General features: G+C 74.2%; 112 protein-coding genes, 1 tRNA gene and 1 riboswitch (2 of these 114 cut by a window edge). Of the genes, 68 read left to right on the plus strand and 45 right to left on the minus strand.

Going from position 1 to position 113,263, the window contains the following annotated elements; genetic code table 11:
* A protein-coding gene (locus M3673_RS17920) for a sulfite exporter TauE/SafE family protein (protein ID WP_251535358.1) crosses the window boundary here: on the minus strand, positions 1–950 show its 5' portion. 109 nt of this gene lie to the left of the window's left edge; 950 of the gene's 1,059 nt are visible here — the first part of the coding sequence; its start codon is at positions 948–950; its stop codon lies off the left edge, out of view.
* Positions 951–1,035: 85 nt separating this feature from the next.
* Positions 1,036–2,319 (minus strand): adenylyl-sulfate kinase, encoded by a 1,284-nt coding sequence (cysC, locus tag M3673_RS17925; protein ID WP_251535360.1) that lies wholly within the window; start codon positions 2,317–2,319, stop codon positions 1,036–1,038.
* An 88-nt stretch (positions 2,320–2,407) separates the two neighbouring features.
* On the opposite strand from cysC, the gene M3673_RS17930 reads away from it, so the two are divergent.
* The 9 genes from M3673_RS17930 to M3673_RS17970 all read left to right on the plus strand — a co-directional run bounded on the left by M3673_RS17930 (position 2,408) and on the right by M3673_RS17970 (position 6,921).
* Entirely contained in the window at positions 2,408–3,388 is a 981-nt protein-coding gene (locus M3673_RS17930) for an asparaginase (RefSeq protein ID WP_251535362.1), read from the plus strand.
* A gap of 112 nt (positions 3,389–3,500) precedes the next feature.
* Positions 3,501–3,899: a helix-turn-helix domain-containing protein gene (locus tag M3673_RS17935; RefSeq protein WP_193666274.1), complete on the plus strand. Its 399-nt coding sequence runs from the start codon at positions 3,501–3,503 to the stop codon at positions 3,897–3,899.
* 57 nt (positions 3,900–3,956) lie between these two features.
* Entirely contained in the window at positions 3,957–4,706 is a 750-nt protein-coding gene (locus M3673_RS17940) for a hypothetical protein (protein WP_251535364.1), read from the plus strand.
* Positions 4,707–4,829: 123 nt separating this feature from the next.
* On the plus strand, positions 4,830–5,120 hold the full coding sequence (locus M3673_RS17945) for a DUF2516 family protein (protein WP_251535366.1): 291 nt from the start codon (positions 4,830–4,832) through the stop codon (positions 5,118–5,120).
* A gap of 26 nt (positions 5,121–5,146) precedes the next feature.
* On the plus strand, positions 5,147–5,350 hold the full coding sequence (locus M3673_RS17950; RefSeq protein WP_156697800.1) for a hypothetical protein: 204 nt from the start codon (positions 5,147–5,149) through the stop codon (positions 5,348–5,350).
* Between the two features lie 88 nt (positions 5,351–5,438).
* On the plus strand, positions 5,439–5,600 hold the full coding sequence (locus M3673_RS17955; protein WP_193666272.1) for a hypothetical protein: 162 nt from the start codon (positions 5,439–5,441) through the stop codon (positions 5,598–5,600).
* 174 nt (positions 5,601–5,774) lie between these two features.
* A complete protein-coding gene (locus M3673_RS17960; protein ID WP_251535368.1) occupies positions 5,775–6,131 on the plus strand; it encodes a phosphomannose isomerase type II C-terminal cupin domain in 357 nt (118 codons plus the stop codon).
* 116 nt (positions 6,132–6,247) lie between these two features.
* Positions 6,248–6,427: an intracellular growth attenuator family protein gene (locus M3673_RS17965; protein ID WP_251535370.1), complete on the plus strand. Its 180-nt coding sequence runs from the start codon at positions 6,248–6,250 to the stop codon at positions 6,425–6,427.
* A 188-nt stretch (positions 6,428–6,615) separates the two neighbouring features.
* On the plus strand, positions 6,616–6,921 hold the full coding sequence (locus M3673_RS17970; protein WP_251535372.1) for an STAS domain-containing protein: 306 nt from the start codon (positions 6,616–6,618) through the stop codon (positions 6,919–6,921).
* 43 nt (positions 6,922–6,964) lie between these two features.
* Here M3673_RS17970 and M3673_RS19770 read toward each other — a convergent pair whose 3' ends face one another.
* From M3673_RS19770 to M3673_RS17985, 3 genes are read right to left on the minus strand one after another with little or no spacing between them, the layout of a single operon-like run.
* Positions 6,965–8,191 carry a glycosyltransferase gene (locus M3673_RS19770; RefSeq protein WP_251535374.1) on the minus strand — a complete coding sequence of 409 codons (1,227 nt, stop codon included), beginning with the start codon at positions 8,189–8,191 and terminating at the stop codon, positions 6,965–6,967.
* Positions 8,188–9,837: a glycosyltransferase family 39 protein gene (locus M3673_RS17980; RefSeq protein ID WP_251535376.1), complete on the minus strand. Its 1,650-nt coding sequence runs from the start codon at positions 9,835–9,837 to the stop codon at positions 8,188–8,190. The genes M3673_RS19770 and M3673_RS17980 overlap by 4 nt, the downstream gene beginning before the upstream one ends.
* Entirely contained in the window at positions 9,834–11,084 is a 1,251-nt protein-coding gene (locus M3673_RS17985) for a glycosyltransferase family 2 protein (RefSeq protein ID WP_056863441.1), read from the minus strand. The genes M3673_RS17980 and M3673_RS17985 overlap by 4 nt, the downstream gene beginning before the upstream one ends.
* 682 nt (positions 11,085–11,766) lie before the next feature.
* On the opposite strand from M3673_RS17985, the gene M3673_RS17990 reads away from it, so the two are divergent.
* The 7 genes from M3673_RS17990 to M3673_RS19785 all read left to right on the plus strand — a co-directional run bounded on the left by M3673_RS17990 (position 11,767) and on the right by M3673_RS19785 (position 20,688).
* A complete protein-coding gene (locus tag M3673_RS17990; protein WP_251535378.1) occupies positions 11,767–12,489 on the plus strand; it encodes a glycosyltransferase in 723 nt (240 codons plus the stop codon).
* The gene (locus M3673_RS19775; RefSeq protein WP_193666266.1) at positions 12,482–13,882 is read left to right on the plus strand and encodes a glycosyltransferase family 4 protein; all 1,401 of its coding nucleotides are present in this window, start codon (positions 12,482–12,484) and stop codon (positions 13,880–13,882) included. The genes M3673_RS17990 and M3673_RS19775 overlap by 8 nt, the downstream gene beginning before the upstream one ends.
* 72 nt (positions 13,883–13,954) lie before the next feature.
* Positions 13,955–15,520, plus strand: coding sequence for a phospholipid carrier-dependent glycosyltransferase (locus M3673_RS18000; protein WP_193666265.1), 1,566 nt, complete (start codon positions 13,955–13,957; stop codon positions 15,518–15,520).
* The gene (locus tag M3673_RS18005; RefSeq protein ID WP_251535380.1) at positions 15,517–16,959 is read left to right on the plus strand and encodes an oligosaccharide flippase family protein; all 1,443 of its coding nucleotides are present in this window, start codon (positions 15,517–15,519) and stop codon (positions 16,957–16,959) included. The genes M3673_RS18000 and M3673_RS18005 overlap by 4 nt, the downstream gene beginning before the upstream one ends.
* A 218-nt stretch (positions 16,960–17,177) precedes the next feature.
* The gene (locus tag M3673_RS18010; RefSeq protein ID WP_251535382.1) at positions 17,178–17,321 is read left to right on the plus strand and encodes a hypothetical protein; all 144 of its coding nucleotides are present in this window, start codon (positions 17,178–17,180) and stop codon (positions 17,319–17,321) included.
* A 29-nt stretch (positions 17,322–17,350) separates the two neighbouring features.
* The gene (locus M3673_RS19780; RefSeq protein ID WP_251535384.1) at positions 17,351–18,472 is read left to right on the plus strand and encodes a glycosyltransferase; all 1,122 of its coding nucleotides are present in this window, start codon (positions 17,351–17,353) and stop codon (positions 18,470–18,472) included.
* 8 nt (positions 18,473–18,480) lie between these two features.
* Positions 18,481–20,688 carry an acyltransferase family protein gene (locus M3673_RS19785; protein WP_251535387.1) on the plus strand — a complete coding sequence of 736 codons (2,208 nt, stop codon included), beginning with the start codon at positions 18,481–18,483 and terminating at the stop codon, positions 20,686–20,688.
* Here M3673_RS19785 and M3673_RS18025 read toward each other — a convergent pair.
* Entirely contained in the window at positions 20,600–21,820 is a 1,221-nt protein-coding gene (locus M3673_RS18025) for a beta-galactosidase (protein WP_251535389.1), read from the minus strand. The genes M3673_RS19785 and M3673_RS18025 overlap by 89 nt on opposite strands.
* 166 nt (positions 21,821–21,986) lie before the next feature.
* On the opposite strand from M3673_RS18025, the gene M3673_RS18030 reads away from it, so the two are divergent.
* Genes M3673_RS18030 through M3673_RS18045 form a run of 4 tightly spaced genes read left to right on the plus strand, consistent with a single transcriptional unit; the run spans position 21,987 to position 25,115 of the window.
* Complete coding sequence (locus tag M3673_RS18030; RefSeq protein ID WP_251535391.1) at positions 21,987–23,000, plus strand: glucosyl-3-phosphoglycerate synthase; 1,014 nt, start codon at positions 21,987–21,989, stop codon at positions 22,998–23,000.
* On the plus strand, positions 22,997–23,860 hold the full coding sequence (gene folP / locus M3673_RS18035) for a dihydropteroate synthase (RefSeq protein WP_228942672.1): 864 nt from the start codon (positions 22,997–22,999) through the stop codon (positions 23,858–23,860). Before M3673_RS18030 ends, folP begins: the two co-directional genes overlap by 4 nt.
* Positions 23,861–23,865: 5 nt before the next feature.
* Positions 23,866–24,444, plus strand: a complete 579-nt coding sequence (locus M3673_RS18040; protein WP_251535393.1) for a hypothetical protein — start codon at positions 23,866–23,868, stop codon at positions 24,442–24,444.
* Positions 24,432–25,115, plus strand: coding sequence for a dihydrofolate reductase family protein (locus tag M3673_RS18045; protein ID WP_193666257.1), 684 nt, complete (start codon positions 24,432–24,434; stop codon positions 25,113–25,115). The genes M3673_RS18040 and M3673_RS18045 overlap by 13 nt, the downstream gene beginning before the upstream one ends.
* A gap of 47 nt (positions 25,116–25,162) precedes the next feature.
* On the opposite strand, the gene M3673_RS18050 is transcribed toward M3673_RS18045, so the two are convergent.
* A complete protein-coding gene (locus M3673_RS18050) occupies positions 25,163–25,543 on the minus strand; it encodes a hypothetical protein (protein ID WP_251535395.1) in 381 nt (126 codons plus the stop codon).
* A 209-nt stretch (positions 25,544–25,752) separates the two neighbouring features.
* Here M3673_RS18050 and M3673_RS18055 point away from each other — a divergent pair, with 209 nt between their 5' ends.
* On the plus strand, positions 25,753–27,147 hold the full coding sequence (locus tag M3673_RS18055) for a cytochrome ubiquinol oxidase subunit I (RefSeq protein ID WP_251535397.1): 1,395 nt from the start codon (positions 25,753–25,755) through the stop codon (positions 27,145–27,147).
* The gene (locus M3673_RS18060) at positions 27,144–28,151 is read left to right on the plus strand and encodes a cytochrome d ubiquinol oxidase subunit II (protein WP_251535399.1); all 1,008 of its coding nucleotides are present in this window, start codon (positions 27,144–27,146) and stop codon (positions 28,149–28,151) included. Before M3673_RS18055 ends, M3673_RS18060 begins: the two co-directional genes overlap by 4 nt.
* 145 nt (positions 28,152–28,296) lie before the next feature.
* On the opposite strand, the gene M3673_RS18065 is transcribed toward M3673_RS18060, so the two are convergent.
* The gene (locus M3673_RS18065) at positions 28,297–29,937 is read right to left on the minus strand and encodes an MASE4 domain-containing protein (protein WP_251535401.1); all 1,641 of its coding nucleotides are present in this window, start codon (positions 29,935–29,937) and stop codon (positions 28,297–28,299) included.
* Positions 29,938–30,036: 99 nt separating this feature from the next.
* On the opposite strand from M3673_RS18065, the gene M3673_RS18070 reads away from it, so the two are divergent.
* From M3673_RS18070 to M3673_RS18080, 3 genes are all read left to right on the plus strand, one after another.
* Entirely contained in the window at positions 30,037–30,633 is a 597-nt protein-coding gene (locus M3673_RS18070; protein ID WP_251535403.1) for a rhomboid family intramembrane serine protease, read from the plus strand.
* A 27-nt stretch (positions 30,634–30,660) separates the two neighbouring features.
* Entirely contained in the window at positions 30,661–31,455 is a 795-nt protein-coding gene (locus M3673_RS18075; protein ID WP_251535405.1) for an enoyl-CoA hydratase-related protein, read from the plus strand.
* Positions 31,456–31,631: 176 nt separating this feature from the next.
* Entirely contained in the window at positions 31,632–32,981 is a 1,350-nt protein-coding gene (locus M3673_RS18080) for an MFS transporter (protein WP_251535407.1), read from the plus strand.
* A 12-nt stretch (positions 32,982–32,993) separates the two neighbouring features.
* Here M3673_RS18080 and M3673_RS18085 read toward each other — a convergent pair whose 3' ends face one another.
* The 6 genes from M3673_RS18085 to M3673_RS18110 all read right to left on the minus strand — a co-directional run bounded on the left by M3673_RS18085 (position 32,994) and on the right by M3673_RS18110 (position 39,801).
* The gene (locus M3673_RS18085) at positions 32,994–33,767 is read right to left on the minus strand and encodes a tyrosine-protein phosphatase (RefSeq protein WP_251535409.1); all 774 of its coding nucleotides are present in this window, start codon (positions 33,765–33,767) and stop codon (positions 32,994–32,996) included.
* Between the two features lie 29 nt (positions 33,768–33,796).
* Positions 33,797–34,948 (minus strand): glycosyl hydrolase family 8, encoded by a 1,152-nt coding sequence (locus M3673_RS18090; protein ID WP_251535412.1) that lies wholly within the window; start codon positions 34,946–34,948, stop codon positions 33,797–33,799.
* Positions 34,948–35,616: a class F sortase gene (locus tag M3673_RS18095; protein WP_251535414.1), complete on the minus strand. Its 669-nt coding sequence runs from the start codon at positions 35,614–35,616 to the stop codon at positions 34,948–34,950. Before M3673_RS18095 ends, M3673_RS18090 begins: the two co-directional genes overlap by 1 nt.
* Positions 35,617–35,678: 62 nt before the next feature.
* Complete coding sequence (locus M3673_RS18100) at positions 35,679–36,593, minus strand: DUF4397 domain-containing protein (protein ID WP_251535417.1); 915 nt, start codon at positions 36,591–36,593, stop codon at positions 35,679–35,681.
* Between the two features lie 250 nt (positions 36,594–36,843).
* Entirely contained in the window at positions 36,844–38,739 is a 1,896-nt protein-coding gene (typA, locus tag M3673_RS18105) for a translational GTPase TypA (RefSeq protein ID WP_056863463.1), read from the minus strand.
* Between the two features lie 57 nt (positions 38,740–38,796).
* On the minus strand, positions 38,797–39,801 hold the full coding sequence (locus tag M3673_RS18110; protein WP_251535419.1) for a hypothetical protein: 1,005 nt from the start codon (positions 39,799–39,801) through the stop codon (positions 38,797–38,799).
* Between the two features lie 188 nt (positions 39,802–39,989).
* On the opposite strand from M3673_RS18110, the gene M3673_RS18115 reads away from it, so the two are divergent.
* Positions 39,990–40,460 (plus strand): PPOX class F420-dependent oxidoreductase, encoded by a 471-nt coding sequence (locus M3673_RS18115; protein WP_056863465.1) that lies wholly within the window; start codon positions 39,990–39,992, stop codon positions 40,458–40,460.
* A gap of 31 nt (positions 40,461–40,491) precedes the next feature.
* Here M3673_RS18115 and M3673_RS18120 read toward each other — a convergent pair whose 3' ends face one another.
* The gene (locus M3673_RS18120; RefSeq protein WP_251535422.1) at positions 40,492–42,057 is read right to left on the minus strand and encodes a sulfatase; all 1,566 of its coding nucleotides are present in this window, start codon (positions 42,055–42,057) and stop codon (positions 40,492–40,494) included.
* A gap of 180 nt (positions 42,058–42,237) precedes the next feature.
* Here M3673_RS18120 and M3673_RS18125 point away from each other — a divergent pair, with 180 nt between their 5' ends.
* The gene (locus M3673_RS18125; protein WP_251535424.1) at positions 42,238–43,599 is read left to right on the plus strand and encodes a protealysin inhibitor emfourin; all 1,362 of its coding nucleotides are present in this window, start codon (positions 42,238–42,240) and stop codon (positions 43,597–43,599) included.
* A 30-nt stretch (positions 43,600–43,629) separates the two neighbouring features.
* Here M3673_RS18125 and M3673_RS18130 read toward each other — a convergent pair whose 3' ends face one another.
* Entirely contained in the window at positions 43,630–44,319 is a 690-nt protein-coding gene (locus tag M3673_RS18130) for an aspartate/glutamate racemase family protein (protein WP_193666243.1), read from the minus strand.
* 33 nt (positions 44,320–44,352) lie between these two features.
* Entirely contained in the window at positions 44,353–45,153 is an 801-nt protein-coding gene (locus M3673_RS18135) for an SDR family NAD(P)-dependent oxidoreductase (RefSeq protein ID WP_251535426.1), read from the minus strand.
* 204 nt (positions 45,154–45,357) lie between these two features.
* Here M3673_RS18135 and mshA point away from each other — a divergent pair, with 204 nt between their 5' ends.
* Complete coding sequence (gene mshA / locus M3673_RS18140) at positions 45,358–46,611, plus strand: D-inositol-3-phosphate glycosyltransferase (protein WP_251535552.1); 1,254 nt, start codon at positions 45,358–45,360, stop codon at positions 46,609–46,611.
* The gene (locus M3673_RS18145; protein ID WP_193666241.1) at positions 46,608–47,123 is read left to right on the plus strand and encodes a YbjN domain-containing protein; all 516 of its coding nucleotides are present in this window, start codon (positions 46,608–46,610) and stop codon (positions 47,121–47,123) included. Before mshA ends, M3673_RS18145 begins: the two co-directional genes overlap by 4 nt.
* A 10-nt stretch (positions 47,124–47,133) precedes the next feature.
* Here the strand turns inward: M3673_RS18145 and M3673_RS18150 are convergent, their stop codons facing one another.
* The 4 genes from M3673_RS18150 to M3673_RS18165 all read right to left on the minus strand — a co-directional run bounded on the left by M3673_RS18150 (position 47,134) and on the right by M3673_RS18165 (position 51,344).
* The gene (locus M3673_RS18150) at positions 47,134–48,492 is read right to left on the minus strand and encodes an EAL domain-containing protein (RefSeq protein ID WP_251535428.1); all 1,359 of its coding nucleotides are present in this window, start codon (positions 48,490–48,492) and stop codon (positions 47,134–47,136) included.
* Positions 48,489–49,442 carry a DMT family transporter gene (locus tag M3673_RS18155; protein WP_251535430.1) on the minus strand — a complete coding sequence of 318 codons (954 nt, stop codon included), beginning with the start codon at positions 49,440–49,442 and terminating at the stop codon, positions 48,489–48,491. Before M3673_RS18155 ends, M3673_RS18150 begins: the two co-directional genes overlap by 4 nt.
* Before the next feature lie 79 nt (positions 49,443–49,521).
* Positions 49,522–50,199, minus strand: a complete 678-nt coding sequence (locus M3673_RS18160) for a response regulator transcription factor (protein WP_056863471.1) — start codon at positions 50,197–50,199, stop codon at positions 49,522–49,524.
* Positions 50,196–51,344 carry a cell wall metabolism sensor histidine kinase WalK gene (locus M3673_RS18165; RefSeq protein WP_056903431.1) on the minus strand — a complete coding sequence of 383 codons (1,149 nt, stop codon included), beginning with the start codon at positions 51,342–51,344 and terminating at the stop codon, positions 50,196–50,198. Before M3673_RS18165 ends, M3673_RS18160 begins: the two co-directional genes overlap by 4 nt.
* A gap of 121 nt (positions 51,345–51,465) precedes the next feature.
* Between M3673_RS18165 and phoU the strand changes: the two genes are divergently transcribed.
* The gene (gene phoU, locus M3673_RS18170; protein ID WP_056863473.1) at positions 51,466–52,122 is read left to right on the plus strand and encodes a phosphate signaling complex protein PhoU; all 657 of its coding nucleotides are present in this window, start codon (positions 51,466–51,468) and stop codon (positions 52,120–52,122) included.
* Positions 52,123–52,150: 28 nt separating this feature from the next.
* Here the strand turns inward: phoU and M3673_RS18175 are convergent, their stop codons facing one another.
* From M3673_RS18175 to M3673_RS18185, 3 genes are all read right to left on the minus strand, one after another.
* Entirely contained in the window at positions 52,151–52,903 is a 753-nt protein-coding gene (locus tag M3673_RS18175; RefSeq protein ID WP_193666239.1) for a phosphoglyceromutase, read from the minus strand.
* Between the two features lie 2 nt (positions 52,904–52,905).
* Positions 52,906–53,586, minus strand: coding sequence for a hypothetical protein (locus M3673_RS18180; protein ID WP_251535432.1), 681 nt, complete (start codon positions 53,584–53,586; stop codon positions 52,906–52,908).
* Between the two features lie 64 nt (positions 53,587–53,650).
* On the minus strand, positions 53,651–54,616 hold the full coding sequence (locus tag M3673_RS18185) for a UbiA family prenyltransferase (protein WP_251535434.1): 966 nt from the start codon (positions 54,614–54,616) through the stop codon (positions 53,651–53,653).
* 268 nt (positions 54,617–54,884) lie between these two features.
* Here M3673_RS18185 and M3673_RS18190 point away from each other — a divergent pair, with 268 nt between their 5' ends.
* Together M3673_RS18190 and M3673_RS18195 are read left to right on the plus strand one after the other, a co-directional pair.
* Entirely contained in the window at positions 54,885–55,370 is a 486-nt protein-coding gene (locus tag M3673_RS18190) for a CarD family transcriptional regulator (protein ID WP_056863477.1), read from the plus strand.
* 118 nt (positions 55,371–55,488) lie between these two features.
* Positions 55,489–56,124: a 2-C-methyl-D-erythritol 4-phosphate cytidylyltransferase gene (locus tag M3673_RS18195; RefSeq protein ID WP_251535436.1), complete on the plus strand. Its 636-nt coding sequence runs from the start codon at positions 55,489–55,491 to the stop codon at positions 56,122–56,124.
* Here M3673_RS18195 and M3673_RS18200 read toward each other — a convergent pair.
* Positions 56,108–56,815 (minus strand): 2-C-methyl-D-erythritol 4-phosphate cytidylyltransferase, encoded by a 708-nt coding sequence (locus M3673_RS18200; RefSeq protein ID WP_251535438.1) that lies wholly within the window; start codon positions 56,813–56,815, stop codon positions 56,108–56,110. The two genes, M3673_RS18195 and M3673_RS18200, sit on opposite strands and share 17 nt — an antisense overlap.
* A gap of 140 nt (positions 56,816–56,955) precedes the next feature.
* Between M3673_RS18200 and nirD the strand changes: the two genes are divergently transcribed.
* Entirely contained in the window at positions 56,956–57,327 is a 372-nt protein-coding gene (gene nirD, locus M3673_RS18205) for a nitrite reductase small subunit NirD (RefSeq protein WP_193666227.1), read from the plus strand.
* A 21-nt stretch (positions 57,328–57,348) separates the two neighbouring features.
* Here nirD and ispF read toward each other — a convergent pair whose 3' ends face one another.
* Entirely contained in the window at positions 57,349–57,876 is a 528-nt protein-coding gene (gene ispF / locus M3673_RS18210; protein ID WP_308196185.1) for a 2-C-methyl-D-erythritol 2,4-cyclodiphosphate synthase, read from the minus strand.
* A gap of 31 nt (positions 57,877–57,907) precedes the next feature.
* On the opposite strand from ispF, the gene M3673_RS18215 reads away from it, so the two are divergent.
* A complete protein-coding gene (locus M3673_RS18215) occupies positions 57,908–59,470 on the plus strand; it encodes a molybdopterin-dependent oxidoreductase (protein ID WP_251535440.1) in 1,563 nt (520 codons plus the stop codon).
* 3 nt (positions 59,471–59,473) lie between these two features.
* On the opposite strand, the gene M3673_RS18220 is transcribed toward M3673_RS18215, so the two are convergent.
* Positions 59,474–60,793: a C39 family peptidase gene (locus M3673_RS18220; protein ID WP_251535442.1), complete on the minus strand. Its 1,320-nt coding sequence runs from the start codon at positions 60,791–60,793 to the stop codon at positions 59,474–59,476.
* Between the two features lie 85 nt (positions 60,794–60,878).
* On the opposite strand from M3673_RS18220, the gene cysS reads away from it, so the two are divergent.
* A complete protein-coding gene (gene cysS, locus M3673_RS18225) occupies positions 60,879–62,297 on the plus strand; it encodes a cysteine--tRNA ligase (protein ID WP_251535444.1) in 1,419 nt (472 codons plus the stop codon).
* Positions 62,287–63,240: a 23S rRNA (guanosine(2251)-2'-O)-methyltransferase RlmB gene (gene rlmB / locus M3673_RS18230; RefSeq protein WP_251535446.1), complete on the plus strand. Its 954-nt coding sequence runs from the start codon at positions 62,287–62,289 to the stop codon at positions 63,238–63,240. The genes cysS and rlmB overlap by 11 nt, the downstream gene beginning before the upstream one ends.
* 10 nt (positions 63,241–63,250) lie before the next feature.
* Here the strand turns inward: rlmB and M3673_RS18235 are convergent, their stop codons facing one another.
* Positions 63,251–64,309: an aldo/keto reductase gene (locus M3673_RS18235; protein WP_193666308.1), complete on the minus strand. Its 1,059-nt coding sequence runs from the start codon at positions 64,307–64,309 to the stop codon at positions 63,251–63,253.
* Positions 64,310–64,430: 121 nt separating this feature from the next.
* Between M3673_RS18235 and M3673_RS18240 the strand changes: the two genes are divergently transcribed.
* Positions 64,431–65,984: a metallophosphoesterase gene (locus tag M3673_RS18240; protein ID WP_251535447.1), complete on the plus strand. Its 1,554-nt coding sequence runs from the start codon at positions 64,431–64,433 to the stop codon at positions 65,982–65,984.
* Between the two features lie 32 nt (positions 65,985–66,016).
* Here the strand turns inward: M3673_RS18240 and M3673_RS18245 are convergent, their stop codons facing one another.
* Together M3673_RS18245 and M3673_RS18250 are read right to left on the minus strand one after the other, a co-directional pair.
* A complete protein-coding gene (locus M3673_RS18245; protein ID WP_251535448.1) occupies positions 66,017–67,228 on the minus strand; it encodes a DUF4032 domain-containing protein in 1,212 nt (403 codons plus the stop codon).
* A 40-nt stretch (positions 67,229–67,268) separates the two neighbouring features.
* A complete protein-coding gene (locus M3673_RS18250) occupies positions 67,269–69,146 on the minus strand; it encodes a glycoside hydrolase family 13 protein (protein WP_251535449.1) in 1,878 nt (625 codons plus the stop codon).
* A 127-nt stretch (positions 69,147–69,273) separates the two neighbouring features.
* Between M3673_RS18250 and M3673_RS18255 the strand changes: the two genes are divergently transcribed.
* A tRNA-Thr gene (locus M3673_RS18255) sits at positions 69,274–69,349 on the plus strand.
* 21 nt (positions 69,350–69,370) lie between these two features.
* Here the strand turns inward: M3673_RS18255 and M3673_RS18260 are convergent.
* From M3673_RS18260 to pdxY, 3 genes are all read right to left on the minus strand, one after another.
* A complete protein-coding gene (locus M3673_RS18260; protein ID WP_251535450.1) occupies positions 69,371–70,054 on the minus strand; it encodes a DUF305 domain-containing protein in 684 nt (227 codons plus the stop codon).
* A gap of 73 nt (positions 70,055–70,127) precedes the next feature.
* Positions 70,128–70,550, minus strand: coding sequence for a DUF6153 family protein (locus M3673_RS18265; RefSeq protein ID WP_251535451.1), 423 nt, complete (start codon positions 70,548–70,550; stop codon positions 70,128–70,130).
* Between the two features lie 22 nt (positions 70,551–70,572).
* Entirely contained in the window at positions 70,573–71,424 is an 852-nt protein-coding gene (gene pdxY / locus M3673_RS18270; protein ID WP_193666217.1) for a pyridoxal kinase PdxY, read from the minus strand.
* 46 nt (positions 71,425–71,470) lie between these two features.
* Between pdxY and M3673_RS18275 the strand changes: the two genes are divergently transcribed.
* Entirely contained in the window at positions 71,471–72,010 is a 540-nt protein-coding gene (locus M3673_RS18275; RefSeq protein WP_193666216.1) for a GNAT family N-acetyltransferase, read from the plus strand.
* A gap of 16 nt (positions 72,011–72,026) precedes the next feature.
* Here the strand turns inward: M3673_RS18275 and M3673_RS18280 are convergent, their stop codons facing one another.
* From M3673_RS18280 to M3673_RS18300, 5 genes are all read right to left on the minus strand, one after another.
* On the minus strand, positions 72,027–72,839 hold the full coding sequence (locus tag M3673_RS18280) for a dioxygenase (protein WP_227489553.1): 813 nt from the start codon (positions 72,837–72,839) through the stop codon (positions 72,027–72,029).
* 34 nt (positions 72,840–72,873) lie between these two features.
* Positions 72,874–73,566: a uracil-DNA glycosylase gene (locus tag M3673_RS18285; RefSeq protein ID WP_193666215.1), complete on the minus strand. Its 693-nt coding sequence runs from the start codon at positions 73,564–73,566 to the stop codon at positions 72,874–72,876.
* Between the two features lie 9 nt (positions 73,567–73,575).
* The gene (locus M3673_RS18290) at positions 73,576–74,676 is read right to left on the minus strand and encodes an alpha/beta fold hydrolase (RefSeq protein WP_251535452.1); all 1,101 of its coding nucleotides are present in this window, start codon (positions 74,674–74,676) and stop codon (positions 73,576–73,578) included.
* Between the two features lie 22 nt (positions 74,677–74,698).
* Positions 74,699–76,123: a trehalose-6-phosphate synthase gene (locus tag M3673_RS18295; RefSeq protein ID WP_251535454.1), complete on the minus strand. Its 1,425-nt coding sequence runs from the start codon at positions 76,121–76,123 to the stop codon at positions 74,699–74,701.
* Positions 76,124–76,204: 81 nt separating this feature from the next.
* A complete protein-coding gene (locus tag M3673_RS18300) occupies positions 76,205–77,269 on the minus strand; it encodes a Gfo/Idh/MocA family protein (RefSeq protein WP_251535455.1) in 1,065 nt (354 codons plus the stop codon).
* A 121-nt stretch (positions 77,270–77,390) separates the two neighbouring features.
* On the opposite strand from M3673_RS18300, the gene M3673_RS18305 reads away from it, so the two are divergent.
* Genes M3673_RS18305 through otsB form a run of 3 tightly spaced genes read left to right on the plus strand, consistent with a single transcriptional unit; the run spans position 77,391 to position 79,110 of the window.
* On the plus strand, positions 77,391–77,681 hold the full coding sequence (locus M3673_RS18305) for a DUF3263 domain-containing protein (protein ID WP_056863505.1): 291 nt from the start codon (positions 77,391–77,393) through the stop codon (positions 77,679–77,681).
* Between the two features lie 41 nt (positions 77,682–77,722).
* Entirely contained in the window at positions 77,723–78,238 is a 516-nt protein-coding gene (locus M3673_RS18310; RefSeq protein ID WP_251535456.1) for a LytR C-terminal domain-containing protein, read from the plus strand.
* Between the two features lie 26 nt (positions 78,239–78,264).
* Positions 78,265–79,110 carry a trehalose-phosphatase gene (gene otsB / locus M3673_RS18315; protein WP_193666212.1) on the plus strand — a complete coding sequence of 282 codons (846 nt, stop codon included), beginning with the start codon at positions 78,265–78,267 and terminating at the stop codon, positions 79,108–79,110.
* A 43-nt stretch (positions 79,111–79,153) separates the two neighbouring features.
* Here the strand turns inward: otsB and M3673_RS18320 are convergent, their stop codons facing one another.
* Both M3673_RS18320 and M3673_RS18325 read right to left on the minus strand, forming a co-directional pair.
* The gene (locus M3673_RS18320; RefSeq protein ID WP_251535457.1) at positions 79,154–79,765 is read right to left on the minus strand and encodes a hypothetical protein; all 612 of its coding nucleotides are present in this window, start codon (positions 79,763–79,765) and stop codon (positions 79,154–79,156) included.
* Positions 79,762–81,573: a PHP domain-containing protein gene (locus tag M3673_RS18325; RefSeq protein WP_251535458.1), complete on the minus strand. Its 1,812-nt coding sequence runs from the start codon at positions 81,571–81,573 to the stop codon at positions 79,762–79,764. Before M3673_RS18325 ends, M3673_RS18320 begins: the two co-directional genes overlap by 4 nt.
* 200 nt (positions 81,574–81,773) lie before the next feature.
* A riboswitch (SAM riboswitch) is annotated at positions 81,774–81,918 on the plus strand.
* 66 nt (positions 81,919–81,984) lie between these two features.
* Here M3673_RS18325 and thrC point away from each other — a divergent pair.
* The 10 genes from thrC to M3673_RS18375 all read left to right on the plus strand — a co-directional run bounded on the left by thrC (position 81,985) and on the right by M3673_RS18375 (position 92,238).
* Complete coding sequence (gene thrC / locus M3673_RS18330; RefSeq protein ID WP_056863601.1) at positions 81,985–83,220, plus strand: threonine synthase; 1,236 nt, start codon at positions 81,985–81,987, stop codon at positions 83,218–83,220.
* 60 nt (positions 83,221–83,280) lie between these two features.
* Positions 83,281–83,556, plus strand: coding sequence for a MoaD/ThiS family protein (locus M3673_RS18335; RefSeq protein WP_056863510.1), 276 nt, complete (start codon positions 83,281–83,283; stop codon positions 83,554–83,556).
* 315 nt (positions 83,557–83,871) lie between these two features.
* Positions 83,872–85,596, plus strand: coding sequence for an HNH endonuclease signature motif containing protein (locus M3673_RS18340; RefSeq protein ID WP_251535459.1), 1,725 nt, complete (start codon positions 83,872–83,874; stop codon positions 85,594–85,596).
* A gap of 169 nt (positions 85,597–85,765) precedes the next feature.
* A complete protein-coding gene (locus M3673_RS18345) occupies positions 85,766–86,635 on the plus strand; it encodes an SGNH/GDSL hydrolase family protein (RefSeq protein ID WP_251535461.1) in 870 nt (289 codons plus the stop codon).
* Between the two features lie 26 nt (positions 86,636–86,661).
* Positions 86,662–87,531 carry a hypothetical protein gene (locus M3673_RS19790; RefSeq protein WP_251535463.1) on the plus strand — a complete coding sequence of 290 codons (870 nt, stop codon included), beginning with the start codon at positions 86,662–86,664 and terminating at the stop codon, positions 87,529–87,531.
* 193 nt (positions 87,532–87,724) lie between these two features.
* Entirely contained in the window at positions 87,725–89,353 is a 1,629-nt protein-coding gene (groL, locus tag M3673_RS18355) for a chaperonin GroEL (RefSeq protein WP_056865829.1), read from the plus strand.
* Between the two features lie 84 nt (positions 89,354–89,437).
* The gene (locus tag M3673_RS18360; RefSeq protein ID WP_251535465.1) at positions 89,438–90,010 is read left to right on the plus strand and encodes an RNA polymerase sigma factor; all 573 of its coding nucleotides are present in this window, start codon (positions 89,438–89,440) and stop codon (positions 90,008–90,010) included.
* The gene (locus M3673_RS18365) at positions 90,007–90,699 is read left to right on the plus strand and encodes a hypothetical protein (RefSeq protein ID WP_251535467.1); all 693 of its coding nucleotides are present in this window, start codon (positions 90,007–90,009) and stop codon (positions 90,697–90,699) included. Before M3673_RS18360 ends, M3673_RS18365 begins: the two co-directional genes overlap by 4 nt.
* Before the next feature lie 10 nt (positions 90,700–90,709).
* On the plus strand, positions 90,710–91,270 hold the full coding sequence (locus M3673_RS18370; RefSeq protein WP_251535469.1) for an NTP transferase domain-containing protein: 561 nt from the start codon (positions 90,710–90,712) through the stop codon (positions 91,268–91,270).
* 11 nt (positions 91,271–91,281) lie between these two features.
* The gene (locus M3673_RS18375; protein ID WP_251535471.1) at positions 91,282–92,238 is read left to right on the plus strand and encodes an aminoglycoside phosphotransferase family protein; all 957 of its coding nucleotides are present in this window, start codon (positions 91,282–91,284) and stop codon (positions 92,236–92,238) included.
* A 5-nt stretch (positions 92,239–92,243) separates the two neighbouring features.
* On the opposite strand, the gene M3673_RS18380 is transcribed toward M3673_RS18375, so the two are convergent.
* Positions 92,244–92,624: a DUF2256 and DUF3253 domain-containing protein gene (locus M3673_RS18380; RefSeq protein WP_193666202.1), complete on the minus strand. Its 381-nt coding sequence runs from the start codon at positions 92,622–92,624 to the stop codon at positions 92,244–92,246.
* Positions 92,625–92,685: 61 nt separating this feature from the next.
* On the opposite strand from M3673_RS18380, the gene M3673_RS18385 reads away from it, so the two are divergent.
* The 12 genes from M3673_RS18385 to M3673_RS18440 all read left to right on the plus strand — a co-directional run bounded on the left by M3673_RS18385 (position 92,686) and on the right by M3673_RS18440 (position 105,207).
* Complete coding sequence (locus M3673_RS18385) at positions 92,686–93,567, plus strand: MoxR family ATPase (protein ID WP_056865834.1); 882 nt, start codon at positions 92,686–92,688, stop codon at positions 93,565–93,567.
* Positions 93,564–94,727 carry a VWA domain-containing protein gene (locus M3673_RS18390; RefSeq protein WP_251535473.1) on the plus strand — a complete coding sequence of 388 codons (1,164 nt, stop codon included), beginning with the start codon at positions 93,564–93,566 and terminating at the stop codon, positions 94,725–94,727. The genes M3673_RS18385 and M3673_RS18390 overlap by 4 nt, the downstream gene beginning before the upstream one ends.
* Positions 94,720–95,868, plus strand: a complete 1,149-nt coding sequence (locus M3673_RS18395) for an XdhC/CoxI family protein (RefSeq protein ID WP_193666201.1) — start codon at positions 94,720–94,722, stop codon at positions 95,866–95,868. The genes M3673_RS18390 and M3673_RS18395 overlap by 8 nt, the downstream gene beginning before the upstream one ends.
* A gap of 135 nt (positions 95,869–96,003) precedes the next feature.
* On the plus strand, positions 96,004–97,245 hold the full coding sequence (locus M3673_RS18400; protein WP_228942228.1) for a transcriptional regulator: 1,242 nt from the start codon (positions 96,004–96,006) through the stop codon (positions 97,243–97,245).
* Between the two features lie 95 nt (positions 97,246–97,340).
* Positions 97,341–97,847 (plus strand): (2Fe-2S)-binding protein, encoded by a 507-nt coding sequence (locus tag M3673_RS18405; RefSeq protein WP_056865836.1) that lies wholly within the window; start codon positions 97,341–97,343, stop codon positions 97,845–97,847.
* Entirely contained in the window at positions 97,844–100,348 is a 2,505-nt protein-coding gene (locus tag M3673_RS18410) for a xanthine dehydrogenase family protein molybdopterin-binding subunit (protein WP_251535475.1), read from the plus strand. The genes M3673_RS18405 and M3673_RS18410 overlap by 4 nt, the downstream gene beginning before the upstream one ends.
* Positions 100,345–101,199, plus strand: coding sequence for a xanthine dehydrogenase family protein subunit M (locus M3673_RS18415; RefSeq protein WP_056865838.1), 855 nt, complete (start codon positions 100,345–100,347; stop codon positions 101,197–101,199). The genes M3673_RS18410 and M3673_RS18415 overlap by 4 nt, the downstream gene beginning before the upstream one ends.
* A gap of 5 nt (positions 101,200–101,204) precedes the next feature.
* Positions 101,205–101,951 carry an SRPBCC family protein gene (locus M3673_RS18420; RefSeq protein WP_251535477.1) on the plus strand — a complete coding sequence of 249 codons (747 nt, stop codon included), beginning with the start codon at positions 101,205–101,207 and terminating at the stop codon, positions 101,949–101,951.
* A gap of 155 nt (positions 101,952–102,106) precedes the next feature.
* Positions 102,107–102,487: a lycopene cyclase domain-containing protein gene (locus tag M3673_RS18425; protein WP_056865840.1), complete on the plus strand. Its 381-nt coding sequence runs from the start codon at positions 102,107–102,109 to the stop codon at positions 102,485–102,487.
* Entirely contained in the window at positions 102,487–102,831 is a 345-nt protein-coding gene (locus M3673_RS18430; protein WP_251535479.1) for a lycopene cyclase domain-containing protein, read from the plus strand. The genes M3673_RS18425 and M3673_RS18430 overlap by 1 nt, the downstream gene beginning before the upstream one ends.
* Positions 102,828–103,634, plus strand: coding sequence for a class I SAM-dependent methyltransferase (locus M3673_RS18435; protein WP_251535482.1), 807 nt, complete (start codon positions 102,828–102,830; stop codon positions 103,632–103,634). Before M3673_RS18430 ends, M3673_RS18435 begins: the two co-directional genes overlap by 4 nt.
* 58 nt (positions 103,635–103,692) lie before the next feature.
* Entirely contained in the window at positions 103,693–105,207 is a 1,515-nt protein-coding gene (locus M3673_RS18440; RefSeq protein WP_308196188.1) for an FAD-dependent oxidoreductase, read from the plus strand.
* Between the two features lie 16 nt (positions 105,208–105,223).
* Here M3673_RS18440 and M3673_RS18445 read toward each other — a convergent pair whose 3' ends face one another.
* The 3 genes from M3673_RS18445 to idi are packed head-to-tail and all read right to left on the minus strand — an operon-like array spanning position 105,224 to position 109,211.
* Positions 105,224–107,080, minus strand: a complete 1,857-nt coding sequence (locus M3673_RS18445; RefSeq protein WP_251535484.1) for a DUF5914 domain-containing protein — start codon at positions 107,078–107,080, stop codon at positions 105,224–105,226.
* Positions 107,077–108,600 carry an NAD(P)/FAD-dependent oxidoreductase gene (locus tag M3673_RS18450; RefSeq protein ID WP_056903465.1) on the minus strand — a complete coding sequence of 508 codons (1,524 nt, stop codon included), beginning with the start codon at positions 108,598–108,600 and terminating at the stop codon, positions 107,077–107,079. Before M3673_RS18450 ends, M3673_RS18445 begins: the two co-directional genes overlap by 4 nt.
* On the minus strand, positions 108,597–109,211 hold the full coding sequence (gene idi, locus M3673_RS18455; RefSeq protein ID WP_251535487.1) for an isopentenyl-diphosphate Delta-isomerase: 615 nt from the start codon (positions 109,209–109,211) through the stop codon (positions 108,597–108,599). The genes M3673_RS18450 and idi overlap by 4 nt, the downstream gene beginning before the upstream one ends.
* Positions 109,212–109,376: 165 nt before the next feature.
* Here idi and M3673_RS18460 point away from each other — a divergent pair, with 165 nt between their 5' ends.
* From M3673_RS18460 to M3673_RS18475, 4 genes are all read left to right on the plus strand, one after another.
* Complete coding sequence (locus M3673_RS18460; RefSeq protein ID WP_251535488.1) at positions 109,377–109,646, plus strand: DUF4242 domain-containing protein; 270 nt, start codon at positions 109,377–109,379, stop codon at positions 109,644–109,646.
* 83 nt (positions 109,647–109,729) lie between these two features.
* Positions 109,730–110,965 (plus strand): iron-containing alcohol dehydrogenase, encoded by a 1,236-nt coding sequence (locus M3673_RS18465; protein WP_251535490.1) that lies wholly within the window; start codon positions 109,730–109,732, stop codon positions 110,963–110,965.
* Positions 110,962–112,365, plus strand: coding sequence for a sensor histidine kinase (locus tag M3673_RS18470; RefSeq protein WP_251535492.1), 1,404 nt, complete (start codon positions 110,962–110,964; stop codon positions 112,363–112,365). Before M3673_RS18465 ends, M3673_RS18470 begins: the two co-directional genes overlap by 4 nt.
* Positions 112,353–113,036 (plus strand): response regulator transcription factor, encoded by a 684-nt coding sequence (locus M3673_RS18475; RefSeq protein WP_251535494.1) that lies wholly within the window; start codon positions 112,353–112,355, stop codon positions 113,034–113,036. The genes M3673_RS18470 and M3673_RS18475 overlap by 13 nt, the downstream gene beginning before the upstream one ends.
* A gap of 2 nt (positions 113,037–113,038) precedes the next feature.
* On the opposite strand, the gene mftM is transcribed toward M3673_RS18475, so the two are convergent.
* Positions 113,039–113,263 carry the 3' end of a mycofactocin oligosaccharide methyltransferase MftM gene (gene mftM / locus M3673_RS18480; protein ID WP_251535496.1) on the minus strand. It continues 738 nt past the right edge of the window, so 225 of the gene's 963 nt are visible here — the last part of the coding sequence; the start codon falls outside the window, past its right edge — the gene reads right to left on this strand; its stop codon occupies positions 113,039–113,041.

Raw genomic sequence — 113,263 nt, forward strand, 5'->3', positions numbered from 1 at the left:
ACGGTCGGGGCGCCGAACATCGGCAGCCCCTGGCCCTTGCGCAGGAAGCCCCAGACGACGGGCACCAGCACGGCCATGACCAGGCCGATGACGCCGATAAGGACCGGGTGGGTCTCCTCGCGGCCCAGGGGCGCCCAGCCGGCCTTGTCGAGCAGCGCGACGCCCGACATGGTCAGCACCACCACGATGCCGCGGCGGATGAACGACTGCGGCACCTTGGGGGCGATCTTGCTGCCCAGGATGGTGCCGGGCACCGAGCCGATGATGAGCGGGATCGCGATGCCCCAGTCGAGGCCGTTGATGGCGATGTTGGAGATGGCCGCGGCGAGCACGAGCGGCACGGCCTGGACCAGGTCGGTGCCGACCAGCTTCACCGCCGACAGGCCGGGGTAGAGCATGAGCAGCGCGATCATGATGACCGAGCCCGAGCCGACGCTGGTGATGCCGACCAGGATGCCGCCCAGGGCGCCCACGAGCAGCGTGGGGATCGGACGGACCTTGGGGTCGGGGTCGCCGGTGGGGCCGCCGGCGCGCACGCGGCGCAGGTTGACGTAGAGCCGCAGCGCGTAGGTGAAGGCGGCCAGCAGCAGCGCGAAGCCGATGCTGAGCTTCAGGACGCGGTCGAGCTGCTCCTCGTCGGTGGTGAAGAAGTGCACGAGGTAGGGCCCGGCGAAGGCCATCGGCACCGAGCCGAGGATCAGCCAGCCCGCCATCTTGAAGTTCGGAGAGCCCTCCTTGGCGTGCACGGCGGCACCGCCGGTCTTGTAGACGGCCGCCGCGGTGAGGTCGGCGGTCACGATCGTGGCCGCCTCACCGCCGCCGACGCCGAGGAAGATCAGGGCCGGCGTCATCAGGGCGCCGCCGCCCATGCCGGTCAGCCCCACGACGATCCCGACGAGGAAGCCCGCCGCGAGGATCGAGAGCGCGGTCAGGGTGAGGATCTCGGTCATGCGGGGATCCTCCTGGATCCGACGAGGGCGGGGACGACGACGCGCAGGAGATCATCGATCCGGGTGGCGGGCGACGCGGGCGCGCTCACGGCGTGGGCCCCGTCGACAGGGTCGCCGGGGTCGAGGAGTCGACACGCGCCGCAGGTCGCTGAGCGCCCGACAGGAGGTCGAGGTAGCCGGCGTCGCGCAGGGCGAGGAGCACGTCGTGGAGGGCGTCGTCGATGGAGCGGCCCGTGGTGTCGACGCGGACGTCGGCGTCCGTGGGCTCCTCGTAGGGCGAGGAGATGCCGGTGAACTCGGGGATCTCGCCGCGGCGGGCCTTGGCGTAGAGCCCCTTGCGGTCACGCCGCTCGCACTCCTCGAGCGGGGTGGCGACGTGGACCAGGAAGAAGGCGCCGCCGGCGGCGTCGACCATCTCGCGCACCTGCTGGCGGGTCTCGTCGAAGGGGGCGATGGGGCTGCACACGGCCAGCCCGCCGTGGCGGGAGACCTCGGCGGCGACCCAGCCGATGCGGCGGATGTTGGTCTCGCGGTCGGCCTTGGAGAAGGTCAGGCCGGCCGAGAGGTTGCGGCGCACGACGTCGCCGTCGAGGGAGGTCAGGCTGCGCCGGCCCTGCTCGAGCACGCGGTCCATCAGCGCCTGGGCCAATGTCGACTTGCCGCTGCCCGAGAGGCCGGTGAAGAAGAGCACCAGGCCCTGGTCCTCGGGGGACGGGCGGTCGCGGTCGACGATGGCCGCGACGTCGTCAGGGAGATCGGCGTCGTCGCCGGCGTCGGGCAGGGCCAGCACCGGGTCGCCGGCGGCGAAGGTCTCCACGACCTGCACGCCGAGGGCGTGGTCGGCCTCGGCGTCCTCGTGGGAGGCCAGCGGCACGGCCACGACGACGGCGTCGGGCAGCGAGGCGGCGGCGGCCAGCGTGGCCCGGACCAGGGCGACCGGCGACAGGTCCGCCGTGCCGGTGCCGACGAGGGCGAGCAGCGCGACGGGGCCGACCTCGCGCAGCCGCGCGAGCTGGTCGAGGCCCAGCGGGCCGGCGACGGGCACGAAGGTGCGGCCGGCGTACTGGTCGCGGACCGCGGCGGGGGAGAGGTGGCGGTCGCGGAAGGGACCGTACTGCGCGTGGGTCAGGGCCTCGACCGGTCCGGTCGGCCAGGGCGCGCGCGCCAGCGGCAGGCCCTCGGGGTCGACCAGCTCGACGGCACCGGCGGCCCGGGCCGCCTCGTCGACGTCGGGCGGGAGGGTCAGCGTCACGACGCTGCCGTCCTGGTTGAAGCCCGTCAGCGGCGCGAGGGCCCCGGTGGTGAGCAGCTCGAGGTCGTCGAGCTCTCGTGGGGTCGGGCAGTGCTGGGGCACGGAGGAGGCAGGCACGGCCGCCATCCTAAGCGGAGTAATCGAGGGGACTTGAGCGGTCGACTCGGCGTCGGTCGGAGCGAGGCACGCGGCTAACCTCGCGGGCATGTCCTCAGCCCAGCCAGCAGCCGAGATGCCCGTCGTCGTCGCCGAGATCCAGCGCTCCGGATTCGTCGAGGGCCACCACTACGGATCGGTCGTGGCGCTGAGCGCCGACGGAGCCGTGGAGTGGTCGGTCGGCGCGGTCGAGACGCCGATCCTGCCGCGCTCGTGCAACAAGCCGGTGCAGGCCCTCGGCATGGTCGAGGCCGGCCTCGACCTGCCGCCCGACCTGCTCGCGCTGGCCTGCGCGTCGCACTCCGGGGAGCCCTTCCACATCGACGGCGTCCGGCGCATCCTCGCCACTGCAGGGCTCGACGAGAGCCTGCTGCTGACGCCGGCCGACTACCCGCTCGACGACCAGGCCCGTGAGGACGTCATCCGCGCCGGCGGCGCCAAGGCGCCGGTGCTCATGAACTGCTCGGGCAAGCACGCCGCCATGCTCGTCACCTGCGCGGTCAACGGCTGGGACCTCGCGACCTACCGCGACGCCGACCACCCGCTCCAGGTCGCACTCCGGACCACCTTCGAGCGGCTCACCGGCGAGGCCGTGGACACCGTGGCCGTCGACGGGTGCGGCGCGCCGCTGCTGTCGACCTCGCTGGTCGGTCTCGCACGGGCCTTCCGCGCCCTCGCGGTGGCCGAGGACGGCCCCGAGCGCCGGATCGCCGAGGCGATCCGGGCCTTCCCGCAGAACGTGTCGGGCACCCGGCGCGACGAGCTCACCCTGCTCACCGCCCTGCCGGGTGCGATCGGCAAGGCGGGCGCGGAGTCCTGCTACGCCGTCGCCCTGCCCGACGGGCGGGCCTTCGCGCTGAAGACCGACGACGGCGCCCCGCGGGTGCGCCCGGTGCTGATGGCCGAGGCGCTGCGGCGCAGCGGGGTCGACGCCGAGCTGTGGGTGGACGGGGAGGCCGTGCGGCGCACGGGTGAGCTGGTGCTGCTGGGCGGGGGAGTGCCGGTCGGGCGGATCGCGGCCTGCTTCTGAGCTCATCCGGAAGGGTGTGCTAGCGGTGCTAGCGGGAATAGGCCCGGCCGTGTGAGGCGGTGCACAGTGCTAGCGCTTGCAAGCGCTAGCAATTGCTAGCACCATGGAACGCATGGCACAGGGAAAGGTCGGCAAGACCGTCGTCTCGCTCGGCGACTACCTCAAGGAGCAGCGCACCACAGCGCAGCTCTCCTTGCGGCAGCTCGCCCAGCAGGCCGGCGTCTCCAACCCCTACCTCAGCCAGATCGAGCGCGGGCTGCGCAAGCCCTCCGCCGAGGTGCTCCAGCAGATCGCCAAGGCGCTGCGCATCTCGGCGGAGCAGCTCTACATCCACGCGGGCATCGTCAGCCCCGACGACGGCGTCGGCGGCAGCGTGGAGATCGCCGTGCTCAACGACACGGCGCTCACCGAGCGGCAGAAGCAGTCCCTGCTCGACGTCTACCAGAGCTTCCTCGCGCTGAACGCCACCGGGCAGAGCACCTCCCCGGCCGCCGCCGGCGACGAGGCCTGAGCGACCACCACCCAGGTCCGGCACGGAGCCGGACCGACCCCACAGGAGGAAACAGACATGGCGAAGGCCAAGTTCGACATCAAGACCGAGGCGACCAAGGGCCTCTACGCGGGTGCCGGCGTGGCCGACCTCGCCGTCGAGGCGGTCCGCGACTACGTCGCCGACGTGCAGAAGAAGGTCTCCGACGTGCAGAAGGACGTGCACGCCAAGGTCAACGGCCTCAAGCCCGCCGCCCTGCGCGACAAGGCCACCACCGCGGTCAGCAACCGCGTCGAGACCATCACCGACGAGGCCAAGGCCCGCCGCGAGGCCATCGAGGCCCGCGTCGCCGAGCTCCAGGCGCTCCCCACGCGCGTGCAGTCGGCCGTCAACGAGAACGTCGACACCGCCACCTCGGCCTACGCCGACCTGGCCAAGCGCGGCGAGGTCCTCGTCGGGCGCATCCGCAAGCAGGAGTCGACCCAGGCCACGGTGAAGCAGGCCAAGTCGACCAAGGCCCGCGCGAAGACCACCGCGACCCAGGCCAAGAAGTCGGGCGAGGCCACCACGAAGCAGGCCGAGACCTCGGCCAAGAACACGGCCGAGACCGCGAAGAAGGCTGCGGCCTCGACCCGCAGCACCGCCAAGACCGCGGCCAAGAAGACCACCTCCACGGCCAAGACCGCCGCGAAGAAGACCACCACCACGGCCAAGAAGACCTCGGCGCCCGCCCAGAGCAGCGCGAAGGCCACCACCACCACGGCCAAGAAGACCGCCTCCGCCGCCACCGAGGCCGTCACCGAGGCCGCCAAGAAGGTCGGCGACTGAAGAGACCCCGACGACGACCAGCTGATGCTGTTCTGACTCACGCACGACGACGAGACCCCCGGGCCCGCTGGCCCGGGGGTCTCGTCGTTCGGTGGGCAGGGCGTCGTTGGCTAGGCTCGGGGCGTGCCCAACGTGACCGAGCTCGAGCTCAACTTCTACCTCGTCGTGGCCTTCGTGATCCTCGTGGTGAAGATCTTCACCTTCGTCAACGCGCTGATGTTCTCCGGCGAGGCCTACGAGGCGGCCGGCAAGCTGACCAAGCCGGCCTGGTGCCTGATCCTCGGCATCGGCGTGGCGGTCAACGTGCTCCTGCTGGGCTCGCCCATCTCGTTCCTCAACCTGATCTTCCTCCTCGCGGCGCTGGTCTACCTCGCCGACGTGCGGCCTGCGCTGCTCTCGTTGACCAGGCGGTGAGACGCTCCGGCCTCTACGCTGTGCCGGTGCGGCGTCTTCTGGCGGTCGGTTTCTTCCTCGCCCTGACCGTCCTGGCGCTTCTGCTGCTCGCGGGTCACGGCCCGTGGGCGGGGGAGTCGTTCTGGGCGTTCGACGAGTCCCACGGACTGAACACCGGGGACGTCCCGGTCCTGGCGATCTGGGGCATGGGCGTGGTGGGGTGCGTCCTGCTCTGGACCCACGACAGCTGAACCGACGCTCGCCCTAGTCACAAATGACTAGGGCGGTCGCGCCGATCGCATCGTGCGCGTGGTCTGTGGACGCCGCGATGATCGTGGTGTGAACCTCGTCCTCGCCCTCCTCGTCGGATGGATGCTGCTGTCGGTGCCGCTCGGCCTCGCCGTGGCCGCCGTGCTCCGAGGTCCGAGAGGACGCGTGCGGGTCGGCTCACTCGCGCCCGTGCCCGTAGTCGGAGACAGTGCCCTCATGGACGTCGCCTGATCGGACGCTGCGACCGTCCGGGCTCCTCAGTCCGGCCCCGAACGACGGGCCGATGAAGTTTCGATGTCGGCGTCGTTCCGAGCGCGCTGCTGCCCTTACCCTTTACTGTGAGCGGTCACCACGGCCGCCGCCGTCGGCGCTTGCTCCGACGGCAAGCACGGGGGGACGAGAGACATGGCATCTGAGTTCGAGCAGCGGCCCTGGGGCGCCTGGTACGTCCTGGACGAGGACGAGGGCTTCAAGGTCAAGCGGATCGACGTCAAGCCGCATTCGCGGCTGAGCTACCAGACGCACGAGCACCGCGCGGAGCACTGGTTCGTCGTGACCGGCAAGGCGACCTGCGTCATCGACGGGGAGACCGTCATCGCCGGGCCGGGTCAGACCGTCGACGTGGAGATCGGGCAGGCCCACCGGATCATGAACGAGGAGGACACCCTCCTGCAGATCGTGGAGATCCAGATGGGCCGCTACACCGGCGAGGACGACATCGTGCGCCTCGAGGACGACTACGGGCGGCACGACGAGAGCTGAGGGATGATCGCGCTCGGAGTGCCGGGCGAACGCCGGAGGGTCTAGTCACAACGGACTAGACCCTCCGGCGCGTTCGTGTGCAGCGGGCCGCCTGTCCCGCCCTCGATGATGAGGGGGTGAACGCCGTCCTGATCCTGCTCGTGACGTGGATCCCGCTCTCCCTCCCGCTGGGCATCGCTGTCGCTGCGGTCCTGCGGGGTGCGTTCTCCTCAGCTCGCCGTGGGCGTGCGCGCCGTCGGCTCACCCTCGTGCCCGGCGCAGGGGACGTCGAGGCCCCGCTGGCCGACGTCGCGTGACGGGCTCCGCAGCGTCACCCCCAGTGCGATAGCCCGGAAGGGCCAGCCTGTTCGGGTGGAGGTCGTCTGCGGCCCTGGCGGGTAAAGTCAGGGGAGTCCCGAGGCACCTCGTGGTCCTGCCGTCCAAGGCGGGCCCGCCCCGGGTCGCTCGACCACCCTGGCGCCGCGGCGCCGGTCAGGCGCTCCCCGTGATCCTCACCCACCTGCTGACGCAGCCCGGCCTCTGCTCGCTGCGATACGCCGGTGACCTCGACGCGTTCACCGCTGCGTCCATCCGACGAGCCGTCGGCGACGCCCTGGCGTCGGGTTGTCGTCAGGTCGTGCTCGATCTCACCGACGTGGCCTTCGTCGACGGCTCAGCCCTCGGGGTGCTCGCGCGCACCTGGGCCGATGTCACCAGGTCGGGAGCCGGCATCGTGATCGAGAGCGCGAGCGCCACGTTCGAGCGGACGTCGCGGCGCGCCGGCACCACCGCGGTCTTCGCGTCGGCCTGAGGGCCGGCCCGTCGTACGCCGACCGGCCCTCGGCCAGGGGACGTCAGCCGACGAGCTCGTCCACCGGGGCGGCGACCGGCCGCCGGCCGGACCGCCGGCGCAGCACGACGAGGACGCCTGAGGCCCGCTGGGGGTAGACCACCCGGCTCATGAAGGCGTACCGCCCCGCGAAGGCCAGGACGATCAGGCCCGCCTGCGAAGCGAGCTCGCCTGCGCCGAGAACGCCGACGGCGAGCACGAGGAGGGGGAGGCGCACCAGCTGCTCCACGTTGTTGAACAGCACGGCCTGCCACGCCCTGCGTCGCCGCGACGAGGACCCGCGTCGGTCGCCGAAGACGAACCGCTCCTGCAGGAGGAAGTTGCTGACGATGGCGACCTCGGTGGCGAGCACGCTCGCCGGCAGGTAGTGGACACCAACGGCCAGCAGCAGCGCCATGCACGCCAGGTTGACCGCGAGACCCGTGAGTCCGACCAGACCGAAGCGCACCATGCGACCGGCCCTGAGGTTGAGCAGCTGGCGCACGAAGAGGAGCCCCTGGCGCAGGTCGGCCTTCGACTCACCCGCGTGGCGCTCGCCGAACTCGAAGGGCACCTCGGTGACCCGCAGAGGGTGGCGAGCGAGGATCTCCAGCAGGATCTTGAAGCCCATGGGCTCGAGCCGGTCCACGTCCAGCGCGCTGCGCCGCACCGCGAAGAACCCCGTCATCGGGTCGGTGCAGTCGCGCAGTCGCCGGGGGAACAGCGCCTTGGCGGACCACGTCGACGCCCGGCTGACCGCGTGGCGCAGCCCGCCGGCGAGCCCGTCGGCACCGCCGTCCTCGCAGTAGCGGGACGCGACAGCGACGTCGTGGCCCCGGAGGGCCGCCACGAGCAGAGGCACCGTGGCGGGTGGATGCTGCAGGTCGCCGTCCATGACGACCACGGTCTCGGCGCTGCTGGCCCGGATGCCCGCGATCACCGCGCCCCCGAGCCCGCCCTGGCGCTGGCCCACGGCGCGGTGCACCAGCCTGACCGGCAGGTCGACCTCGCGGGAGACGGCGCGGACGACGTCGGGCGTGGCGTCGTCGGAGTCGTCGACGAAGACCACCTCGTGCCGGCCGTCGCGACCGAGCACCTCCTGCAGGGCCAGCACGAGCGGCACGACGTTGTCCTGCTCGTTGTAGGTCGGCACGACCACCGAGGTCGTCGGACGGACCGCCGGACCCTGGCCACGTCGAGGCGCGACCGATGCCGCGATCCTGGGGTCGTCCTTGAGGTCGATCGTGCTCACTGGGCCCTCCGCCACACGTCGTAGAGCTTGGTCTGGGCCGGGCCGTCGACGACCCTGCGGATCTGCACCAGGGTCGAGCGCTCGCCCCACTCCGCCACGGGCTCGCTGTGACGGATGGCCCGCGAGAGCTGGGGCTTGGACTCCAGCGTGAGTCGGGAGTCGAGGATGGTGCGGTCGAGCACGAGGTAGTCGACCGAGCGCCACCCGTCGGGCAGGTTGGCCCTCCGGGCGATGGGGTCACCGTCGAGCTTGTAGGCCCAGATGGGGCCGGACCAGCCGTCGGAGGACCACCCGAGGTTGACCAGGGTGCTCCAGTAGGAGTCGCTCGCGGCGATCCTGGTGTCGCGCTCGAGGTTGGCGTCCATCCACGCGACGGCCGAGTCGTAGGGCTCGGTGCCCTCGTCGGTCAGAGCGAGCTCGATGCGGTCGGCGTGGGTCGGGCCGGTCCAGGCCACGACCGCGAGGAGTGCTGCCACCAGGCCGGCGCGCCCGGCCAGCCGCAGGCGCGGGCCGCGCGAGGCCACCGCCGTGGTCGCGCGGTCGGCGATCCCGGCGATCGCGACGGCGGCGAAGGGCAGCACGCCGATGACGTACATGACGGGCATGTAGCCGCCGGGCCGCAGCGCCACGACCGCCATCGTGGTCACGAGGACGCCGACGCAGCGCAGCCGCGGCACGGCCAGGCACACCAGGCCGGCGACGACGCCGCCGATCGGGAGGAGCTCGTCGTAGAACAGCCAGCTGTCGAGGACGGTGTAGGCGTCGCTCCCCACCTGCCAGAAGTTGCCGGAGCCGCCGCGGTCGACGAGCTGGAACAGCACGGCGTCCTGGACCGACACGTGGTCGGGGCCGGCGAACAGCTCGAGCTTCAGGAGCGCGTAGAGCGGGTACAGGCCGACGACGAGACCGCTCGCCATCAGCGCGCCGACCACGCCGAAGGCACGCGTGGGTCGGTAGGCGTAGGCCCACAGGCCGACCAGGAGCGCCGGTGCGGCGAGCACGGCCGTCTCCTTGGTGAGCACGGCGACGCCGAAGCAGACGCCGGCGCCGACGTACTGCCACAGGTTGCGACGCGGGCTGGTGACCAGGGCCATCGCCCCCACGACCCAGGGGAGCGTCAGGTTGTCGAGCATGACCTGGCGTCCCTCGAAGACCACGAGCGGCGAGAGTCCCCACAGCAGCATCGCGCCCAGGGAGAAGCCGCGCCGGAGGCCGAGGTTGCGGCTCAGGCGGTAGACCAGCAGCGCGGTCACGACGGTGTAGAGCACCATGACGTAGCGCGCCACGGTGATGCTGGGCTCCATGCCGACGAGGGCCGGCAGGCCGAGGAACGATGCCAGCTGCAGCCAGCCGGCCGGCGGGTGGTCGTACCAGTAGGTGTAGTGGGCCAGGTCGCCCTGGTAGACGGCCCAGGCCTGAGCGACGTAGGTGCCCTCGTCGTCGAAGTAGGCCGGCCACCCGTTGAGGTTGGCCACGTGGACCAGGGCGACCAGGGCCACGGCGAGACCGACCCAGACGGCTGGGCCCGGCCGGCGACCGAGCCCGCCGCGACGGCGGGGCGAGCCCGGCGTCTCCGGTGCGTCGGACGGGCGGGCCACGGGGCCGGTGGGCACCGGGGCGAGGTGGCGGCCTTCGAGGAGGCTCATGCCGCCACCTCCTCGAGGTGCGCACCCACGTGGCTGGTCTTCTCCCAGGAGAAGTTGCCGCTCCAGTACTTGCCGACAGCGCGCAGGGAGGCCGCGGCCAGCAGGAGCTGGTAGAACGGCGTCGAGACCACGAGCCACACGTAGTCCAGAGCGCGGATGCGCACCTGGAGGTCGCGGCCGAACTCGTGGAGCACGATGATCTCGAAGGCGATCGTCATCAGGGCCGGCGCGAGCGGGGCGAAGGCGATCAGCACGGCGAGGATCGGCAGGCCCCCGATGATGGCCGAAGCCACCGCGAGGGGCAGCACCAGCCCGGCGAAGGCCACCGTGTACTGCTGGCTCAGCAGCCAGAGCGCCCGGACCCGCTGCCGGCGCGTGGGGAGCTTGCGCCACTCGCCCTTGGCCATGACCTGCATGAAGCCGAGCGCCCACCGCGTGCGCTGCTTGACGAACGCGGCGACGGTGTCGGGGGTCTCCTCCTGCGTGACCAGGGCGGGCTCGTAGACGCAGACGGTCTTCTTGCCCAGCACGGAGAGCCGGACGCCGATCTCGCAGTCCTCGGCGAGGCAGTCGCCGTCCCAGCCCCCGACCTCCTCGAGCAGCGCGCGACGGATGAAGACGGTGTTGCCGCCCAGAGGCACGAAGCCGTTGTCGGCGTGACCGTGCAGGCGCGAGCGGAACCAGATCCGGTACTCCAGGCAGTTGCGCAGGCTGAACCACCGGCTGCGCAGGTTCATGAGGTGCACGGCCCCCTGCACGACGTCGGCGCCTTCGCGTCGGAAGGTGTGGTCGACGTGACGCAGCAGGCCGGGAGCGGTGAGCGACTCCGCGTCGATGATGCCGACGACGTCACCGGAGCACTCCTGCAGGGTGCTGTTGAGCTGGCGCGGCTTGTTCTTGTGCTCGTCGTGGTTGATCGCGATGTGCACGCGCGGGTCACGGGCCGCGATGCGCCGAGCCGCCTCGATGGTCGCCTCGTCGTCGTGGCCGAGACTGATGAAGACCTCGAAGTCAGGGTGGTCCTGGGCCAGCAGGCGACGGACGGTCTCCGCCATCACGCGCTCGCTCTCGTCGCGGCACGGCATGATCAGGCTGAAGGACAGCCCCGGCCGGTCGGTGCGCGGAGCGTTGATGGACTCGTAGGCCTCGGGCGAGCCCCAGGCGTGCATCATCCACCACAAGGTGGCCGCGGAGATCGTCGTGAGCGCGACGGCCACGACCACGACCAGGACGACGAGCGCCGTCACGGGCGTCGCTCGCGGCGCGTGGTGGACGTGCCGTGCGTGGGCACAGCAGTAGTGAGTGACATCGTCTTTCCCCCCGGTTGCGACGATCAGTGGACCGGGGGGCGGCGACGGTGCCGCACCAGAACCCCAGGTCGGGATGGACTGTACAAATGTCCGATCGACTATGGCAATCGTCGGTTAAATCACGTAGTGGACTTTTGGTTAACGCCAGGTTTCCCGCGCCCGCCTGTCACGCCCCGTTCACCGGCGCGTCGAGCGGGTCGCAGTGGCGGTGCGCGGGGGTGAGCGAGGCCCCGACGCACTCGGTGCGCCGGTCCCCGGCCGGCCTCCATCGCAGGTCAGAGGCCTGAGACGGGTGACGAACGCCCCGGCCGACGCCACCCGTGAGCGGGGCCGGAGCGCCCGAGGATGGCGCGATGTCGTGCGTTCGACGGTGCATCTCACGTGTCGGACTAGAAAATTCTCGACCGATCGGAGGATGCGCGAAGGGCTCGGTCCGGACTGGCTTTGCTTTGCGAGTCGTGTTCTCCTGTGGACGGATCCGAGGCGGCCGGGCAGCGACCGGGCATCACCGCGCGGATCCTTCAGATCGATCTGGGGGGATCACATGAGCATCACCGCTGGGCGAGTGCGCCCTGACGAGGGGCGATCCGGACGCGGTCCGGGACTGCGCTCCTCCTCCGTGGCCGACCTCGAGGTCGTCATCCCGGTGCTCAACGAGGAGCTGCGCCTGGGCGCCACCCTCGACGAGATCGCCGTGGCTCTGGCCGACGCGCCCTTCTCCGTGTCCGTGGTCGTCGTCGACAACGGATGCACCGACGGGACCGCCGACGTGCTGGAGCGCTTCCGCGACCGGCTCGACCTCCGTCTGGTCAGCTGCTCGGAGCGGGGCAAGGGCGCGGCTGTCAGGCGCGGTGTGCTGGAGACCAGGGCCGCCGTCGTCGCCTACTGCGACGCCGACCTGTCGACGCCGCCGAGTGCATTGCTGGACGGGATGGAGATGGTGCGCGGTGGTCACGACGCCGTCATCGGGAGCCGGCGGGCCATCGGCGCGAGCATCGAGGTGCCCCAGAGCCTGTTGCGCCAGGTCGGTAGCCGGGCCTTCAACCGCGTGGCCACGACCATCGTCGGCCCGATGCCCGACACCCAGTGCGGATTCAAGATGCTCGACGGCGCGTTGGCCCGGCGGGTCTTCGGCACCATGCGCCTGCAGGGCTACGCCTTCGACGTCGAGCTGATCGCCCGCATCCAGCGGACCGATGCCGTGGTGGCCGAGCTGCCGGTGAGCTGGTCGAACGACGCCGGTAGCCGGTTCAACGTCGTCAGCGACGGCTGGCGCTCCTTCCGCGACCTGATGACCGTGCGCCGGGTGCTCAACGAGACCGAGGCGGTGGCCCGTGCGTGACGACACGAGCGGATACGTCGTCGTGGCCAACTGGCGCGACCTCGACCACCCGCAGGCGGGTGGGGCGGAGCTGGTGTGCGACGAGGTCGCTGCGGACCTCGCCCGGAGGGGACACCGCGTGGTGCTGCTGACTTCCTCAGTGGCAGGCCGGCCACGCGAGGAGCAGGTGCACGGCTACACCGTGCGTCGGCGGGGTGGTCGCTTCACCGTCTACGCCTGGGCGCTGCTGTGGCTCCTCCTGCACCGTCGCAGCGTGCGGGCCGTGATCGACTCCCAGAACGGCATCCCGTTCTTCAGCCCGCTCGCGGTGCGGCGCTCGACCCCGTGCCTCCTCCTGCTGCACCACGTGCACCAGGACCAGTTCGCCCTCTACTTCCCGCGGCCGGTGGCCGCGGTCGGCCGCTTCCTCGAGTCCACGGTCTCGCGCGCCGTCTACGGCACCAGGACGGTGATCGCCGTGTCCCCGTCCACCCGCCAGGGCGCGCGGGAGATCCTCCAGCTGCGCGGCGAGGTGAAGATCGTCCCGCCAGGCTGGCGGGTGAGTCTCGACCTCGCGACCTCCTCGCCGGTCAAGACGGACCATCCCTCCGTCGTGAGCGTCGGTCGCCTCGTGCCGCACAAGCGCACGGGCATGACCATCGAGGCGGTGGCCGCGCTTCGGGCGACGGTCCCCGACATCACCCTCGACGTGGTGGGAGGGGGCACCGAGCTGGAGGGTCTGAAGCGCCTGGCCGCAGACCTCGGCGTCGACGACATCGTCACCTTCCGGCCCCACTGCAGCAACGAGGAGCGCGACCAGGTGGTCGCAGCGTCGTGGCTGTGCGTCAACGCCTCCGAGGGGGAGGGATGGGGCATCTCCGTCATCGAGGCCAACGCACTCGGCACCCCGGTGGTGGCCTACGCCCGCCCGGGACTGCGTGACTCCATCCAGCACGGCACCAACGGTTGGCTGATCGACGACGCCCAGCCGCTGGCGGAAGCGGCAGCGCCGCTGCTCGCCGAGCTCGCCGCCCCCGCACACCGGGCGGCCCTGGCCGCGGCCTGCCACGGCTGGGCTCTGAACTTCACCTGGAGCGCGATGACCGGGCGCATCTGGTCGGCCGTCGAGCAGGAGACCCGTCGCCTGTCGCTGCCCCACCCCGAGCGTCGTACGGGGTCAGACGTCTCGACGGTCGTGCGGGTGCCCGCTGAGCTGGTGCCGGTCGACTGGCAGCCCCGTCTGCGACACGGCGACGTGGTCAGCACCGGGCCGGGATGGGTCGAGGTCTTCCTCGCCAACGCCGACACCAGCGCGAGCGCCGCCGTGATGCGGCGCGTCGGCATCGTCGACGACGGACGCATCGAGTACCGCGTCGCTCGCCGGCGGGACCACCTGGCTCCCCTGGCCGGCTGATCCGTGACCCAGACCGAGGACCGGGCCACGTCCGCGCGCCCTGAGCAGCCGGTCCACCGGGCCGACTCGCCGGTGAGGACGCACGCCTGGTCGCAGCGCGCTGCCGCGACGCTGAGGAGGAGGCCGACCGGACGACTCGTCGACCTGCTGCTCCCCGCGGGGCTGCTGGTGCTCGCGCTCGCGCTGCGGTGGTTCCGTGTGGAGAGTGCCTACGACGTCTTCATCGACGAGGTCACCTACCGCGAGCTCGCGCACAACGTGGCCACCGGTGCAGGGGTCGTGCTGTACGGCGAGCCCTTCACCCTGCACCCGCCGGTCTCCTTCCTCGTCCTCGGTGGTGCGCTGCGACTCCTCGGCCCCGACCTCGCCCCCATCGACTCGATCCTGGCGCTGCGGCACGTGAGCGCGGCCGCCGGAGCCCTGGTCGTCGTCGCGGTCTGGGCCCTGGCCCGCCGTGTAGGTCTGGGCCGGGTCCCGGCCCTCGTCGCGGGTGGCCTGGTCGCCGTCGACCCCTTCCAGATCTCCTTCGACAGCAGGGTGCTGATCGAGCCCTTCGCCCAGCTGTTCCTCCTCGGGTGCCTGCTGCTCCTGGTCACCGCTGCTCGCACCACCGAGCGGACCCGCGAGCGGTGGGCCACCGCCGGCGCGGCCGTCCTCGGCGGGCTGACGCTCTCGACCAAGGAGACCTTCGGCATGGTGCTGGTCGGAGCCCTCGCCGTGCTGGCCCTGTGGTTCGGTGCGGCGGTGCGCCGGCGGACCACGGTGACCGTGCTGGTCGGCAGCATCGCCGGCTACGCGGCGTGCAGCCTGGCGGTGGCCTCGTCGTACGGCTTCTCCACCTGGTGGGACTCGCGGACCGAGGGGCTCGCGCGGCTCGTCGGCACCGAGCAGCCGACCGGCTTCAACTCCCCGACGACCCAGGTGACGCTCACCTCCCGCATCGCCGCCAACGCCCAGGACTTCGCGGTGACCTACGGCCTCCTCCTGCTCGGCGGCATCGCCACGCTCGTGCTGCTGCGGCGGCTCGTCGCCGCCAGCGAGCGTGCCGCCCTGAGGCCGGACCCGATGGCCGTGGTGCTGCCGGCCTGGAGCCTGGCTGCCTGCGGCTACCTCGTCTACGCCACGTTCATCGGCTCGATCGAGGAGCAGATGTACTACATCACCCTGGCGCCCTGCGTCCTGACCCTCGTCCTGTGGGCCCGGTCGTGGGCCGCCGGCATCGGCCACCGACTCGCCCCCGTCGTGGTCGCCGTCCTCGTGGTCGTGCCGGTGCTCTTCGACGTGTCGGTGTGGCACCGCACCCACACGACCGACGTCGATGCCTACGCGGCCTTCGTGCACTGGGAGGCCGACGCCATCACCGCCGGCAGCCGCATGGCGGTCACCGAGGGCACCGCGCAGTTCCTGGTCGAGAACGCCGAGCTGGGCGAGTGGTCGACCGTGCGCGAGTTCCGTCGCGAGGACGTCGACTACGTCCTCGTGCAGACCAAGCTCGTACGTGAGGGGTACGGCCTCGCCAGGCCGGCTGTCCTGGCGCGTCTGGAGAAGCAGGCGGACGTCGTCTTCGAGGCGCCGGCGGGCGACGGAGACCGGCTCGTGCTGTTCGACGTGCGCCCCCTGACGGGCGGGTCGTCATGACCGGCTCGACGGTCGAGGACACCGCCGGACCCTCCTCGCCCTCCGCGTCGAGCGGCTGGGCCCGCGGGGCTCTCTGGCTCTCCCTGGCCGTCGTGGCCATCAGCGGCGGCAACTACCTCTTCAGCCTCTCCATGGCGAGGCTGCTGCCGCAGGCCGCGTTCGTCGAGTTCGTCGGCGTGCAGTCGGTGCTCCTGGTGATCGGGACCGGGGTGATGGCGGCGGTGCCGTGGGTCGTGGCCCGCGAGGTGGCCCACGCCTCGACCCTGGGCGAGGGTGCGGGGCACGCCCGACGACAGGCACTCCACTTCGGCGTGGTCGCAGCCTCCGTCCAGGGTGTCGTGCTGGCGGCGCTGACGTTCGTGATCTGCCTGGGCATCGGAGGTCCCGGCCTCGCCCTCGTCGCAGCCGGCGCAGCACTGGCGACCTCGCTGCTCGCAGCCCCGGTCGGGTTCCTCCAGGGTCAGCAACGCATGTCGACCATCGCTCTGCTGCGCATCGGCGAGGCCGTGGGCCGGATCGTGATCGGTCTGGTCGCGGTGGTCGCGCTCGGCGGATCGGCGATCGGCGCGGTAGCCGGGATGCCGATAGCCAGCGCACTGCTGCTGCTGGCGGCTGTCGTCCTGTGCCGTGCCGGCCTGCCGCTGCGGCGACCCCGTCGGGGCGTCACCCGCGAGCTGTTGTCCACGGCCCTGGTGCTCGGCGTCGTGCAGGTGCTGCTGACGATGCTGTCGAGCGCCGACACCGTGGTGGCGGCAGCGGCTGGTTGGTCGGACCTGGACGGGTACGCCTACCAGGCCGCTGCGCTGCTCGGGCGCGCGCCGCTCTTCCTCAGCATCGCGCTCGGCCAAGCCATCTATCCCGCCCTCGTCGCCGCTCGGTCCGACGAGGCTCATGCCGAGCAGCTGCGGCTGGGGGTAGCCCTCTTCGCCCGACTGGGAGTCCTCGCCCTCCTCGCCTTCCTCACCGTGCCGACCGACCTGGTCGCGGTGGTGGGCGGGGAAGCCGCTGGCGAGGTGTCCGCGCTGGTGCGCATCACCGGGGTCACGGGAGTCGCTGCCGGTGTGGTCAACCTCCTCGTGGTGGGCCTCCTCGCCCGCGCGCGCTCCCGCAGTGCGCTCCTGGTCCTGCTCGCGGCCGCCGTGCTGCAGACCGTCGCCCTCGTGCTGGCGTCCACGCGCGGTGCCTACGCCGTGGCGCTCACCGCGGCCGTCGTCATGGTGGGACTGCTGTGCCACCTCGCGGTGCGCACCCGGTCATGGCGCCCCTGGGCAGGTGTCGGGCGGTCGGACCTCGCCGGCGCCCTGCTCGCCACGGCGTTCCTCGCAGGCGCCGACGCCTCCGGCTCCACCTGGGTCTGGCTCCTGGCCGTGCCGCTGGCCACCGCGGCGCTCCTCGGCGCCTCCCTGCACACCATCCTCGTATCGAGAGGCGACTCATGACGGACCAGCGCGTCAGCCATCACCGCCCTGGAATGCAGTTACCTGAGAAGATCCGAGTAGTCGCATCTGCGACTATTCCACGCTGCCACGGCATCACCATGGGCGTCCAGCACCCCCCGGACTGGGGTCACGAATGCCCTGAGCGTTCTGCTCCTGCGACCACTTCTCACCTCGCGACTGTGCTGCGCAGGGCAGCCGCGAAGCACGGAGCCGAGTTCGTGGATCCCACCCCGGAGCTCGATGTCTGGGGCGACTACCTCGCCGACCACATGCACTGGAGCGCCTCGGGCCATGAACGTCTCGCCGGCGTCGTGACCGCACGGATCGACGTGAGCCCGTCGACGGTCGGGCGGCAGCAGTGACGGCCGACAGCCCTTCCCGCAGGCTCCGCGTGCTCCACCTCGGGTTCGAGGACCATCGACGCCCCGGGAGCGGGGGCGGCTCGGCGCGCAACCGGGCCGTCAACGCACGGCTCGCGCGGCACCACGACATCACGATGGTGACCGCCCGCTACCCGGGCGCGGAGGACCGTGTCGAGGACGGCGTACGTCACCTCCACCTCGGCATCGGTCGCGGCTACATGGTCTCGCTGCTCAGCTACTTCGCCTGCCTGCCGTGGTTCCTCCTGCGCCACTCCCGGCACTACGACCTCGTCGTGGAGGAGTTCGCGGCGCCGCTCGGGTCGGTCTCGGCGCCGCGGTGGACCCGACGCCCGACGCTCGCGGTGGTGCAGTGGCTGGACGCAGCGGGCAAGTCGCGGCAGTACCACCTGCCGTTCCTCGCCTTCGAGTCCCTGGGGCTGCGCTCGCACCGGCGGGCGGTGGCCGTCTCGCACGACCTCGCCGACCAGATCGGGTCGCGCGCACCCGCGCTGCGCGTGGACGTCGTGCCGAACGGGGTCGAGCCGGAGGCCTTCGAGGTGCGCGAGCCCGACAGCGGCGACGTGGTCTACCTCGGCCGCCTCGAGATCGCGCAGAAGGGGCTCGACCTGCTCTGCGAAGCCTGGGCCGGCGTCGCCCACCGGGTCGGCGGACGCCTGGTCATCGCCGGCGACGGTCCCGACCGGGCCAGGCTGGAGCGGCTCTGCGAGCGTCTCGGCATCGCTGACAGCGTGGTGATGCTCGGCCGGGTGGAGGGGGAGGAGAAGCTCCGGCTGCTCGCCGGGGCGCGGGTCGTCGCGATGCCCTCGCGCTACGAGACCTTCGGCATGGTGGCGGTGGAGGCGCTGGCCTGCGGCAGCCCCGTGGTGGCCTACGCCATCCCCTGCCTGCGCGAGGTCGTGCCCGAGGGGAGCGGTGTCCTCGTGACGGACCTGCTCGACGCGGGGGCCTACGCCGAGGCGCTCGCGGCCGCGTGGCACGACCCCGGTCTCAAGGCCCGGGCCGCCGGGAGCGGGCGCGACTTCGCCCGTCGCTTCGAGTGGGACGCCATCGCGCGCGAGCAGGAGGCGGTCTACCTCGACGTGGCCCGAGCGGGCGCGGCGTCCAGGCCCGACCCGGCGGAGCGCAGGTGAGCGCGGGCGTGCCAGCCCCGGAAGGGAGCCAGCACCGGCGCGACATCCAGGGCCTCCGCGCCCTCGCGGTCGTGGCGGTCGTCGGTGACCACCTCCTCGGCTGGCCCACCGGCGGCTTCGTCGGGGTCGACGTCTTCTTCGTGCTCTCCGGCTTCCTCATCACCGACCTGCTGCTGCGGGAGCGGGCTTCGACCGGCCGCATCTCCCTGAGGGGCTTCTACGAGCGACGTGCTCGCAGGCTGCTGCCGGCGGCCTGGCTCGTGCTCGCCGTCACCCTCCTCGGGTCGTGGCTGATCTACTCCGGCCCCCGGCTCGCGGCCACCGTCACCGACGCCGGCTGGGCCGTGGCCTTCGCCGCCAACTGGCGCTTCGGGCTCGAGGGCACCGACTACTTCCGGGCCGACGCCCCACCGTCGCCGCTGCAGCACTACTGGTCCTTGGCCGTCGAGGAGCAGTACTACGTCGTCTGGCCGGTGCTCCTGGTCGCCCTCGCGGCCCTGACCTCGCGCGCGGGCGGCCGGGGCGCCCAGCGTGTGGTCGTGGGGGCGACGGCCGCCCTGGTCGCGCTCGCGTCGTTCGTGTGGGCGGTGCACGAGTCGGCCGTCGCCCCCACGGTGGCCTACTTCTCCACCTTCTCCCGTGCCTGGGAACTGGCCGTCGGGGCGGGTCTCGCGGCCGGCGTCCCGGTGCTGCGCCGGATAGGCCGTGTCCCGGCTCGGGTGCTGTCGTGGGTCGGGCTGACGGGCATCGTGGCCTCGCTGCTGCTGGTCGGCTCCGACCTGGCGTTCCCCGGCCCCTGGGCGGCCGCCCCTGTCGCGGCCACCGCCCTGGTGGTGCTCGCCGGGGTGCCCGAGCACGCCGACGGTCCGTGGCTGCTGCGCAACCGCGTCGCCACCTGGCTGGGCGACCGCTCCTACTCCCTCTACCTGTGGCACTTCCCGGTCATCGTCCTCGGGTTCGCGGTCGTCGCGGAGACCACGGTGACCCGCGCCGGGGCGGCGCTCGCCATGCTGGTCGCCGCCTACTACTCCTACGAGCTGGTGGAGACCCCGCTGCGTCGCTCGCGACAGCGGTCCTCCGGGCAAGCGGCCACCTCGGGCGTGCTCACACCCCGCTACCGGCTGCTGGTCGCCAGTCTCGGCGCCGTCACGGTGACCGCCCTGCTCGCCGGCCTCGCCCTGCGGCCCACGGCCGCCCAGCCCGAGGTCGACCTGACCGCAGCGGCTCCCGCGGCCACGACGGTCGCTCCGCTGACCGCGGCGGAGACGGGCTGGCAGGAGAAGGTGCTGGCGGCGCTGGAGACAACCGACTGGCCGGTGCTCGATCCGAGCATGGAGCAGGCGATCGGGAGCGCCCAGGCGCCGGACGACGTGGTCGCCTGCGGGGTGAGCACGGAGTCCGTCGACCTCGAGGCGTGCACGTGGGGGTCGCCGGCCGCGCGGAGGACCGCGGTGGTCGTGGGCGACTCCGTCTCGCTGACCTACGTCGCCCCTCTGCGTGAGGTGCTCGGGGCCCGCGGGTCGTGGGACCTGGTCAGCCTGGGCACGTTCGGCTGTCCCTTCGTGCCGCTGCCGGTCGGCAGCAGTAGCGAGGCCGTCGACGACTGCGCGACGCGACGCGACGCAGCCCTCGCCACCATCGCCGACCTTGATCCCGACGTGGTGGTCGTGGCCAACTCCTCGGAGACACCCGACGTGCTGGGCACCGGCGACTCGGTGAGCGACACCGGGTGGGCGCGGGGCGTGAAGCAGCTGCTCGCCCCCGCGGCCGCCGCGGGAGCCGCCGTGGTGGTCCTCGCCCCGCCGTCCGGCGGGACCGACATCGAGGAGTGCTACACCCGGCTGTCCTCGCCCGTCGACTGCGTCGGTCAGGTGAGCGACTCGTGGGTCAGCCGGGCCCGCTCCGAGCAGGCGATGGCCGCCGACCTGGGCGGCACGTGGATCAGCTCGGCGCCGTGGTTCTGCTTCCGGGACCAGTGCCCGAGCTTCGTGGACGGTGTGCCCGTGCGGTCGGACGCCGTCCACATGACGACGGCCTTCGCCGAGCGGGTGGAGCCCCTGCTGGCCTCCGCCTTGCGCTCCACCGCCGCGCTGACCGGCGGCGCTAGCGGCGCAGGCGGTCCGCTGGTCAGGGGGCCAGAAGGCGCCGGTAGTCGTCCAGGGTCGCCCACCGACCGTCCTGGAGCTGGGCTGCGTTCATCCACACCAGGCCGGTGAGGCCCAGCTCGTGCACCCGGTCGACCGAGCGCTGCATCTCCTCGGGGGAGTTGGTGCCGGTGTTCTCGCCGGCGACCGGCAGGCCCAGGGGCTCCGCGAGTCGCACCAGGTGCCGCACCGGGCTCTCGTAGACCGGGTCGGTGCCCTGGTCGGCAGCGTCGACCCAGGTGGTGTAGGCCTCGTTGTGCCCGCGCACGGTGGCCGCGCGAGGCAGCAGACCGGCCCAGTCGAGGCCCTCGTTGAGGGCGCCGGTCAGCTCGCCACGGGTGGCACCGCGCAGGCCGCCCGCCACGGCCTTGTCGACGTCGCCGGGGCGCACTCCCCACCCCGGGAGCAGCAGCTGGAGGGTAGGCCTCCACCCGAAGGCCCTGCGGTAGTGCCGCAGCTGCCACATCCCGTAGTCGTTGATCTTCTCGAGGTACCACGTCAGGAAGGCGGCCGTCTCCTCCGTCGTGCCCTGCCCGGGTCGGTAGCCGGGCACGGGTGACTGGGCCTGGGCCGTGGGACTGAAGGCCCACAGGCTGTTGCGGTGGTCGCCGACGGTGGCAGGGGGGTAGTGGAGCTCGTTGTACCAGAGCCCCCCGACGCGGATCGCGGCGATGGGCCCGTCGTCGAGCACCGCCGACAGCCGGTGGAGGTAGCGGTTCTGGGCCCGTCGCACCCTCGGGTTGAAGACGGCGTCGGGCACCCGAGCACCGACCTGGCCCTGCCAGACGTCGCCGTACTGGTTGACGAAGCGGGTGTCGCCGCCGACGTCGAACACCCAGGACGGCGGGTACTGCAGGCCGGCGTCGAGGATGACGTCGAGGCCTGCCGCGCGGATCTGCTCGGCGCGACCGGCGACCTGGGCGGCGTAGGCCGGGTCGATACGGCCCCGCTGCGGCTCCAGCCGGTCCCAGCCGACCTCGAGCGAGACCGCGGTCACGCCGGTCCCGGTCAGCGTGGTCAGGTCGAGTGCGTTGGCGCCCAGGATCCCGTAGTAGGCGTGCGCGGGGTCGGCGGCACCTTCGTGGGCGGCGGCCGGCGGCAGTGTGCCGGTGGACCCCACGGCCACGAGGCAGAGCGCCAGGACGGACGCCAGGCGGGCGCGTGTCGTCCGGTCGCTCGGGCGACGGCGGGGGCGGGGGGGCATGACACCAGCCTCACAGAGCCGGGCGACCCGTGAGGCGTCATGAGACGCAGCGCACCGGTCGGACGACGAGATGGTCATTCATGACCATGTGGCGCGAGCCGACCGGCGGGTCGCCCGGTCGTCGTCCGGTGGGTGGGTGCGCCGGGTCGCTGGCTACTCTCGCCACGTGACGCACTCGGCTGCCTCCGCCCCCGCGGACGGCTCGGCACCGGCGACCTACGTGTGGGCCGACTGGTCGCTCGACGACCTGCTGGCCGCCAAGGCCGCGAGCGGGCTGCGGGTCAGCCTCGTCGTGCCGGCCCGCAACGAGGCCGCCACCGTCGGCGACGTCGTCACCCGGGTGCGCGAGGCGCTCGTGGAGACCGTCGCGCTGCTGGACGAGATCGTCGTCATCGACTCCGACTCCACCGACGCGACCTACGAGGTCGCCACCGACGCCGGCGCCGTGGTGCACCGCTCCGCGGAGGTGCGCCCCGAGCTGGGCAGCCACCCCGGCAAGGGCGAGGCGATGTGGAAGTCGCTCTTCGTGACCACCGGCGACGTGCTGGTCTTCATGGACGCCGACCTCGTCGACTGGGACACCCACTTCGTGCCCGGTCTGCTCGGTCCGCTGCTGACCCGGCCCGAGGTCGGGCTGGTGAAGGGCTTCTACGAGCGGCCCGGCACCGGCGAGGGCCCCGAGGGGCTCGGCGCGCTCGACGGCGGGCGGGTCACCGAGCTCGTCGCCCGCCCGGTCATCGCCCTCGAGCACCCCGCGCTCGCCGGGCTCGTGCAGCCCCTGGCGGGGGAGTGGGCGATCCGCCGTGAGCTCTTCGCGTCGCTGTCGGTGCCGACCGGCTACGCCGTGGAGCTGGCCGCCCTCATCGACACCTGCCGGCTGCGGGGCGCCGGCGCGATCGCCCAGGTCGACCTCGGGCGGCGCGCGCACCGCCACCAGGCGCTGCTCGACCTGGGGGCCATGGCCGTGCAGATCCTCGCGGCCGTCGAGCGGCGGCGTGGTGGTGTCGAGACGCTCGCCGGCGCTGGCTCCTCGACCACCGGAGGAGGCGCTGGGGACTCGGGCCGGAGGGGGGAGGGGGCGGTGCGGCTGCGGCAGTACCGTCCCGACGGCGGGCGCATCAGCCCCGTCGAGCGCGACGTACCGATCATCGAACGACCACCCGCGAAGGACCTCCTGTGACGCTCAAGCTCGGCCGTCGTGAGTTCGACGACGACGCCATGCTGATGATGGCCATCGTCAACCGCACCCCCGACTCCTTCTTCGACAAGGGCGCCACCTGGGCCGAGGACAAGGCGCTCGCGCGCGTCGCGCAGGTCGTGGCCGACGGCGCCGAGATCGTCGACATCGGCGGCATCAAGGCCGCCCCCGGCGTCGAGATCGACGCCGCCGAGGAGAAGGCGCGCGTCGTCGACTTCGTCGCGCAGGTGCGCGCGGAGCACCCCGACCTCGTCATCTCCGTCGACACCTGGCGCGCCGAGGTCGGCCGGGCGGTCTGCGAGGCCGGCGCCGACGTGCTCAACGACGCCTGGGGCGGGGCCGACCCCGAGCTCGTCGACGCCGCCGCCGAGGCCGGCGCCGCGGTGATCTGCACCCACACCGGCGGCGCGACGCCGCGCACCCGCCCCTTCCGGGTGGAGTACGACGACGTCGTCGCCTCCGCGATCGCCGACACCATGGCCTACGCCGACCGCGCCGTCGCCGCCGGCGTCGACCCCCGCAGCGTGGTCATCGACCCCGCCCACGACTTCGGCAAGAACACCTTCCACTCCCTCGAGGTCACCCGGCGCATCGGCGAGATGGTCGACACCGGTCGCCCGGTGCTGGTGTCGCTGTCGAACAAGGACTTCGTGGGGGAGTCGCTCGACCTCCCGGTCGGCGAGCGGCTCGTCGGCACCCTGGCCGCCACCGCGCTGTGCGCCGCCGCCGGCGCGCGGATCTACCGCGTGCACCAGGTCGTGGAGACCCGCCAGACCGTCGACATGGTCAACACCGTGCTCGGGCGTCGCCGCCCGGCCCGAGCGATCAGGGGGCTGCAGTGAGTGCCGTGCGTGGTGCGAGGACCGTCGTGCTGGTGCCGGGGGTGCTCGCGCTGCTCCCCGAGTACGCCGGGATCGCCGACCCGGTCGCGGAGCTCCGCGCGGCGTGCGTCGCGGCGCTCGGGTCGCTCACCGGCGCGGGGTCGGTCGTGCTCGTGGCCGACGCGCAGGGCGAGCGGGTCGCCCGCTCGCTGCTCGAGGCGGCGGGAGTCGCTGCCGACGTCGTCCCCGCGAGCACCGCGGCCGACCCCGCGGGCGACCCTGCGGCCGACCCCGAGGGTGCGGCGTACGTGGTGGTGGCCAACGGGTCGGCCCGGCGCGGGGAGAAGGCGCCGGGGCACCTCGACGAGCGGGCCCCGGGCTTCGACGAGGCGTTGGGGAGGGCCCTCCGTCAGGTCGACGCGGGGCACCTGACACGCTTGGACCGCGAGCTCGCGGATCAGCTGCTGGTCGGCCACCCCGACGGGTTCGTGACGCTGGGCCGGCTCCTCGGGGGCGGACAGGGGGCCTGGCGGGCAGAGGTGGACTTCGCCGCCGACCCGTTCGGCGTGCAGTACTGGGTGATGAGGTGGACATGCGAGTCCTGATCGGTCCCGACACCGTCGGACCTGACGTGAGCGACGACGACCTGCGCGAGCTCTACTCGGCGCCGTCGACGCCGTGGCTGCGCGCCAACATGGTGAGCACGGTGGACGGCAGCGCCACCGGCGACACCGGGGTGAGCGGCTCGATCAACAACGCCGCCGACAAGCGGGTCTTCGACACGCTGCGCTCGCTGGCCGACGTGATCATCGTCGGCGCCGGCACGGCCAAGGCCGAGGGCTACCGCCCCACCGACACCCCGATCGTGCTGGTCAGCCGCAAGGCGCAGGTGCCGCCCTCGTTGGTGGGCGCGCCGGCCGGCTCGGTCTACCTCGCCACCTGCTCGCGCTCCGACGGCATCGAGAAGGCCCGCGCGACCCTCGGCGAGGAGCATGTGCTGACCCTCGGCTCCCACCGGGTCGACCTGCCCCTGCTCAAGGCCACCCTGGCCGAGCGCGGCTGGGGCAACCAGCTCTGCGAGGGCGGGCCCCACCTGCTGCGCGACATGGTCTTCCAGGGCTGTGTCGACGAGCTCACCGGCACCACCGTGCCGCGCCTGGTCGCCGGCAGCAACGGCCGGATCACCGAGGGCGCGCCGATCGACAAGCCGCTCGACCTGACCCTGCTGCTCGAGGACCACGGCACGCTGCTCGGACGCTGGCGCGTGGGCCAGTAGCCTCGCTGCGCCACCCGCGCGGGTGCCCGGGGGCCGCGGGCCCGGCGTCAGTCGCCGGGGGCCGCGGGCCCGACGTACCGGACGGGGGCCTCGCTGGTGGCGGCCCAGTGACCGCCGTAGGCGTCGGTGAAGACGAGGGTGAGCGGCAGGGAGAGCTCGGCGTGCTCGCCGACCTGGATCAGCACGCTGAACTCGCGGCTGCTGCGGCCGGGCATCTCCTTGGCGAGCATGCCGCAGACGAGGCCGTCCTCGCTCTCGTGGGTGACGGCGAGGTCGACGATGGGGGTGACGTCGTCGTTGCTCACCCGCAGCGTGCAGCGCACGGCGCCGACCCGGGTCAGCAGCGTGGTGTCGACGTCGGTCAGGCGGACGGCGGGCACGCCGGGGTCGCGACGGGGGGCCTCGTCGGATCGCTCGGGGGCGTTCACGGCTGTCCTCTTCCTGTCGCGGGCCGGTTGGTGCCAGACGGCCGACCGACCGTAGATGCTGCCCCAGCCTGCGCGCCAATCGTTTCACCTTGCGGGGTGGGGGCCGTGAAGAACGTGTGACGGCCGTGTGTCGAGGACCACCCCCACGACTTCGTGAATGAATTCACAAACCCTCGGAGGGGGTCTCCCTCCGATGTAGCGTCGAGTGCGTGGAGCCCCTCCTCGCCCTCACGTCCCTGGTCACCGACGACCCCGCCGGGCTGCTCCCGGCGCGGCAGCAGATGGCGCTGTCGCTGGGCTGGCACATCGTGCTGGCCTGCTTCGGCGTCGCCTTCCCCACCATCATCTTCGCGATGCACTGGCGCGGCATCTACCGCGACGACCCCGACGCGCTGGTGCTGGCCAAGCGCTGGTCGAAGGTCTCCGCGGTGCTCTTCGCGATCGGCGCGGTCTCCGGCACGGTGCTGTCCTTCGAGTTCGGGCTGCTGTGGCCGGGCCTGATGAGCCGCTTCGGCGACGTGCTCGGACTGCCCTTCGCCTTCGAGGGCCTCGCCTTCTTCCTCGAGGCCATCTTCCTGGGCATCTACCTCTACGGATGGGGACGCATCCCGCCCAAGCAGCACCTGCTGATGCTCGTGCCGATGGGCATCACCGGCGTCGTCGGCACCTTCTGCGTGCTCGCGGTCAACGGGTGGATGAACAACCCCACCGGCTTCCGCATCGAGGGCGGCGAGGTCGTCGACGTCCAGCCCTGGGTGGCCTTCCTCAACGACGGCGTGTGGATGCAGTTCCTCCACATGTGGGTGGCGGCCTTCATGGTCGCGGGCTTCGCGATCAGCGCGGTCTACGCCGCCGGGATGCTCCGCGGTCGCCGCGACCGCCACCACCGCCTCGGCTTCACCGTGCCCTTCGTCTTCGCCACCGTGGCCGCGCTGCTCCAGCCGGTCATCGGCCACCTGCTCGGCTCCCGGCTCGCCTCGACGCAGCCGGCCAAGTTGGCCGCCTTCGAGCTGGCCCTGGAGACCGAGAGCCCCTCGCCGCTGCGCCTGGGCGGCCTGCTGGTCGACGGGGAGGTCCGCTACGCCCTCGACATCCCCTACCTCGGCTCGCTCATCGCGCGGAACTCCTTCACCGAGCCGGTGCAGGGCCTCGACACCATCCCCGTCGACGAGCAGCCGCCGGTCAACATCACCCACCTGGCCTTCCAGTCGATGGTCGGCATCGGCACCCTGCTGGCCCTCGCGGTCGTGGTCTTCTGGCTGGCCCGCTGGCGCGGGCACGACCTGCTCGGCAACCGCTGGTTCCTGCGCGGCGCCGTGCTCGCCGGACCCCTGGCCGTCGTCGCCCTCGAGGCGGGCTGGATCGCCACCGAGGTCGGCCGGCAGCCCTGGGTCGTCTACGGCGTCATGCGCACCACCGAGGCCGCCGGTGACAACCCCGGCCTGTGGTGGCTGCTCGGCATCTCCACCGTCGTCTACACCGCGATGACCGTCGGCGCCGTGGTCGTGCTCCGCTCGATGGCCCGGCGCTGGCGCGAGGGCGAGGAGGACCTGCCCAGCCCTTACGGCCCGGAGCGCGAGTCGCTCGAGGGGGCCGACGCGTGAGCCTCGAGCTGGCCGTCGCCGCGGCGCTGTTCACCGGCGTGATCGCCTACGCCCTCCTCGGCGGGGCCGACTTCGGGTCGGGCTTCTACGACCTCACCGCGGGCGGCAGCCGACGCGGCGCGGAGCTGCGCACCCAGGTCGACCACAGTCTCGGGCCGGTGTGGGAGGCCAACCACGTGTGGCTGATCTACGTGCTCGTCGTGTGGTGGACCGGCTTCCCGGCCTCCTTCGCCTCCACCATGAGCACGCTGATCTTCCCCATGCTCTTCGCGCTGCTGGGCATCGTGCTGCGCGGGGCCGCGTTCGCGTTCCGCAAGTACTCCGGCTCGCTGCGCCAGGCCCAGCTCTTCGGCGCGGTCTTCGCCGCCTCCTCGCTGATCACGCCCTTCTTCCTCGGCGCGGCCGCCGGCGCGATCGCCTCGGGGCGGGTGCCGGCCGAGGGACGCGGCGACGTGTGGGGGTCGTGGCTGACCGCCACGTCGTTCTTCGGCGGGGCCATCGCCGTCGGCACCTGCGCCTTCCTCGCCGGGGTCTTCCTGGTCGCCGACGCCGCGCGGGCCGGCCGCACGCACCTGGTGGCGCAGCTGCGCACCCGGACCCTCGGTGTCGGCGCGGTCACCGGGCTCGTCGTCTTCGCCGCCCTGGTGCCGCTCCACGAGGACGCCCCGACCCTGTGGGTCGGCCTCAGCGGCCGCGCCCTGCCGCTGGTGCTGCTCTCCGCCGCGGCCGGCGCCGCCACCCTGTGGCTGCTCTGGGTCGGACGCCACTCCGTGGCCCGGCTGACCGCCCTCGTCGCCGTGGCCGCCGTGGTGTCGGGCTGGGGGATCGGGCAGTACCCCTGGCTGCTCGTCGACGAGGTCACCCTCACCGACGCCGCCGGCGCCCCCGCCACGCTGGCCGCCCTCCTCGTCGCCGTGGGCATCGCCGGCGCCGTCGTCCTGCCCGCCCTGGCGTACCTCTTCTCGCTGACGCAGTCGGAGAAGTGGGCCGACGCGGGGCACTGAGGGCGTCGGGTGGGGTCGGCGGGCGTCCGCGGGTTTCGCCAGCCGGCCGGTGAAACCCGCACCTGTCGGCCCACGCGTCGGCCGACAGGTGCGGGTCGGGGCCGACAGGTGTGACGCGTGGGACAGCTGGGGACCCAGCGGTACGTCAGGCGACGGGGTCGGCCGCGACCGGCTCGACCAGGCTGAGCTCGGCCGGGGCGGGGAGCACGACGCGGAAGGCGTTGGCGGCGGCGTCGTAGGAGACCCGTCCGCCGTGGGCCTCGACCAGCTCCCGCACCACCGACAGGCCCAGGCCCGACCCACGGCGGCCGGTGCCCTCGGCGCGGGTGTAGGACTCGAAGAGCCGCGGCACGAAGTCGGCCGGCACCCCGGCCCCCGCGTCGGAGACGGCCAGCTCGACCAGGGCGGGCCCCGGGGCGGCGGGCGGCCCGGGGAGCGGGCGGGCGGCCAGGACGACCGGCTCGGCGCCGTAGGCCTGGGCGTTGCCGACCAGGTTGACCAGCACCTGCTGCAGGCGCAGCGGGTCGGCCTGCACCCGGAGCCCGGGCTCGCACTCCAGGCGCAGGTCGAGGTCGGGGAAGACCTCGGCACAGGCCTGCAGCTCCGCGGCGAGCAGGAGCGGCGCCGGCTCCAGAGCGACCACCCTGCGGTCGGTGGTGGCCACCGCGAGCATGTCCTCGGTCATGAGCGTCAGCCGGCGGGTGAGCATGCGGCTGCGGTCGATCATGGTGGCCTGCCGCTCCTCGCCGAGGTCGCGTCCGGCCTCGGAGAGCAGCTCGAGGTAGCCCTGCAGCCCGGTCAGCGGGGTGCGCATGTCGTGGGTGACCACGGCGACCATGTGCTCGCGCAGGTTCTGAGCGTCGAGGAGCTGGCGGTTGGTGGTCTCCAGGCGCACCGAGTCGCGCAGCACCTGGCGGTGCAGCGCGGTGACCTCGCGCAGCATGGCGAGCAGCACGACGGTCGCGGCGGTGAGGGCCAGGGCGCGTGCGCCGTACCACCCCACGGTGAAGCGCGACTCGGAGAAGAGGGTGAGGGTGGCGTCGCCGGTGGTGGCGACCACGGCGACGATCGCCCACGCCTCGATGCCCTGGGCGTCGCGGCGCCCCAGGACGCCGACGAGGGCCGCGCCGAGCGAGAGCAGGCAGAGCGCCACGATCCACGGGCCGAAGCGCTCGGTGAGCACGGTGTAGTCGCCGTCGACGATGATCGTGGGGATCCGGTCGGCGCCCGCGGTCACCAGCGCGGTGGTCCCGACGGCCGCGGCCAGGACGGCGCCGTGGGTCAGCAGCAGCCGGCGGCCGCGGTGCTCGAGGCTGCCCAGGCGCGCCTCCAGCCCGGCCGGCCACGGCGCCAGGGCCAGCCCGACCAGCACCGGCAGCCCCGTGTGCCAGGCCGCCCACAGCCACGGCGCGCTGCTGGGGGAGGCGCCGAGGAGCCCGGTGGGGGTGAAGAGCCCGCCGAAGACCAGGGCGTGGGGCACGACGATCGCGGCCGACCAGACGTAGGCGGCGCTGAGCGCCAGCACGCGGGGCCCGCCGCCGGCGCGGTACTGCTCGACCAGCAGCACCGCCGTCAGCAGGTCGCAGGCCAGCACCAGGGTGAGGAAGGCCGGCAGGAAGGCGGGGTGGGGACCCAGCAGCAGGTCGGCGTTGAGGAACAGCAGCCCGACCACGGCCGGCACCACCGCCGCGACCACCAGGGGCGCACGACGGGAGGAGGAGGGCAGCGCGGCGGGCGGCGAGGTCGGAGCCTCGACGGTGCCCCCCGCGGCCGTCAGGACGGTCACGCCCGCAGTCTGACGCATGGCGCCCCCGCCCGCGGTGCTTCGCCGCGATCCGGGCCAGCTCCCCACCCGGCCGTGCGGGGCCTGGCTACCGTGGTCGGCGTGAGCCTGACGACCGCGCCCACCCGCCCCCGGCGCAGCTGGCCCGCCGCCCTCGGGATCTCCCTCGGCTTCGTCGCGCTGCTGTGGGTGCTCGAGCTCGTCGACGCCCTCCCTGGGGTGCAGTGGGACGACGACGGGATCCGCCCGCGCACCGGCGACGGCCTCGTCGGGGTGCTGCTCGCCCCGTTGCTGCACGGCGGCTTCGACCACCTCGCCTCCAACTCCCTGCTGGCCGCGCCCCTGCTCTTCCTCGTGCTGCTCGGGGGCATCGGGCGCGGGCTGGCCGCCACAGCGGTCATCTGGCTGCTCGGTGGGCTCGGCACCTGGCTGGTCTCCCCGGCCGGCACGGTGCACATCGGGGCCTCCGGTCTCGTCTTCGGCTGGCTGGTCTACCTGGTGCTGCGCGGCTTCGTGGCCCGTCGGGTCGGCCAGATGGTGCTCGGCGTCGTGCTGCTGGTCGTCTACGGCGGGCTGCTGTGGGGCGTGCTGCCCGGGCAGCCGGGCATCTCGTGGCAGGGCCACCTCTTCGGAGCGCTGGCCGGCGCGGTCGCGGCGTACGTCGTGGCCCGGCCGGGCGCGGACACCTCGCGGGGCTGAGGCCGCCGGACCGTAGGGTCGGGCGGCGTGAGCGAGACGAGCACCGGCGAGGGCCCGGGCGAGGACCTGATCGTGACCCGCGGCGACGGGGTGGTGGAGGTCGTGTTCAACCGGCCCCACCGCCGCAACGCCTTCACCCGGGCGATGTACGCCGCGCTGAAGGACCTCTGCGCCGACCTGCGCGAGGACAGCAGCGTGCGGGTGCTGGTGCTGCGCGGCGCCGGCGGGCGGGCCTTCGCGGCGGGCAACGAGATCAGCGACTTCGTGGACGCCGACGCGGTCGCCTACGAGGACTGGATCCGTGACCTGCTCGAGCAGCTCTTCGCGCTGCCGCAGGTCACCGTGGCGGCCGTCGACGGGGTCTGTGTCGGCGGGGGACTGGCTGTCGCGACCCACTGCGACCTGCGCCTGGCCACGGCCGGCTCGCGCTTCGGCTACCCCATCGCCCGCACGCTGGGCAACGCGCTGGCCGCCTCGATCGTCTACCGCTGCGCCACCGTCTTCGGCGAGCCGGTGACCCGCGAGATGCTGCTCGCCTCGCGGCTCGTCGACGCCGAGCGCGCCCACGCCGTCGGTGCGCTGATGGCCGTCTCGCCCGACTCCGAGGCCCTCGACGCCGAGCTCGCCGCCCTGCTCGACGGGCTGCGCGCCGCCTCCTCGGTCACCCTGCGCGCGACCAAGGGCCAGCTGCTCGACCGCGCCCGCCGGCTCGAGGCCTCGCCCGCCGGTGACCACGAGCTGTTGCGCGAGGTCTACACCGGGCCCGACTTCGCCGAGGGGGTCCGGGCGTTCCTGGGCAAGGAGAAGCCGGCCTTCGGGTGAGGCTGCGGGTTTCGCCAGCCGGCTGGCGAAACCCGCACCGGTCGCCCCACGCACGGGCCGACAGGTGCGGGTCCGGGCCGACAGGTCCACCCCGCGGGCCCGGTGGAGGGGCGCGCCGGCCGCGCAGGGCGTCCGGGCGCGGAATGTGCCCGGGTCGGTCGTTGTTGGCGACAACCATGCCCCTCGACGACTCGCGCCGTGTCTCCGTGCTCCTCGGGCTCCTCTTCGGCCTGGCCGGCATGGGGTCGGCCTCGGCGGCCATCGCGCTGCCCGCGATCGGCGCGGAGTTCGGCACGAGCGTGGGCGGCGCGACCTGGGTGATCAGTCTCTACGCGCTGATGCTCGCGGTGACCACTGCGGTCTACGGCCGCGTCTCCGACCTCGTCGGGGTCAAGCTGCCGCTCGTCATCGGCATCGGCCTGATGACCAGTGGCGCGCTGGTCGCGGCCTTCGCGCCCTCCTTCGGCGTGCTGCTGGCCGCTCGGCTCTTCCAGGGCGCGGGCGCGGCGGCGGTGCCGACCCTGGGCGTGGCCATCCTCAGCGCGCGGTACGACGGGGCCGTGCGCGGTCTGGCCCTGGGTCGCCTCGCCGGCGTGGCGGCGGCGGTCAGCTGTCTCGGGCCGCTCCTCGGGGGCCTCGTGGAGCACGCCTTCGGGTGGCGCGCGGTGATGGCGATCCCGATCCTGGGCGTCGCCGTGATCCCCTTCCTGTGGCGCGCCCTGGTGGGGGAGGGCACGGGCGCGAGCCTGGACGTCCTCGGAGCCGTGCTGGTCGCGGTGACCGCGGCCGGGCTGGTGCTGCTCGTGCAGTCGCCGTCGACCGGCGTGGTGGTGGCCCTGGTGGGCCTGCTGCTGCTCGTGCTCGGCGCTCCGCTGGCGACGCTGCGGGTGCGGCGGCGGCCCCACGGGTTCCTGCCGCTGGCCGTGGTGCGCAATCCCGCCGTCGTGCGCAGCGCGGTGGCCGCGGCCGCGGTGCCGGCGGCGTGGTTCGGCCAGCTCATCGCGGTGCCGGCCGTGCTGGTGGCCGAGGGCTGGGAGCCCTGGCAGGTCGGACTGCTCCTCGTGCCGAGCGCCGTGCTGGCGCTCGCCGTGCCGCGGGTGGCCGGCCCGCTCATCAGCGGCATCGGCCCGACCGCCTGCCTGGCCATCTCCGGGGCCGTCGCCTCGGTGGCCCTGCTCGTCGCGGGCGTCGGGGCGATCCTCGACGTGCCGGCCGTGCTGGGCGGGGCCGTGGTGCTGGTGACCTTCGCCTTCGGCCTCGGTCAGCCCTCGCTCAGCGCCGCGGTCGGCGACGCCGTCGACGCCGACGTGCGCGGCGTCGCGCTCGGTGTGGCCACCCTGGTCTTCATGACCGGCGGCTCGGTCGGCTCCGCCGTGGTCGGCGGCCTCGGCGACGTGATCGGCATCGGCCCCAGCCTCGCCGTGCTCGCGCTGCTGCCGCTGGCCGGTCTGCTGGTGCTCGCCCCGGCGCTGCGCGGCTCCCGGTCGTCGCGGCGCGTGGAGCCGGCGTACGCCGAGGTGGAGTGAGGGCGGGGCCGCTCAGGCCGGCTCGACGAGAGCCTCGCTGAGCGCGCTCAGCTCGGAGCCGTCGAGTCCGTGGCCGAGCAGGTAGGCCCGCGCGCCGCCGTGGCGCTCCTCCAGCGTGGACAGGAAGGCCCACATGGTCTCGGGTGTCGACCCGAGCGCCTCCTGCGGCACCGCGGCGATCCGGTCGCCGTACGCCGGCAGCCGGGTCAGCTGCTCGCGCAGCCCCGCGATGGCCTGCGCCGTGCGGGCGTAGTCGGCCACCAGGTCGTCGGCGGTCACGCCGACCGCGCGCAGCAGGACGGCCACGGTCACCCCCGTGCGGTCCTTGCCCGCGGAGCAGTGCGCGAGCAGGGGGCGGTTGGCCGGGTCGGCGAGCAGCCGGGCCACGGTGACGATGCGGTCGCCGGAGGCGTCGAGGTAGCGGGCGTAGTGGGCGGCGACCCAGTCGCTGCGGTGGGAGGCGGTGAAGTCCCAGGCCACGTCGGCGGCGTGGATCTCGACGTGCTCGGCGCGTCGCTCGCGCTCGCGCAGCGCGGCGCTGGTCTCCTCGGCCACCTCGCGCGGCCCGCGCAGGTCCACGCGGCAGCGCACGCCGAGGCCGTCGTCGCCGACGAGGACCTCGGCCTGGGCGGCGTCGAGGAAGGCCACCGTGCCGCTGCGGTAGAGCACGCCGTGGCGCGTGCGCCCGCCGTCGTCGGTGCGCAGGCCGCCCACGTCACGCAGGTTGTGCAGGTCGGGGAGGTCGGCGGGCGGACCGGCGGGGGCGGCCAGGGGGTCGTGGGTCACGGAGCAAGCCTGCCTCGGTGCCGGGTGGTTCACGCGGCCGGCACCGCAGGGCAGGCGCCCAGCGTGGTCGTGGTGAGCATCAGGGGACCGAGCGCGGCCCACGCGTCGCCGTAGTACGTCGGCGCCGCCTCGGCGGCCGTGTCCGCGGCCGCCAGCGCCGCGCGCGCGGCGGCGGGGTCGCCCGACGCGGCGTCGGCCCCGGCGCGGGCCACCAGCATCACCGGGCTGGTGAATCGCGACAGCGGCTCGCCCGACAGCGCCAGCACGTCGACGTCCAGCTCGGGGCCCAGCCGGTCGGCGGCCCGTGCGGCGATGGCGCGGTCGTCCGGGTCGCACGACTCGGCGTGACGGGCCAGCACGCGCGCTGCGTCGTAGCCGAACTGCGGCCCTCCTCCGCTCGGGGAGCCGGTCGCCCGGACCGACCCGTCGGAGGACACCTCGGCCCAGTCCGGCGGCAGGCGACCACCGAACGTCAGGCCCTCCAGGGCCGCTCGCGACCCGGCGGTCAGCTCCTCCCAGCGGGGGTCGTCGGAGGCCGCGTCGAGCAGACCGGTGGCGACGGGCGAGACGTAGCTGGGGTTGAAGACGTACGGCGAGCGCTGGGTGGCCCACGGTCCGGCGACCAGGACGAGGCCCGCCGGGGTGCGGACGGTCTCGTGGTCGAGCAGCGCCGTGCCCAGCCTCAGCCCCGCCTCGGTGTAGTCGGCCTCCTCGAAGGTCCGGCCCGCGGTGACGAGGGCCCGTGCGGCGTCGAGGTCGGCGTCGGCGGCCGGGGACGCGTCGACCACCGCTCCGTCGGCCCACCGCCAGCTGAGCAGGCCCTCGGCGGTCATCAGCTCCTCGCGCGTCCAGTCCCACACCCGGTCGAACGTGACGCGGTCGCCGGTGGCGACCGCGAGCAGCATGGCGTAGGCCTGGCCCTCGCTGACGGTGTCGCCGCCCTGGTCGGTGCGCGCGACCCGGCCGTCCGGCTCGACGTAGGTCTCCAGGAAGGCCCGGGCGTCGACGTCGGCGCGTGGTCCCTCCGGCCCCCTCTCGTTGCCGGTGGGGCGCAGGGCGAGGACGAGCGTCGTGGTGACCAGCGCGACCACGAGCGCTGCGGCGCAGCAGGCACCGAGCAGGCGCAGGGCCCGTCGTCGAGCGGAGCGCGGGGGCTCCGGCGCCGTGGCCCCGCCGTCCATCAGGCGCGCTCGGTGGCGAAGACGATGAGGTTGTCCTGGTAGCCGCCCGCGTCGGCGACGTAGGCGCCGTCGCAGGTGATCAGCCGCAGCTGCGCGTCGGGGGTCTGGCCGTAGACGGCGCGGGTGGGGAAGGCGTCCTTGGGGGCGGTGGCGAGCCGGTCGACGGTGAAGCTGGTGGTGGTGCCGTCGTCGCCCAGCACCTCGACCAGGTCGCCGGGACGCAGCGCCTCGAGCCCGGTGAACACCGCGGGCCCGGTGGGGGAGTCGACGTGCCCCGCGATCACGGCGGGGCCGGTCTCGCCGGGCCGCGGGCCGGCGGCGTACCAGCCCGCCACCTGCCAGCGCGGCGGGCGCTCCAGGGTGCCGTCGGCGAGCACGGCGAGGTCGTCGAGGCGCGAGACGATCCCCAGGCGCGGCACCCGCACCTCCACCGGTCGCGCCGCCGTGGCCCCCTGCACCGGGATCGTCGAGGCACCCGACGACGGCGCGGAGGAGCCCGACGGGGCGGTCGGGGCGGTCGGGTCGGCGGCAGCGGAGGGCGCGGCAGCGGCCGGCGAGGACGCCGCCTGCGGTCCCTCCCCGGCTCGTACGGCGACCAGCGCCGCGACGCCCGCGACGACGAGCAGCGTCACCGCGGCGGCGCGGCGTGCGACGGGGCGGGAGCTCACAGGTCGGCCTCGGGGTCGGCGGTGCGGGGGGCGGGCGCCGGTCGGGGGACCGGCGGGGTCGGTCAGGCGGTGGCGCGTCCGCGGCGCAGCAGCACGAGGCCGCCCAGCGCGGCGAGGGCGGCCAGGACGCCCGCGGCGGGCGCGGTCAGGTCGGTCCGGGCGCCTGCGGTGGGGGCGAGGCCACCGGCGCCGGTGTCGACGCCGCCGGAGGGCATGGTGGCCGCGCTGCCGCTGTCCTGGAGGGCCTTGATCTCGACGCCGCCGTCGGCCCCGTCGACGACCAGGAGGGTGTAGACGCCGCCGGCCTTGACCGCGACCTTGCCGGTGGTGGGCATGTCGGAGCCGGAGGCGACGTCGACCTGCCAGGTCTGCGCCGCGACGTTGGCGTAGGGCGTGGAGCCGCCGGTGGCGACGTCCTCGGCGATGACCGGGCCGCCGACGACGGCCGCGGAGACGGGACCGTTGTCGCCGACGCCGGAGACCAGCCTGACCTTGGCCTGCCCGGCGGGCGGCGGGGTGAGGTCGTCGTCGATGACCTCGGTGCGCAGCGACTCGCCGCGGCCGGTGGCGACGACGGTGGCCGCCGAGCCCGGGTCGACCTCGACGAGCCGGGCCACCATGGGCTTGGCCGAGAGCGGCTGGCCGGCCTCGCGGAAGGCGATGCGGTAGCGGCCGGCCGGGAGGCGCTGGAAGTCGGAGACCTCGCCGTAGGGGACGTCGGTGAGGTTGAGCCGGCTGCCGTCGTCGAGGGGCAGCACCCGCACGTCGGCGTCGCCGGTGCCGGGGCTGAGGTGGCCCAGGCGCAGCCAGCCGGTGGTGGCGGGGGCCTTGGCGGCCGGGCCGTTGCCCGCCGTCGAGGGGGCGGCGGTGGCGCTCGGCGCCAGCGTGGTGGCCGCGACGGCTCCGAGGGCCAGCGCGGCCAGGACGGTCCGGGCCGGGGTGGTTCGGGCGGTGCGGGGACGGCGGTGCGGGCTCACGGGTGCTCCTCGAGCGTTGGCTGACGGTCGTGCGGCGTCGAGACGTCGAGGAGTCGGTGCAGCTGGTCCCCCCGGCCCGGCCTGGCGGCGACCGCGCGCGCCCGGGAAGGGTCGGCGCGGTGGTCACCAGGCACCACGGTACGTGACATACCCCGTACTCGCGCTCTTCATGCCTGCCGGACGGCCGAGGGCCCGCCCCGTCGTGAGACGGAGGCGGGCCCTCGGGGGTGGAGCGGGGTGGCGCGGGTGCCTACTTGCTGGCCTTGCGGGCGCGGCTGGCGATCTTCGCGCGCTCGCCGGCGTCGAGGATCACCTTGCGGATGCGGACCATCTCGGGGGTCACCTCGACGCACTCGTCGTCGCGGCAGAACTCCAGGCTCTGCTCCAGCGACAGCTTCTTGGCCGGGATCAGCTTCTCGAAGTTGTCGGAGGTGGCGGAGCGGATGTTGGTCTGCTGCTTCTCCTTGGTGATGTTGACGTCCATGTCGTCGGCGCGGGAGTTCTCGCCGACGATCATGCCCTCGTAGACCTCGGTGGTCGGCTCGAGGAACATCACGCCGCGCTCCTGCAGCGAGGTCATGGCGTAGGCCGTCGCGGCGCCCTTGCGGTCGGCGACGAGCGAGCCGTTGTTGCGCGAGCGGATCTCGCCGGCCCACGGCTCGTAGCCCTCGGAGATGTGGTGGGCGATGCCGGTGCCGCGGGTGTCGGTGAGGAACTCGGTGCGGAAGCCGATCAGGCCGCGGGCCGGCACGAGGAACTCCATGCGGACCCAGCCGGTGCCGTGGTTGGTCATCTGCTCCATGCGGCCCTTGCGGGAGGCGAGCAGCTCGGTGATCGTGCCGAGGTACTCCTCCGGGGCGTCGATGGTCAGGCGCTCGACGGGCTCGTGGACCTTGCCGTCGACCTCCTTGGTGACCACCTGCGGCTTGCCGACGGTGAGCTCGAAGCCCTCGCGGCGCATCTGCTCGACCAGGATGGCCAGCGCCAGCTCGCCGCGGCCCTGCACCTCCCACGCGTCGGGGCGCTCGGTGGGCAGGACGCGCAGCGACACGTTGCCGATGAGCTCGGAGTCGAGGCGGTCCTTGACCAGGCGGGCGGTGACCTTGGCGCCCTTGACCCGCCCGACCAGCGGCGAGGTGTTGGTGCCGATGGTCATCGAGATGGCGGGCTCGTCGACGTGGATGAGCGGCAGCGCGACCGGGTTCTCGGGGTCGGCGAGGGTCTCGCCGATGGTGATGTCGGGGATGCCGGCGATGGCGACGATGTCGCCCGGCCCGGCGGACTCGCCCGGCTTGCGCTCGAGGCCCTCGGTGACCAGCAGCTCGGTGATGCGGACGTTCTTGGTCTCGCCGTCGCGCTTCATCCAGGCGACGGTCTGGCCCTTCTTCAGGGTGCCCTCGTGCACGCGCACGAGAGCCAGGCGGCCCAGGAACGGCGAGGAGTCGAGGTTGGTGACGTGGGCCTGGAGCGGCGCGCCCTCGGTGTAGGTCGGGGCGGGGATCGTCTCGAGGATCGTCTTGAAGAGCGGCTCGAGGTCGGGGGAGTCGGGCAGCTCGCCGTTGGCGGGCTGGTCGAGACCGGCGACGCCGGCGCGGCCCGAGGCGTAGACGACCGGGAAGTCGAGCGCGTCCTGGCTGTGGCTGTCGTCGAGCAGGTCCATGAAGAGCTCGTAGGTCTCGTCGACGACCTCGGCGATGCGGGCGTCGCCGCGGTCGGTCTTGTTGACGACCAGGATCACCGGCATGTCGGCGTTGAGCGCCTTGCGCAGCACGAAGCGGGTCTGCGGCAGCGGGCCCTCCGAGGCGTCGACCAGCAGCACGATGCCGTCGACCATGGACAGGCCGCGCTCGACCTCGCCGCCGAAGTCGGCGTGGCCCGGGGTGTCGATGATGTTGATCGTCATCGGCTTGCCGTCGGCCGCGGGGCCGGCGTAGTGGACCGCGGTGTTCTTCGCGAGGATCGTGATGCCCTTCTCGCGCTCCAGGTCACCGGAGTCCATGACGCGCTCGGCGACGCTCTCGGCCTGGTGGGCGGTGAAGGCGCCGGCCTGGCGCAGCATGGCGTCGACGAGGGTCGTCTTGCCGTGGTCGACGTGCGCGACGATGGCGACGTTGCGCAGGTCGTTGCGGGTGGTGTTTCCAGACATTCGGTGCGTCGTCACTTCCGGTGGGAGTCGAGGGGCCCCGATGGAGCCTCCTCGATTCTAGGGCCGCGAGGGGTCCCCGCCCCCATCGGCGGCGGGGGCTGTGAGGTGCGCGACGACGTCGGCGGGCTCCAGCCGGGCGTACGCCGCCGTCGCGGCGGCCATCGCCCCGTCGGCCGCGAAGCGGCCCTCGTGGCGCCCCGCGGCGTCGCTCCACGACCAGCCCCAGACCCCGCCGCCGCGGGCCACCTCGACCCGGGTGTCGCGCGTCGGCGCAGGCGGCGGGGCCGGCTCCAGGCCACGCTGCTCGCGCCAGGTCGCGCCCAGCAGGGCCGCGAGCGTCGCGGCCAGGGCACGTCGCGCGGTCGGTCCCCCGGCCCCGGCCCCGGCGTCCGGCCGGGTGGCGACCGCGGCGACCGGGCGCTCGAGGCCGTCGGCGTCGAGGCGGGAGACCGCACCGCCCTGGCGGTCGCAGCGCACGACGTACGACGACCCGGCGGCGTCCTCGACCCGCGCGTGGCCCGGGCCGTGGGCGAGCACCGTCGCACCGACGGCGGCCAGGGCCTCCACGACGTCGGCGTCGAGCAGCCGGGCGGCACCGTCGACCGTGCCGAGCTCCCGCTCCTCGGCCTCCCAGCGACGCCGCCACCCGTCGCCGGCACCGCCGGCGAGGGCGGCGCGGTCCGGCAGTCGGCCCAGGGCGAGCTCCTCCAGCAGCAGCGACCCGTCGACGCCGGGCCACGGCTCGAGGCGGACCCGCGGGGGGTCGAGCTCGGCCACGGTGCGCTCGGGGTCGCGGAGCACCCGCGTGCCCGTGGTCGCGCTGTGCATCCCCAGCCAGTCGCCGCCGTGGCGCAGCAGCAGGACCACGTCGGCGCCGCCCGCGGCGACCGGCGGCACGACCGCGGGCACGACCTGGGGGAGCAGCGCCGCCAGCGTCGTCGCCGCCGGCACCTCCACGGTGTGCTCGGCAGCGGGCTCGGCAGCGGACTCGGCAGCGGACTCGGCGGCGGGCTCGCCCGCTGCGGCGCCGGCCACCGGGTCGCCGACCACCGTCACCCGCACCGGGGCGCCCTCGCGACCCGCTGCGCCGCGACGTCCCCCGGTCCTGGGCCCGGTCCTGCCGCCGGTCCCGCCTGCCCTCCTCCTCGCTGCCACCGCCCCATCGTCGCCCACGACACCCCACGACACCCAGCACCCCACGGCGTCCGTGACGCTCCCGGTCGCGTGATCGCCCCGCCTAGGCTGGCGCCATGCCGAACATCGCCACCACCGACCGGGTCGACCGCGAGCAGCTGCTCGACTTCGTGCGCACCCGCCACCACCTGACGCTGATGACGACCAAGTCCGACGGCCGGCCGCAGATCTCGCCGGTCACCGGGGGCGTCGACGCCGAGGGCCGCATCGTCATCTCGACCTACCCCTCGCGCGCCAAGGCCACCAACCTGCGCCGCAACCCCGCCGCGACGGTGCTGGTGCACTCCGACGACTGGGACGGGCCGTGGGTGCAGGTCGACGGCACCGCCGAGGTGCTCGACATGCCCAGCCAGGAGGCCGAGGACGGCCTGGTCGAGTACTTCCGCTGCATCGCCGGCGAGCACTCCGACTGGGAGGAGTACCGGGAGGCGATGCGCCGTCAGGGCAAGTCGCTGCTGCGCATCACCGTGACGGGCTGGGGCCCGGTCGCCACGGGCGGCTTCCCGCCCGACCGCGTGCCCTCCTGACCTGCTCCGCGGAGCCGGCGCGGGCCCGCGCTCAGGACGCCGGCGCGGGCTCGGGCCCGAAGTCCTGCCGCTCGCACTCCGCGACGCCGCGGCACCAGCGCAGCGCGCGGTAGCGCCGCTCCAGCTCCTCACGCACCGCGGCGTACGCCGGGTCGCGCACCTGGCCGTCGGGCCCGACGAGGTTGCTCTCCTGGAAGGGGTCGAGCTCGCGGTCGTAGAGCTCCTCCGCGCCGTCCCACCACCGCACCCACGTGAAGCGGGGCGTGCGGACCCCGCGGAAGGACCAGCCGAAGGCCCGCAGCTCGCGGCGCCCGGAGGTGCCGGCCTGGATGAGGCTGGTGGCGCCCAGTGAGCCGCCCCGCAGCGCGGGCAGCAGCGACTCGCCGTCGGTGTGCCCGGCGGAGCGCACGTCGCCGAGCACCCCGGCCAGGTCGAGGAAGGTGGGGGCCAGGTCGACGATGGTGGCCGTCTCCGTGCTCGTCGTGCCGCCCGGCACGCCCGGACCGCGCAGCACGAAGGGGACCTGGAGGTCCTCCTCGTAGGGGTAGTTCTTGCCGTAGATGCGGTGCTGGCCGGTGAGGAAGCCGTTGTCGGAGACGTAGACGACCACGGTGTCGTCGAGCTCCCCGGCGCGGTCGAGGGCCTCGATGACGGCCGCGTTGGCCTCGTCGACGGCCTGCAGGCTGCGCAGCCGGTCGCGGTACCACTCGGTGCGCACCGGCACGCCGTCGCGGCCGCGGCGCACGGCGGGAGGCTTGTCGGAGGTGTCGGGCTCGTCGAAGGACGGGTCGTCGGCGCTGGGCAGCCCGACGTCGGAGAAGAGGCCGCGGTGGCGCTCGGCCGGCACGGGCGGGCCCCACGTGCCGTCGCTCTCGGTGGCGTCGTGGGGGCCCACGTGGGAGGCCCAGACGAAGAACGGCCGGTCGCCGGCCGACCAGCGCTCGACCAGGTCGACGGCCTGGTCGCGCACCACGTCGGCGACGTAGCCGTCGTAGGTGCGCGGGCGCCCGTCGTCGTAGAAGCGCGTGCCGTAGTAGCGGTAGGTGTCGGCGATCGTCGGGCTCCAGTAGTCCCAGCCGCGCATCCGGCGCGAGCCCGTGGTGTAGGAGTTCAGCGTCTTGCCGACGAACCCGGTGCGGTAGCCGGCGTCGTGCAGCCAGGCCGCGAGGTTCTGCTCGGTGTTGTGGCGGGCGAAGGCCTGGTAGCCGCCGTAGGCCCCGCGGTTGTGGCGCACGCCGTTGTTCTGGGCGTACTCCCCGGTGAGGATCTCCGCGCGCGCCGGGCAGCACAGCGGGTGGGGGCTGATCGCGTCGGTGAACTCCGTGCCCGCCTCGGCGAGCAGGCTCCGCGTCAGCGGCATGTGCTCCAGCTCGGTGTCGGTCTGGTCGTCGGAGCTGAGCAGGACGATGTTGGGGCGGGTGCCCCGGGCGTCGGCGACGTCGGTGACCGCGGTGCCCGTGGCCGGGTCGCCGTCGGCGCGCTCCGGGGCCTCACGGCACGACACCAGCCCGCCCACCACGAGCAGCCCGGCGAGCGCCCCGGCGAGCGCGCGGACGAGCGCCTGGCGGCGGCTCGGGGCACCGGGTGGTGTGCTCACGTCGGACTCCGTGGGGAAGGGCGGGGACCGGACGAGGGGACCGGCTGGCCGGCAAGTAAACCCGGACCCGCCCCCGTCGCGGGAATCCTGCTGGCCCCGCACCGGGCGACGTGGGCCGGGCGACGTGGGCCGGGCGACGTGGGCCTTGTCACTGTCGGCGGCGTGGGCTTCGCTGGGACGATGACTCTCGGGACCTCCTCCGCCCCCCGGCCGCGCGCCGGTCGTCGCTGCGGCTTCGTGCCGCCCTACCTGCTGCGCCGGCTCGGCCGGGAGCAGACGTTGTCGCTCGACGCCGGCTTCCGCGCGGCGCGCCCGGGCCCGGCGTCGGCGCCGCCGCCGCTCGCCGCGCGCGCCACCCCGGCCTGGACCGTGCACGACGCCGGGGCCACGACCACGCTTCCGGGCCGTCCGGTGCGGCGCGCGGGCGAGGGCGCGACCGGCGACCCCGCGGTCGACGAGGCCGCCACGGGCATCGCGGCCTCGCTGGCGCTCTTCGCCGACGTCTACGACCGCGACTCCTACGACGACGCCGGCGCGCCGGTGAGCCTGACGGTCCACTACGGCCGCGACTACGCCAACGCGTTCTGGGACGGCACGCAGCTGGTCTTCGGCGACGGCGACGGCGAGGTCTTCGGTCGCTTCACCGCCGCGGTCGACGTGCTCGCCCACGAGCTGGCCCACGCGGTCACCGAGCGCAGCGCGGGGCTGGTCTACCAGGGGCAGTCGGGTGCCCTCAACGAGTCGGTCTCCGACGTCTTCGCCGCCTGCCTCGCGCAGCGCCTGCTCGGTCAGTCGCCTCAGGAGGCCGACTGGCTGATCGGGGCCGACATCTTCCTGCCCGGGGTGGCCGCGCGCGGCCTGCGCGACATGCGCGCGCCGGGCACGGCCTACGACGACCCGCGCCTGGGCACCGACCCCCAGCCCGGCCACCTCGACGACTACGTCGAGACCAGCGAGGACAACGGCGGGGTCCACCTCAACTCCGGCATCCCCAACCGCGCCTTCCAGCTCGCCGCGGTCGCGGTCGGCGGCTCGAGCGCCGAGGGTGCCGGCGCGATCTGGTACGCCGCGCTCACCGGCGGCCGGGTCGGTCCGCGCACCGACTTCGCCGGCTTCGCGGCCGCGACGGTCGCTGCGGCCGGGGTGCACGCCGACGCCGTCGGCGCGGCGTGGGAGGAGGTCGGGGTGACGCCGCGGGCCGGTGGCGGCCGCGCGGGGGAGGACGGTGCGGTCGGTCGCGGCGCCGACCCGGGCCGTCGGCTGACGGTGCGGCGCACGGGCGGCTTCGCCGGCCTGCGCGCCGAGGCCGACCTCGACCTCGACGCCGACGACGACCCGCGCGCGGCCGAGGCGCGCTCGCTGCTCGAGCGCGTCGACCTCGCGGCGGCCGCCGCGCGCGCGGTGGAGCCGGGCGGCGCCGACCGCTTCGTCTACGACGTCGACGTGGCCGGCACGCACGTGCGGGTGCCCGAGCAGGCCCTCGGCGCCGACCTCGCGCGGCTGGTGGAGGTCGTGCTGCGGCCCCCGCAGGACCCCGCCTGAGCCGCGACCAGCCGGATCAGCCCGGCCGGATCAGCCCAGGGCGCGGTCGAGGGCGGCCTCGACGTGCAGCGTGGTGCTGGGGAAGACCGGGAGCTCGGAGTCGGCCTGGCGCACGAGCAGCTCCAGCTCGGTGCAGCCGAGCACGACGCCGCCGGCGCCGGCGTCCCAGAGCTGGGAGATCAGGTCGACCACGAAGCGGCGAGAGGAGTCCTCGACGCGCCCGTGGACGAGCTCCTCGTAGATGATCCGGTTCAGCTCGGCGTGGTGCTCGGTGGCGGGCACGTGCACGGTCAGCCCGTCGTCGGCGAGGCGGTCGGTGAAGAAGCTGCGCTCCATGGTGAAGGTCGTGCCGAGGAAGCCCACCTCGGAGACCTTGCGCGCCAGGCAGGCCTCGGCCACGACGTCGGCGAGGTGCAGCAGCGGCACGTCGACCGCGGCGGCGACCTCGTCGGCGACGCGGTGGAAGGTCGTCGTGCACAGCAGCAGCACGTCGGCCCCGGCCCGCTCCAGGCCCTGGGCGGCGGCCACCAGCACCGCGGCGACCTCGTCCCAGCGCTCCTGGGCCTGCAGCGTCGTGAGCTCGGCGAAGTCGAGGGAGGAGAGCACGACCTTGGCCGAGGAGAGCCCGCCCAGGCGCTGGGCCACGCCCAGGTTGAGCGCCTTGTAGTAGGCCGCGCTGCTCTCCCAGCTCATGCCGCCGACGAGTCCGATGGTCTGCATGCGGGTCAGTGTGACAGTCGGTGCATCAGCGCGTCAGCCGATGCGGTGGACCTTGTGCTGCGCGGCCTGGGCGCGGGGGCGGATGACCAGCTGGTCGATGTTGACGTGCGCCGGTCGGGTCACCATCCACACGATGGCGTCGGCGACGTCGTCGGCGACCAGGGGGTCGGGGACCCCGGCGTACACCGCGTCGGCCTTCTCCTGGTCGCCGTCGAAGCGGACCAGGGAGAACTCGTCGGTGCGGACCATGCCGGGGGCGATCTCGCACACCCGCACCGGCTGGTCGAAGAGCTCCAGGCGCAGGGTCTCGGTCACGACCTGGGTGCCGTGCTTGGCGGCGGTGTAGCCGGCACCGCCCTCGTAGGCCACCCGCCCGGCGGTGGAGCCGACGTTGAGGACCACCCCCGCGCCGCTGGCCAGCAGGGCCGGCAGCAGGGCGCGGGTGACCTGCATGAGGCCGATGACGTTGACCTCGTACATCCGGCGCCACTCCTCGGCGTCGGCCTGGGCCACGGGGGCGGAGCCGAAGGCCCCGCCGGCGTTGTTGACCAGCACGTCGAGACGCCCGCCGACGAGCTCGGCCAGCCCGGCGACCGACGCCTCGTCGGTGACGTCGCAGACCGCGGCCACCCCGTCGATCTCAGCGGCGAGCTCCTCGACCCGCTCGGCGCGCCGGGCCGCGCAGACCACGCGGTAGCCCGCGGCGGCGAGCTGGCGCGCGGTGGCCGCGCCGATCCCGCTGCTGGCGCCGGTGACCACGGCGAGCGGACGGTCGGCGGAGCCCGACCCGGGGTCGGTGGTCGGCGAGGTCGAGGGGGTGGAGGGGGCGCTCATGGCTCCATCCTGCCGCGCGGTGCCAGGTGTCCACGACCCGGTCGCCGGGTCGGGAATCCCCGGGCGGGCCGCAGGGTTCTTGTCCGGTGGACCACTCTGGTCCGTGGGCCTCCGCGCGCCGCGGGAGCCCGCAGGTCGGCGCAGGGGCGCCGGCGACGACGCGAGGAAGGGTGGCGCAGCGTGGGAGAGCTCCGCCGGCTGGCCATGATCAGCCTGCACACCTCGCCGCTCGACCAGCCGGGCACCGGCGACGCGGGCGGCATGAACGTCTACGTCATCGAGCTGGCCCGCCGCCTGGCCGCGCGCGGCGTCGAGGTCGACATCTTCACCCGCGCCACGCGGTCCACGCTGCCGCCCGTCGTCGAGGCCGGCGACGGCCTCGTCGTGCGCCACATCCACGCCGGTCCCTTCGAGGGGCTGACCAAGGAGGAGCTGCCGGCGCAGCTGTGCGTCTTCGCCCGCGAGGTGCTGCGGGCCGAGGCCGCCCAGCCCTCGGGGCACTACGACGCCGTGCACTCCCACTACTGGCTCTCCGGCCAGGTCGGCGCCCTGGCCCGCGACCGCTGGGGCGTGCCGCTGGTGCACTCGATGCACACCATGGCCAAGGTGAAGAACGACGCGCTCGCCCTCGGCGACCACCCCGAGCCCGCCGCCCGCGTCATCGGCGAGGAGCAGGTGGTCGAGGCCGCCGACATGCTGGTGGCCAACACCGACCTGGAGGCCAAGCAGCTGATCAACCTCTACGACGCCGACCCCGGCCGCGTGGAGGTCGTCCACCCCGGCGTCGACCTCGACCTCTTCCGGCCCCTCGACCGCGCCCGCACCCGCGACGACCTCGGCCTGGCCCGCGACGCCCACGTGCTGCTGTTCGCCGGGCGCATCCAGCCGCTCAAGGCTCCCGACGTGCTGCTGCGCGCCGTGGCGGTGATGCTCGAGCGCGACCCGGCGCTGCGCCACCGGCTGGTGGTGCCGGTCGTCGGCGGGCCCTCGGGCAGCGGTCTGGACCGCCCCGAGGCCCTGGCGACCCTGGCCCGCGACCTCGGCCTGGTCGGGTCGCCCGGCCGCCGCGACGTGGTGCGCTTCGTGCCGCCGGTCGCCCAGGCCGACCTGGCCCGGTGGTACGCCGCCGCCTCGGTGGTCGCGGTGCCGTCGTACAACGAGTCCTTCGGGCTGGTGGCCGCCGAGGCCCAGGCGGCCGGCACCCCGGTCGTCGCCGCGGCGGTCGGCGGGCTGACCACGGTGGTCGACGACGGTCGCAGCGGCCTGCTGGTCGACGGGCACGACCCACGGGCCTGGGCCGACGCGCTGGCCCGGGTGGTCGGCGACGAGGCCCTCCACGCGCGGCTCGAGGCCGGTGCCGTGGCCCAGGCACGCCGCTTCTCGTGGGAGGCCACCGCCGCCCAGGTGCTCGCGGTCTACGAGCGCGCGCGCACCCGCATGCGAGAGTCGGTGTCATGACCACACGCGACGCGGCCGCCGCGACCGTCCGGGCCTGGCTGAGCAGCAACGACCTCGAGGTGGAGGAGTCGGCCGAGGGCGTCTTCTCCTTCTCGCTGCCCGGCGAGAAGAAGCTCCAGACCCCCGTGCGCCTCGACATCGGCGCCCACGCCCTGGGGGTGCACGCCTTCGTGTGCCGCAACCCCGACGAGAACCACGAGCGCGTCTGGCGCTGGCTGCTGGAGAAGAACCTGCGGATGTACGCCGTGTCCTTCGCCGTGGACCGGCTCGGCGACATCTACCTCGACGGCCGTCTCCCGCTGCGCTCGGTCGACGAGACCGAGCTCGACCGGCTGCTCGGCTCGGTCCTGACCTACGCCGACGAGTCCTTCAACGCCATCCTCGAGCTCGGCTTCGCCTCCTCCATCCGCAAGGAGTGGGAGTGGCGCAAGCTGCGTGGGGAGTCCACCGCCAACCTCGAGGCCTTCCGCGGCTGGCTCGAGAGCGACCACGAGCCGGTCTCGGAGAACTGAGACCGGCCGGCTAGGCCCCGAGCAGCCCCTGAGCGCCCCCGCCGGCCCGCCAGCGGTCCAACCACGCGGCGACCTCGCCGGGCGGCAGCGGCGCAGCCACCAGGAAGCCCTGGAGCCGGTCGCAGCCGAGATCGCGCAGGCGGGGCACCACGCCGGGGTCCTCCACCCCCTCGGCCACCACGGCGAGGTCGAGGGCATGGGCGGCGCCCACGGTGGCGGCCACGAGGCGTGCCGCGGCCGGGTCGGTCGCGACGGCACGGGTCAGGGCCGGGTCGAGCTTGAGCTCGCGCACGCCCGCGTAGCCGGCCAGCGGGGCCAGCGAGGCCGCCCCGGCGCCGAACTCGTGGATGCTCACCCCGACCCCGAGGGCGTCGAGGGCGGCGAACAGCGCCTGCACCGCCGGGCGCGGGTGGGGCGCCGGCTCGGCGATCTCGAGCAGCAGGCACTCCGGCGGGGCCGGCGACGCGGCCAGGAGCGACGCGACGTCGTCGACGAAGCCGTCGACGAGCAGGTCGCGCGCGGCGACGTTGACCGACACCGTGGGCGCGTCGGTGGCCAGGTCGGTGAGCGGGTCGGCGGGCCGGGCGGCGGCCGCCAGCACCGCGTGGTCGGTGAGGGCCCGGGCCACGGCGTGCAGCGTCAGCGCCGTGAGGGCGCCCTCGGCCCGCGCCACCGGCAGGACGTCGCGGGGCAGGAGCCGCCCGCGACGGGGGTGGCTCCAGCGCAGCAGCGCCTCGTAGCCGCTCACGGTGCCGTCCCACCCGACCTGCGGCTGGTGGTGCAGGCCCAGGGCCTCGGAGCCGTCGCGGCGCTCGAGGGCCGCGCGCAGGTCGGCGCCGAGCGTGGGGTCCGCGGCGGCCTCCTCGCGCGCAGGCGCGCCCGGGCGGGCCTTGTCGGCGTACATCGCCCGGTCGGCCACGCGCATCAGCTCGACGAGGTCGTGCCCGTCGCGGCCCTCGAGAGCGACGCCGACGGAGGCGCCGACCCGCAGTCCCACCCCGTCGACCCGCACGGGCGGGGCGAGGGACCGGCGCACCGCACCGGCCAGCGAGGAGCCGTCGTCGCCGGGCGGAAGGGCGGCGGAGAGCACGAGGAACTCGTCGCCCCCGAGGCGCGCGACCAGGGCCCCGGGCCGCGCCGCGCGCTCGAGCCGGGCCGCGACCTCGACCAGCACGGCGTCGCCGGCGGCGTGCCCGAGCGTGTCGTTGACGTGCTTGAAGTGGTCGAGGTCGACGATCAGGACGGCCCGGCGGGTCGGGTCGCCGTGCCGCCCCCCGGTCAGGAGACGCCGGGCGCGCCGCTCCAGCCGCGCGCGGTCGGCCAGCCCGGTCAGCGCGTCGGTGCCCGCGCGGCCGACCCGACGGGTCACGGCCCCGCGACCGTGCGCCGCGCCCGGGGCTGCGGCCGGCGCCGGGCCACCGCGACGCCGACGAGGGCCAGCGCGCCGCCGGCGTAGGCGATGGTCGGCGGGGTCTCGTCGAGCAGCAGCAGGCCGAGCACGATGGTGATCGGCGGCACGAGGTAGGTGGTGACGCCGAGGTTGCCCGCGCTCATCCGCGACAGCGCGTAGGCGTAGGTGGTGAAGGCGATGGCCGTGGGGAAGGCGCCCAGGTAGACCACCCAGGCCACCGACGAGGCCGGCGCGGCCGCGGTCTCGGCGACCAGCCGGCCCGCGAAGGGCAGGCACGCGACCGCCCCGATCGTGCAGGCCAGCCACGTCACGTGCACCGCGGGCAGTCGCGCCACCAGGGGCTTCTGCAGCACGAGGCTCACGGCGTAGACGACCGCGGCGAGCAGGCAGAGGAGGACCCCGAGCAGGTCGCGCTCGCCGCTCTCCGAGGTCGACAGCCCGATGAGGGCGACGCCGCCGAAGGCCAGGGCCAGTCCGAGCCCGAGGTAGGGCGTGAACCGCTCGTCCAGGAAGAGCGCGGCCAGGAGCGCGATGAGCACCGGCGACACCTGGATGAGCATGGCCGCCGTGCCGGCGTCGACCCGCTGCTCGCCCTCGTTGAGCGCCACGTTGTAGACGCCGAACCACAGCACCCCGATCACGACCAGCGACACCCACTGCCGTGGCGTCGCCCGCGGCAGGCCCCGGGCCAGCGCGAAGGGCGCCAGGACGAGCGAGCCCACCACCAGCCGCCCCAGCGACAGGGCGCCGGGGGAGAAGTCGGCCCCGAGGTGACGGATCGCCACGAAGGCCGAGGCCCACAGCACCAGGGTCACCCCGACCGCGGCGACCGGCAGCCACGCGGCGGGGGCCGGGACGGCGTCGGAGGTCGGAGAGATGGGCGCCGGGGCCGAGGGACGGGTGGTCACGTGACCACCCTAGGGACGTGCGCCCGGCCCGGTCGCGCGGGTTTCGGACCGCACGGTCGGGGCCGTGCGCACCGCGGCGTCAGAGGTCGAGCTTGTAGCCCAGGCCCCGCACGGTGACGAGGTACCTCGGCTCGCCCGGGTCGGGCTCGAGCTTGGCCCGCAGCCGCTTCACGTGCACGTCGAGGGTCTTGGTGTCGCCGACGTAGTCCGAGCCCCAGACCCGGTCGATGAGCTGGCCGCGGGTCAGCACCCGCCCGGGGTTGCGCAGGAACATCTCCAGCAGCTCGAACTCCTTCAGCGGCAGCCGCTGCTCCTCGCCGTCGACGGTCACGACGTGGCGCTCCACGTCCATCCGCACCGGTCCGGCCTCGAGGGTGGCCGGGGCCAGGTCGGGCTCGGTGCCGCGGCGCAGCACGGCCCGGATGCGGGCGACCAGCTCGCGGGGGGAGTAGGGCTTGGTGACGTAGTCGTCGGCCCCGAGCTCCAGCCCGACCACCTTGTCGACCTCGTCGTCCTTGGCGCTCACCATGATCACCGGCACGTGGGAGGTCTGCCGGATCTGCCGGCACACCTCGGTGCCCGGGAGCCCCGGGAGCATCAGGTCGAGCAGCACGATGTCGGCGCCGTTGCGCTCGAACTCCGTGAGCGCGGCGTTGCCGTCGGCGGCGATGGCCACCTCGAAGCCCTCCTTGCGCAGCATGTACGCGAGGGCGTCGCTGTAGCTCTCCTCGTCCTCGACCACCAGTACCCGTGTCACGGGCTCTCCTCCTGCATCTGTCGTTCGTGCGCGTGGTGCTGGGGCAGCGTGAGGGTGAAGGTCGAGCCCTGACCCTCCGCCGACCAGACCCGGACCTCGCCGCCGTGGGTGGCGGCGACGTGCTTGACGATGGACAGCCCCAGTCCGGTGCCGCCCGTCGAGCGGTGTCGTGCGGGATCGACGCGGTAGAACCGCTCGAAGATCCGGTCGAGCTCCCCGGCGGGGATGCCGATGCCCTGGTCGACCACCGAGATCTCGACCGTGCCGTCGTCGGCCTTGGTGGTGACCAGCACGGTCGAGTCGGGCTCGCTGTAGGACACCGCGTTGGCCACGAGGTTGGACACCGCGGCCATCACCTGGCCCTCGTTGCCGAAGACCTCGAGGCCCTCGGTGCCGTGGACGATCACCGAGATCCGCTTGTCCTCGGCGTCGATCTTGCTGGTGTCGACCGCGACCTGCACGACCTCGTCGAGGTCGACGGCCACCGGCGCGTCGAGCGGGGCGTCGGCCTGTAGCCGGGAGAGCTCGATGATCTGCTGCACCAGCTTGGAGAGCCGGTCGCTCTCGGTGAGCATGCGGTCGGCGAAGCGCTCGACGGCCTCGGGGTCGTCGGAGGCCTCGTGGACGGCCTCGGCCAGCAGGCGCAGCGCGCCGACAGGGGTCTTGAGCTCGTGGCTGACGTTGGCCACGAAGTCGCGCCGCACGGCCTCGACGCGTCGCTCGCGGGTGCGGTCCTCGACCAGGGCCAGGACCAGCCGCGAGCCCAGCGGCGCGACGCGTGCGGTCACGTTGCGCACCGGCACGCCCTCGCGGGTCATCAGGATCTCGGTCTCGCGGATCTGTCCGTCGCGGCGCACCTGGCGCACCATCTCGGCCAGCTCGTCGGCGAGCAGCCGGGTGCCCCGCACCAACCCCAGGGCGTAGGCCGGGGCCGACGCCTTGAGCACGGTGTCGTCGTCGTCGACCACCACCGCGCTGCTGCGCAGCACCGACAGCACGGTGGCCACCCCGGGCGGCACCACGGGCGTCTCGACCGGGCGCGCGGCGTACTGCTGACGGTCGCTGACGTGCCACGCGAGCACGGCGCCGCCGGCGACGACGGCCCCGATGATCGCGGCCAGGAAGGCCTGCGTCGTCGGGTCCACGTGCGGAATGGTACGCAGGCCCCGGACCCGCCCTCACCGCGGAGCGGCCGGCTTCGCGATGTTCACCGCACGTTCACCCCTCCTCGCACGCCGGACACCTAGGCTCTCTACGTTTGCCTCCATGCGCGACGCCTTCCACGACCAGCTCGAGTCCGTCCTCGGTGACCTCGCCGGCATCTGCCGCGACGTCGAGACCGCCGTCAGGCTCGCCACCGAGGCGCTGCTGAGCGGCGACGCCGCCGTCGCCGAGCAGGTGATCAGCGCCGACGTCGAGATCGACCGGGCCCGCGAGCGGGTCGAGGACCAGGCCTTCGCGCTGCTCTCGCTGCAGGCGCCGGTCGCCGGCGACCTGCGCGTGGTCATCGCCGCGCTGCGCATGGTCAGCGAGCTCGAGCGCATGGGCGACCTGTCGGTGCACGTCGCCAAGATCGCCCGGCTGCGCGTGCCGAACGTCGCCGTGCCCCAGGCCATCCACCCCACCATCGCCCGCATGGCCGAGGTCGCCGAGGACATGGTCAAGCGCGTCGGCCAGATCATCCTCAGCCAGGACGTCACCGCCGCCATCGAGCTGGGCCGCGACGACGAGGTCATGGACCAGCTGCGCCGCAGCAGCTTCGCGCAGCTGCTCTCCGACGACTGGACCGAGGGCGTCGAGGCCGCGGTCGACGTGGCCCTGCTGGGTCGCTACTACGAGCGCATCGCCGACCACGCCGTGTCGATCGCCAACCGGATCGTCTTCGTCGTCACCGGCGAGCACCCGCGGGCCCTGCAGGCCTGAGGGCGCCGGCCCCGCCGGTCGGGGTCGCTCAGCGGCCCTGGTTGGCGACCGCGGCGGCGGCGGCCGCCGCGGCGTCGGGGTCGAGGTACTCCCCGCCCGGCACGGTGGGGCGCAGGTCGTCGTCGAGGCGGTAGACGAGCGGCATGCCGGTGGGGATGTTGAGCCCGGCGATGTCGTCGTCGGAGATGCCGTCGAGGTGCTTGACGATCGCGCGCAGGCTGTTGCCGTGGGCGGCGACGAGCACGACCTTGCCGGAGCGCAGGTCGGGCACCACGTCGGACTCCCAGTAGGGCAGCATCCGGGCGATGACGTCCTGGAGGCACTCGGTGGCCGGCATCGCGTCGCCGAGGTCGGCGTAGCGGGGGTCGCCGACCTGCGACCACGGGTCGTCGGCGGCGATCGGCGGCGGCGGCACGTCGAAGGAGCGGCGCCAGAGCATGAACTGCTCCTCGCCGTACTCCTCGAGGGTCTGCTTCTTGTCCTTGCCCTGGAGGGCGCCGTAGTGGCGCTCGTTGAGCCGCCAGGACCGCTTCACCGGGATCCAGTGGCGGTCGGCGGCGTCGAGTGCGAGGGCCGAGGTGTTGATGGCGCGGCGCAGCAGGGAGGTGTGGACCACGTCGGGCAGCAGGCCCGATTCCTTGATCAGCTCCCCGCCGCGGGCGGCCTCGGCGCGTCCCTTCTCGGTGAGGGCGACGTCGACCCAGCCGGTGAAGAGGTTCTTGGCGTTCCACTCGCTCTCGCCGTGGCGGAGCAGCACGAGGGTGTGGGTCGTGTCGGTCATCGTCACTCCGTCGGGGTCGACTCGGTCTCGACGGGCTCGTCGGGGGCGGTGCCCTCGTTGCCGCCGGGGCCCTCGACCTCGCCCTGGGGCTCGGTCTCGGGGCCGTACTCGACCACGGCCTCGGGGAACTCGCAGTCGTAGGACTCCTCGACGCTCCCGGCGGCCTCCCCGCTGCGGGTCTCGCCGGTGTCGGCGACGTCGAAGCCCTCGTACTCGTCGCAGGCCGCGACGACCGGCACGCCCAGGTCGACGGTCTCGCCACTGTCGAGCGTGAAGGTCATGGGCAGCACGTCGCCGGCGATGAAGTCGCCGGTGACGCCGATGGCGGGGTCGACGTCGACGAGGTTGACGAAGCCCAGCGGCGCGATCTCGACGGGGTCGAACGAGGCCACCTCGATGGGCAGCTCGCTGGCGTCGTCGGGGCTGGTGCGCGCGTCGACAGCGGTGAGCGTGATCGGCTCCAGCGGGTCGTCGTTGTTCAGGCCCACGACGAGGGTGCCGGCTCCCGGGGCGGCCGAGACGACCGTGGCCCCGAGCACCTTGAAGCTGCCGTCGACGAAGTTGGTGCCTGCGGCCGGCGTGTAGGGCCGGTCGGTGCCGAGGTTGAAGCCGCACGAGGTCAGCGTGGGCGCGACGAGCGCGAGCGCGCCCACGGCGAGCGTGAGCCTGCGGGGGAGGTGCATGAGGTGGCCTTCTCAGGTCGTCGTGGCGCGTGTGTGGCGCCAGCCTAGCGGGCGCCGACGGGGCTCAGGCGCGCAGCCCGACGGCGGTGCCGGCCACGACCATCCCGACGACCACGAGGGCGAGGTAGAGGCCCACGAGGAGCAGCAGCCGGGCGGCGCCGAGCCGGAGCCCCAGGCGCAGCGGCAGGTAGGTCCAGCCGTCCTCGTTGTCGGCCACGAGGCCCCACACGGCGCGCAGCACGTGGACCCCGACGCCCAGCAGCGCCGCGAGGACCACCATGACCACGGTGGGTGCGGAGCCGGCGTCCTCGCCGTTCCACCCGCCGTAGGAGAGGAAGACGGGGTAGAGGGCGAAGGCCGCCGCCCAGGGCACGAACGACAGCACGCCGCTGCGCAGGACGACGTTGCCGACCAGCCCCAGCGCGACCGAGACCAGGTACGCCGACCCCGCGGTGACGCCGTGCGAGACCGACAGCGGCACCAGCAGCAGCACCCCGCAGGCCAGCGCGAACCACGCGGTGCCCGGCTCGAGGCGCCCGTCGGCGAGCGGCTTGCCCTTGGCGGCGTGGGCGGCGTCGCGGCCCCGGTCGACCAGGTCGTTGTGCCAGCCGAGGACGGCCTGCCCCACCAGGACGGTGGCGAGCACCAGGCCCAGCTCGCGCGTCGGTCGGTCGGCCAGGGCCGAGGCCAGGACCATCAGCGCCGCCGTGAGCACCGCCTGGCGCGGGTGGGCCGCGCGCAGCAGGAGCAGCGGCGTGAGGTCGCGCAGCCGGGTCAGGGCACCCCGGCGCGCCGTGGCGTCGGACGGAGGGGCGGGGGTCGGTGAGGCGGGGGTCGGTGAGGTGGTCGCGGGAGCCGCGGCGGTGAGGGTGCCGCCGGCTCGCGCGCCGGGCCCCGGGACGTCGCGGGACGCTGCGCTCGTGGGTGCGGGCGTCGGAGCGGGCGCGGGCGGGGAGGCGGGAGCCGGGGTGCTGGTCTCGTGCTGCTCACCGCTGCTGCGACGTCGTCGCCACGGGGTCGGTCTGGCCATGGGGGGAGTATCGGCCACGGCCGGTCGGATCCGCGCAGAACCAGCCCGCGGGTCGCGGTCGGCGCCCGGGCCCGAGGAGGCTCTCGGCGGGCGCGCCGGCGGCACGGACGAGGGTCCCGAAGGGTGTGCCGGCGGGGGTCCCGGAGTCGTCCGCATCACACGTCTCGATATCTGTCAAGCCCCGAAGGGGCCTCTGACCTGCGCAAACGTGTCAGACGACGTTCTCAGGTCGTGTTAAGATAGAGGCCTAGGAAGGGGTACCTGACATATGACATTCACCGTCGGCGAAACGGTTGTTTACCCGAACCACGGGGCCGCAGTCATCGAGGACATCGAGATGCGGACGATCAAGGGGGAGGACCGTCAGTACCTCGTCCTTCGGATCGTGGCCCAGCAAGACCTGGTCGTGCGCGTGCCGGCCTGCAACCTCGACCTGGTCGGCGTCCGCGACGTCGTCGACAAGGAGGGCCTGGAGCGCGTCTTCGACGTGCTGCGGGCGGCCCACGTGGAGGAGCCGACCAACTGGTCGCGCCGCTACAAGGCCAACCTGGAGAAGCTGCACAGCGGCGACGTGATGAAGGTGGCCGAGGTCGTGCGCGACCTGTGGCGCCGCGAGCGCGACCGCGGGCTGTCGGCCGGCGAGAAGCGGATGCTGGCCAAGGCGCGCCAGATCCTCGTCTCCGAGCTGGCCCTGGCCGAGCACACCAACGAGGACAAGGCCGAGACCCTCCTCGACGAGGTGCTCGCGTCCTGAGCCCCGACCCGACGCGTCGGGTCACCCGCACCACCGACGAGGCCCCCGGGACCACCCGGGGGCCTCGTCGCGTCGCGAGCCGTCACGCCGGGTCCGGGACGCCGTACGGTGGGCGGTCATGAGCACCGCGCCGCACGACGCCGTCCCGGTCGTCCTCCCCGACCCCGACCCCGACGTCGAGCCCGAGCCCGCCCTCGGGGCGGTCGTCGAGCAGGGGCGCGGGTCGCTGCCCTACGCGCTCATCCACGGCGAGGCGCTGGTGGCCTGCGCCTCCTGGGCGCTCGGTGACGCCGGCATCACCGCCGTCGACCTCGGCACCGGCTGGGAGGGGGTCGCCGACGCCGGCGAGCCCTTCGTGCTCCACGACGCGCTGTGCCCGATGACCCCCGCGTCGTTCCTGGCCGCCTGCGTGCGGGCCGCCGTCGAGCGCGACGCCGTCGTGGTCGGCGTGCGGCCGGTCACCGACACCGTCAAGGCCGCCGACGACGGGGTCCTCGGCGAGACCCTCGACCGCGACGCCCTGCTCGCGGTGGCCTCGCCCGTGGTGCTCCCGGCCTCGGTGGTCGCCGCGTGGGCGGCCGAGCCGTGGGAGTCGTCCCCGGACGCGCCCGGTGGGTCGGACGGTCTGGCCCGCTGGGTGGCCGACCTGGCCGCCCGCTACCCCGTCGTCACGGTCGAGGCGCCGCCCGAGGCGCGACGGGTGACCACCCTCGACGAGGTGCGCCTGCTCGAGGCCCTCACGGGAAAGGGCTGAGCAGCCGGGAGACCAGGGCGACGTCCTCGGGCCAGGTCACCTTGAGATTGCCCGCGTCGCTGGCCACCACCACGACCGGGAGGTCGCAGTGGCGTGCGAAGCAGGCGGCCGTGTCGGTGCCCTCGAAGCCGTCGTGCTCGGCGGCGGCGTAGGCGGCCAGCAGCTCGGGGGCGCGGAAGCCCTGGGGGGTCTGCACGCCGACGACACCGCGGTCGAGCGCGCGCAGGTCGCGGGTGAGCAGGCCCTGCACCGGCACGGCCGGCACGGCGCCGCCGTGCTCGCGTGCGGTCTCCAGGGTGCGGGCGAGCAGGTCGGCGCTCGCAAGCGGTCGGGCGCCGTCGTGCACGGCGACCACGTCGACGCTCCCGGCGTCGACCTCGGCGGCGAGGGCGAGCAGGGCCACGGCCTCGGAGGCGTGGCGCGTCGCGCCGCCGGTGACGAGCCTGACCTCCGGAGCGGACCCGCCGGACCCGGCGTACGACGTCAGGTGGGGTGCGACGGCCTCCGACAGCGCCGCCTCCTCGCCCGGGCGGGCGACCAGGACGACGACGGCGACGTCGGGCACCTCGAGCGCGTGGCGCAGCGACCACACGACCACCGGCACGCCGCGCAGCGGCAGCAGCACCTTGTTGGTGCCGGCGCCGACCCGGGAGCCGGAGCCCGCGGCGAGGACGACGACGGCGGAGGGCACGCGGGGAGCCTAACCGGCCGGTCCGGAAGGGTTTTCACGCCCGTAACACGGCGAAACCGGGACCGAACACGCCAGACCTAGCGTCGACCGGGTGAAGGAGGCACCTCCATGGCGATGACTCGGCCCGCCGGAGGGCGCGGATGACCCCGCGTCCGGCACGCGCAGCCAGCCACGACGAGTGGCAGCCGGTCTGCCGAGTCGTGGACCTGGAGGTCGACCGTGGCGCCACCGCGCTGGTCCACGGCCAGGCCGTCGCGCTCTTCCGGCGCGCCGACGACACCGTCTACGCCCTCGGCAACCACGACCCCTTCGCCAAGGCCTCGGTGCTCGCCCGCGGGATCGTGGGTCAGCGCTCCGGGGTGCCCTTCGTGGCCTCCCCGGCGCACAAGCACGCCTTCGACCTGCGCACCGGCCGCTGCCTCGACGACCTCGGGGTCTCGGTGCCGGTCTACTGCGTCAAGGTGCTCGACGGCGTCGTGCACGTCGGGCACCGCAAGGTCGACGCCGCCTGATCCGGCCGCCGTGGCCCGGGGTCACTCCTGCTGGTGGGCGGTCCGTGGTGTCGTCTCCTGGCCCAGCCCCTGCAGCAGCGCGGTGGCGACGGCCGCGACGCCCTCGCCGCGCCCGGTGAGGCCGAGGCCGTCGGTGGTGGTGGCCGAGACCGACACCGGGGCGCCCACGGCGGCGCCGAGCGCGGCCTGGGCCTCGGCACGGCGCGGGCCGACCTTGGGCCGGTTGCCGATGACCTGCACGGCGACATGGGTGATGGTGAAGCCCGCCTCGCGGACCCGTCGCGCGGTCTCGGCGAGCAGCGTGGCCCCCGAGGCGCCGGCCCAGGCGGGCTCCGCGGTGCCGAAGTGGGAGCCGAGGTCGCCGATACCGGCCGCTGAGAGCAGCGCGTCGCAGCAGGCGTGGGCGGCGACGTCGGCGTCGGAGTGGCCCTCCAGCCCGTGGGTCTCCTCGGGCCAGGCCAGCCCGGCCAGGTGCATCGCACGGCCCTCGACGAGCCGGTGGACGTCGGTGCCGATGCCGACGCGGGGTCCTGACGGGGGTTCGTGCACGCGATGATGATGCCTGAGCCACAATCAAGAGGTGGAACGCCCCCGTGACCTCTGGCCCCCGGCCGGCCTCGTCGCCGGCTGGGCCGGCCTGCTGACCAGCTACGCGGCGGCGATGCTCATGACCATCCGCGAGTCGCCGGTCGTGGCGATCGCGGAGCTGGTCATCCGCCTCACGCCCGGCCCGGTGGCCGAGCGGGCCATCCGCTTCCTCGGCACCTTCGACAAGCCCTTCCTGGTGCTCGTCATCCTGCTGCTGGTCTCGTGGCTCTTCTGGGGCACGGGTCGCCTGGCGCGCACCCGCTGGTGGGCGCCGGTGCTCATCTACTCGCTGCTCGCGGCGCTCGCCGCGACCGCGGTGCTGCTCCAGCGCAGCGCCGGCTCGATCGACCTGGTGCCCGTCGCGGTCGGCTACGTCACCTGGGTGGTGTGCCTCTCGCTGCTCACCGAGCCGCTGCGCCGCGCCGAGCGGCTCACGGCCGCGGCCGCCGAGGTCGACGGCACCGACCCGGTCGCGCAGGGCGCCGACCGCGCGACGCGGCGTACGTTCCTGCTGCGGGCGGGGTTGATCGCCGGCGTCGGTGTCGTGCTCGGCGTGGCCGGGCGCGTCCTCGGCTCCGGGCGGCGCCACGTGGAGGAGACCCGGCGGCTGCTCAAGCTCGACGGCGTCACGGAGCCGACGCTGCCGACCGGGGCGCGGCTGCCGGTGGAGGGCATCTCGTCGTGGATGACCCCGAACGACGACTTCTACCTCATCCACACCGCCATCGTGGTGCCGACCATCGAGCCGGTCGACTGGTCGCTGCGCATCCACGGGATGGTCGACCGCGAGGTCGTCGTGACCTACCAGGACCTGCTCGACAGCGAGACCACCGAGGCCTGGATCACCCTGAACTGCGTGTCCAACCCCGTCGGCGGCACGCTCATCGGCAACGCCTGGTGGAGCGGGGTGCGCGTCGCCGACCTGCTCGAGCGCGCCGGGGTCCAGGACGGTGCCGACTGCGTGCTCCAGACCTCGGAGGACGGCTGGAACTGCTCGACCCCGCTGGCGGCCCTCACCGACGGGCGCGACGCGATGCTCGCGGTGGCCATGAACGGCAAGCCGCTGCCCATCGACCACGGCTTCCCCGTGCGCACGATCGTGCCCGGGCTCTACGGCTACGTCTCCGGCACGAAGTGGGTCGTCGACTACGAGGTCACCCGCTTCGAGGACGTCGACGCCTACTGGACCCAGCGAGGCTGGGGCGAGATGGGCCCGGTCAAGATGTCCTCGCGCGTCGACGTGCCCGCGTCCGGGGCCGAGGTCGCCGCCGGCGAGGTCCGCTTCGGCGGTGTCGCCTGGTCGCAGCACACCGGCATCTCGGCGGTGGAGTTCAGCGTCGACGGCGGACCGTGGCTGCCCGCCGAGCTGGGCCGGGTGCCGAGCGAGGACACCTGGGTGCAGTGGACCGGCACGGCCGAGGTCGAGCCGGGCGACCACCTCGTGCGGGTGCGGGCCACCGACGCCGACGGCCTCGTGCAGACCGCCGTCGAGCGCGACGTGCTGCCCGACGGGGCCACCGGCCTCGACGCCCGCGACTTCACCGCCTCCGCCTAGGGCTCACCAGTTGGAGTGCTCTCCCGGCGCGGGCAGCGGGTGCTCGGCGTCGGTGACGAGGTAGGCCAGCCCGCCGGAGGTGGGCAGCCAGGCGTCCTCGAACTGTCCGCGGTCGTAGGTGCGGCGCACGCCGGTGCGGTCGCGGGCGGCGGGGTCGTTGACCACCACGTCGCCCGAGGCGGTGAAGCCCACGATGACCAGCAGGTGGCCGTTGGAGGCCGAGATCGGCGCGCCCGAGAGCTCGCCGGAGCCGAAGGAGATCGAGGCGATCACCGGGATGCCCGCCTTGATCATCAGCTCGGCCTCGCGCAGCGAGCGCAGCCGGGTCACGAAGGCGCCGCCGCCCTCGGGCGAGGTCGTGTGCAGCGCGGCGAAGGCGGTGTTGAAGGGCCAGTTGCCGGTACCGTCGTAGGCGTGGTCGTAGGTGCTGCGGGCGGCGGCGTCGACCCACGGGTCGACGTGGCCCTCGCCGACCCAGGAGTACGAGCCGGGGGAGGGCAGGGCGTCGTAGTAGGCCAGGACCATCGAGGTCGAGGTGGGGGAGCACCACGCCTCGCCGCCGCCGCCCCACTGCGGGTAGTGGCCCTGGTGGATCATCTGAGAGTAGCGGGGCACGTCGAGCACCACGCCGCGGGCCACGCCGGGCCTGGAGGTGGTGACGTCGCCGGTGGGCAGCCGCGAGGACATCGCCCCGACCGAGCCGAAGGACGGCGCCTTGGTCGACGCGCCCGCGCGCCGCATCAGCGAGACCCGCACCTGCCAGGCCGCCATGCCGGCCGTGCCGCCCACCTTCCAGGTGTCGACGTCGACGGAGGTGTCGTCGTCGTCCTGGCCCGAGACGGTCGTGCGCTGGACGAAGCGGTCGTCGGCGGCCCAGCGGCCGAGGGTGTCCCAGCCGGTCACCCTCCCGGCGGGGCCGCGGCCGCGGACCTCGACCTCGACCCAGCTGTCGCCGGGGGTGCGCGCCTCCCACGAGGCCACGAGCTGGGTCAGGCCGAAGCCCGGCTCGACCCAGCGGCCGGTCCAGCGGCCCACGTCGTAGGTGCGCCCGTCGTAGCCCCGGGTCGCCACGGGCTCACCGAGGAAGACGCGGTCGCGGGCGACGCGGGTGCCGGCCAGCTGTCCCGCGCGGAAGGCCTTCGCGCCCTCGAAGCGGGTCTGGTCGACCTGCCGGGTGCCGGCGCGCCGCTCGGCCGGCGCCGGGTCCGCCGACGCGGAGCCGGTCGCGGCGGTCGCGGGCGCGGGGGCCAGCGGTGCGACGAGGGCGGCGCCGAGCAGGGCGCCGAGCAGGCGGGAGGCGGCGGGACGGCGGGGAGGACGCATGCCGCCACGATAAGTCACTCCCGTCACAGCAGTCACAGGATCCGGGGATGCGCCGGGCGGGGCCCCGCGCTCCTAGACTGGGCCCGTGACGCTCAGGCTCTACGACACCGCGACGCGCGAGGTGCGCGACTTCGTCCCCCTCGTCGAGGGTCGGGCGGGTCTCTACCTCTGCGGTCTCACCGTGCAGTCGGAGCCGCACGTCGGCCACGTGCGCTCGGGGGTGGACTTCGACGTGCTCCAGCGCTGGCTGCGCCACAGCGGCTACGACGTCACCTTCATCCGCAACGTCACCGACATCGACGACAAGATCCTCACCAAGGCCGCCGACCAGGGCCGGCCCTGGTTCAACCTGGCCTACGCGATGCACCGCGAGCTCGACCGCGCCTACGCCGCGCTCAACGTCGCCCCGCCGACCTACGAGCCCGCCGCCACCGGCCACGTGCCGGAGATGGTCGAGCTGATCGCCGCGCTGGTGGAGCGCGGCCACGCCTACGCCGCCGCCGACGGCTCGGGCGACGTGTACTTCGACGTGCGGTCGTGGCCGTCCTACGGCGAGCTGACGCGCCAGGGCATCGACGACATGGAGGCCGCCGAGGACGCCGACCCCCGCGGCAAGCGCGACCCCCGCGACTTCGCGCTGTGGAAGGGCCGCAAGGCCACCGAGCCCGAGACCGCGTCGTGGCCCAGCCCGTGGGGCCGCGGCCGGCCGGGCTGGCACATCGAGTGCTCCGCGATGGCCGGCAAGTACCTCGGCCCCGCCTTCGACATCCACGGCGGCGGCGTCGACCTCCGCTTCCCCCACCACGAGAACGAGCAGGCCCAGTCCCGCGCGGCCGGTCACGCGTTCGCGTCGTACTGGCTGCACAACGCGTGGATCACCACCGCCGGCGAGAAGATGAGCAAGTCGCTGGGCAACACCCTCTCGATCCCCTCGGTGCTCCAGCGCGTGCGCGGGGTGGAGCTGCGGTTCTACCTCGTGGCCGCCCACTACCGCAGCCACGTGGAGTTCAGCTTCGAGGCGCTCGACGAGGCCGCCCAGGGCTTCCGACGCATCGAGGGCCTCCTCGACCGCGTCGCCGCCGCCGGCGGGCCGGTCGAGTGCGGGGACACCCTGCCCGCGGCCTTCGTCGCGGCGATGGACGACGACCTCGGCACCCCGGCGGCGGTGGCCGTGCTCTACGACGCCGTGCGCGAGGGCAACCGCCTGCTCGCCGCGGGCGACCACGCCGGCGCCCGGGAGCTCGCGTGCGGGGTGCGCGCCATGCTCGCCGTGCTCGGCCTCGACCCCGCCGACCCCGCCTGGGGCCCGGCCGCGGGCGCCGACGACCAGCTCACCCATGCCGTCGACGTCCTCGTCGCCGGCCTCCTCGAGCAGCGCGACGCGGCCCGGGCCGCCAAGGACTGGCCCACGGCCGACGCGCTGCGCGACCGGCTCAAGGACGCCGGCATCGCGATCGAGGACACCCCCGACGGACCGAAGTGGAGCCTGACCGATGCCCGGTAATTCCCAGCGCAAGGGCGCGATCAAGAAGACCGGCAAGGGCAACCCCACCGCCGGCTCCGGCGGGCGGGTCCGCCGCGGCCTGGAGGGGCGCGGCCCCACGCCCAAGGCCACCGACCGGCCCTACCACCAGGCCCACAAGGCCAAGAAGCGCGCCGAGAAGTCGGCCGAGCGCACGCCGCAGAAGCGGCGACGCACCGGCTCGACCGACATCGAGTGGATCGCCGGGCGCAACTCGGTGGTCGAGGCGCTGCGCGAGGGCGTGCCGGTCACCGGCGTCTACGTCGCCGAGGGCGCCGAGCGCGACGGGCGGCTGCGTGAGGCCTTCGCCCTGGCCGCGGACAAGGGCATCAGCCTGCTCGAGGTCGGCCGCCAGGAGCTCGACCGCCTCACCGCCGGTGCGGTCCACCAGGGCCTGGCCGCGAAGATCCCGGCCTACGAGTACGCCCACGCCGACGACCTGCTCGACCGCGCCGAGGAGGCCGGTGAGAAGCCGCTCATCGTGGTGCTCGACCAGGTCACCGACCCCCGCAACCTCGGGGCCGTCGTGCGCAGCGCGGCCGGCTTCGGCGCGCACGGCGTCGTCATCCCCGAGCGTCGGGCCGCCGGCATGACCGCGTCGGCCTGGAAGACCAGCGCGGGCGCCGCAGCGCGCATCCCGGTGGCCCAGACCGTCAACCTCGTGCGCCAGCTCAAGGCCTACCAGGACGCCGGCTGCATGGTCATCGGCCTGGCCGCCGACGGCGACGTCACGCTGCCCGAACTCGACCTCGCCGACGGCCCGCTGGTCGTCGTGGTCGGCTCGGAGGGCAACGGCCTCTCCCGCCTGGTGTCGGAGACCTGCGACCAGCTGGTGTCGATCCCCATGGCCAACCAGGTGGAGTCGCTCAACGCCGGCGTCGCCGCCTCCGTCACCCTCTACGCCATCGCGCAGGCGCGCGCCTGACCCAGGCGGGTCAGGCGGTGCGCCGCCGACGCAGGAACGGGTCCTCCAGCGAGGGCGGCACGTAGCCCCGGTCGGCGGTGGCGAGGTCGGTGCCGGGCGGCACGATCTCGTCGATGCGGTCGAGCACGTCGGGGGTCAGCCGCACCTCGACGGCACCCAGCTGGGTCTCCAGCTGCTCCATGGTGCGCGGGCCGATGATCGGCGCGGTCACCGCCGGGTGCTGCAGCACGAAGGCCAGCGCGAGGTGGACCAGCGTCAGGTCGAGCTCCTCGGCGAGCAGCGCGAGCTGCTCGACGGCCTCGAGCTTGCGCTGGTTGGCGGGGTCGGTGAGGTCGTACTGGCCCGCGCGCAGGCGCGAGCGGTGGTTGTCGGGGGCGTCCTGGCCCTGGCGGAAGCGGCCGGTGAGCCAGCCGCCGTTCAGCGGGCTCCACGGGAGCACGCCCATGCCGTACCTCTGCGCCACCGGGAGCAGGTCGCGCTCGATGCCGCGGGCCAGCAGCGAGTACGGCGGCTGCTCGGTCACGAAGCGGCCCAGACCACGGCGCTCGGAGGTCCAGTGGGCCTCGACCACCTCGTGGGCGGGGAAGGTGGAGCAGCCGAAGGCGCGGATCTTGCCGGCGCGCTGGAGGTCGGTGAGGGCCGCGAGGGTCTCCTCGACGTCGGTCTCCCGCTCGGGGCGGTGCACCTGGTAGAGGTCGATCCAGTCGGTGCGCAGGCGGCGCAGGCTGTGCTCGACCTCCTGCACGATCCAGCGGCGCGAGTTGCCGCGCTGGAGCGGGTCGCCGCCGGGGCGGCCCATGTCGACGTCCATGGGGCCGTGGAACTTGGTGGCCAGCACGACGCCGTCGCGGCGCCCGCCGGAGAGCGCCTTGCCGACGATCTCCTCCGACTCCCCGCGGGAGTAGACGTCGGCGGTGTCGACGATGGTGATGCCCGCGTCGAGCGCGCGGTGGATGATGCGCGTCGACTCGGCGTGGTCGGGCTCGCCCCAGGCGCCGAACATCATCGCCCCCAGGCACAGCGGGCTCACCTGCATGCCGGTGCGACCCAGGCTGCGATACTGGGACATCGAGGGCGTGGGCTGCTGCGTGCTGTCGGGGGCGGTGTCTGCTGCGGTGTCGGCGGCCATGCACCCACGCTAGGCCGCCCGGCCAACCAGCACAGCCCCCCGACCCCCAGGAGCCGACCCCGTGCACGAGGAGCAGACCGGCCCGGCGCGGCGACGGCCGTGGAGCACGGCCGCGGTCGTCGCGGGCTACCTCGGCGCCTGGCTGGTGCTGGCCGCCCTCGCCGCCGTGCTGCTCTTCCTCGGCAGCGACCGCGAGGTCAACCTGGCCAGCCACGACGCCGTCGTGCGCCCCGACCTCACCGGCGAGGTCGTCGTGCGGACCGGTCCGGTGCTGCCCGACGTGCGGGTCGCCTCCGACAGCCGCATCGGCATCGACGTCAGGCTCGGCAAGACCGACGCCACGACGACCGGCGCGCTGCTCGACCGCTACGCCGTCATCGCCGCCCAGCCCGAGGGTCTGGAGGCCAAGCTGCGCGAGGCGGTCGAGGACATGGCCGTCGACGCCGCCCTGCGGGGCGCGGTGCTCGGGCTGGTGCCGCTCCTGGTGTGGGTGCTGGTGGGCGGTGCCCGCCGCCGCGAGCTGCTGGGCGTGGCGCGCACCCCGCGGGGACTGCTCGCCGTGGCGCTGGTGGGGCTGATGGCCGCGGGGCTGTGGCAGCCGTGGGCGCCGCGCGAGGACCGGCTCACCGACGAGCAGCGCTGGGTCGCGCTCGACGACTTCCTCGGCCCGGGGGTGCCCGTGCCCGAGGAGCTGGCCGACGTCGAGGTGCTCGGCGACGTCACCACCGACCAGACCAGCCGCCTGGTCGCCAGCGCCGTCGACACCTACGACAAGAGCCGGGTCTTCTACGCCGACGCCGCGCAGGCCGCCGCCGACCTCGACCTGCACGAGCCGGCGGAGGGCGAGACCGTGGCGGTCGTCGTCTCCGACCGCCACGACAACGTCGGCATGGACGCCGTGGCCCGCGGCATCGGCGACGCCGCCGGCGCCAGCGCGGTGCTCGACCTCGGCGACGACACCTCCACCGGCCAGCCGTGGGAGGCCTTCTCCCTCGACTCCCTCAACGCCGCCTTCGACGGCGATCCCTACGACGACCGCCGCTGGGCCGTCACCGGCAACCACGACAACGGCGACTTCGTGGGCCGCTACCTCGCCGACCGGGGCTGGACCCTGCTCGACGGCGAGGTCGTCGACGGCCCCGGCGGGGGCGACCTGCTGGGCGTCTCCGACCCCCGCGCGAGCGGCCTGGGCAGCTGGCGCGACGAGACCGGGCTGTCCTTCGACGAGGTCGGCGCCCGCCTGGCCGACGCCGCCTGCGGGGCCGAGGACCGCGTCGAGACCGTCGTGGTCCACGACGCCAACATGGCCCGCGAGGTGCTCGAGCGCGGCTGCGCCGACCTCGTCCTGGGCGGGCACCTGCACGTGCAGGGCGGGCCCGACTGGGTCGAGGCCACCGACGGCGACCAGGTCGGCTACACCGTCACCAACGGCACCACCGGCGGCGCGGCCTACGCCCTGGCGATCGGCAGCAAGATCCGTCGTGCCGCCGACGTCACGCTGGTCACCTACGCCGAGGACGGCCGGCCCGCCGGGGTGCAGTCGGTGCAGCTGCAGACCAACGGCGCCTTCACCGTGCGCGACTACGTCGAGCTGGAGCTGGCCGAGGCCGGGTGAGGGCCGGGTGAGGGCCGGGTGAGGGCCGGGGCTCACTCGGGCTCGACGGCGACGACCTCGTCGGGGCGGCGCGTGAGCTGGGTGGCGATGTAGTCGCGGGCGGTGTCGAAGATGTCGACCTCGCGCCCGGCCTGCTCGGAGAGGTACCACCGGTGCTCGAGGATCTCGTGGAAGACCTCCGCCGGCTCCAGCTTGCCCCGCGCCTCCGGCGGCACGAGGGCCGTCACCGGCTCGTAGATGCGCGTCAGCCAGCGGTTGGCCACCAGCGAGCGGTCCTCGCGGCCGAGGTCGTGGTGGGCGGTGAAGGAGGCGAGGTCGTTGAGGAGGCGTCGCGCCTGGCCGTCCTCGACGTTGAGCCCGGTGAGGGCCTGCAGCTCACGACGGTGGTGGCCGAGGTCGACGACCTTGGGCTGGATGCGCACCTGGTCGCCGTCGAAGTCGGTGACGATGTCGAGCTCGTCGACGTCGAAGCCGAGGTCGTTGAGGCGCTCGATGCGCTGCTCGATGCGCCACATCTCCTCGGCGGAGAACTGCTCGACACCGGTCAGCTCGTCCCACAGCTCGGTGTAGCGGCGCCCCAGCAGCTCGACGACGGCGTGGGCGTCGATCTCGTGGCGCACCGACTGGCTGGCCTGGAGGTCGAGCAGCTCGGCGAAGACGTTCTCGGTGGCGACGGTGAGGTCGTGCTGGCGCAGCCGGTCGGACAGCGTGGCGTTGAGCTCCCCGGTCTCGGCGTCGACGAGGTAGGCCGCGAAGCCGCCCGCGTTGCGGCGGAAGAGCACGTTGGACAGCGAGACGTCGCCCCAGAAGAAGTCGGCGAGGTGCAGGCGCACCAGCAGCACCACGAGCGCGTCGACCAGCGAGGGCAGGTCGTCGGCGTCGAGGCCGTGGCTGAACAGGCTGCGGTAGGGCAGCGAGAACTGCAGGTGCTCGGTGAGCAGCGCCGCGGGCAGCTCCTCGCCGTGGGGGTCGACCCGGCCGGCCACCACGCCCTGGGGCACCACGGCGGGCAGGCCGAGCCGGCCGAGGTCGCGCAGCATGCGGTACTCCCGGAAGGCGATCGCCTCCACGGTCTCCTTCACCGCGTAGGTGCGCCCGCGCAGCCGCACGATGCGCACGACGTGGCGCGAGAGCCCGCGCGGCAGGGGCACGACGAACCGGTCGTCCCACTCCTCGAGCGGGGTCGACCAGGGCAGGGTCACGATCGCGGGATCGGGCCTGCTCGCGACGATGCGCAGCGCCATGGCCACAACCTAGACCCTCGCTCGGCCCTCCCTGGGCGGCTCAGAGCCGCCAGACCCGCACGCCGACCCCGTCGGCCGGCACGCGCAGGGTGCCGCGGCGGACCTTGAGCCGCCCGCCCGGGCCGCCCGGCTCGGTGCCGAGCAGCGCCTCGACGTCACCGAGGGCCTCCTGCCCGGTGGCGAGCAGGGCGCCCTCGGGCAGGTCGACGCTCCCGCCCGCGGCCCGTCGCGCGCACACCAGCAGCGAGCCCGCGGGGTGCTCGCGCACGAAGACGAGGGTGTCGTCGTCGACGTGGGCCCACCGCAGGCCCCCGCGGGTCAGCGCGGGCTCCGCGGCGCGCAGCCGCGCGAGGGCGGCGTACGTCGCGAGCGTGTCGTGGTCCCAGTCGTCGCGGCGGTGCCACGGCATCGGGCGGCGTGCGTCCTCGCCGTTCACGCCCTCGAGGCCGATCTCGTCGCCGGCGAACACCATGGGCACGCCGGGCAGCGTGAACTGGAGCCCGGCCGCGACCCGGTGGACGGGCGCGGAGCCGGTCAGCGTGCGGATGCGCGCGGAGTCGTGGCTGCCGAGGATGCTCCACGACTGGGCGGTGGCCTGCCAGCCGTAGCGCGCCTGCCACTCGCGCAGGGTGCGGTGGACCTGCTGGCCGGGGCGGCGCGGCACGGGCACCGGGCGGCCGAAGGGGCGCGCTGGGGAGTCGGGGTCGCGCAGCCACGACCACACCGGCCACGAGAAGCCGGAGTAGTTCATGGTGCCGTGCCACCCGTCGCCGTCGAGGTCGCCCGAGGCGTCGTGGTTGTGCTCGCCGATGACCCAGGCGTCGCCGCGCTCGGCCTCCGCCGTGCGCCGCACGGCCCGGGCGGTGGCGTGGTTGACGTCGACTGCGCCGAGGCGCCCGGTCATGTTGGCGACGTCGATGCGCCACCCGTCGACCGAGAAGGGCGGCCGCAGCCAGCGCGCCACGACGCTCTCGGGGCCCTCGACCATGGCCGCGCGCAGGTCGGGGTCGGCGAGGTTGAGCTTGGGCAGCGTGCCGTGGCCCATCCAGCACTCGTAGCTGCCGTCGTGGGCGAAGTAGTACCACCCGCGGGTGGGCGAGTCGGGGGCCGACGCGGCCCGGGTGAACCACTCGTGGGTGTCGCCGGTGTGGTTGGTGGTGAGGTCGCCGAGCAGGCGCAGCCCGCGGGCGTGGACGGCCTCGGCCAGCCGCGCGTAGGCCGCGTCGCCGCCCAGCAGCGGGTCGACGCCGTCGAAGGTGGAGGCGTTGTAGCGGTGGTTGCTCTCACCGGGGAAGACCGGCGTCGTGTAGAGCACGGTCGCGCCGACCTCGGCGAGGTGGTCGAGGTGCTCCGTGACGCCGTCGAGGTCGCCGCCGAAGAGCTGGAGCGGCGTGCGCGGGTCGGAGCCCTCGAAGACGACCTCGTCGTCCCAGTGCGCCGGCACCGCCCAGGCCGGGGTCTCGCGCTCGTCGGCGGCCGTCGAGCGGGCGAAGCGGTCGGGGAAGACCTGGTAGACCACCGCCTCCCTGCCCCAGTCGGGCGCCCCGGCGTGGGTGGTGACGCGGAAGTCGAAGCTGTCGGGGCCGTCGTGGTCGACGACGCCGGCGGCGGTGAGCCAGCGCTGCGGGGAGCCGTCGGCCTCGGGACCCACCAGCAGGAAGCGGTAGTGGGTGACCGGGTTGTGCAGCGGCAGCTCGCCCTCCCACCACACCGAGCCGTCGGCGCGGGCGTCGCGCGCGACCACGGTGCAGGCGTGGAAGGTGGGCTCCGCGTCGTACGTCGTGCGGATCCACACCCGCTCGACCGGGTCGTCGGCGGCGACCCGGCAGCGCACGCGCACCGACCAGCCCAGCGTCGGGGACTCGTCGTCGAGGTAGGCGGGGGACCCGTCGTGGTGGGGCTCGCGCAGCAGGCTCATGGCGCGGATTCTCCCTCACCGCGCGCGGCCGGGCGCACGGCTCCGGCGACTGCGCCCACGGGTGCCGCCCGGCTCGACCCGTCGTCGGGCGCGGCGTCTAGGATGACGCCGCGCCCGACGAGCGCACGCCGGTGTAGCTCAGTAGGTAGAGCGCTTCTCTTGTAAAGAAGATGTCGCGGGTTCGACTCCTGTCACCGGCTCCACGACCTGCCCCACCACCGCTCTCACGCGCCGAGCAGCGCCCGCATCTGCTCGATCTCCGCGCCCTGGGAGTCGACGATCGACTCCGCGAGGGCGACCGCGTCGGCGTCCTCGCCCTCGGCGGCCTCGGTCTCGGCCATCTCCACCGCACCCTCGTGGTGGGCGACCATCATCTCCAGCCACTCCTCCTGGAAGGACGCGTCGGGCGCCTCCTCCAGCGCGTCCATGTCGGCGTCGCTCATCATGCCGGGCATGTCGGAGTCCATGTCCATGCCGCCGGACCCGTCCATGCCCGTGCCGTCCTCGGCGTGGGCGTTGGCGTGGTCGTTGACGGTGGGGGGCACGGGCTGGTCCCAGGCGCTGAGCCAGTCGACCATCTGCTCGATCTCGGGAGCCTGGGCCGAGCGGATCTGCTCGACGAGGGCGGCCACCTCGGGGTCGAGGTCGCGGCCCGTGGTCATGTCGACCATGGCCAGGGCCTGGGCGTGGTGCTGGACCATGTCGGTGGCGAAGACGACGTCGGCCTCGTTGAAGTCGGCGCCCTCGGGCACCGAGACCGCGGAGGACCCGGTGTCGGGGCCGGAGCCGTCGTCGTCGCCGCAGGCCGCCAGGCCGGTGGCGAGGGCCGCGGCCGCGAGGCCGGCGGCGAGGGCCCGTCGCGTGCGGGCAGGGGTGGTGCGGGCAGGGGTGGTGCGGGTGGTGGTCATGGCTGTCTCGTCTCTCGTCGGTGGTGCAGGTGTGCGGGCGCGCAGGTGCCGGTCGTCGTCGACGACCGGATCCTCAGCAGCGGCACACGCAGAGCGCGGAGAGCAGCGGTGGGTCGGGGTCGCGGCCTCGGGCCGGCGGGGCGACACCGAGGAGGGTCAGCCGCGGCAGCAGCCAGGGGGTGCGGCGCAGTCCAGGCCCGAGGAGCAGCAGGGCGCCGAGGCCGCCGAGCAGCACCGCGAGGCACAGCCCGGCCATGCCGTCGTCCACCGGGGGCGCCGACAGCACCGCCGTGTCCGGGCCGGTGCCCGGGGCCGCCGCCCCGGCCACGTCGGTCTCGTGGCCCGTCCGGTGGTCGGTCCCGTGGTCGGTGGCACCGGCGGGGGCGACGTGGGCGGAGTGGCCCGCGGAATGGTCGCCGAGCCCGTGCATGCCGAACAGCCCGGCCAGCACCAGGAAGAGTGCGGCCAGGGCCCAGCGGGACCTCGACCTCGTCACGTCCTCCAGCGTAGCGAGGCGCTCAGCGCAGCCGTCGAGGGGCGAACGTCCTCGGCGGGGAGGCGATGGACCCCTGGGCCGCCACCAGCTGGATCTCGCGGGTGCCGGCCGCGAGGGTCTCCTCGAGCACCGCGAACACGGTGCCGGTGGTGAGGGCGAGCGCCTCGGCGGGCGAGCCGGTGGTGCGCAGGTGGGCGAGGTAGAGCGCGGCGGTGACGTCGCCGCAGCCGTTGGGGGCGAGGGGCAGCAGGGGGGTGGTGACTGCCCAGGCGCCGGCGTCGGAGACGGCGACGACGTCGAGGTGGCCCTCGGGCACCGCGTCGTGCAGCACCGAGGTGACCAGCACGTCGCGCGGGCCGCGCTCGCGCACGACGTCGACCGCGGCCAGCACCTCCTCCAGCGTCGTGGTGGTGGTGCCGGCGAGGAAGTCGAGCTCGAAGTGGTTGGGGGTGACGACGTCGGCGGCCGGCACCACGGTGTCGCGCATGAACTCGGGGATCCCCGGTCGCACGAACATGCCGCGCCCCACGTCGCCCATCACGGGATCGCAGCAGTAGACCGCGGCGGGGTTGAGCTCCTTGACCCGCGCCACGGCGTCGAGCACGACCGCCCCGACGGCGGGGTCGCCCTGGTAGCCCGAGAGCACCGCGTCGGCCTGCCCGAGCACCCCGCGGTCGTCGATGCCGGCGATCACGTCGCGCACGTCGTCGGGGGCGAGGAGCGGGCCGCGCCACGCGCCGTAGCCGGTGTGGTTGGAGAAGTGCACGGTGTTGACCGACCACACCTCGTGGCCGAGGCGCTGCAGCGGGAAGACCGCGGCGGAGTTGCCGACGTGGCCGTAGGCGACCGAGGACTGGATCGAGAGGATCTGCACGGGACCATCATCGCGGGCCGGGTGGGTGGCGTGCGAGCCTGGGGGCGTGCCCCCGGCTCCCGACCTGCGCACGCGCTCCACCGCGCGACTCGCGCTCACCGCGATGGGACCCGACGACGCCGAGCAGCTCTTCGCGGTCCTCTCCGACCCGCGCGGGTGGTGGTTCGACCCCGCGGCACGCCACGTCGACCTCGCCCGCACCCGGGCGTACGCCGAGCGCGCCGCCGCGCGGTGGCCCGCCGACGGGCTGTCCTACTGGACCGCCCGCGACCTGCGCACCGGCGACGTGGTGGGCCTCGGCGGCGCCCAGCGCCACCGCAGCGGCGCGTGGAACCTCAGCTACCGCGTGGCCACCGGGCAGTGGGGCCGGGGCCTGGCGACGGAGCTGGCCGCGGCCGGCGTGGAGGCCGCACGCCTGGCCGACCCCACCAGCCCCGTGGTGGCCTACGTGCTGGCCGCCAACACGGCCTCGGCGCGCGTCGCCGCAGCCGTCGGCCTGGTCGACCGCGGGCCCCGTGTCGACGCCAACGACGGCGTGGAGCGCCACGCGTGGAGCGACCGCCCCCTCGAGCCCGAGCCGGGCTGAGGCGGCGGACCCGGGTTCAGGCCACCTGGAGCGAGCGCTTGGAGAGCCCGATCCAGAAGCCGTCGATGCGCTGCTCGCCGGGGTCGTCGGCGCGGGTGGCCGCACCGAGGGTCACGAAGAGCGGCGAGAGGTGCTCGACCGTGGGGTGGGCCCAGGGCAGGCCCGGTGCGCGGTCGGCGTAGGCCGCGAGCTCGTCGACGTCGCCGCGGGCCAGCGCCTCCGCGGCCCACGCGTCGAAGTCCTGCGACCAGGCAGGGGCCTCGGCGTCGATGCGGAAGTCGCGCAGGAAGGGCAGGCCGTGGGTGAGGAAGCCCGAGCCGATCACCAGGACACCCTCGTCGCGCAGCGGGCGCAGCCGCTCGCCGATCGCCAGCAGGCGGGCCGGGTCGTGGGTGGGCAGCGACATCTGCAGCACGGGCACGTCGGCGTCGGGGTACATGACCTTCAGCGGCACCCACGCACCGTGGTCGAGGCCGCGGGAGGTGTGCTGGTGCACCGGCTCGCCCGCGGGCATCATCGCCGCGACCCGGGCGGCCAGCGCGCTGGCGTCGGGGGTGCGGTAGGTCATCCGGGAGTACTTCGGGTCGAAGCCGCCGAAGTCGTAGACCAGCGGGGCGCCGCTGGCGCTCAGGCTGATCGGGGCCGACTCCCAGTGGGCGCTGACGATGAGCACGGCGGTGGGGCGCGGCAGGTCCCCGGCCCAGGCGGCCAGCTGCGAGGACCACAGCGGGTCGTCGAGCAGCGGCGGCGCACCGTGGCCGATGTAGAGGGCGGGCATGCGTCCGGTGGCGGGCGCGGGTGGGGCGGAGGGTGCTGCTGCGTCGGGCATGGTCACGTCCAGGTCAATGGTTGATGATTCAACATTATTCCATCGGAAGCGTCCACGCCACCGGGGAGCCGCCCTGCTCGACGAGCATCCGGTCGACCGTCGAGAAGGGGCGGGAGCCGAAGAAGCCCCGGCTCGCCGAGAGCGGCGAGGGGTGCACCGACTCCACCGCCGGCACGTCACCCAGGGCGGGGCGCAGCGACTGGGCGTCGCGGCCCCACAGGATCGCGGCCAGCGGCCCGCCGCGGGCCGCCAGCGCCGCGATCGCCGCGTCGGTGACCTGCTCCCAGCCCTTGCGGCGGTGCGAGGCCGACTCCCCGGGCCGCACCGTCAGCACGCGGTTGAGCAGCATGACCCCGGCGTCGGCCCAGGCCGTCAGGTCGCCGTGCGGCGGCGGCTCGACGCCGACGTCGCTGCGCAGCTCGGCGTAGACGTTGGCCAGGCTGCGCGGGACCGGCCGCACGTGGGGGTCGACGGCGAAGCTGAGCCCGATCGGGTGCCCCGGCGTGGGGTAGGGGTCCTGGCCCACCACGAGCACCCGCACGTCGGCCAGCGGCCGCTGGAAGGCGCGGAAGACGTGCTCGCCGGCGGGCAGGTAGCCGCGGCCCGCCGCCACCTCCTCGCGCAGGAAGGCCCCCATCGCCGCCACCTGCGCGTCCACCGGGGCCAGCGCCTCGGCCCAGTCGGGGGCCATGAGGCCCTTCTCCACGAGTCCGGCGAGTGCGCTCATGCCGCGACGCTACCCAGCGCCGGAGGGGGTCGCCCCGGCGGCGTCGGAGGACCACTGGGCGATCCACTCGTCGAGCGCGACCCACGTCGTCCCCCGGGCCGCGCGACCGGTGAGCATGCCGAGGTGGCCGCCGGGCACGATCTCGAAGCGGACCTCGGGCGAGCCCGACAGCAGCGGCACGACGGCCTTGACCGCGGGCACCGGGGCGATGCCGTCGGTGGCGCCGGCGAAGACGAGCACGGGCACGTCGATGTCGGCGAGGTCGAGGGTGCGTCCCTCGACCTCGAAGGTGCCGCCGACCAGGGCGTTGCCCTTGACGAAGCGGTGGTAGAGCTGGCCGAAGGTGCGCCCGGGGTAGGCGATCATGCCGTCGGTGAAGCGGTCGACCGCCTCGATCTGGGCCAGCCACTCCCCGTCGTCGAGGTTGCGGGCCACCGCGAGCGGCTTGGTGACGACCTTCTGGAACGACGAGAGCTGGAAGGCCCAGCGCACCAGCGGCTTCGGGGCGCCCCCGAGGGCCTGGTAGCCCCGCGTGACGAGGCCTCGGCCGTCGCTGAGGTTGAGCAGCGGGCGCAGCGGCGCCACCAGCGGCACCAGCCTGACGTCGACCGGGGAGCCGACCACGGTGAGCGAGGCGATCGGCAGGTCGGGGGAGCCCGCGGCCGCGAGCATCGAGAAGATGCCGCCCAGGCTCCAGCCCACCACGTGCACCGGGCGCCCGCCCGCGTGGGCCGCGGCCTCGCGCACGGCGGTGGGCACGACCTCCTCCACCCAGTGCTCCATGCCCAGGGCCCGGTCGCGGAAGGAGACCTGGCCGTACTCCACCAGGTAGGTCGGGCGGCCGGCGCGCACGAAGTGCTCGACCAGCGAGCAGCCGCGGCGCAGGTCGTAGCAGGTCGCGGGCGCCGCCAGCGGCGTCACCAGCAGCACCGGGTCGCCCGTCTGCTTGACCGCGGCGGCGGGCCGGTAGTGGTAGACCTCGCGCAGCGTGCCCTCGTCGATGAGGGTGCGCGGCATCGGTCGCAGGTCGGCCAGGCCGCCGTAGAGGACCTTGTGGGCGACGTTGCCGGCCGCGGAGACGACCTGATCGGGCTTGGGGATCAGATCCATGCTGCGAAAGTTACCCCGGGGGTCACGAGCGGCGGGCCGGCTTGACCGCCTTGCCGTGGGTGCCGACGTCGGAGAGCTCCGACATGAAGGAGGCCGCCCACGCCGCCACGTCGTGCTGGGTGACGGTCTTGCGCATCGCCTTCATCCGCCGGGTGGTCTCGCGGGGCTCGGCGTTGAAGGCCTCCAGCAGCGCCGACTTCATGCCGTTGATGTCGTAGGGGTTGACCAGCCACGCCTGGCGCAGCTCGTCGGCGGCGCCGGCGAACTCCGAGAGCACCAGGGCGCCGTCGTTGTCGTAGCGGCAGGCGACGTACTCCTTGGCCACGAGGTTCATGCCGTCGCGGTAGGGCGTGACGACCATGACGTCGGCGGCGGTGTAGAGCGCGGCCATCTCCTCGCGGGGGTAGGAGGAGTGCAGGTAGGAGATCGCCGGGCGGCCGATGCGGCCCAGGTCGCCGTTGATGCGGCCGACCAGCCGGTCGATCTCGTCGCGCAGGATCCGGTACTCCTCCACCTGCTCGCGCGAGGGCACGGCTACCTGCACGAACACGGCGTCCTCGACGTCGAGCTGGCCGTCCTCGATCAGCTCGGCGTAGGCGCGCAGCCGGGCGAAGATGCCCTTGGTGTAGTCGAGCCGGTCGATGCCGAGGAAGACCTTGCGCGGGTCGCCGAGCGCCTCGCGGATCTCCGCGGCGCGCGCGACGACCGGCTCGGAGCGCGCCATCTCCTCGAAGCCGGCCGCGTCGATGGAGATCGGGAAGGGCGAGGCCCGCACAGTGCGGCCGTCGGGCAGGTAGACGAGATCGCGGTGGGTCTTGTGGCCCACGCGCTGGCGCACGAGGCGCACGAAGTTCTGCGCCGCCCCCGGCAGCTGGAAGCCGACCAGGTCGGCGCCGAGCAGGCCCTCGAGCAGCTGGCGGCGCCACGGCAGCTGCTGGAAGAGCTCCGCGGGCGGGAAGGGGATGTGGAGGTAGAAGCCGATGCGCAGGTCGGGGCGCAGCGTGCGCAGCATCTGCGGCACCAGCTGCAGCTGGTAGTCGTGGACCCAGACCGTGGCGTCCTCGGCGGCCAGCGACGCGGCCTTCTCGGCGAAGCGCTGGTTGACGTGGACGTAGGAGTCCCACCACTCGCGGTGGAACTCCGGCTTGGCCACGAGGTCGTGGTAGAGCGGCCAGAGGGTGCCGTTGGAGAAGCCCTCGTAGAAGCCCTCGATGTCGGCCTGGGTCATCGACATCGGCACCAGCTCGAGGCCGTCGTGCTCGAAGGGCTCCAGGCCCTCCTCGGTGCCGCCGGGCCAGCCGATCCACACGCCGTCGTTGGCGCGCATCACGGGCTCGATGGCGGTCACGAGGCCGCCGGGGGAGGTGCGCCAGCCCGAGGACCCGTCGGGCTGGGTGACCCGGTCGACCGGCAGGCGGTTGGCGACGATGACGAGGTCGTAGGACACGGGGCGACCCTAGTCAGTCCTCGGGGGCGGCGCGTCCCCCCGGTGGGGTGGATCGGGGGCGGATCGGAGGGGGTGGCGGGGTCAGCGCTCGTGGGGGAAGCGCACACCGACCTGCGCGCGCAGGTCGTCCATCTGCCGCAGCAGGGCCAGGGTCTGGGCGTGCGGCACCAGCGGGCTCTCGCGCAGCCCCGCCGCGACGCAGCGCGCCACCTCAAGCAGCTCGTTGCCGTAGCCGCGCCCGACGACCGGCTCGGCGCCCTCGAGGAGCAGCACCTCGCCCAGCCCGCCGCCGTCGTTGCTGCTGCCCTCGGCGTACGGCGTGAAGGTGGCGGCGGCCGGGTGGTGGAAGTCGGGCAGGTCGACGCGGCCGAGGCTGGTGGCGACGGCGGCGGCGCGCGAGGACCACGACGTCATCGACGCGGTCATCGTGGCCAGGGCGCCGCCGGGGTAGCGCCCGGCGACGGCGATGTCGAGGTCGATGCCGCCGTCGGAGAGCGTGGCGGTCGCGGTGAGGGCCTCGGCCTCCCCGAGCAGCAGGTGGGCCACGGTGAGGGGGTAGATGCCCATGTCGAGCAGGGCGCTGGCCCCCAGCGCGGGGTCGAGCATCCGGTCGCCGGGGTCGGCGTCGACGCGGAAGCCGAGCTCGGCGTGGAGGTGGCGCGGCGTGCCGAGCTCGCCGGAGGCCAGCCGGGCCGCGACCTCCCGCACGACGGGGTGGGTCGCGGTCCACATCGCCTCCATGAGGAAGCGGTCGTGCTCGCCGGCCAGGCGCACCATCTCCTCGGCCTGGGCGGCGTCGAGGGTCAGCGGCTTCTCGCACAGCACGTGCTTGCCGGCCTCGAAGGCCAGGCGGGCGTGCTCGAGGTGGAGGGCGTGGGGGGAGGCGACGTAGACGACGTCGACCTCGGGGTCGGCCACGAGGGCCTCGTAGGAGCCGTGGGCGGTCGGCCGGGGGCCGATCGCGGCGTACCAGTCGGCGAACTCCTCGGCCGCCTCCTGGCGGCGCGAGCCCACGGCCACCAGCCGGGCGCCCGGGGTGAGCGCGAGGTCCTGGGCCACGCTCCGCGCGATCTTGCCGGTGGCCAGGAAGCCCCACCGCAGCTCGGGGACCGGGGCGGCGTCGGGCGTCGGGGTGGGGGCGCTCATGGGCTCCACCCTAGGAGCGCGACGCGCGGCGGGTCCGGCGGCGGTTCGAATGACACCGTTGTGGTTCGGCGACTACAGTGAGCCCCGGCCACCCCCACCACGACCTCCCGGAGCGCAACGCATGGAGCCGCAGCGAGACACCCAGCGCGACCCCGGCCCCGCCGCGCTCAGCGAGCGCGACCGCGACATCCTCGAGTTCGAGCGGCAGTGGTGGAAGTTCGCCGGCGCCAAGGAGTCGGCGGTGCGCGAGAAGTTCGACATGAGCTCCACGCGCTACTACCAGGTCCTCAACGCCCTCATCGACCGCCCCGAGGCGCTCGAGGCCGACCCGCTGCTCGTGCGGCGGCTGCGGCGGCTGCGGGCCGCCCGTCAGCGCCAGCGCTCGGCGCGCCGCCTCGGCTTCGAGGTCTGACCCCTTCCCCAAGCACGACCAGACCCTGACAGGGAGCTCCCATGCGGGTGCGTGACCAGCGAGGCGTCGTCTACCCCTCGCCCGTGGTGATCCTCTCCATCATCGCCGTCGCGATGGCGGCCGTGGCGTTCTTCGCGACCCAGGGCAGCGAGCCCACCGAGCGCGAGATCACCCCGATCGCGCGCGAGGAGGCCAGCCCCTCGCCGAGCGCCACGCCCGAGGCCGACGAGGCGACCGAGCCGGCGGAGCCGGAGAAGACGAAGAAGCCGAAGTCCGCCGTGGAGCGCAGCGCGGTCTACGTCGAGGTCTACAACAACTCGAGCATCTCCGGCCTGGCCGCCGAGGCGGGCGCCAGCGCCTCCGACGTCGGCTGGCAGGTCGTCGGCACCGACAACTGGTACGGCACCGTGCCGGCCACCACCGTCTACTACCCCGCCGGCCTCAAGCGCGAGGGTGAGCTGCTCGCCCTCGACCTCGGCGTGGACCGCACCATGCCGGCGGTCGGCGTCATGAAGCCCGACCGCCTCACCCTGATCCTCACCGCGCCCCTGTCCTGAGCGCGGGGGCGTGGTTGGCTGGGTCCATGGAGTTCACCTCGACCCGGGGCGAGCAGCGCTACGCCGCCCTGGTCCGCGCCGCCGCCGAGACCGTCGTGGGCCTGGACTTCGACGGCACGCTGTCGCCCATCGTCGATGACCCCGAGCAGGCCCACATCCACCCCGACGCCAGCGCGGTGCTGGTCGACCTGGCCACGCAGGTCTGCGCGGTCGCCGTCGTGACCGGGCGACCCGCGCGCCAGGCCCTCGACCTCGGCGGGCTCGAGGAGGTCGGCAACGCCGTCGGCGAGGCCGGCAAGGAGCTCTACGTCTTCGGCCAGTACGGCAACGAGCGCTGGAGCTCCACGCGGCGCCGCGTGGTCGGCCCGCGCCCGCCGCACGGCCTGGCCACCTTCCTGCGCGACCTGCCCCGCACGCTGCGCAGCGCCGGCGCGGGGGAGGCCTGGCTGGAGGACAAGGGCCTCGCGGTGGCCGTGCACACCCGCCGCCTGCCCGACCCCGACGCGGCCTTCGAGGCGCTGCTCGGCCCCGTGGGCGACCTCGCCCGCAGCCACGACCTCAGTGTCGAGCCCGGCCGCCACGTGATCGAGGTGCGCTCGGCGGGCATGCACAAGGGGCTGGTGGTCGAGCGACTGGTCGAGGAGCTGGGCGCCGGCGGCTTCCTCTTCGCCGGCGACGACCTCGGTGACGTCGAGGCCTTCGAGGCCGTCGGCGCGCTCGACGACGCGGGGCTGCCGACGCTGCGGGTGTGCTCGGCCAGCGACGAGGAGAGCACGCTCGTCGCGATGTCCGACGTCGTGGTCGCCGGGCCCGAGGGCGTCCTCGCGCTGCTGGCCCAGCTCACCGCCGACGCGCGCGACTCGCGGGCCTGACACCGCCGTCCGCCCCGGGCCGTGCCCTCCTGGACCGGGCGGCTCAGTGCGCCGAGCAGCAGGGGATCTGCACGCGCTGCTCGAAGGCGACCAGGCCGCCACGACCCGGCTGCACGAGGAGCACGCACCGGCCCTCGCGCCACACCGGCCGGGCGAAGCCGGTGAGGTCGAGCGCCGCGTCGCGGCGTACGTCGCTCCCGGCCAGGCCCTCCACGGCGTCGACGCCGCTGTCGGCCTCGACGGCGGCCGGCGTGGTGACCCGCTCGACGGCGGCGCGGCCGGGGTAGTCGACCAGCCGCCCCGCCCGCCGGGCGCGGTGCTCGCCCAGTGCCGCCCGGGCGCCGCCGAGCAGATCGGGCGGCCCGGCGCTGGCGCCGTCGAGCACCAGCGCGACCCCGGGCAGGGCCTCGGCCAGACGGCAGAGCACGTCGGCCCGGGCGGGGGGTCCCGCGCCCTCGCCGGGGTCGGCCCAGGAGAGGGCGACCGCGGTGTGCGCGTCGGGCACGCGCACCACGTGGGTGCTGGCCCAGCGGTCCGTCCCGGTGCCGGCGACCTGCGCGAGCACCTCGCCCACCGCGTGGACGAGGTGCTCGGCGGCGCCGTGGTCGCGGGTGCCGCCGTCGACGCCCAGCGTGGTGCGCAGGGGCGGGGTCACCTCGCCGGGACGACCCAGATCGGGTTCGTGTAGAACCACAGGTCCACCCACGGGTCGGCGTCGCCCATGACGTCGAGCGCGGGACCGGCCGGGTCGACGCCGGCGCCGAGGTAGCCCGGCTGCTGGCGGTTGCCGTCGGTGCCGCGCAGGCGCACGTAGAAGGCCTCCTCGGCCGAGCCGAGGTCGTGGCGGATCTGGAACGTGCCGGTGCGCGCCGAGGTGTCCCACTGCTCGACGACCTTGGTGTCGGGGGCGGTGAAGGTGTCGCGGTCGCTGGCCGAGGCCGGGTCCACGACGCCGCGCACGAGGTCGACGCGGTTGAGCCGGGGGGTGAACATCGCCCAGTTCGGGACGTCCTGGGCGGTGATGGTCACGACCAGGCTGAGGCGGGCGCCGCGCGGGGCGACCAGCGTGCCGCCGAGGGTCTCGGTGAGCCGCCCGGGGCGCCGTCCGTTGCCCCGCGTCGCGACCACCTTGACGTCGACCGACTTCACCAGGCCGCCGTGGTCGACCCACACCCGCCCGTCGCGCATGCCCTTCATCACCGCGCGGTAGGACCGCGAGGTCGTGCCGACGTGGGTGCGGCTGTAGAAGCCGGGCCAGAAGTCGCCCGCGGTGGTGTTGACCCGGCCGGCGTAGACCGGGTCGCCGTAGCGGCCGTCGGCGTTGAACTGCTCGGAGGTGGAGCCGTCGGGGCGCCGCGAGGTGTCGGTCCAGTTGACGTGGGAGTCGGAGTTGGCGCTGATCGACCAGGGCTTGCCCTCGGCCAGCAGGGAGTCCCACAGCCCGCCGACGGTGGAGGTCATCCAGTCGAAGCCGCCCCACGTGCGGTAGCTCTCGGGCGGGTAGGCGGCGAAGGAGTTCGGGCCGGGCGCGTTGCCGTAGTAGCCGCGCGAGGAGCCGGCGCCGTAGCCCTCGGGCAGACCGGCGGCCTGGTGGCCGGGCGCACCCTCGAAGCCGATGGCCACGCTCGGGTCGGCGTCGCGCCAGGCGCGGATCTCGTGGGGGCTGTCGATGCCGTTGCGGGCGGGGTGGTTGGCCAGGAAGAGCGCGTCGGTGACCCGCTTGCGGCTGACCTGCCGGCCCAGCCACTGGATGCCGGCCACGGCCAGCGCCTCGTTCTCCGGGCTGCTGGCGGACGCGCCCTTGACCGAGCCGTCGTAGTCGTTCTCGAACTGCTTGAGCACCGCGACCTCGTGCGGACCCGGAGCGACGAAGACCGTGCCGTGCTCGGCGGCGGGGATGTTCCACTCCAGGCCCTGGAAGACCAGGGTGCCGGGCAGCTCGGCGCGGGCGTCGAGGATGTCGGGGTTGACCAGGTCGACGCCGATGCGGGCGTGGGTGGCGCCGCCGTGGTCGGTGATGACCAGCCAGTCCAGGCCGTAGGCCGCCGCGTGCTGGGCCTGGTCGAGCACGGTGTACTGCCCGTCGGAGCTGTGCTGGGTGTGGATGTGGTGGTCGCCGGCCAGCCACTGCGTGACCGCGCCGCCGGAGGGGCCGGGGCCACGCCGGGCGGCCTCCTCCGCGGTGGCCGCGGTGACGCCGCTCATGCCGGCCATGCCGGCCGCCGCCGCGCCGGTGAGGCCGGCCGCGCGCAGCAGGTTGCGCCGTGACAGCTCGCCGGGGGAGAGGTCGGTGTCGGCGGTGTCGCTCGCCAGCGCCGCCGACGTCAGCGCGGTGGCCTCGTCGGTGGTGTGGCGGTGGTGGGTGTGCCCGTGGGAGTGCCCGTGGGAGTGCCCGTGGGCGTGCCCGTGGGAGTGGTCGTGCGGGTGGTGGGGGTCGTGGGTGTGGCCGTCGTGCGTGCTCACTGTCGCTCTCCTCGAGACGTGGGGGAGCCGGCCGCCGCGGGCCAGCCCTGCGACGCTCCACCGCGACGGTGAACGCCGGCCCCGCTGTGCGCGGCCCGCCGGTGAACGACGTGCGCCCGGCGTACGTCTCACCCCGGTGGGCGGGTCCACATCGCGGGACCGATGTGCGCATGCTGAGACGGCGTCGTACTGTTTTCAACAGCTCATCCAGAGGGACTGAGGGAACGGCCCAGTGAAGTCCCGGCAACCGCCACGAGCCTCCGCCACCCGGCACATCGGGGACACGGACGTGGAGACGGTGCCAATTCCGCCCGGCGCGAGAGTCGCAGCCGGGGAAGATGAGAAGGAGGACGCGTGAGCACCGTCGCTGAAGTAGAGACCGCCCAGCCCACCCCGGCCGACCAGCCCGGGATCCGTGAGGGTGCGTTCGGCAACGCCCGGGCCCTCGCCTGCCGCGAGTGCGGCAACGAGGTCGAGCTCGGCCCCCACTACGCCTGTCCGGAGTGCTTCGGTCCGCTCGAGGTGTCCTACGACTTCCCGGTCGTGACGCGCGAGGAGATCGAGGCCGGCCCCCGCAACATCTGGCGCTACAAGGCGCTGCTGCCGGTGCCCGACGACATCGAGCAGAGCCCCAACATGGAGCCGGGCTTCACCCGCCTGCTCCAGGCCCGCAACCTCGGCCGCGAGCTCGGCCTGGAGAAGCTGTGGGTCAAGGACGACAGCACCAACCCCACCAACTCCTTCAAGGACCGCGTCGTGGCCTGCGCGCTGAGCGCCGCCACCGAGTTCCACTCGAAGGTCTTCGCCTGCCCCTCGACGGGCAACCTGGCCAACGCGGTCGCCGCGGCGGGCGCCCGCGCCGGGATCAAGACCGTGGTCTTCATCCCGAGCAACCTCGAGAAGCCCAAGCAGGTCAACTCCGCGGTCTACACCGACTCCCTCGTCGCGGTGAACGGCAACTACGACGACGTCAACAAGCTGGCCTCCGAGATCGCGGGCGAGGAGGACGGCTGGGCGTTCGTCAACGTCAACGTCCGTCCCTTCTACGCCGAGGGCTCCAAGACCCTGGGCTACGAGATCGCTGAGCAGCTCGGCTGGCGCCTGCCCGACCAGGTCGTCATCCCCGTGGCCTCGGGCTCGCAGCTGACGAAGGTGCACAAGGCCTTCGGCGAGCTCGTGCGCCTCGGTCTGGTCGAGGACAAGCCGGTCAAGATCTTCGGCGCCCAGGCCACCGGCTGCTCGCCGGTCTCGACCGCCTACAAGGCCGAGGTCGACGCGATCCGCCCGGTGAAGCCCGACACCATCGCCAAGAGCCTGGCCATCGGCAACCCCGCCGACGGCATCTACGTGCTCGACATCTGCCGCAGCACCGGCGGCGCGGTCGAGGACATCACCGACGACGAGGTCCGCGAGGGCATCCTGCTGCTGGCCCGCCACGAGGGCATCTTCACCGAGACCGCCGGCGGCACGACCGTCGGTGTGCTGAAGAAGCTCGTCGAGACCGGTCAGCTCGACCCCACCCTCGAGACCGTCGTCATCAACACCGGCATGGGCCTGAAGACCCTCGACGCCGTCTCCGACCAGGTCGGCCCGGCCGCCACGATCGACGCGTCCTACGCGGCGTTCACCGCCACCGGCATCGCCTGACCGGCCGGTCCGCCGCACCCCTCCCAGCCCTCGCCGCACCAGCACCAGGAGATCGACCCCATGAGCGTGTCCGTCCGCGTCCCCACCATCCTGCGCACCTACACCGGTGGTGAGTCCGAGGTGACCGCCTCCGGCGCCACCCTGGCCGACGTGCTCGACGACCTCGAGACGCAGTACGCCGGCATCCGCGCCCGGGTGCTCGACGACAACGGCAAGCTGCGCCGCTTCGTCAACGTCTACGTCGGCAGCGAGGACGTCCGCTTCCTCGACGACCTCGCCACCCCCACCCCCGACGGCACCCAGGTCTCGGTCATCCCCGCCGTCGCCGGCGGCTGACCCACCCGCTCCCTGCTCGGAGCGGCGGTCGAGGCGGCACCAGCGCCCCGGTGGTTGAGGTGGGAGCGCCAGCACCCCGGTGGTCGAGCAGGGAGCGCCAGCACCACGGTGGTCGAAGAGGGAGCGTCAGCGCCCCGGTGGTCGAGCAAGAAGCGCCAGCGCCGCGGTGGTCGAAGACGGAGCGCCAGCGCCCCGGTGGTTGAGGAGGGAGCGCCAGCGACCGTCTCGAAACCACCCTCGCGCGACAGCGCAACCCTCTCCACAGATCCACCGGCAGACCTAGTCATCGAATACGTGTTCGAATAGACTAGGCGCATGCTCCTCGACCTCGACACCACCGGCACCGTGGTCGACATCGAGTCCCTCGAGGCCGATGACGTCCTGGAGTACGCCGCCGACACAGCGAGGTCGGTACGCGCCGCCGAGCGTCGCACCCTGCGGGTCATGGCCCGCTGGGGAGCACTGAACCCCGACCAGGCCTACGCCTGGTCAGTGCCCGGCATGATCCGTCACGGGCTGGACGAGTTCGCGGCTGAGCCGTTGGCCCTGGCGTTGGAGATGTCGCCAGTGAATGCGGGCTGCAACCTGGCCGAGGTCATGGAGCTGGTCCACCGGCTGCCCCGCACCTGGGCGATGGTGGAGGACCTCACCCTCCCCGGCTGGCGCGCGCGCCGGATCGCCTCCCAGACCCAGGTGTTGAACGACACCGGGGCTGCGTACGTCGACCGCAAGATCGCCGCCCTCGGTGCGAAGGTCCAAGGCCTCGGGGCGCGACGCATCGAGCTGTTCGTCGCAGAAGCCGCGGCCAGGCACGACCCCCACGCCCAGGCCGCGCTGGAGGAGAAGGCCCGCGGTGGGTGGAACGTCCGGGTGACCCACGACGTCGACCGCGGGTCCGCCTCCGGCACCTCCTGGCTCGAAGTGCTCGGTGACACCCAGGACCTCACCCGCTTCCACGACCTGATCTGCGCCACCGCCGCCGAGCTCGGCCGCCACCAGACCTCGACCGGAGCAGCGGTCGAGTCGCTGGAGGTCCGCAAGGCCCGCGCGATCGGCGTCATCACCGACCGCGCCCAAGGACTGACGGCACTGGACTCGGTGGAGCCCACGACTGCGAAGGAGCGGGTGGTCTACGTCCACCTGCGCCCCGAGGACCTCGCACGCGCCGACACCCTCGCCGCCCTCGACACGGCCTGCTTGAACGGAGAAGAACCCGCGCTGGAGGAGCCCCCGCCGCCCACCGAGGCCCCGGCCGGAGAACCCCCACCGGACCCCCGGGACCTCCCCACCCCCGTAGACCACGAGACCGTCCCCGCGGGACAGGTCGCGAACCCGGTGGCTGAGGAGCGAGCGCAGCGAGCGTCTCGAAGCCCCGCCGCGGGCAACGACCCCGAGACCACCGCCGGACAGACCCCGGCCCCGGTGGCTGAGGAGCGAGCGCAGCGAGCGTCTCGAAGCCACCCCACCACCGACGAGCACCCAGTGCACGAGCAGCCCGCGGACGACCCGTACCGCACCACCGGACCCGACCTGCGCCCCACAGCGGTCCACCGCCACCACGAGACCAGCCACCTGTCCCAGATCGACCGCACCGGCCCACCACCCGGCACCGCAGTCGTCGAAGGCCTCGGGGTGGTCTCCACCACCACCCTGCGCCGCTGGCTGGCCGGCACCAAGGTGTTCGTGAGACCCGTCATCGACCTCGACCCCACCACCGCAGGAGCCGTCGACCGCCACGACCCACCACCCTGGATGCGCGAACACGTCGTCATCCGCGACCCCCGGTGCGTGTTCCCCGGCTGCACCGTGCCCTCACGCCGCTGCGACCTCGACCACATCACCCACTACCGACCCCTCGACCACGGCGGGAAGCCCGGCCAGACGCACCCGTCCAACCTCGCGCCGCTGTGCCGCCACCACCACCGACTCAAGACCACCGGCTCCGTAGGCAGCCCACCCTGGAGCTACACCCGGCATCCCGACGGCACCTGCGCCTGGACCAGCCCCCACGGCTGGACCACGCTGGTCCGCACCGGCTGAGCCCTGTCGGCCCCCGGCGCCGAGGTGCGGCTCCCGGGGAAGCGGCCCGATACGGGGGTGTCTGCGACCGTGGTGCGGTCGGGGTCCGTGTCGAGGGGTCCGGCTGGGCGACACGTCGCCTCCACGCCCACGACACCGCCCGTTCAGGAGCACCTGGTTGAACGTCCCCATGCCCGACGCCCCCTCCACGACCCACGCCCGCTCGACGCGCAACCGGCTCGTCGCGGTCGGTATCGCCGCCGCGGCGGTCGGCGCGGCCACCGGGGGGCTCGGGATCGGCGCGCGCGAGCTGCTCCACCGCCAGGCCGACCACGCGCGCCGGCTGATCGGGAAGCCTCTGGGCGAGGTGGCGCCCGACGCCGACCGCACGTGGAAGAAGTCCTACGGCGACTCCGTGCAGCTGCTGCTGCTCGGCGACTCGATCGCGGCAGGTCTGGGCGCCGACCGGCCCAAGGAGACCCTCGGCGGCCGGCTGGCCAAGGGGCTGGCCAAGGCGACCCACCGGTCGGTGCGGCTGCGCACGGGCGCGGTGGTCGGGTCGGAGAGCTCGATGCTGACCGCGCAGCTGGCCGGGCTGCCCGCGTCGTACCGCGCCGACGTGGCCGTCATCGTCGTCGGCGGCAACGACGTGACCCACCGCGTGCCCGTGGCCGACAGCGTGAAGCACCTCGAGGAGGCGATCGCGCTGCTGCGCGAGCGCGGCACGGCGGTGGTGGTCGGCACGTGCCCCGACCTCGGGCTGCTGCGCCCGGTGCCGCAGCCGCTGCGAGCGCTGGGCTCGCGCGCCTCGCGGCAGCTGGCCGCCGCCCAGATGACGGCGGCGGTGGCCGCCGGGGCCCATGCGGTGTCGCTGGCGCACTGCGTGGGCCCGTTCTTCATCACCAACCCCGACGAGATGTTCAGCCTCGACCGCTTCCACCCCAGCGCCCTGGGCTACAAGCGCACCGCCAAGGCGATGCTGCCCTCGGTGCTGGCCGCCCTGGGCGTCGCGGAGCAGGTGCCGTTCGGTCACCGCGCCCCGGCCCTGCCGCCGGGCTGAGCCCGCGGGTGCGGCAGGCTCGTGGTGTGACGACCGTGCTGCTGGCCACCTTCGACCTCCTGCCCGACGGCGAGCGCGGGGGCGACCTGCTCCCGCCCGCCCTGGCCCGGCGCGGCATCGAGGCCCGGTGGGTCTCCTGGTCCGACGACACCGTCGACTGGGCAGGGGCCGACCTGGTCGCCGTGCGGTCGACCTGGGACTACCACCGCCGGCTCCCGGAGTTCCTGGCCTGGGCCGAGCGCGTGGGCCGGCGGGTGCCGCTGCTCAACGGGGCCGACGTCTTCGCCTGGAACGCCGACAAGGCCTACCTGCTCGACCTCGCGGTCGACCTGCCCGTCGTGCCGTCCCGGCTCGTCGACGACACCGGCCTCGCCGTCGCGCTGGCCGCGGCCCTGGCCGAGCACGGCGAGGTCGTGCTCAAGCCGCGCACGGGCGCCGGCGGCGTGGGCCTGGTGGTGGCCGCCCGCACCGACGACCCCCGCCTGGCCGACCTGGGCGACGGTCCCTGGCTGCTGCAGCCGGTGGTGGCGTCGGTGCGCACGACGGGGGAGCGCTCGCTGTTCGTGCTCGACGGCGCCGTGGTCTCGCAGGTGGACAAGGTGGCTCCCTCCGACGACCTCCGCGTCCACCCGCAGTACGGCGGGAGCTCGCGTCCGGTGCCCCTCGACCCCGCGGCGGTCGACCTCGCGGAGCGCGCGACCGCCTGGCTGGGCGAGCGCTTCGGCCGCCCGCTGCCCTACGCCCGCGTCGACCTGCTCGAGGTCGACGGCGCCCTGGCGGTGAGCGAGGTCGAGCTGATCGAGCCCGGGCTCTACCTCGACCTCGTGCCGGGCAACGCCGAGGCGTTCGCCGACGTCGTCGTCGGCGCCCTCGGCGCCGCGTCGACCGCCCCCTGATTTCTTGCACTCGCCCAGGGCGAGTGCTAAACATGATGCTGGCACTCTCCTCTGGAGACTGCCAAGACATCAGGACCGGCGGGTTGAGGTCTGCAGCGTCGGCGGGAAGGGTCCGCCGGATCGGCCAGATCGTCCGTCGCGGGCAACGAGCCGGTCCGTCCACGCACGTCCCATGCGAAGGATCGCAGGAGTTATGTCGAAGCTGATTGCTTTCAACGAGGAGGCCCGACGCGGCCTCGAGCGTGGCATGAACACGCTCGCGGACGCCGTCAAGGTGACCCTCGGCCCCAAGGGGCGCAACGTCGTCCTCGAGAAGAAGTGGGGCGCCCCCACGATCACCAACGACGGTGTCTCCATCGCCAAGGAGATCGAGCTCGAGGACCCCTACGAGAAGATCGGTGCCGAGCTCGTCAAGGAGGTCGCCAAGAAGACCGACGACGTCGCCGGCGACGGCACCACCACCGCCACCGTCCTCGCCCAGGCGATGGTCCGCGAGGGCCTGCGCAACGTGGCCGCGGGTGCCAACCCGATGGGTCTCAAGCGCGGCATCGAGGCCGCGGTGGCCGCCGTCTCGGAGCAGCTGCTCTCGATGGCCACCGAGATCGAGACCAAGGAGCAGATCGCCGCCACCGCGTCGATCTCCGCCGCTGACACCACCGTCGGCGAGATCATCGCCGAGGCGATGGACAAGGTCGGCAAGGAAGGCGTCATCACGGTCGAGGAGTCGAACACCTTCGGGCTCGACCTCGAGCTGACCGAGGGCATGCGCTTCGACAAGGGCTACATCTCGGCGTACTTCGCGACCGACATGGAGCGCATGGAGGCCGTGCTCGAGGACCCCTACGTCCTCATCGCCAACCAGAAGGTCTCCAGCGTCAAGGACCTGCTCCCGATCCTCGAGAAGGTCATGCAGTCGGGCAAGCCCCTGCTGATCATCGCCGAGGACACCGACGGCGAGGCCCTGTCGACCCTGGTCGTCAACAAGATCCGCGGCACCTTCAAGTCCGTCGCCGTCAAGGCCCCGGGCTTCGGCGACCGCCGCAAGGCCATGCTGCAGGACATCGCGATCCTCACCGGCGGCCAGGTCATCTCCGAGGAGGTCGGTCTGAAGCTGGAGTCGACCGGCATCGAGCTGCTCGGCCAGGCCCGCAAGGTCGTCATCACCAAGGACGAGACCACGATCGTCGAGGGCGCCGGCGACGCCGCCCAGATCGAGGGCCGGGTCAACCAGATCCGCGCCGAGATCGAGAAGTCCGACTCCGACTACGACCGCGAGAAGCTCCAGGAGCGCCTCGCCAAGCTGGCCGGCGGCGTGGCCGTCATCAAGGTCGGCGCGGCCACCGAGGTCGAGCTCAAGGAGCGCAAGCACCGCATCGAGGACGCCGTGCGCAACGCCAAGGCGGCTGTCGAGGAGGGCATCGTCGCCGGCGGCGGCGTGGCTCTGGTGCAGGCGTCGGCCACCGCGTTCGACAAGCTCGAGCTCGAGGGCGACGAGGCCACCGGCGCCAACATCGTGCGCTACGCCACCGAGGCCCCGCTCAAGCAGATCGCGGTCAACGCCGGCCTCGAGGGCGGCGTCGTGGCGGAGAAGGTGCGCAACCTGACCCCGGGCCACGGCCTCAACGCCGCGACCGGCGAGTACGTCGACATGCTGGCCTCCGGCATCATCGACCCCGCCAAGGTGACCCGCAGCGCGCTGCAGAACGCCGCCTCCATCGCGGCGCTCTTCCTCACCACCGAGGCCGTCGTGGCCGACAAGCCCGAGAAGGCCGCCCCCATGGGTGGCGACCCCTCCGGTGGCATGGGCGGCATGGACTTCTGAGTCCCGCCCCGCACGACCCGCAGCACCCGCACCACCAGCAGGGCCCCCGCTCCGGCGGGGGCCCTGCTGTGCTTGGCTGGAGTGGTGGACCCCGCCGAGCAGGACGCCCGCGACCGCGCGCGCTTCGAGGAGCTCGCCCCCACCCTCGTCGAGCCGCTGCGTCGCTTCCTCGCCCGCCGCACCGACGCCGACACCGCCGAGGACGTGCTGGCCGACACCCTGCTGGTCTGCTGGCGCCGCGCCGACCAGCTGCCCGACGCGCCGCTGCCCTGGGCCTACGGCGTCGCGCGCAACTGCCTGGCCAACGCCGAGCGGGGCCGCCGTCGTCAGCAGCGCGTCGCCGCGCGCATCGCCGTGGTCGACCCGCCGCGGGCCAGCACCGCGGGGCCGGGACACGACGCCGTGACCGACCCCGACCTCGCCGCCGACCTCGACGCCGCCCTCGCCGCGCTGCGGGAGGAGGAGGCCGAGCTGCTGCGGCTGTGGGCCTGGGAGCAGCTCACGCCCGCCGAGCTCGCCGTCGTGCTCGACATCAGCGCCAACGCCGCGAGCATCCGTCTCCACCGTGCCCGCGGCCGGCTGCGCGAGGAGCTCGCCGCCCGAAAGGACGAGCGCGCCGCCGGACATGAGGGGACGAGAGGGAGGAGCAGCCGATGACCGACGACCCGCAGCACGACGACGCGCAGCACGATCCCGAGCTGCGCGCGCTCCTGCGCGGCGCCGACCCGGCCGCCTCCCTGCCGCCGGCCGACCCCGCGCGGGTGGCCCGACTCCTGGAGGACGTCATGAGCAAGCCCCGTCACGGTGAGGACGCCTCGACCACCACCGGCGAGAACCGCGCCAGCGGCACCCGCGGCCGCAGCCCGCTGACCTGGCTGGTCGCCGCGGCCGCGGTGGCCCTCATCGGCGTGCTCGGGGTGGGGGCCCTGCTCGGGGCCGACGACGAGGACGACGTGCCCACCGCCGGCGACGCCCCCGCCGTCTCCGGCGACGCGGAGCCCAGCGTCACCCGCCTCGAGGTCGCCGACGCCCCGGCCGGTCGCTGCATGGTGCCGACCCCCGAGGTCCTGGCGGGCGCCTCGCTGGCCTTCGAGGGCACCGTGACCGAGCTGGTCGACGGCACGGCGGTGCTCGAGCCCTCGGAGTTCTTCGCCGGCCGCTCCACCGACACCGTCGAGGTGACCGCGCCGAGCGAGGACCTCCAGGCCCTCATCTCCGCGGTCGACTTCCAGGTCGGCGAGCGCTACCTCGTGGCCGCCGACGGCGCCCAGGTGATGGTGTGCGGCTTCAGCGACCTGGCCACCCCGGCCCAGGAGCAGCTCTACGCCGAGGCCTTCAACCGGTGAGCGCACGACGGTGACCGTCGCCGGCCTGCTGCTGGCCGCCGGCGCCGGTCGGCGGATGGGCACGCCGAAGGCGCTCGTCGACGACTGGCTGGTGCGCGGCGTCGCCACGCTGCGCGACGGCGGCTGCGACACCGTGACCGTGGTGCTCGGCGCCGCCGTGGAGGAGGCCGTGGCGCGACTCGAGGGCACCGACGCCGACCACGTGGTGGCGCAGGACTGGCACCGCGGCATGTCGGCGTCGCTGGCCGCCGGTCTCGCCGCCCTCGGGCGCGACGGGCGTGACGGGGGCGGGCCGCCCGAGGTCGCCGTCGTCAGCCTGGTCGACCTGCCCGACGTGGGTCCCGCGGTGCTGCGGCGGCTGCTGGCCGAGCCCCGCGGCGCCGCCACCCTCGCCCGGGCCTCCTACGCCGACGGACCCGGCCACCCGGTGCTGCTCGGTCGCGACCACTGGGCGGGGGTGCGCGCCGCGGCCACCGGCGACCGCGGGGCCCGCGACTACCTGCGCAGCCACCCCGTCGAGCTCGTCGACTGCTCCGACCTCGCCACCGGCCGCGACGTCGACAGCCGCTGAGCGTGGCCCCGGTGGACCCCGTGCCCCCCGACCCGACCGCCCCGGTGCGGCTGCAGCCCCTCACGCGCGCGCGGGTGGCCGACCTCGGCGAGCCGGCCCGCGCCTGGGCCGCCGGCCTGCCCGCCGTGCTCGCCGAGCTCTGCGCGCGCTGGGGGCTGACACCGGGGCGCAGGCTGCCCGGCGGCAGCGCGTCGTACGTCGTGGGCGCGAGGACCGCCCGCGGCGAGGAGCGCGTGCTCAAGCTGCGCCTGCCCGACCCCGCGCTGGCCGACGAGGCCGGTGCCCTGCGACGGGCCGACGGCCGCGGCCACGTGCTGCTGCACGACCACGACGAGCGCCACGACGCGCTGCTGCTCGAGGCGCTGGGCGGGTCGCTGGAGCAGTCGCCCCTCGCGCCGTACGACGCCCTCGCGGTGCTGGCGGCCACCCTGCGCGAGGCCTGGACCGTGCCGCTGCCCGAGGGCCCGACGCCACCCCCGGGGGAGCGCGCCCTCGCCCGGGCCGCGCTGCTGCGCCGCCGCGACGCCGACCTCGGCCGGCCCTGCGACCCCCGCGTGCTGGCCGCCGCCCTCGACGCCGCCGAGCGGCGCGCCGGGGCCGACGACCCCGCCCGCCACGTGGTGCTGCACGGCGACCCCCACCCGGCCAACGCGCTGCACGTGCGCACCCCGCGACCCGGCGCCCCTGCGGGGTGGGTGCTCGTCGACCCCGACGGGGTGCGCGGCGACCCCGCCCACGACCTCGGGGTCGCGCTGCGCGACTGGACCTCGCGGCTGGTCGGTCCCGACCCGCGCGGTGTGCTGCGCGACTACGCCGCCAGGCTCGCCGACGCCACCGGTGAGGACGCCGACGCGGTCTGGGACTGGGGCTACCTCGAGCGGGTCTCCACGGGGCTCTACGTGCTGTCCTTCGGCGCCGACACGCTGGGTCGGCGCTTCCTCGACTCCGCCCGCGCGCTGCTCGACTGACCGGGTCAGCGGGCCCGGCGGATCCGGATCGCGCCCTTGGCGGTGGAGGGGTCGACGACGCGGCCGCCCTGGGTGATCTCGACCTCGCCGGCCGCCACGAGCCGCCGGGCCGCGCGGCGCGCCGGCTCCATCAGCTCGCGCCAGCCCTCGTCCTCGGCCGGCCCGACGGCCCGGGCGGCGTCGGAGGGGCAGATCGTCGACGTGCGGGCGCGGGCGGCGAGCAGGTCGAGGATGGCGGCCTCGAGCCGGCGGTCGGTGTCGGTGACGCCGTGACGGCGGCACGAGGTGGAGCAGTACTTCACCGAGTCCCAGTCGCGCTCCCACTTCTTGCGCCACTCGATGGTGCGCCCGCACGACGCGCAGGTCTTGGGCTCGGGCACGCTCACGCCCCGAGTCTGCCTCCTCCGGCCAACCCGGGACCAACACCGCCCCGTCTACGGTGGGCCGATGCAGCCGACCCCTCCCGCGAGCCCGTCCGACGTCGCGACGCTGCTGGGCTCGACGGGCTACCTCTGCGACGACGACCTCGCCACCGTCGCCTTCCTCGCCCTGCGCATGGAGCGCCCGCTGCTGCTCGAGGGCGAGCCCGGCACGGGCAAGACCGCGCTGGCCGAGGCGCTCGCGCAGACCCTCGACCTGCCCCTCGTGCGGCTGCAGTGCTACGAGGGCATCGACGCCACCCAGGCGCTCTACGACTGGGACTTCCCCCGCCAGATCCTCCACCTGCGCGCCCTCGAGGCCGCCGGCGGCGCCGACGCCGAGGAGGCCGAGAAGAGCCTGTACGACGAGCGCTTCCTGCTCGCCCGCCCCGTGCTCGCGGCCCTCCAGCAGAGCCCGGCCGTGCTGCTGGTCGACGAGGTCGACCGCGCCGACGACGAGTTCGAGGCCTTCCTGCTCGAGGTGCTCTCGACCTACCAGGTCTCGATCCCCGAGCTCGGCACCGTCGCGGCGGCGACCCCGCCGATCGTGGTGCTCACCTCCAACCGCACCCGCGAGCTCCACGACGCCCTCAAGCGGCGCTGCCTCTACCACTGGATCGACCACCCGGGCCTGGAGCGCGAGGTGGAGATCGTGCGCTCCCGCGCGCCCGAGGTGTCGGAGACCCTGGCCCGGCAGGTGGTGACCCTGGTGCAGCAGCTGCGCGAGGGCGGCTCGCTGCAGAAGCCGCCGGGCGTCGCGGAGACGCTCGACTGGGCGCGCGCGCTGGAGCACCTCGGTGCCGAGCACCTCGACCTGGAGACCGCCGCCCGCACGCTGGGCGCCCTGGTGAAGTACCGCGAGGACGCCGAGCGCGTGCGTCACGCGCTCGACCGGGTGCTCACGGCGTGAGCGTGCCGGCCGACACCCGGGAGGCCCCCGCCGAGGCCGGTCACGGGGCCGACGAGATCCTGCTGGCCTTCACCCGGGCGCTGCGCGCCGCGGGGGTCGGGGTCACCTCCGACCGCGCCCAGACCTTCCTCGCCGCCGCGTCGGTGGTCGGGCTCGACGACGTCGACGCCACCCGGTGGGCCGGCCGGGCCACGCTGTGCGCCGGACCTGACGACCTGGTGCGCTTCGACCAGGTCTTCGAGGCGTGGTTCAACGCCCGCGACGGTCTGCCCCGCACGGTGCCCACCCCGCCGACCGCCCCGACCGCGTCGCAGCTGCCGGAGTCCGACGCCGCGGGCGGGGCGGGCTCCGAGGCCGACGCCGACCTGGTGCGCGCGATGGCCAGCGACACCGAGGTGCTCCGCCAGCGCGACGTGGCCGGCATGACCCACCACGAGAAGGCCCGGCTCGCGGCGATGTTCGCCACCCTGCGGGTGCGCCCGCCGCGGCGGCGTACGCCACGGCACCAGGGGTGGCACCGCGGCGACGTCGACGCGGCCCGCACGCTGCGCGCCAGCCTGCGCCGCATGGGGGAGCCCTCGGAGATCGCGTGGCGCCGCCGCGCCACCCGCCCGCGGCGCGTGGTGCTGCTCGTCGACGTGTCGGGGTCGATGAGCGGCTACGCCGACGCGCTGCTGCGCCTGGCCCACCGCATCACCCTGGCCACCGCCGACGCGGCCGGGCGCGCGGGGTCGGTGGAGACCTTCACCGTCGGCACCCGGCTGACCCACCTGACCCGGGCCATGCGGCTGCGCGACCCCGAGCGGGCGCTGGTCGCCGCCGGCGAGACGGTGCCCGACTGGTCGGGCGGCACCCGGCTGGGGGAGTCGCTGCGGCTCTTCCTCGACCGCTGGGGCCAGCGCGGCATGGCCCGCGGGGCCGTCGTGGTCGTCTTCAGCGACGGCTGGGAGCGCGGCGACCCCGCGCTGCTGGCCGAGCAGGTGGAGCGGCTGCACCGCGTCGCCCACCGTGTGGTGTGGGTCAACCCCCACCGCGGCAAGGCCGGCTACGCGCCGGTGCAACAGGGCGTGCTGGCCGTGCTGCCGCACGTCGACGACTTCGTCGCCGGCCACTCGCTGGCGACCTACACGGAGCTGTGCGAGGTGATCGGTCGTGCGTGAGGTGCTGCCCGAGCTGATGGAGTGGTGGGAGGCCGGCGAGACCGTCGGCGTGGCCACCGTCGTCGCGACCTTCCAGTCGGCGCCGCGCCCGCCCGGCGCCTCGATGCTGGTGGGCCCCGACGCCTCGGCGGTGGGCTCGGTCTCCGGCGGCTGCGTCGAGGGCGCGGTCTACGAGCTGGCCCAGGAGGTGGTCGGCTCGGGTGCCCCGCAGCTCGAGCGCTACGGCGTCTCCGACGACGACGCCTTCGCCGTCGGGCTGACCTGCGGCGGCATCCTCGACGTCTACGTCGAGAAGGTCAGCCGCGAGACCTTCCCCGAGCTGGCCGAGATCGCCGACGACATCGCGCAGGGGCGGCCGGTGGCCGTCGCCACCGTCATCGAGCACCCCGACCCCGCGTGGCGCGGGCGGCGCGTCGTGGTGCGCCCCGAGACCGAGGGACTGGCCGCGGGCAGCATCGGCTCGCCGCGCGCCGACGACGCGGTGCGCGACGACGCCCTCGGCCTGCTCGCCACCGGCACCAGCGCCGTCCTCGGCTACGGCCCCGACGGGGAGCGCCGCGGCGAGGGCATGCGGGTCTTCGTGTGGGCCTTCGCACCCAAGCCGCGGATGCTCGTCTTCGGCGCCATCGACTTCGCCGCGGCCGTGGCCCGGGTCGGGGCGTTCCTCGGCTACCACGTCACCGTCTGCGACGCCCGGCCCGTCTTCGCCACGGCCAGCCGCTTCCCCGAGGCCGACGAGGTCGTCGTGGACTGGCCCCACCGCTACCTCACCGCCGAGCACGAGGCGGGTCGCGTCGACGGGCGCACCGTGCTCGCCGTGCTGACCCACGACCCCAAGTTCGACGTGCCGCTGCTCGAGGTGGCCCTGCGCCTGCCCGAGGTCGCCTACGTCGGGGCCATGGGCTCGCGCCGCACCCACGACGACCGCCTCGCGCGGCTGCGCGAGGTGGGGCTCACCGAGGCCGAGATCGCCCGGCTCTCCAGCCCGATCGGGCTCGACCTGGGCGCCCGCACCCCCGAGGAGACCGCGATCAGCATCGCCGCCGAGATCATCGCCGGGCGCTGGGGCGGCAGCGGTGAGCGGCTCGCGAGCACCGACGGCCGGATCCACCACCACGACCGTCCCGTGCTGGGGGTCTGAGACCCGGGCCGGGGCGGTGCCCGGGCCGTCACGACGAGGTGAACAGGTGTGACCGCGATCACCCGTCCGGTGCTACCGTGGGCCCGGACCAGGCGGGATGCCGGCTCGTGCCGGGCGGAGATGTCAGGGGTGGGCATGACGGGCAGCGACCTCCAGGCGCGCAGGTACGACGCGGTCCGCGCCTGGACCTCCTTCGTCGAGCGCGGTGACGAGGCCGAGGCCCTCGTGCGCCCGGAGATCCTCACCAGCTGGACCCGCTCGTCGCGTGCGGTCTCGAAGGACCTCACCGAGGCACCCCTGGCCGACGAGGGCGAGACCGAGGCCTACTGGCGCGAGTCGCCGCTGGCCGTCGCCGTCGAGCGGGTGGAGTCCGAGCTGCGCCGCACCGCCGAGGACGGCGACCTGGTCGTCGCGGTCACCGACCCCGAGACCCGGATCCTGTGGACCTACGGCGGGCGGGTGATGCGCCGCAAGGCCGAGAGCGTCAACTTCGTCGCCGGCGCCCGCTGGGACGACCGCTCGGCCGGCACCAACGCCCTCGACCTGGCCAACCGCCTCGACGCCCCCAGCATGGTCTTCAGCGCCGAGCACTACGCCTCGATCGTGCACAACTGGGTCTGCTGGGCCGCCCCGCTGCACGACCCGGTGACCGGGCGCCAGCTCGGCGTGCTCGACCTCTCCACCACCTGGGACCGCACCCACCCGATCGGCATGGCCACCGCCCGCGTGATGGCGCGCCTCATCGAGGGCGCGATGCCCCACACCCACCACGACCCCGCCGCGGCCCTGCTGGAGGAGACCGGCGACCCCGGGCTGGTGATGACCCTGCTCGGCACGGCCGAGTCGCGCCTCGACGGCCAGCGCCTGCTGCTCAACCGCCGCCAGACCGAGGTGCTGGCGCTGCTGGCGCTGCACCCCGGTGGGCTGTCGCTGGAGCAGCTGCACGCGATGGTCTACGGAGACCAGGCCGTCACCTTCTCCACGCTCAAGGCGGAGGTCTCCCACCTGCGCGCCGCCCTGGGCGGGCAGCTCTCCTCGCGGCCCTACCGGCTGCTGATGCCGGTGGCCACTGACGTCGAGCAGGTGCTCGCCCTCCTGCGCCGCGGCCAGGTCCGCGCCGCCGTCGACGCCTACGGCGGCGACCTGCTGCCCGGCACCAACTCCCCGGCCCTCAGCGAGCTGGGAGAGTACGTCGCGGTCGCCCTGCGCGAGGCCCTCCTGGCCGACCCCCAGCCCGACGCGGTGCTGCGCTACGGCGAGCTCGCGCCCTACGACACCGAGGTCGTCGAGCGCTGCGTGGCGGCGCTGTCGGCGCAGCCCGGCCCCCACCCCGCGCTGCCGCTGCTCAAGGGCCGCCTCGCCGCCGCCGACGGCTGATCCCTCCCGGATGAGACGGCCCGCCGGAGGCCAACCCAGCACCAACCAGACCGACCTAGCGTGATGCGCACCACAGTCACCCTCAGGGAGAGTCCATGACCCGGATCAACCTCACCGTCGACGGCGCCACGGTCGCCGACGACGTCGAGCCGCGCATGCTGCTCGTGCAGTACCTCCGCGAGAAGCTCGGCAAGACCGGCACCGTCATCGGCTGCGACACCAGCAACTGCGGCGCCTGCACCGTGCACCTCGACGGCACCAGCGTGAAGTCCTGCAACGTCCTGGCCGTGCAGGCCGACGGCTCGGAGGTCACCACGATCGAGGGCCTGGCCCAGGACGGCCGGCTGCACCCCGTGCAGGAGGCCTTCCGCGAGTGCCACGGCCTCCAGTGCGGCTTCTGCACCCCGGGCATGATCATGCAGAGCGTCGACCTGCTCAAGGACAACCCCGACCCGAGCGAGGAGGAGATCCGCCTCGGGCTCGAGGGCAACCTCTGCCGGTGCACGGGCTACCACAACATCGTGAAGTCGGTGCAGCACGCGGCCTCGCAGGGCGCCGCGGGCGGCTCCGCCGTCACCCAGGCCGCCGGAGGTGCCCAGTGACCGCCACCCAGGAGCGTCCCGCCGAGGCCGCCAAGGAGATCGGGCGGGACCGCCGCCGCAAGGAGGACCAGCGCCTCATCACCGGGCGCACCCGGTGGACCGACAACATCGTGCTGCCCGGCATGGTCCACGTGGCCATGGTCCGCAGCCCCTTCGCCCACGCCAAGATCACCGGCATCGACAAGTCCGCGGCCGAGGCCTCGCCCAACGTGGTCAGCGTGATCACGGGCGCCGACGTCGCCGACGTGCAGGGCGCGCTGCCCAACGCCTGGCCGATCACCCCCGACCAGGTCGCGCCGGCCCACCCGCCGATCGCCGTCGACCGGGTCGTGTTCGCCGGCGAGATCGTGGCCGTCGTGGTGGCCCGCAGCGCCGCCGAGGCCCGCGACGCCGCCGAGCTGGTCGACGTCGACTACGACGAGCTGCCCGCCGCCCTCGAGCTGAAGGCCGCCGCCGAGGCGACCCCGGAGAACGGCGGCGCGCTCGCGCACCCCGACCTGGGCACCAACAAGTCGGCGTTCTGGAAGTTCGACTCCGCCGAGGCCGGCACCGGTGGCAACGTCGACGAGGCCATCGCCAAGGCGCGCACCGACGGCGTCGTGCTCGAGCGGGAGTACCGCCAGCAGCGCCTCATCCCGGCCTTCATGGAGCCGCGCTCCACGGTCGTCGACCCCACGGGCGAGCAGATCACCATGTGGTCGGCCACCCAGATCCCGCACATCCTCAAGTTCCTGCTCGCCGCCGTCACCGGCGTCTCGGAGTCGAAGATCCGCGTGATCGCCCCCGACGTGGGCGGCGGCTTCGGCGGCAAGCTGCAGACGACGCCGGAGGAGTTCATCACCTTCCTGCTGGCCCGTCGCCTCGGCAAGCCGGTCAAGTACACCGAGACCCGCTCGGAGTCGCTGATGGCCGCCCACCACGGGCGCGACCAGTGGCAGAAGCTCACCATCTCGGCCGAGAAGGACGGCACCGTCACCGGGCTCAAGGTCGAGCTGCTGGCCGACCTGGGCTCGCACGTCTCGCTGATCGGCGGCGGCGTGCCCGTGCTCGGCGCCTTCATGTTCAACGCGATCTACAAGTTCCCGGCCTACCAGTTCAACTGCCAGACCGTGCTGACCAACAAGACCTGGACCGACGCCTACCGCGGCGCCGGGCGCCCGGAGGCCACCTTCGGCATCGAGCGGATCATGGACGACCTCGCCGCCGAGCTGGGCGTGGACCCCTTCGAGCTGCGTGAGAAGAACTGGATCAAGCACGAGGAGTTCCCGTTCACGACCGTGGCCGGCCTGGAGTACGACTCCGGCAACTACGAGGCCGCCACGGCCAACGCCAAGGCGATGTTCGGCTACGACGAGCTGCGCGCGGAGCAGAAGCGGCGCCGTGAGGCCGGCGACCGGGTCCAGCTCGGCATCGGCGTGTCGACCTTCACCGAGATGTGCGGCCTGGCGCCCTCGCGGGTGCTCGGCTCCCTCGACTACGGCGCCGGCGGCTGGGAGCACGCCAGCGTGCGGATGCTGCCCACCGGCAAGGTCGAGGTGCTCACCGGGGCCTCCGCCCACGGCCAGGGCCACGAAACGGCCTTCAGCCAGATCGTGGCCGACCGCCTCGGGGTGGCCTTCGAGGACGTCGAGATCCTGCACGGCGACACCCAGGTGGCCCACAAGGGCCTCGACACCTACGGCTCGCGCTCGCTGGTCGTCGGCGGCGAGGCCATCGTCAAGGCCGCCGACAAGGTCATCGACAAGGCCAAGGTCATCGCGGCCCACCTGCTGGAGGCCTCCGAGGACGACCTGGAGTTCTCCGGCGGACGCTTCAGCGTCAAGGGCACCGACCAGGGCCTGGCCATGGCCGAGGTGGCGCTGGCGACCTTCGCGGCGCACAACCTGCCCGACGGCGTGGAGCCCTCGCTCGACTCCGACGCGACCTTCGACCCGGTGAACTTCAACTACCCCCACGGCACGCACCTGTGCGCGATGGAGGTCGACACCGAGACCGGCCAGGTGACGATGCGCAAGTACGCCGCCTGCGACGACATCGGCAACATCATCAACCCGCTCATCGTCGAGGGCCAGCTGCACGGCGGCCTGGTGCAGGGCATCGCCCAGGCGCTGTGGGAGGAGGCGGTCTACGACGACGCCGGCACGCTGGTGACCGGCTCGTTCGTCGACTACCTGCTGCCGACGGCGGCCGACACGATCAGCTTCGACCTCGACCACACCACCTCCCCGGCGACGACCAACACGCTGGGCACCAAGGGCGTGGGCGAGGCCGGCACGATCGCCTCCACCCCGGCCGTGGTCAACGCCGTGGTCGACGCGCTGCGCCCGCTGGGCGTCGACGACGTGCGCATGCCGTGCACGCCGGAGCGCGTGTGGAAGGCCATCAACGACGCCCGAGGTGGGCAGAAGGCCGAGACGGTCGGTGCGGCCGCGCCGCACTTCGACCCCTCGACCGGCATGGAAGGCACCGTCGACCGCACGACCGGAGGAGCGGACGCATGATCCCCGCACAGTTCGACTACCTGGCGCCCACCACCGTCGAGGAGGCCGTCGCGGCCCTCGTCGAGCACGGTGACGACGCCAAGATCCTGGCCGGAGGCCAGAGCCTGCTCCCCGTGCTGCGGATGCGGCTCAACGCCCCCGAGATGGTGATCGACCTCAACCGCATCGACTCCCTGCGCGGGATCACCGACGACGGCGACGCGATCCGCATCGGCGCGATGACCCAGCACTCGGTCGTGGAGCACGACCCGCTGGTGGAGGAGCACGCGCTGCTCATCCACCGCGCGGTCGAGCACCTGGCCGACCTCCAGATCCGCCACCGCGGCACCTTCGGCGGGGCCCTGGCCCACGCCGACCCCGCCGGCGACCTGGGCGCCCCGGCGCTCGCGCTGGGGGCGCAGTTCGTCATCCAGGGCCCGAACGGCTCGCGCACCGTCGAGGCCGACGACTTCTTCGTCGACCTCTTCGAGACCGCCATCGGCGAGGACGAGATCCTCACCGCGGTGCGGGTGCCCAAGCACACCGGCTGGGGCGCGCACTACGAGAAGTTCGTCCGCGTGGCCCACCAGTGGCCGATCGTGGCCATCGCGGCCACGGTCAAGGCCGAGGGCGGGGTGATCACCGAGGCCCGCGTCGGCATGACCAACATGGGCTCGACCCCGCTGCGCGCCCGTGCGGTGGAGGACGCCCTGCGCGGGCAGCCGGCCACCGACGAGGCCGTGCGGGCGGCCGCCGCCCACGCCACGGAGGGCGCCAACCCGCCCTCCGACCTCAACGGCGACGCGGCGTACCGCAGCCACCTGGCCACGGTGCTGACCCGCCGCGCGGTGCTCGCGGCAGCGGGGGCCTGAGGCCCGTGGACCTCACCCACCGCTTCACCGTGCCCACCGGCGTCGAGGAGACCTGGGCGCACTTCCAGGACATCCAGGGGCTGGCCGAGTGCTTCCCCGGCGCCACCGTCACCTCGGTCGAGGACAGCACCTTCACCGGCTCCTGCAAGGTCAAGCTCGGCCCGATCGCCTTGGTCTACAACGGCTCGGGCACCTTCGTGGAGAAGGACGACACCGACCACCGGTTCGTCGTCGACGCGAAGGGCAAGGACAAGCGCGGCAACGGCACGGCCGGCGCCAAGGTCAAGCTCTCGATGCAGGCCTCGTCGCAGACCCCGGGGTCGACCGACGTGGAGGTGCTCACCGACCTGGCGATCACCGGCAAGCCGGCGCAGTTCGGCCGCGGCGTCATGCAGGACGTCTCCGACAAGCTGCTCGGGCAGTTCGTGGGCTGCCTGGAGCAGCGGCTGAGCGGACCGTCGGGCGAGGAGGTCGCGGCGCAGTCGGCCGCGGCCGCCCCGCCCGTGGACCCGGCGGCGGCCTCGGCCCCGGCGGGGGAGACCAGCGCCCCGTCGGCCATGGGCGCGCCCGCGGCTCCCGCGGCCCCTGCGCCGGTCTCGGCGGTCCCGCGCCACGCGGCGCCCCCGCCGCAGGACGACGCGCTCGACCTGGGCGCCGCGGTCATCCCGATCCTGGCCAGGACCTACTGGCGCCAGGCCGCGGCCGGCCTCGGGGTGCTCCTGGTCCTGCGCTGGCTCCTCGGGCGGCGCTGACCCGCCACGACCCACCCGTCGTGACCCACCCGTCACGACCGACCCGACGCCCTCCCCGCACCCGCGGGGAGGGCGTCGTCGTGCGTGCGGGGCGTTCCCGGCGGTCCTCTAGAGTCGCAGCAGCGGCCGCCGGCCGCCCTGACCCGGGGGAGCGCGTGGACCAGTACCAGTACCTGCTCGTCCTGGCCGGCTGCCTGCTGATCACCCTCCCGCTCGAGCTCGTGCTCGGCGCGCGGGTCTGGCGCCGGCCCCGACGACTCCTGCTCACCCTGCTGCCCGTGGTGGTCGTCTACTCCGTCTGGGACGTCCTGGCCATCGAGAGCGGCATGTGGGACTACAGCGAGCGCTTCACCACCGGCATCCTGCTGCCCTTCGCGATGCCGCTGGAGGAGCTGGCCTTCTTCGTGGTCATCCCGATCTGCGGCCTGCTGACCCTGGAGGCCGTCGGCAACGTGCTGGCGGGCCTGCGGGCCCTGCGCGCGGGGGCCGGGCTACGCGAGGCGGCGCTGGTCGTGCACCGCGGAGGTGCGCGCTGATGCTGCTCTACACCGTGCCCGCCGTGCTGTCGGTGCTCGTGGTGGTCCTGGTCGAGCTGCTGTGGCTGCGCACCGGCGTCTTCCGCACCGCCCGCTACTGGCTGGCCATGCTCATCGTGCTGGGCTTCCAGGTGCCCGTCGACGGCTGGCTGACCAAGCTCTCCGACCCGATCGTGCTCTACGAGGAGGCCGAGATGACCGGCGTCCGCTTCCCGTGGGACATCCCGGTCGAGGACTTCGCCTTCGGCTTCGGCATGGTCACCCTGACCATGCTCGTCTGGCTCCGCCTCGGCGAGAGCGAGGACCGCCGCGCCCGCACCCCGTCCCTCCAGGAGACCCCGTGACCCCCTCGACCGCCGCCAGCTCCCGCACCACCGGGGTCGACCTCGACGCGGTGCCCGACGCCTTCGACGGCGTCGCCTCGACCTACGACCTCATGGTCGCGCTCAACCCGGGCTACCACGCCCACCTGCGCGCGTCGGCCGACGTGCTGGTCGCCGCGCTGCCCCGCGACCTCGACCGGCCGGTGCGCCTCGCCGACCTCGGCTGCGGCTCGGGGGCCTCGACCGCGGCCCTGGAGGCCGCGCTGCGCGACGCCGGCCTCGACTACGAGCTGCTCGGCGTCGACGGCTCCGCGGGCATGCTCGCCCAGGCCCGTCGCAAGCCCTGGCGCGGTGCCGTGCGCTTCCTCCAGGGCAACGCCGAGACGCTGACGCCCGCCTCGCTGGCGCCCGGTGCGCCGAGCGGTGCCCCGGTCGAGGGCTACGACGGGGTGTTCGCGGCCTACCTCTTCCGCAACGTCGACGCCCGCGACCGGCTGCTCGCCCAGGTGCGCGACCTGCTCGTGCCGGGCGGTTCGCTCGTGGTGCACGAGTACAGCGTCGAGGAGAGCCGCTCGGGACGGGTCAAGTGGGACGTCGTGTGCTGGGGCGTGGTCGTGCCGCTGGGCCTGCTGACCGCCCCCCGCAGCAGCATCTACCGCTACCTGTGGCGCAGCGTGGTGGACTTCGACGGCGCCGAGCGCTTCCGCAGCCGCATGGTCGCCGCCGGGCTCGAGCAGGTGCGCAGCCGCACCTTCGGGGGCTGGCAGAAGGACGTGCTGCACACCTTCCACGGACGCCGGCCCCGCGCCGCAGGGACGGCCTGACGTGCCCGCCGCGAGCGGTGCGACCGGCGCCTGGCGCCCCGGCGTCGACCCTCGGGCCGTGTGGCACCCGCCGGTCGACGGCCCGCACGACGCCGACGACGCGGGTCGCCACCACGTGGTGGTGGTCGGCGGCGGCATCGCCGGCCTGGCCGCCGCGACCGGGCTGGCCGAGCGCGGCGTACGCGTGACGCTGCTGGAGTCGACGCCGCAGCTCGGCGGACGCGTGGCGTCCTGGTCGGTGGAGGCCGGCGGCGGCACCACCACGATGAGCCGCGGCTTCCACGCCTTCTTCCGGCAGTACTACAACCTGCGGGCGCTGCTGCGCCGCGCCGACCCCGCGCTCGAGCGGCTGCGCGCGGTCGAGGACTACCCGCTGGTGCTGGCCGGCGGGCCCACCGACTCCTTCAGCGACATCCCGCGGACCCCGCCGCTGAACATGATGGCCTTCGTCGCGCGCTCGCCGAGCTTCCGCCTGCGCGACCTCGCCGCCGTCGACGTGCACGCCGCGATGGGCCTGCTCGACGTCGCCTTCCCGCGCACGTTCGTCGAGCACGACGGCATCAGCGCCGCCGAGGTGCTCGACCGGCTGCGCTTCCCCCACGACGCGCGGCACCTCGCCCTGGAGGTCTTCGCCCGCTCGTTCTTCGCCGACCCCCGCGACTTCTCCGGCGGCGAGCTCGTGGCGATGTTCCACGCCTACTTCCTCGGCTCGTCGGAGGGCCTGCTCTTCGACGTGCCGACCGACGACTACGACACCTCGCTGTGGGCGCCCCTGGGACGCCACCTGGCCGGGCTCGGGGTCGACGTGCGCACCTCCTGCGCCGCCGCCGCCCTGCGCGAGGGAGCCGACGGGCGGGTCGTCGTGGTCACCGGCGACGGTGGGGAGCTCGCGGCCGACGCAGTGGTCCTGGCCACCGACCGGGCCCCCCTGCAGCGGCTCGTGGGCGACGCCGGATGGCTCGGCGACGCGACCTGGCGCGGCGCGCTGGCCGCCCAGACCTCGGCCCCGTCCTTCGCCGTGTGGCGGCTGTGGCTCGACCGCCGCGTCGCCGCGGGGAGCCCACCCTTCCTGGCCACCAGCGGCTTCGGTCCCCTCGACAACGTCTCGGTGCTCGAGCTCTTCGAGGAGGGCGCGGCGCGCTGGTCGCGACGGCACGCGGGGTCCGTGGTCGAGCTGCACGCCTACGCCGTGCCCGCCGGCACCGACGACGCCGACCTGCGCGCGCGGCTGCGCACCGAGCTCGCGCGCCTGCACCCCGAGCTCGACGGCGCCGGCGTCGTGCACGAGGAGTGGCTCGTGCGCGAGGACTGCCCGATGGCCGGCACCGACCCGTGGGCCGAGCGCCCGGGCGTCGTGACCCCCGACCCCCGCGTCGTGCTCGCCGGCGACGGTGTGCGCTGCGCCCTGCCGGTGGCGCTCATGGAGCGCGCCGCCACCACCGGGTGGCAGGCCGCCGACACGCTGCTGGCCGGGTGGGAGGTCTCGGGGCACGGCGTCTGGAGCGTGCCCGTGACCGGGCGCCACCGGGTCGTGCCGGCGCTGCGCCGCGGCCTGGCCCGGGTGGCCCGCTGACGCGGGACCGGGCCGGCTACACGCCGTAGGACTCCCCGCGCGAGCGCAGCAGGTAGGACCGCTCGGCGTAGACCATGTCGTCGACCCACAGCCGGCGCGCGGTGGAGCGCATCGCCGGTCGCAGCAGCGGGGCCAGGTGGCGGGCCACCGCGAAGCCGGTGCGCTCGGAGGTCGCGACGGTGGCCTCGACCATCATCGTGCGCGGCCGGCCGGCGGCGTCGGGCCCCAGCGGGGTCGCGTGGGTCTCGACCACGCTCCCGGCGCCCTCGCCGTCGGTGATGGTCATGACGATCGTGCGGGCGTCGGGGCAGGCGAACTCCGCACGCACCGGCACGCCCCACGTGCGCGAGACGCGGAAGGTCACGTCGACGGTCAGCACCTCGTCGGTGCTGGCCGCCTCGTCGACGGTGAGGTGGCTGAAGGCGTAGGGGTGGAACCACGAGCCGTGCCACGGGTCGAGCCGGTTGGCGATGATGTCGCGCGGCTCGCAGGTGCCGGCGACCTCCACCACCGCGGCCACCGAGCTCGCGGCGTCGGGCCGCCGGGTGATCCTCGGCGCGTCGGCGGTGACCTCGCCCTGGGTGGGGACGCGCACCCACAGCAGCACCCCGTCGTCGTGCGCGGCGTACGCCGGCCAGCCCGGGGCGCCCGCGGGGTCGAGGGCCAGGCCGTGCCACTTGCAGACGACGGCGTCGGACATGACCTCGCAGTCGGTGAGCAGGGCCCCGAGGTGGGGGCACGAGCCCGGCCCGGCCGCGACGCCGGTGGAGGTGCGCCACACGACGACCTCGCGCCCGCCGACCGAGCGCACCAGCGAGCGCCGACCGAGGTCGCGGCTGGCGCCCACGACGTACCAGCCGCCCGGGTCGGCGGCGAGCGCCACGTCGAGGGCGCGCCGGATCCGGGCGGGGCGGGCCTCGCGCCAGGTCGGGGTCAGCTCGGTGCGCTTGGGCATCGGACGCAGGGCGAGCGGCACCCGGGGCGGGGCCTCGGGGTCGCGCTGGGCCAGCGAGCGGGCCGCCACGCCGGCCTTGCGCCACGTGGGCACCCGGGCGCGGGAGGAGAAGACGTCGTAGTCGGCGGCCTCGATGCGGTCGAGGATGCCGGCGTAGAGGACACGGGCGGTGCGCACGCAGCGCTGCGAGGGGCCCGGCAGGTGGGCGAGCCCGGCGTCGGCCTCGCGATAGAGCTCGCGGTTGCGGGCGATCTCGAAGCGCATCAGCTCGCGCCACTCCGGCGTGACCGCGCGGGCCGCGGGGTCGGCGGAGAAGCGCTCGAGGTCCTCCTGGGGCAGGTAGACCCGGCCCCGGTCGAGGTCCTCGTCGACGTCGCGCAGGAAGTTGGTGAGCTGGAAGGCCAGGCCCAGCGCGCGGGCCGGCTCGCGCGCGGCCGGGCTGGTGGGCTGGAGCACCGGCAGCATCATCTCGCCGATGACGGCCGCGGAGCCCTCCATGTAGTCGAGCAGGTCGTCCCAGCGGGCGTAGCGGGTGGTGTCGAGGTCCTGGGCCATGGCCCCGAAGAACCGGTCGAAGCACTCGGGGTCGATGCGCGCGTCGAGCACGGTGCGCGCGACCGCCGCGAGCACGGGGTCGTCGCTGGTGCCCGCGGCGACGGCGTCCTGGAAACGGTCGCGGAAGGCCTCGAGCGCCGCGGTCGTGGTCGCGACGCGGCCCTCGGTGGTGGCGCCGGCGGCGTCGACGATGTCGTCGGCCAGGCGGCACAGCGCGTAGACCGCGTGCACGTGGCGACGCTGGGGGGCCGGCAGGATCGCTGCGCCCCAGAAGTACGTCGTGCCGTGACGGCGGGTGAGCTCGGCGCAGCGGCGGTAGCCCTCGGCGAGGAGGTCGTCGTCGTGGTGGAGCAGAGCCGTCATCGGCCCACCGTACCGGCGGCGGGCCGCTGGGGTCGCCGGCTGCGTCCGGCCGCGGGCAGGAAGGTGGTGACCCGCTCGGCGGCGAGACGCCCCGAGACGAGCACCATCGGCACGCCCACGCCGGGAGTGGTGCCGGAGCCGGCGAAGAACAGCCCCGGCACCCGCTTCTCCACGTTCGGCGGGCGGAAGGGGCCGGTCTGCGGGAAGGTGTGGGCCAGCGCGAACGGCGTGCCGCGCTCCATGCCCATGCGCTGCCAGTCGACGGGGTCGACGAGCTCCTCGGCCACGACGTCGGTGGGGTAGCCCTCGCGGTCGAGGAAGCGCAGCAGCGACTCGCGGATCTTCGGGCGCTGCGTGCGCCAGTCGACGACGCCGTCGAGGTTGGGCACCGGCTCCAGCACGTAGAGCGTGTGGGCGCCCTCGGGGGCCAGCGACGGGTCGCTGAGCGAGGGCACCGTGACCAGGCGCGAGGGGTCGGGCATCATCTCGCCGCGCTTGATCAGCGCGTCGAAGGAGGAGTCCCAGGCGTCGGCGAAGTGGATGTTGTGGTGGTGCACGCCCTCGGGCAGCGACCCGCGCGCGCCGACGTGCCACACGACGGCGGAGGGGGAGTAGACCCCCTTGCGCACGGCGCGGTGGGGCTTGAGGTCGGGCAGCAGCTGGGAGTAGGCCACCGGGAGGTCGAGGGTGCAGACGACCGCGTCGGCGCGCAGCTGCTCGCCGCCGTCGAGCTCGACGCCGGCCACCCCGCCGTCGCCGCGGCGCAGCACGCGGGTCACCGTCGTGCCGTAGCGCAGCTCGGCGCCGCCGTCGGAGGCGGCCTGGGCCAGGGCGACCGGCACCTGGCTCATGCCGCCCTCGGGGAACCACACGCCCTCGATGCAGTCCATGTAGGTGATGACGGCGTAGAGGGCCAGCGCGTCGGAGGGCGGCAGCCCGGCGTACATCGCCTGGAAGGTGAACAGCCGCTGGAGGCGGTCGTCGTCGAAGCGGCGGCGGATGGCGGGGCCGAGGCGGCCGAAGCCGCCGAGGCGCACGAGCCGGGCGGCGGCGCCGGGGGAGGAGAGCAGGTCGAGCGGGGAGTCGAAGTTGCGGTCGATGAAGTGGGGCATCTCGACGTCGTAGAGGTCGCGCAGCCAGTCGACGAAGCCGTCGAAGGCGGCGGCGTCGTGGGCGCCGGCGACGCGGGCGATCTCCTCGCGCATGGCGTCGTGGCCGAACTTCACCAGGATCTCGGAGCCGTCGGCGTAGCGGGCGCGGTAGCCCGGGTCGAGGCGACGCATCGGCAGCAGCGTGTCGAGGTCGCCGCCGGCCGCGGAGACGACGTCGTCGAGCAGGTTGCGCATGGTGAGCACCGTCGGGCCGGTGTCGAAGGTGAAGCCCTCGCGGTGGATGCGGCCGGCTCGGCCACCGGGGATCGGCTCCCGCTCGACGACCGTCACCTCGTGCCCGCTGCCGGAGAGGTGGCACGCGGTGGCGAGGCCGGCGAGGCCTCCTCCGATGACGACGACGCTGCTCATGCTCGGCTCCTGGTGTGGGCGGTGGTGGTGTGTGCGGTCAGGTCGGGGCCCAGGGCGCGCGCCTGGAGGACGAGCCACGGGCTGAAGACGGCGGGGGTGCGGGTGACGGCGCCGTGGACGTCGGCCCAGGGCACCCAGGCGTGCTCGGCGACCTCCCCGGGGTGCGGGTCGAGCACCGGGTCGCGCTCCACCCGGGCGACGTGCACGGGGCAGACCTCGTGCTCGACGACGCCGGAGGCGTCGACAGCGCGGTAGCGGAAGTCGGGCAGCACCACGTCGACGTCCCCGAGCGCGAGGCCGAGCTCCTCGCGGGTGCGGCGGCGCACGGCGTCGGCGACGGGCTCGCCCGGTCGCGGGTGGCCGCAGCAGGAGTTGGTCCACACGCCGGGCCAGGCCTGCTTGCCCAGGGCGCGCCGGGTCAGCAGGGTGCGGCCGTCGGGGTCGAGCAGGTGCACCGAGAAGGCGAGGTGCAGCGGGGTGTCGGTGGTGTGCACCTCCAGCCGCGGCGCCGAGCCGGTCGGGCGACCCTCGTCGTCGAGCAGCACGACGTCGTCGGCCGGGTCGTCGGCCAGGTCGTCGGCCAGGCGGTCGGGACGGGCGGGCGCGGTCATGGCTGACCTCTCGGGAGGCGGGGCGTGCGGCTCCGACGGTAGCCGGGCCCACCACGCACGATCTCACCCTCGCGGCTCCTCACCGGTCGGGCAGGTGGGCCTGCCCGTGCGGGCGGTGGCCACGCCGGGTGGCGTTCCTAGGGTGGGGTGTGAAGGAGGTCACCCATGAGCCGATACGTCATCGAGCGCGACCTGCCCGGAGCCGGGGACCTGGACGACCGGGCGCTGCACGACCTCAGTGCCCGGTCCAACGAGGTGCTCGCCGGCCTCGACGACATCAGCTGGGTCGAGTCCTACGTCACCGACGACAAGTTGTTCTGCGTCTACGACGCCGCCGACCCCGCCCTCATCGAGGAGCACGCGAGCCGCGGGGGCTTCCCGTGCGACCGGATCAGCGAGGTCCGCTCCACCATCTCGCCCGAGACGGGGCACTGACCCGGCCCGTGGCGCGCCGCCGACCAACGTTCTGACAACGTCGGGCGGGCAGTGTGGTCCACGTCACGCAGGGGGAGGCCGTCATGTCCGCAACGCTCTCGCCGCGACGCGCGCCGGACGCCGGCACCGGGTCGACGCCGGGCCCGGGCACGGAGCCGGCCCCCGAGCGGGTGCCGCTGGTGAAGTTCCACGCCCCGGAGGTCGTGTTCGGGATCGGGTCGCTGGCCGAGGCCGGCTTCGCGGCCGCCAGGCTGGGCGCCCGGCGCCCCTTCGTGGTGACCGACCCCGGCATCATCGAGGCGGGCTGGGTCGACGCCCTGCTGGGCCACCTGCGCGAGGCGCGGCTCACGCCGGTCGTGTGGTCGGAGATCACGCCCAACCCCAAGGACCACGAGGTCCGCGCCGCCCACCGCCGCTACGTCGAGCAGGGCGCCGACGTCATCATCGCCCTGGGCGGCGGCTCGTGCGCCGACGCGGCCAAGGGGGTGGCCCTGCTCAGCGGCAACGGCGGCGACATCCTCGACTACGCCGGCGTCGACCGGGCGACGGCACCGATCCCGCCGCTGCTGGTCATCCCCAGCACCTCGGGCACGGGTGCCGACGTCTCGCAGTTCTGCATCGTCACCGACACCGAGCGGTCGGTGAAGATCACCATCATGGGCCGCGCCCTGGTGCCCGACATCTCGATCACCGACCCGCGGCTGCTGATGACGATGCCCGAGCAGCTCAACGCCGCGACCGGGCTCGACGCGCTGACCCACGGCGTGGAGGCCTTCGTGTCGCTGGCGCACAACCCCCTGGCCGACACCCACGCCCTCGCCGCGGTCGGGCTGGTGTGCGCCCACCTGCGCACGACGATGAGCCACCCGCGGCAGGAGGCGGCGCGCACGAAGATGGCGCAGGCCAGCCTGCAGGCGGGGCTGGCGTTCACCAACGCCATCCTGGGCGCCACCCACGCGATGAGCCACCAGGTCGGCGGGCTGCTCGACGCGCCCCACGGGGTGGTCAACGGCGTCCTGCTGCCGCACGTCATCCGCTACAACGCCCGCGCCACCCCCGACCGCTTCGTCGACCTGGCCGCCGCCGCGGGCCTCCCGGTCGCCGGCCTGCCCGGGGTGGAGGCGGCCGAGCTCCTCGCCGCCCACGTGCGACGGCTGGCCGACGACGTGGGCGTCCCCCGCGGGCTGCGCGCACTGGGGGTCGGCGAGCACGACGTGCCGCGCCTGGCGGCGACCACCCTCGACGACGCCTGCCTGACCACCAACCCGCGCCCGGCGAGCGCGGCCGAGGTGGAGCAGCTCTTCCGAGACGCGCTGTGAGCAGCACCGAGCGTCCCCTCGACGTCGCGACCCTCACCGGGGTCCGCTCCGGCAAGGGCTCCTACTACCGCGCCTACGTCCGCTCCGATGAGCGCATGCAGCGCGCGGTGCGGGCGATGGACTCGATCTCCCGGGCGCTCGTGCGCACGGTGGAGGGGCCGCGCAGCCTGCTCGAGGAGGTCGTGCGGGCCGCGGGCTCCCACCTCGACGCGAGCTGGACGATGCTGGCGCTCGCCGACGGGCACCTGCCCGGCGCGCGCCCGCGCTTCCTCCTGGTGGGGCCCGACGGCGGGGTGCACGACGAGGTCGCGGCCGTGCCGGCCGAGGTGCGGCGCGAGCTGGGTGCCGTGCGGGCCGGCCACGTCACCCGCAGCCGGGCCGACCAGCGCTGGGTGCGGGTGCCGATGAGCCTGGAGGGCCGCCACATCGGCAGCCTGGCCGGGCTCCACGGACTCGACGACGACCCCGAGCCGCGCGACCTGTCCGTGCTGCGCATCCTGGCCAACCAGGCGGCGGTCTCGCTGCACACCTCCGAGCAGTACCAGGCCGGCCTGGCCCTGCACCGCCGGGCCCAGCGGCTCTACGACGAGGCCACCGACCGCGCCCGCGACCTCGAGGACCGCACCCGTGAGCTGCGCCAGGCCGAGGAGCGTCTCGTCGTGGCCCACCAGCGCGAGCTGGTCGACCACGAGCGCCACCGCATCGCCCGCGAGCTGCACGACAGCGTGACCCAGTACGTCCTGTCGGCCGGGATGGCCGTCGAGGTCGCGCGGGGCGAGGCCGAGGACCTCGGCTCCGCCGGCGCCCCGATCCTGGAGCGGCTGGCCACCGCCAAGGCCCTGAGCCAGGAGGCGGTGGACCAGCTGCGCCGCGCGATCTACGCCCTCCACCAGCCCCACCGCGACACCGTGGGCACGCTGCCCGAGCTGCTCCACGAGGTCGCCGAGCACCACCGCCCCCAGCTGTCGGTGAGCGTGCGGGTCGAGGGCGACGCCCAGGTGCTGGCCGCCGACGCCGACCACGAGATCGCCCGCGCCGTGGGCGAGGCCCTCTTCAACGTCGCGACCCACGCCGAGGCGACGCGGGCGGTGGTGCGCCTGCGCTACCGCGCCGAGGAGATCCTCGTGAGCGTCGCCGACGACGGCACCGGCGACCCCACCGAGCTCGCCCGCCGCCTGCGCCTGGAGCGCGGCCCGGTGGTCGACGGCCGGCACCGCGGGCTGGTCAACATCGAGAGCCGCATCGGCGACCTGGGCGGCAGCGTCGTCTTCCGCCGGGCGCGGCTCGGCGGCGTGCGGGTCGAGATGCGCCTGCCGCTACCCCTCGTGGCGCCCCGCCACGCGGGAGTCATCCACGGCCTGGTCGGCACCGGGCAGAAGGAGCCACCATGGCCACGCTGAGCCCACCCCAGCCCGCCCGCCCCGCGCGGTCGGCGGGCGTCGACATCATGCTCGTCGACGACCACGCGATCGTGCGCCAGGGCCTGCGCTCGATCCTCGAGCGCGAGCAGGACCTGCGGGTGGTGGCGGAGGCCTCCACCGCGGCCGAGGCGATGACCGTGATCGGCCGGGCCTGTCCGGCCGTGGTGCTGCTCGACCTCAAGCTCTCGACCTCCTCCGACACCGAGGGCCTCGACCTGTGCGAGGCCCTCGTCGGGCGCTTCCCGGGCCTGGGCGTCCTCGTGCTCACCACCTTCCTCGACGACCAGCTCGTGCTGCGTGCGGTGCGGGCCGGGGCACGGGGCTACGTCGTCAAGGACGTCGACACCTCCGGCCTGGTGCGCGCCATCCGCGACGTGGCGCGGGGCGAGAGCGCCTTCGACGCCCGCAGCGCCGCCGCCATGGTGCGCGGGCTCAACACCCCGCCGCCCGAGGAGGCCCGCCACCTCACCCCGCGCGAGTGCGAGGTGCTGCGGCTGCTGGCCCGGGGGCTGTCCAACCGCGACATCGGGGCCCAGCTCTTCATCTCCGAGACCACCGCCAAGTTCCACGTCGGCAACATCCTGCGCAAGCTCGACGTCACCCGCCGCGCCGAGGCGGTCTACGAGGCCTCCAAGATGGGCGTGATCTGAGGTCAGCCCGTGTCGAGCACGAGCCAGGCGCCGTGGTGCTCGTGCACGGCGTAGGGCAGGCCGCTGCGGCGTCCGGCCGCCTCGAGGTCTGCGGTCGTGAACGTCCGCACGTGGCCCCAGGTCTCGTCGGGGACGTCCTCGACGGGCACGGCCACCACGACCCGGCGCCGCGCCAGGCGCACGGCCTCGGCCAGCACCCGCTCGCCGTGCTCGGCGTCGAGGTGCTC

Origin of the sequence: Nocardioides sp. P86 (assembly GCF_023712465.1) — a bacterium.
GTDB classification, from domain to species: Bacteria; Actinomycetota; Actinomycetes; order Propionibacteriales; family Nocardioidaceae; genus Nocardioides; species Nocardioides kribbensis.

Excerpts from the sequence above, each read along its gene's own strand:
- M3673_RS17930 (WP_251535362.1), top strand. The coding sequence starts at position 2,408 with ATGTCCTCAGCCCAGCCAGCAGCCGAGATGCCCGTCGTCGTCGCCGAG.
- M3673_RS17935 (WP_193666274.1), top strand. The coding sequence starts at position 3,501 with ATGGCACAGGGAAAGGTCGGCAAGACCGTCGTCTCGCTCGGCGACTAC.
- M3673_RS17940 (WP_251535364.1), top strand. The coding sequence starts at position 3,957 with ATGGCGAAGGCCAAGTTCGACATCAAGACCGAGGCGACCAAGGGCCTC.
- M3673_RS17960 (WP_251535368.1), top strand. The coding sequence starts at position 5,775 with ATGGCATCTGAGTTCGAGCAGCGGCCCTGGGGCGCCTGGTACGTCCTG.
- M3673_RS17980 (WP_251535376.1), bottom strand. The coding sequence starts at position 9,837 with ATGAGCCTCCTCGAAGGCCGCCACCTCGCCCCGGTGCCCACCGGCCCC.
- M3673_RS18005 (WP_251535380.1), top strand. The coding sequence starts at position 15,517 with ATGACCGGCTCGACGGTCGAGGACACCGCCGGACCCTCCTCGCCCTCC.
- M3673_RS18025 (WP_251535389.1), bottom strand. The coding sequence starts at position 21,820 with ATGCCCCCCCGCCCCCGCCGTCGCCCGAGCGACCGGACGACACGCGCC.
- M3673_RS18045 (WP_193666257.1), top strand. The coding sequence starts at position 24,432 with ATGCGAGTCCTGATCGGTCCCGACACCGTCGGACCTGACGTGAGCGAC.
- M3673_RS18080 (WP_251535407.1), top strand. The coding sequence starts at position 31,632 with ATGCCCCTCGACGACTCGCGCCGTGTCTCCGTGCTCCTCGGGCTCCTC.
- M3673_RS18090 (WP_251535412.1), bottom strand. The coding sequence starts at position 34,948 with ATGGACGGCGGGGCCACGGCGCCGGAGCCCCCGCGCTCCGCTCGACGA.
- typA (WP_056863463.1), bottom strand. The coding sequence starts at position 38,739 with ATGTCTGGAAACACCACCCGCAACGACCTGCGCAACGTCGCCATCGTC.
- M3673_RS18115 (WP_056863465.1), top strand. The coding sequence starts at position 39,990 with ATGCCGAACATCGCCACCACCGACCGGGTCGACCGCGAGCAGCTGCTC.
- M3673_RS18125 (WP_251535424.1), top strand. The coding sequence starts at position 42,238 with ATGACTCTCGGGACCTCCTCCGCCCCCCGGCCGCGCGCCGGTCGTCGC.
- M3673_RS18130 (WP_193666243.1), bottom strand. The coding sequence starts at position 44,319 with ATGCAGACCATCGGACTCGTCGGCGGCATGAGCTGGGAGAGCAGCGCG.
- M3673_RS18135 (WP_251535426.1), bottom strand. The coding sequence starts at position 45,153 with ATGAGCGCCCCCTCCACCCCCTCGACCTCGCCGACCACCGACCCCGGG.
- mshA (WP_251535552.1), top strand. The coding sequence starts at position 45,358 with ATGATCAGCCTGCACACCTCGCCGCTCGACCAGCCGGGCACCGGCGAC.
- M3673_RS18145 (WP_193666241.1), top strand. The coding sequence starts at position 46,608 with ATGACCACACGCGACGCGGCCGCCGCGACCGTCCGGGCCTGGCTGAGC.
- phoU (WP_056863473.1), top strand. The coding sequence starts at position 51,466 with ATGCGCGACGCCTTCCACGACCAGCTCGAGTCCGTCCTCGGTGACCTC.
- M3673_RS18175 (WP_193666239.1), bottom strand. The coding sequence starts at position 52,903 with ATGACCGACACGACCCACACCCTCGTGCTGCTCCGCCACGGCGAGAGC.
- M3673_RS18180 (WP_251535432.1), bottom strand. The coding sequence starts at position 53,586 with ATGCACCTCCCCCGCAGGCTCACGCTCGCCGTGGGCGCGCTCGCGCTC.
- M3673_RS18185 (WP_251535434.1), bottom strand. The coding sequence starts at position 54,616 with ATGGCCAGACCGACCCCGTGGCGACGACGTCGCAGCAGCGGTGAGCAG.
- M3673_RS18190 (WP_056863477.1), top strand. The coding sequence starts at position 54,885 with ATGACATTCACCGTCGGCGAAACGGTTGTTTACCCGAACCACGGGGCC.
- M3673_RS18195 (WP_251535436.1), top strand. The coding sequence starts at position 55,489 with ATGAGCACCGCGCCGCACGACGCCGTCCCGGTCGTCCTCCCCGACCCC.
- nirD (WP_193666227.1), top strand. The coding sequence starts at position 56,956 with ATGACCCCGCGTCCGGCACGCGCAGCCAGCCACGACGAGTGGCAGCCG.
- M3673_RS18220 (WP_251535442.1), bottom strand. The coding sequence starts at position 60,793 with ATGCGTCCTCCCCGCCGTCCCGCCGCCTCCCGCCTGCTCGGCGCCCTG.
- rlmB (WP_251535446.1), top strand. The coding sequence starts at position 62,287 with ATGCCCGGTAATTCCCAGCGCAAGGGCGCGATCAAGAAGACCGGCAAG.
- M3673_RS18235 (WP_193666308.1), bottom strand. The coding sequence starts at position 64,309 with ATGTCCCAGTATCGCAGCCTGGGTCGCACCGGCATGCAGGTGAGCCCG.
- M3673_RS18245 (WP_251535448.1), bottom strand. The coding sequence starts at position 67,228 with ATGGCGCTGCGCATCGTCGCGAGCAGGCCCGATCCCGCGATCGTGACC.
- M3673_RS18250 (WP_251535449.1), bottom strand. The coding sequence starts at position 69,146 with ATGAGCCTGCTGCGCGAGCCCCACCACGACGGGTCCCCCGCCTACCTC.
- M3673_RS18260 (WP_251535450.1), bottom strand. The coding sequence starts at position 70,054 with ATGACCACCACCCGCACCACCCCTGCCCGCACCACCCCTGCCCGCACG.
- M3673_RS18280 (WP_227489553.1), bottom strand. The coding sequence starts at position 72,839 with ATGCCCGACGCAGCAGCACCCTCCGCCCCACCCGCGCCCGCCACCGGA.
- M3673_RS18285 (WP_193666215.1), bottom strand. The coding sequence starts at position 73,566 with ATGAGCGCACTCGCCGGACTCGTGGAGAAGGGCCTCATGGCCCCCGAC.
- M3673_RS18290 (WP_251535452.1), bottom strand. The coding sequence starts at position 74,676 with ATGGATCTGATCCCCAAGCCCGATCAGGTCGTCTCCGCGGCCGGCAAC.
- M3673_RS18300 (WP_251535455.1), bottom strand. The coding sequence starts at position 77,269 with ATGAGCGCCCCCACCCCGACGCCCGACGCCGCCCCGGTCCCCGAGCTG.
- M3673_RS18305 (WP_056863505.1), top strand. The coding sequence starts at position 77,391 with ATGGAGCCGCAGCGAGACACCCAGCGCGACCCCGGCCCCGCCGCGCTC.
- M3673_RS18310 (WP_251535456.1), top strand. The coding sequence starts at position 77,723 with ATGCGGGTGCGTGACCAGCGAGGCGTCGTCTACCCCTCGCCCGTGGTG.
- otsB (WP_193666212.1), top strand. The coding sequence starts at position 78,265 with ATGGAGTTCACCTCGACCCGGGGCGAGCAGCGCTACGCCGCCCTGGTC.
- M3673_RS18335 (WP_056863510.1), top strand. The coding sequence starts at position 83,281 with ATGAGCGTGTCCGTCCGCGTCCCCACCATCCTGCGCACCTACACCGGT.
- M3673_RS18340 (WP_251535459.1), top strand. The coding sequence starts at position 83,872 with ATGCTCCTCGACCTCGACACCACCGGCACCGTGGTCGACATCGAGTCC.
- M3673_RS18345 (WP_251535461.1), top strand. The coding sequence starts at position 85,766 with ATGCCCGACGCCCCCTCCACGACCCACGCCCGCTCGACGCGCAACCGG.
- groL (WP_056865829.1), top strand. The coding sequence starts at position 87,725 with ATGTCGAAGCTGATTGCTTTCAACGAGGAGGCCCGACGCGGCCTCGAG.
- M3673_RS18365 (WP_251535467.1), top strand. The coding sequence starts at position 90,007 with ATGACCGACGACCCGCAGCACGACGACGCGCAGCACGATCCCGAGCTG.
- M3673_RS18385 (WP_056865834.1), top strand. The coding sequence starts at position 92,686 with ATGCAGCCGACCCCTCCCGCGAGCCCGTCCGACGTCGCGACGCTGCTG.
- M3673_RS18400 (WP_228942228.1), top strand. The coding sequence starts at position 96,004 with ATGACGGGCAGCGACCTCCAGGCGCGCAGGTACGACGCGGTCCGCGCC.
- M3673_RS18405 (WP_056865836.1), top strand. The coding sequence starts at position 97,341 with ATGACCCGGATCAACCTCACCGTCGACGGCGCCACGGTCGCCGACGAC.
- M3673_RS18415 (WP_056865838.1), top strand. The coding sequence starts at position 100,345 with ATGATCCCCGCACAGTTCGACTACCTGGCGCCCACCACCGTCGAGGAG.
- M3673_RS18430 (WP_251535479.1), top strand. The coding sequence starts at position 102,487 with ATGCTGCTCTACACCGTGCCCGCCGTGCTGTCGGTGCTCGTGGTGGTC.
- M3673_RS18445 (WP_251535484.1), bottom strand. The coding sequence starts at position 107,080 with ATGACGGCTCTGCTCCACCACGACGACGACCTCCTCGCCGAGGGCTAC.
- M3673_RS18450 (WP_056903465.1), bottom strand. The coding sequence starts at position 108,600 with ATGAGCAGCGTCGTCGTCATCGGAGGAGGCCTCGCCGGCCTCGCCACC.
- idi (WP_251535487.1), bottom strand. The coding sequence starts at position 109,211 with ATGACCGCGCCCGCCCGTCCCGACCGCCTGGCCGACGACCTGGCCGAC.
- M3673_RS18460 (WP_251535488.1), top strand. The coding sequence starts at position 109,377 with ATGAGCCGATACGTCATCGAGCGCGACCTGCCCGGAGCCGGGGACCTG.
- M3673_RS18465 (WP_251535490.1), top strand. The coding sequence starts at position 109,730 with ATGTCCGCAACGCTCTCGCCGCGACGCGCGCCGGACGCCGGCACCGGG.
- M3673_RS18475 (WP_251535494.1), top strand. The coding sequence starts at position 112,353 with ATGGCCACGCTGAGCCCACCCCAGCCCGCCCGCCCCGCGCGGTCGGCG.